The organism is Noviherbaspirillum sp. Root189, from assembly GCF_001428545.1.
Lineage (GTDB): Bacteria > Pseudomonadota > Gammaproteobacteria > Burkholderiales > Burkholderiaceae_D > Noviherbaspirillum.
In genome coordinates, this window is record NZ_LMHZ01000011.1 from 1 (window position 1) to 113,557 (window position 113,557).

The window sequence follows — 113,557 nt, forward strand, 5'->3', positions numbered from 1 at the left end:
AAGATGCTCGTACTGACGCGGATCAAGGCAGTCTGAATCTGCAGCAAACAGCATTCTTTGAAGCCGCCCGAAAATCGCTTCGTTTTCGTGCAGCAAAGAGGCGAGATTATGTAACGTTTAGCAGCCTTGGTCAAGGGTTACAGGAAAGATTTTTGGAAACATCAAAGGTGGCGTAAAGTGCGTTGGCCGTTTATCGCAGGACGGGCGGTAGCACACTCTGCTTAATAAGTATGGACACTGAGCCGGAGAAGCATCTCCGTGGCGTCGGCAAAAGAACTATATGCCTTTAGGTGACTTGGCATCGGCGACACAAATTCAGCATTACGCAACGCAGATGCCAGGAAACGAGCCAACAGTGTGGCCGAATATTGTGCCCTTTAGATAGCATTGCCGCCTGAAGTAATTGTCGCTCTGAAGCGACTATCTTTTGCCGCGCGACTCTATTGAGCAAATGTATTGTCCGGCCGACAAGGATCCCTAATTTGCGTTGCGTCGGCGCCAGTCATCAAGCGCGTCACGTAGTTCGTCGAGGTCGAGCACTCTTACAGTTGGTGGTGGGCGACGTACGAGAACAGCACTGCGTCCACCGACCCAGATCTCGGTCGAATCGGGAACCTCGGCGCGCAAATCGCCTAGCGACTCAAGTACATGCGCAGGCCGCACAGAAGCAGAAAAGGATAAAGCGATAATATCTGCCGACTGTACCTGCACAGCCTTCGCGATCTCCGTGATGGGAGTCTGCACGCCAAGGGAGACGCAGCTTGCGCCTTCAAGCGTTAATATCGCCTCTGACATTAGCAGACCTAATCCATGGGGTTCATTAGGCACGGTAGTTAGCAGGATTCGCGGCCGCATCGGCATGCCTGCGTGGATGGACGCTGCAGGAACAGAGGAAATTGCATTTCGCATAACCATCTGCACGCACTCGGTATATAGATGTTCTTCAAATACAGCGAGGTCGCCCTTGGCCCAGTGATCACCTACCATTGTGGTGAGCGGAGCGACGACATCGGTGACAAATCGATACATACCCATCCTGAGAAGTGATTGCGACAAGTCTCGACGCATCTCGTCCAAACGATGCGCCTTGCATAGTTTAATGAAATGCAGCAATTCTTCCGTTTCAGCATAGGCATCATCCGCAACGGCTTCAGCGCTGCCCTCCGGACGGACGATAGCCCGTAGCTCATCCATCTCGACGCCGACGATCTTCCCTGGCCGATGCCCCCGGTCCATAAGGATTTTGATCAGCCTTAATTTTTCGACCTGCTCCGGTGGATAGATGCGCTCGCCAAACTCATCACGCCCTGGGAAGGGGAAATCGTAGCGGCGCTCCCAAACGCGCAAGGTATCTTTGGACAGTCCAGTTTCCCGCTCGACTGCCGCGATGCTCAATCCATTTGGGGCAACCATAGTCATGTTTTTCAAAAAACTTCCTGAATACGCTGAACTTAAACAAAGATATTGCAAATTCAATTTTTGTCTAAGACAAAACGGAAATAGTGCGAACCTCGCATTATGTATCTTGTCTAGGTCAGCATGAGTGGAAAAGATCACTCTGTATTTAACCTCGGCGTAGAAATACTTGCCTTGCTTTTTTTCAACTCACTATAAAGGAGTTCATCATGGCTACAGCACAAGGTCATATTCAGGAAAGACGTCATATTTCAGATCGTCGCTCGGACGCTTCTCACACTCATGCAAAGCGTATGGGTGCGGTAGATTGGCTCGCAATGATTCTTCTTATAGTTGGCGGCGTTAACTGGGGATTGGTGGGTTTGTTCAATTTTGATTTGGTTGCGACATTGTTTGGGGAAATGAGCGCACTCTCAAGAATTGTCTATATTGTTGTTGGTTTGTGCGCGCTGTACTCGATTTATACCAGTAACAAGCTGTCGCGCCGATAGCCTTAGTAGATCGTACATTCTGTGTAGGCCCAGGCCGGTATGACCTTACCGGCTTTTTTCTGTCACTCCCCGCAGGAATTAGTGCGACGTGACCTTGGACAAATCAGTTCACAGAGCGTATTTAAGTAGAACGTTCTTTAGTATTGTCTAAGACAATATGGGATGTAACTTGCGCAATCTCAAAGTCGTAGACGTCTGGCTTTCTATCATTTGTGTACACGTCGAATCTACTCCGCAACGTCACTCTGCTGCCTTTATTTGCGGCTGCGGAGGCAGTGACGACTCCGACGCACCAGTAGCCGCAGCGACGATGGCAGAGCTTGTGCCAACCCTAGCGGACACCAGCTTAAGAGTAACCGTGTTTGCGCCGACCGATACGGCGTTTGCCACGGCACCGGCCGGCCTGACTACGCCGCAGCTCGCGACCGTGCTGACATACCATGTTTTAGGGTCGCAAGTGCTTGCCTCACAAATCCCTTTTGGTACTGCAGTCAATACGCTGGCTAATCAGGCAATTACCTTCAATGTAGGAACACCGCCTGCTATCACCGATACGACCCAAGCTGCGGCCATTAAAGATGATATCGGCTTTGGGATATTATCGACTCGCTAGAATGCAATCCGGTGTGTGATCCACATGTAGTCTCAAACTCAAGGCAGCGTCACCTTTTCCGTAGTGCCGTACGTTGGACGCGCAATGTCAGAGAATATCCTACGTGCATCGGTAACGGAATCACTGCCGAGCCGGCACGAAAGAATCTTGTGTTGCGCGTCCTTGATTAAAGAGGGTAGCGTGCTGGCGATCTCACTGCTTGAAACGATCTCGCCGGTAAGCTGAGCCAGCTTTCAACGAATTAGCAAAACAGGCACTGAGGACCTTGCAATGACCTTCGTCGCAACTGAACCCATGATCAGGTTCTTCAGCGCACCATGGCCGTGAGCGCCCATTACGACCATGTCAATCTGGTGACGCTCCGTATAGGCATGGATTTGCTCTGCTACTTCCCCGACCACATAACCGGCCTTAAAAGAAATGCCCTTGGAGCGCAACAGATCCTGGTGCGGCAACAAAACGGCTTCCGCCACTTCTCTATAGTAATTTTCCACTGCTGCGGTACCGAGTGCTGCTTTAGCACGTCCTTCGGGAATTGGCTCTTGCACATAAAGCACATGAAACTCAGGCAGCTCCTTGAACCAGTTGAATCTCGCAATCAGAAAGTCAACAGCCTTGGCTGTATAGATGGAACCGTCTACCGCGCTCAGTATTTTCATGATGATACTTGTATGTTACTTGATGTCTTATGCGGCTGAAGACGGGTTTTAGTCGTATCGAGAGCCTTTGTTGGGCGCAGTGTGTTCGAATGAAAAACAAAAGAAATTGATTGAAGTCAAATTTGCCCAAATCGTCCCGGATTCTCTGCAAGCGGCCCGTTAAGCGCTCAGAGCTTTCGGAATAAGTTGACTCTTCCAGTCGGGTTGACTTGCAAACCGTGACTGCGCATCATGCGTGGGCGATCAACTTCAGGCTGACACGACCAAACTTGTGCACTCCTGCTTGAGATTTGATACAACGCTTCACAGATCGATGACGAATACTTCGTAATATTCGATTGACGGCGGAATTTGTTTCCAAGAATATTGCGACATGCCATATCTTTCTCTGTTTCTTCCCGTTCTGTTTGTAGTAGCGCTGGCTTTTCTGCTCAAACATTTTTTGGCTTCGCTCGCTTGGGCTGGCCTGCTTGCTGTTATTACCTGGCCGGTCCATCAGATGCTGATCCGCCGTGGCGGGTCAAGGACAGGAAGTGCGGTGCTCATTCTCGCTGTGCTGATCATCAGCTTTGTGGCGCCCTCCGTCTTCCTGTTCAATACACTGAGCAATGAACTCTCGACGGTAGAACGGCTGGTTGGCCAACTGAATCAAACGGGCGTACCGGTGCCTGAGTGGCTTATGCGTCTCCCGATGATCGCGAAACCGGCCGTAAAGTGGTGGCAGGAGAATCTTGAGGTGCCCGGCGGGCTAAATACCCTGATACAAACGACGGCAGGTGACCTTGTCCCCCACCTCAGCAGTGCGCTAAGTACTTTGGGGCCAAGTATCCTTGCCAACGCCCTGTATCTGTTTCTTGCACTATTGACATTATTTATTCTCTACATAGAGGGGCCGGCGGTAGTCCGTTATGTCGATCACGCCGGTGAACGAATCACCCCTAAGTATTATGCTGTGGTGCGCCGCCTGTTTCCGCTTTCGGTTCGGGGAACCGCGCTCGGCCTTTGCTCCGTTGCGATCCTTGAAGGCGTCGTCCTCGGGGTCGCTTATGCTGTTGCGGGTGCTCCGGCACCAGTGCTGCTAGGTGTGATCACTGGTTACATGGCATTGATCCCGGGCGGGGCGCCGTTGTCCTTTACGGCGGTATCCCTGCTTTTGCTGGGTCAGGGTAATGCAGGCGCGGCACTGGGGCTCTTTTGCTGGGGTGCGTTTGAACTGTTTATGGTCGACAAATTTATTCGTCCCAAACTCATTGGGCAGCGCGTCGACCTGCCTTTCCTTGCTGTACTGTTCGGCTTGCTTGGCGGCGTCTCGACAATGGGTGTCCTCGGGCTGTTTATCGGTCCCTTCATGATGGCGGTTCTGTTCTGGTGGCTGCGTAACGGGAAGGATGACTCTGTGCAGGGTCCCTCCGTACCGTCGAAAAGCGATAAATTAGCCGCTTGATTTTTACTCTAGCACCCACAACCCGGCGTTAACAGTACCTTGGCTGCGTCGGGGCAGGAGCAATCAGCGCCAGGCTTTAAATCATGCTTGATGCGACCAAATTGGTTGCGAAAATTCAAACTTCCCTTCGAGTACGTATTTTCCTACGTTGAAAGACAGCGGATTCCGATGTTCCGCATTCATGCCCTTGGATATATTGCCTTCATCGAAGCAGCAATCTGGATTAAACATATCTATTCAAGGGGCAGAACATGAGTGATGAAGCAGACGTTGCAAACGACAAGATTGAGATGGACCGCATGGCAGCGATCGAAGCATGCCGTCGGCAACCGGGATTGCCGGCTAAAGGAGCTTGCTGGTTCTGCGACGAGGCATTACCGCCCATGAAAAAATTCTGCGACAGCGACTGCGCGGCAGACTATGAACTCGAACAGGCAGCGTGGGCCCGTGCCGGCCGCCCTCGTGGGCCGAGCGAAATGCACGCCGATTAAACAGAGCGGGCTGAATCAACTACTCAAGCGCGGGCCGGCCAATGCACTCACCCCATTAGCCGAGTGCCTGCGCAAAAGTCGGCGTAAATTGGTAGGCAAGCTGTGCATCTCTCACGCCGATAGACTGAAAGATATGGAAGCTGAGCCATTCGGTATCACCCGAGATGCATATTTCCGCTTCGAAAATCTCGCGCATGAGCATTACCGTGGTATTCCAGTTATCGCTCTCTACCGGCAAATAGCATAGACCTGATTTGTCCTGCGGCGCAGACACAATCGCATGCGCGACTAGCGTATTGAGCAACTCGACCGCTGCCTCGCTTAGTACTTCTTCGACCGCCCTATTTATCTGCATGGGAGATAGTATGCCTCGAACCAATGGAGGCATGCCAGTCCTTTTGCTCTTGAATGCGCAAGGAGTATCCGGCCACTTCATCGTTAGTTACTTCCTCTACAGATCAAAGCTTCCTGCTATCCGTCAAGACCCATGAATGCGCGCCGCGTAGACTTGAACTCATTTTTATTGGCCCCTCGTTTCCAGCATGACGCGGGCCATGCCTTATCAATGAGGAAAGGAAAGATTTGAAAAAGATCGCCATTGTCGGCGCCGGGTTTTCTGGCGCTGTTATCGCACACGAGCTTGCCAAGGCCGATTATCAACTTGAAGTGTTCGATTCCCGTCCGCATGTCGCAGGTAATTGTCATTCACAGCGCGACCCGGAGACGGGTGTCATGGTACACACCTATGGGCCGCACATTTTTCACACCAGTAATGAAAAAGTCTGGAACTATGTCCGCCAGTTCGACGAATTCATGCCCTATACCAATAGGGTCAAGGCTATTACAAAAGGGCGCGTGTTTTCGCTGCCGGTGAACCTGCTGACGATTAACCAGTTTTTCGGAAAAACATTCAACCCAAGGGAAGCAGAAGCGTTCCTGGCATCAATTGGCGATCAAAGCATCAGCGATCCGAAGACTTTTGAAGAACAGGCATTGCGATTTGTCGGTAAGGACTTATACGAAGCATTTTTCAAAGGATACACGACCAAACAATGGGGTATGCATCCTTCGGAACTTCCGGCCAGCATTCTGAAGCGGCTGCCGGTTCGGTTTAATTATGATGACAACTATTACGCCAGCAACTTCCAGGGAATGCCAAAGAACGGCTATACCTTCATTGTCGAAAAGATGCTAGATCATCCCGGCATTCAGCTCCATCTCGGCACCACGTTCGAACGTGAATCGGCCGGCGACTATGATCATGTTTTTTATAGCGGACCGATTGATACCTGGTTTGGATATAGTCAGGGAAGATTGGGATACCGAACGCTGGACTTCAAATCCGAAACCCACGATGGCGACTATCAAGGCAACGCGGTATTGAATTATTGCGACGAGGATGTGCCATGGACCCGGATCTCCGAGCATAAGCATTTTTCGCCCTGGGAATCGCATGAGAAAACCGTGATTTTCAAGGAATACAGTCGCTTCTGCGAAGAGAACGACATCCCTTATTATCCGATCCGACTGGTGAAGGACAAATCGCAGCTGAAGGAATACATCGAACTCGCACAGGCGGAACGCAATATTACGTTCGTGGGACGGCTGGGTACCTACCGTTATCTGGACATGCACATTACGATTGCAGAAGCGCTTGATGTCGCGGAGCAGTTCCTTGCGCGAGCAGGCGGTAGCGAGCCTATGCCATCGTTTACCGTCAACCCGCTGGGGTGAGCTGCGCTTGGCAGACGGTTGAGACAAGACCGATGCTGGCCCGCCAGACAAGCGACTTGTTCGCGCGGCTTGTCTGGCCGGTCTACTATTTGCGATTCAAAGATCTTCCGGCGGCATCTCCGTCATGGTGACGGTACTGCGAATGCTGTTACTGAACTCAGGTAATACCTGCGCCTCGCCTTGCAGTTCTGGCTTCCTGAAGGCATAGATGCGTGCATGCGTCTGCGCCGGCATGTCTCCGATGCCGTCGGAAAGCATGGCCGAAAGCGACGAAGGGTTCTCCAGACCGCTCTTTTGCCGTTGACGTCCCTGTAATGAAATCACCGGACACTTGTTCATGACTCTCTCCCCTTGTACAGAGATTGCAGTATAGAACCGGAGTGCTCCGGGGACTGTGACATTTTGTTTCGCACGCGATGTTGTTTCGTCCCTTAAGAAACAATCGATGCAGCGGTCTGTCATATCCATACAGAGACCTCTTGAGGATGCGATCGATGATGCCCGTTGAAAAACTTGAAGCGATATCAGCCAGCCTGAATCAATTGAAAAGTGACTTGAAGCGAGCGCTGAATGAAGGAGATCATCCCCTTGATGGCCACAGCGCGCTGGTTCGACAAGCAGAGGAATGCGAGTTCATGCTCCCCGAGAAGTTGACGACCGGGGCACTGGCCGAGGCAGTTGACCGCAAGCTTGCAAATGTCGCCGTCCTTCTTGAACGAGCACGGAGACACGAAAGTCTGCCAGAGGACGCACAGGCTGCGGCTGAGCAAGAGTACATGCTGTCTGATGAAGACTATGCGGCAAATGCCGGTCACCCGCTAGAGCACGGTAAAGAGCCTGGAGTGCCGCCGCAAAATTAAGCGATTCACTGTGCCAGCGGGAGGCGGATCCTTAGAATTCACTTCTGACTGGTCGCTCGAACCAGCATTTGTCGCTCTTCCGTTAATTGCATTTCTTCGGACAGCCGCCTCGGCTGAATCCGCGTACCCCCCGTAATGTCGTACAGCATGTCACGGATCCACCGATGCGCTGGATCACGTGCATAACGTTCATGCCACAGCATATCGACATGCACTGGCGGCAAATCAAAAGGCATCTCGCGGTCAATGACGAGATCGGTCAAGCCGATCGCTGCGATAAGGTGACGCGGTACGACGGCAAGCAAATCAGAATAGGCAACGACTTTGCCTACCGTGAAAAACTGATTGACGGTCAGCGCGATGTGGCGCTCGCGGCCGAATTGGTTAAGCACGTCATCCACTAGGCCATGTGCCTTGCCGGAAACGCTCATCAGGACATGCTCGGCACGACAATAGTCATCAATCGTAAAATCACTCTCTGCGAGAGGATGACCGCACCGCATAATGCAGACGTACGAACCGCTATATAAGCGCTGATGCAAGATCGCAGAAAATGCCCCCTGCCCGCCCGAAATCTGCGCGGCAATGCCAGGGAAATAACCGATGGCAAGATCGATCTCTCCTTGCAACAGGAGCGGCTTAGGATCACGTGTCAAGAGAGGGATCAGACGGATACAGAGATGAGGCGCGAGGCGCTTTATCTCGCGCATCAGCGATGGCAGGACAAGCGCCGCCGTAGAGTCCGCCATGGCAAAGCGGAAAGTCGCATGCATTTCCGACAGATCGAATGTTTGCGGCGTAATTGCTTCTTCGAGCGCGGTCAGGGCAAGCCGCACCGCGGGCCACAACTCTTCAGCGCGTGAGGTGGGCGTAACCCCGTGCGCATTCCGGACCAACAAGTCGTCACGCAGTGCTTCACGCAGCCGACGCAAGGCATTGGATACCGCCGGCTGTGTCATGGAGAGACGCATTGCGGCACGAGTGAGGTTCTGTTCACTCATGACAGCATCGAACACGCGAAGCAGGTTCAGATCCAGTGTCTGGAAGCTCATCGAAAGCTCGCTATAAGTTCGGATGTCGCGACGTTGCCCGGGAACGGATACGCCTGCCGGACAAAATAGCGTCGCTGTCATGAATATACTGCATCGACCGAGATGACGCGCAAGGCTCTACACGCTTGATGTGCGTAATAACAAATGACGTTCCTTTTGGAAAGTGCAGGCGTTTATTTTTGAGATTTTTCGGTTGATGCTCTATACGAAAGTACGATCCATGTGCCGCTGCCTTTATTGCAACGACGAGTTTTCTTGACACCGACGTTTGCTCGTCGACCCATCATCGTCACGCTTAGTCCTGGCGCATTTCTTCCTTTTCAAAATTCCGTCCGAAGGAAACATGAAGGTTTGGGACTGTGATGGTGAGTTCGATTCTTGCATTATGTGCGCACGTTTCTGCGTCGATCAATCCGAACTAACCGGCGCTTTACCTCTGCCATCCCGATGGAGCAGTGCACATGTTCACATTGGTGACGCACTATTAAGCCGTCAAGGTGTTGATTTCAACCAGGTGCAAGTGTATATATTTTCCATCTTAAGTCTTAATACCAACGGCACGCGGTTAGTTCGGATCCCTTGCAACCGCCAGTGATCCACGCCACAATGTGACTTTGGCCATGCATACTCTGATTGCCTTACGATGACACTGCCATTATTCCCTGCCGACGACCACGCGCTCCTCGAAGAGCGCCTGCGTGGACTGTTCAGGTCCTGGGTTGACTTTCGTGCTCTCTCTAACTCACGTGTCCGGACTGAGCGTCCGTTGAAGGAAGAGTCCGCGACCGTGTATCAAGAGATGTGGCATGCGTTTGCTGCGTTCTGTGCAGCGCGAAATCTTGATACGTCGACGATCAGCGCTGCGGATATCCAGACCTTCCTCATGCTGCGCGGGAGTGGGAATGACGATGAAAAGCCGCGTGTCAGCATCAAAGGAGAAGAACTGTCTCCACGTTATGCATGGCGCATGCTGACACTCATTGATCGAATCACTCGCTTCCATGCAGAGCGTGAGGGCGTACCGCCTAATCGCGCGGCGACCGAACTGCTGCAAAAAAATGAATACCGTTATGCCAACGCCAGCCATCGCGACCCACTGCCAGAATTCTGTACCGAGGCGCAGGCAAAACGCCTTATCGGTTATCTGACAGAGATCCGGCACACGGATTCCGCCGAAGGCCCACTACCGTGGAAAGAGGTACGGGATCGAACGGCGGTTGCACTGATGCTTGGCGCGGGACTGACTCCGGGCGATGTCCGTGCCATAACGCTCGACGGTATTACCATTGATGGCGGACGCAAAGCCGGGATTCCCTGGAAGCTTGCCCTGCCCGGCAACGGCAACGCCCCCGCACGTGAGACGCCGGTCGCAGAATGGGCTGGACGACAACTGGCGTTATGGATGTCGATACGGACGAAACAACGGATTCAAGGCGATCTGGTCTTTCCCTCCACGCTGGCTGGCAAACCTTGGTCGCATACGGGTTGCTACGAATGCTGCAAAGCGGTGTTGGCTGGCGCCGGCATGGAAGGTGACTCCGGCGGCGTATTCAAATTGCGGCACACGTTTGCCTTGAGGCAGCTTTCCAAAGGGAAGAGCGAGGTGGAAGTTGCGCGCTGGCTTGGACTGCTGGACATGAACGGCATGGCACGGTACCGCCGTGTCATGCCGCGTCCGGTAGACATTGTATAAAGCGCGTTGCCCCGACTGCACCGTCAATGCCTGGCGCCTTTTGTGGCGCAGCCAAGGGGAAGCGCTCCGGCAAGCGTCAGCTAAGCTCTATACGTCAACACACGTCAACACGCTTCGCGGATAGAGAGGGCTGAATTGAAAGCAGTCCGGTATTGATTTTTGCCTGATCGTTTGGCCTGGTACATCAGGCGATCGGCATTTGCCATCAGTTCTTCGACACTTGTAGCTTCCGGATCGGGATGGATACAGATGCCAATGCTGCTGCTGATGCGTAATTCAGCATGACCGGCAATACGCAGTGCCCCGATGGCTTGCAGGATTTTGTTGGCCAGCCATTCCGCATCTTCCGGGGCGACGAGATTATGTGCCAGGACAGCAAACTCATCGCCTCCTATGCGTCCGATATCGTCGGATGTGCGCAGCGACTGCCTCAAGCTGTGCGCGACCTGCTTCAGCACTTCATCGCCAGCATTATGTCCGGCGATATCATTGACCGCCTTGAAACCATCCAGGTCCAGCAACATGACTGCGCTGATCCTGCCGTCCGCATCGGTATTTTCCAGCATCTGGGCTAGCGATGCGTCGAAGCCGGCACGGTTTAGCACACCAGTGAGCGGGTCTGTCCTTGTTGCCGCTTCAAGTGCAATCGCACGCTGGTGCAACTCCTTCCGGCCCCGGGTGATTTGTTCGGATACCAGGGCCACTTGCCATGGAATGATCAGCGTTGCCAGCACGACTCCGAGGGAAACCAGGGGCACGCTGCTCCAGAATGGCGACAGCATGAAAGCCAGCGCCATCAATAGGCTGCCGAGCAACGATGCCACCTTCGCATAGTAAGTGCCGCCTATCAAACCACACCCCACAGATACACTGATCGGTCCCCACAGCACCGGCGCGATCATATCGCCTCCCATCAGGGTGGCAGCGGCAAGCACACTCTGGTCAACCAGGATAGAGATCGCCAGCCTGTGCTCGAGGCGCAACAGTGAGCGCTTTACCAGCCACACCCATACCAGCGAAAAGCACAGAAAGCCGAAGAACAGAATAAACAGTGCCGGCCTGACGTAGACATGCAAGGCGAAGTGCATGACTCCCAGGTAGAGCCCGAAGCCGGAAGCAATCGTCAGGCGAAAAAGTACCTGGCCGACTTCGATATCGAGAGAAGGCCTGGTCATACGTAACTGATTCGTACGGAACAGGGCGTTTATCACAATAGATTAGAGCGAGTGCTTTCTGTAGGTCGACTTACGGCTACCTCATGATAGACGCACTATGCAATTACTATATGGAAACAATTGTACGGATCTGTGTACGCTCCCGCTTCCCATAAACTAGGGGTGTTTGCGGTTTCTTTGAACATAGTTACATTCGCCAATGTGGTTATGTAAGGCAACATCGGACTTACCCGATATGCCTACCGCCCGTTGGGTTGCTTGAAGTTTGAATTTTGATGCTTCTTCCGCAGACGAGCCATGCGCCAGGAAAAAGGAGCCGCTTTCGCCTTGCATGGAGGTAAATACGCATTACCTTTAACAGCAGAGCACGATGTTACCGCGCGGAAAATTAACGGATAGATTACCGTTTTGATAGGTTGATCTAGATCAATTATTCGAGAGTTGAATCGAAAACATAGGCTAAATAACTATTTTATGGGAGAAACAAGTTTGCCGTAAAAGCTATACTCCGTCTAAGCGGAGAGACGGCATAAGCCTGTAGCGTCTTAAAAACAGACAATTTAAAAAATAAGATAGTCCGCTGCCCAGGGAGCTGCAAATGGAATATCTGACGTTGTGCAAGCAATATCTCAAAGCGATTAACGCTGGAAGCCTCCCCTTGGTATTATCGCTTTTCGAGTCGCCGGAAGCCATTGTGCGCTCACCCATCTATGGCCAGATGACGGCGGGGACCTATTACCGCATTTTGTTCTCCGATACGCGCGATGCCATTATCCGTATCAGGCATGTCTACGAAGCGCTTTCCGATACGCCTTCCATTGCTCTGCATTTCAGTTACACATGTATCACCGGCAATGGGCACACTGTTGAGTTTGACGGCGTTGATGTCTTTGAACTTACTGCGGATGAGACGCACTTTACAAAGTTGACCATCATCTACGATCCGACCCACATCGGGCTTACCCCGAGGCTGCCTCAACACCCTGGACGCATTGGTGCGGCGAATTTAGATTTGCCTGCCTACAATCTTGAACTGAAGTTCATTTAGTTGATGTAATGATCTCATCGGCGGGTCGGATCTCCGCCTGAACAGCCTTGCCCCTGAGTGCAATGAATATTGCATAGCGGCAGCGCCTTTGGACGAACCGCAAATGTGTCATCTTCCAGCAATGACATACCTCGGTGGTTAAGAGGCTGACCACCTATTTTCCTTGCGGCCCAGCCCTGTATCAGGTACTGTCCCCCTCACCTGTATTAACGTTGTTTGCACCGATGGAACCCCGGCGTAATATACAGGTCGACATCATTGCGCAATCCCAAGCCACACTGCTGGCCAATCAGGTAAAAAAGACAAAATCCACTTATTCGCGCCATGCTCAAAGGTAAATTCAGCTCATTTATCCTGGCACTTCCCGCCTCGGACCATGACAAATCGGGTGGCTCGCCTTCCAAAGCGAGCCCATCTCCGGTAGATCTGCCTGGTGCTGTCGGCGACCGCCTTGCGCAGGCCACAACACGTCGTGTGCTCGTTGTGGACGACAATGAAGATGCAGCGCAATCCACCGCAGAGTTGCTTCGACTGTTCGGGCATGAAGTTTTTATCGCCCACGAAGGCACCTCTGCGTTGGCCGAACGCGCGCGCCTGAAGCCGGACGTCGTACTGCTTGACATCAGTCTTCCTGACATCGATGGTTATGAAGTCGCACGGAGAATGCGCGGCGAAGCTGAACAGAACTCGATGGTACTGGTCGCTATGACTGGCTGGGGCAATGAAGAAGACAAGCAGCGGGCAAACGATGCGGGCTTTGACCAGCACTGGGTCAAACCGGTCAGCATCGACAAACTGAAAGATATTGCCGCACTCACGCACCAGCGTCCCTGAATTCCAGAACATCGGTCAACACGACAGTCGCAAGGCGCAGTGGGGGAGAAAAGTACAGGCTGCGCCATGCCATGTACCGCTGCGAGTGGATTAAAAAAGATTTCCAATTGATGCACTGGTAAAATCAGGCCACTTCTTCGTGTGCATCATGATCAAAATTTTTACTATCCGGCCACCATCATTTTCCCGACTGATCGCATCGCGCCGTGTCCGTATCGGCGTTGGATCTGTTGTCGCGCTTGTGCTGCTCTATACAGCAATCGGTTTTCTTGCGCTCCCTGTGATTATTCAGTCCCAACTCACGAAGGCCATCCAGGAAAAGCTTGGTCGATCAGCGGTGGTGGAGACAGTCAAGGTCAATCCCTTTGCGCTGACCGTCGCCCTGTCGGGGCTCAGGGTGATGGAGGCAAATGGCAAAGATGTTTTTGCCAGCATCGATTCCATCAACCTCGATCTTTCGGCGGAATCCTTGATTCGTCTGGCGCCGGTCATCGAATACCTGCAAGTTTCGACACCTTTGGTTCATGTAATACGTACCGAGGCAAATCACTATAATTTTGATGATATTGTCAGCGCGCTGGCACAGCAGCCCGCATCTGAAGAGCCCGCTCGCTTTTCCGTGAACAATATCCGTGTTGAACGAGGAGGGATTGTATTTATCGACCGCCCCGCCAAGGCAAAGCATGTCGTTGCAGACCTGGAATTGGGCGTACCGTTCATTTCATCGCTTCCGTCACAGGTCCAGATCTTTGTCGAACCGCTATTAAGCGCAAAAGTCAACGACACTCCTATTCTTATCCAGGGAAAGGCGCGACCTTTCGCCAAACCACGCGACGCGATCGTCGAACTTACGCTCAATGACCTGGACTTGACGCGCTTTATCGATTACCTGCCGGCGAAGCTCCGGATCAAGGTACCGAGTGCCAGACTCGCCCTGAACATGAGCGCGAGCTTCGTGCAGCCGGAAGACAAACCGGCAGCGCTGGTACTGAATGGCAGCACCACGCTCAAATCCTTACAGCTCAACGAACTAAGCGGAAAACCCGTGCTGAAGCTGGCGGAAATGAAAGTGGATTTACGAGATGCGAGCGTACTGGGCAATCGGTTCGACATCGCTCGAATCGCTGTCCATGGCCTGCAGGCAGCAGCGGAACGCAGCGCAAACGGTCAGGCTAGCTGGGAGCGCTGGCTTCCCTCCGTTGCGCCCGTTGCCACCACGAGACCGTCCGGCGCCACCACATCGAACGCAAGCCCTTACATCGTTGTCGGAGAAGTCGACGTGCAGAATGCCTCGCTGCACTATGCAGATGCACTGCCGTCGCGACCCGTGCAGGCAGAGGTAGAAGAGTTTGGCCTGTCATTGCGCAAGGTGGCCGTCGATACCGGCAAAAAAACTGTTTCCATCGCGGAGGTTCGTTCGGACAGCGGTAACTTCCTTCTGCGACAAGACAAGCGAAGTGACAAGTCGGTAACCGCGACGGCACCGGCCGCGCAAGAAATGACTGCCTCGGCAAAGCCGCCTGTACCACCAGCAAAACAAACTGACAATGCAAACGATCAGTACGTCGTGACCGTTGGTCGCGTCGGCATCGACAACTGGTCGGCTCGCCTGGAAGATCGGGACCATGCGGAGCCGGCGGTCACGACCATCGCGCCGCTCAGTGTCGCGATGCAGGACATATCGACTGCAGCGAACGCCGCACCGACGCAAATCAACGTCAAGGCGGGCGTCAACAAGAGCGGGCAATTGGCAGTGAACGGCAAGCTTGCACTGGCACCATTCAGCAGCGAGTTGTCCATCAATATGAAAGGTGTTGACATTCTGCCTGTGCAGCCTTACGTCACGGATAGCATTAACCTTCGCCTGACACGTGCGAGCCTGACAACGACAGGGCAATTGCGCCTCGCCACAGGCAAGGACGGTGCGGTCGAAGGTGGTTATCAGGGAGATGTCACGATAGGTAACCTGGCAACCGTCGACAAACTTAGCGGAAACGATTTCCTGCGCTGGAAATCGCTTTTCGTCGGCGGCATGAATGTGCGGTTCGCACCGTTTGCATTGAAGGCAGACCAGGTTGCACTCAGTGACTTTTTTGCCCGCGTGATCATCGATCCGAGCGGCCGCATCAATTTACAGGACATTGCACGCGGCCCTGCCGATGCGCAGCGCAGTCTTACGGAATCTGGAAAGGAAACCACGTCCGTCGCCAAAAAATCGACACCTGTCCCGGACCAGAAGACGTCGCCTGCCGCCCCACTGCCCATAGAGGTTCGCAAGCTCACCCTGCAGGGTGGCCGCGTACGCTTTACGGACAACTTCATCAAGCCCAACTACACCGCCACGCTTGCCAGTCTTGGCGGCACCGTAACGGATCTGTCGGCTGCCAACGCTGCAGGCGCAAACATCGATTTGCATGGTGAAGTCAACAATGCACCTCTCGCAATCACTGGCCGCGTGAATCCCTTGCGCGGCGACTTGTTCCTGGATCTTCAAGCCAATGTGCGCGGCATGGAACTGGCTCCCTTATCCGCCTATGCGGGACGCTATGTCGGCTATGGCATAGAGAAGGGCAAACTGTCGTTTGATGTAGCGTATCGGGTGGAGGCACGCAAGCTCACGGCCCGGAATCGACTGGTCCTTGATCAGCTTACATTCGGTGACAAGGTGGATAGCCCTTCCGCAACCAAGCTGCCCGTGCAGTTTGCCGTTGCCTTGCTGCGTGACCGCAACGGTGTTATTGATGTCAATCTTCCGGTGGGAGGTTCGCTCGATGATCCACAGTTTTCCATCGGCGCGCTGCTCGCCAGGGTGATCGGCAACGTGATTCTCAAGGCAGTGAGTCAGCCGTTTGCGCTACTCGGTGCAGCGTTTGGCGGCGGCGAGCAACTGTCTTCGATGGAATTTGAACCGGGACGGGCAAGCATCTCCGCGACCGCCGAAGAAAAACTCAAAGCCCTTGCCAAAGCGCTCACCGAACGCCCTGGCCTGAAGCTGGACATTGCGGGACGAGTCGATCCGGAATCCGACAAGGATGGTCTCAAGCGCGCCTACGTCGAGCGCAAGGTGCGTAGCGTGAAGACGCGCGACCTTGCTGCCCGTGGCGTAACGCCAGAACCTGGCAGGGCGACAGTCCAGCCAGACGAATACCGCGACTTGCTGACAAGGGCATATCGCGACGAAAAATTCCCCAAGCCGCGCAATGTCATCGGCTTACCCAAGTCACTTTCTGTTGAAGAAATGGAACAATTGATGATGGCGAATGCCGAAATCAATGAAGACGACTTCCTCGCATTGGGTAACCAGCGCGCGCAGGCTGCCAAGGCTTGGCTACAGCGCAATGGCAACATACCAGAAGAACGGCTGTTTATTCTTGCTTCCAGGATAGGGAACAGCGACGGTAAGGGCGGGCGTGTTAGCTTTTCATTAAGATAAAAAGTCACAGGGTGTTGCAAGAAACATTTTGTAACTATCTTTACCCGTTAACTATGGTTATGTACATGCCAATGCGATGTAATGAAGCCATCAACCAAGGAGATGGACCATGAATAAAGCATTTGGCGTTACGGGATTGATCGCAGGCGTGGCCCTGTTGCTGTCTTCTGGCGCTGCGCTGGCGCGCGTCGATGTAGGCATCAATATCGACGTACCCGGTCCGTACGTGCGGCCGGCGCCGATCTATGTTGAACCCCAACCAGTCTACGTACAGCCGCGCCCGGTGTACGTACAACCGCGCCCGGTCTATGTACAGCCGCAGCCCGTGTACGTACAGCCGCGCCCGATCGTCATCGAGCAGCGCGGTTACCATCACGGCTGGCAACATCGGCACGGTCATGGGGGACATGACCGGGATCACGATGGCGTACCGAATCGCTACGATCGCCGCCCCAATAACCCTTACCGTTACTGAAATTGCTGAAATCCGACGGCATGATGTAGAGGTCGATCGCATCGATCTCTGATATGGGTCACCATCTTCTGCAGTCGGCCGGCGCATCCTACTCCCTCGCTACTTAAAGCGGGGGTCGGGCTGTCACGCATCCAAGGTTTGCATTGGCAGGCATTCCCCTGCGCAAATGGAGGGAAGTGTGCCCGATTTGAAGCGCCGCATTTCGGTTGTTGTCCTCACGTACAACCGTAAAGTCGAAGTGTGCCATACCCTGCGCCGCATGCTTGCCTTGCCGCAAGCCATCGACATCATCGTCGTCGACAACGCCTCCACCGACGGCACACGGGATCTGATCCATTCTGAATTTCCGCAGGTTCGCTTCGTTTGCTTGCCGCGTAATGTCGGTGCTGCCGCACGGAACGTCGGGGTCGAGATGGCAAACACGCCTTACATTGCCTTCTGCGATGACGATTCGTGGTGGGCTGCCGGGTCGCTTGAGCGCGCAGTCCATATCCTTGATGCCCATCCACGTGTTGCAGCCTTGTGCGCGCGTATCCTGCTCGGGCCGCAAGAAGCCGAGGACCCTGTTTGCCAAGTGCTGGCAAACAGCCCGTTACCTTCCGCCGGTTTGCCGGGACGCGCCCTGCTTGGCTTCATTGCCTGCGCGACGGTGGTGCGCCGTGCGGCGTATCTCCAGGCGGGTGGTTATGAGCAGCGCTTCTTTGTCGGTGGCGAAGAAGAACTGCTGAGCATCGATCTTGTGAGCAACGGCTGGAGCGTCGTGTATGCGCCAGAGCTGACCATTCATCACTATCCCTCCCCACAACGCGACAACCCCGGCCGGCAGAAAATCGTCTTGCGCAATACGCTTTGGGTCAGTTGGTTGCGGCTGCCCTTCGCGAGCGCACTGAGGCAGACTTGGGCAACGTGCCGCTCGGCGCGCGACATTCGCACCCTGGCAGCCGCTCTTCTGGAAGCCTTGCGTGAGTTACCCTGGGTATGGCGGGAACGCCGGGTTATTTCTCCCCAGGTGCATCAGATGTACCGTGTCCTGCGGGATTGAAGGAAGATACAAGGACCGACGCTTCTGCTCTGTATAAACGCACCTTTGAAACGCACCTTTGCCAAGTCCTGCGTCGGCTCAATGCGCGACGGCACGCTGCCGGAACAAAGTTACGCGGCGTCTACTCATAACGGGATCAAGGCATGTGAAATCGTCAACATGCGGCAAGCGTTAGCAGAGGAATCCTTCATGCGCACCCCAGATCGTTTCAATAAAGAGCAGCTCCTCCATGGCGCGCTGCAGTTCGCGGTAGCTGCCTTCTCGCTGTGGCAAGCCCGGCGCCGCACGCAACAGCGCCAGCAGGCGCGACAGATACAACAACGGCAACCAGTGCAGCATGCGTTTACCGCTGCCACATTCGACGGTCGGCAGTTGCAGCCGCGGGTCGATGCGGACCGTGCACAGCAGGCGGATGCCCTTCAGCATGATGCGCAACAGCTAAAGGCTAAACAGAAAATGGATGAAGGCGAAAAGCTGCGGCATGAATCCAAGCCGAAAGCCTTGTTCCACATCGCAATATCTGCAGCCAAAGAGTGGTCCGCGCATCGCGCAGCCAGCAAAGGTGCTGCGCTTGCTCTCTATACCTTGTTCTCGCTGGCGCCGATGCTACTGCTGGTGGTAACCATTGCCGGCTTCTTCTTCGGCGAAGATACGGTGCGCGCGCTGCTGATCGAACAACTCTCCGGCTTGATGGGAGAACAGGGCGCCGATGCCGTAAAAACCATTCTGGGCGGTACCAAACAGGATTCCGGCGGACTCATGGCCGGCATTATTTCCGTCGCCCTGGTGCTCATCAGTGCGACCAGTGCATTTGCCGAACTCAAGGATAGCCTAGACGAGTTGTGGGAAGTGCCGCCGTCAAAAGCGTCAGGACTGTGGGCATTTATTCGTGAACGCGTTCTTTCGTTTGGCTTGATCCTGGTGCTGGTCCTCATGCTGATGACGACGCTGGCGGTCAGCACCGCACTGGCCGCCATGGAAGGCGTTTTTGGCGGCGGCAGTACCGGCACAGCATTGAAAGCCATCACGCTGGTCGTCACGCACCTGGTATCGTTCGCCGTCGTGACTGGTCTGTTCGCAACGATTTTCAAATACCTGCCCGGCGTCAAGATCGCATGGAAGGACGTGTTCATCGGCTCGGTGATCACCGCCGCCCTGTTCACCCTCGGCAAATTTGCGATTGGCCTTTACGTGGCGAATGCCGACATCAGTTCATCCTATGGCGCGGCCGGCTCGGTGGTTGTGTTGATTACGTGGATCTACTACTCGGCCCAAATTTTTTTCTATGGTTCACTGTTCACGCACGAGTATGCGATGAAGCTCGGCAGCCGTGCGCAATTGCGCGACAGTGCAGCGCCGGCGGATCATGCGTCCACTGAACAACAACAAACGCAACAACAATCGCAAGCCGGCCTCATTCCTTCGAAGTGACGAAGTAGAAGCGCTTGACGTCCTTCACATAGCGCTGCGTTTCCAGAAAGGGAGGTACGCCGTTGTACTTGCGCACATTGCCGGGGCCCGAATTGTAGGCTGCAAGCACTTCGTCGAAGGTCGCATGGTTTTGCATCAGGTACTTGAGGTAGGCAGTGCCCGCATTGATGTTGGTTTGCGGGTCATACAGGTTGCTGCCGTCCGCAACACCGACAAATCTCGCGGCACCCGACGTTACCTGCATCAGGCCGCGCGCCTGCCGATGCGAAGTGGCCAAAGGGTTGTAGCCGGATTCTTTTTGAATCACGGCATGGATCAATCCGGACGGCACGCCATGCCGGCTCGAGGCTGACAACACCAGGCGATGGTAAGGCTTGTCTTCGCACGCGCGGCAAACGGTATTCGCCAGAATCTCCTGGATCGTCGCGCTGTAATCGTGAAGTCCTCCAGACGGCGGCGGCACGCGTGCATTCTGGTGACCGCGTCCAGGTACATGGCGTTTATGATCCAGTCCGAAGGTGCTCCATTCGGCAAGAATATGCCGGACGGTGATCGTGTGGATCGGAGTCTTTGCCTGCTCTCCCTCGGCGGGCGCCGCCGCTTGATCAGGCGTCATCCCGGCGCACCCTGCAAGGAGGCCGCACACAACCATCGTCGCGTAAACACGACGACCCCCATCATGAAGCGGGCCACAAGGTGCCGGCGCAACAGACGAGCCTGCTCCGCGTCGAAAACGCATTTGTACTGGAGACATGGTTCCTCGCAAGTCGAATCAATGCGTGTCGTCTATGCGACACAATGGTTAGCGCATTGGCCAACGGCCGGGCAGCGGTGACAGCACGAGGCATACATCAGGCCGCGATGAACGAGCGTGCGGGAGAGATCACAGTTCGTGGCGAACTGCCATTCCCTACCGTTCAAGGCGTGCAGCCCTGCTGTCATGGGCGTTGCGCCGTTAGACCAGTAGCTTTGCGTCCCCGTCTTTCAACGGGTTTGCCGATATCGAATAAAACTGAATGACAAAAAATGAAACTGCCGAGCCAGCATAGCGGCTCGGCTTTCCCATGGGAAATTAAAAATGGCTATTGGACATCGCCGCTGAATTCGGTATTGGGTACATGGCCAGTGTCAGCCAGTGTCAAACAGGTGCATCATGGGCACACCGATGCCATGGCTCGTACCGACGCCCAGAACAGGATGCGAATCGCCTGCGATCAAGCTGCAACACGTCCGGCGTTGCCCGAAAACCATTAATATGTCGCCATTGTCAATTTGCCGAGAACATGAATGACACAAAATAACAACGATAATCCGCTGTGGAACGAAGACCTGGCGCCAACTACCGATGCGCAACGCACCTGGACCGCGACCCATTACGCGGCCCTATGGGTGTCGATGGCGGTTTCCGTTCCCGCCTACATGCTGGCATCGGGACTGATGAGCGAGGGTATGAACTGGTGGCAGGCGGTCCTGACCGTTTTTCTCGGTAACGTCATCGTGCTGATTCCCATGGTGCTGGTTGGCCATGCCGGCGCAAAGCACGGGATTCCGTATCCGGTACTGGCAAGAACTTCATTTGGGGTACGTGGCGCACAATTGCCGGCGATCCTGCGCGCCGTCGTTGCCTGCGGCTGGTTCGGCATCCAGACCTGGCTGGGCGGCCAGGCGATCTACACCATCCTGAATCTGGTCATGAACAATGCATTGCAGGGAAGCGCGCTGCCGGGTCTGGGCATCAACGCAGGGCAGCTCGGGTGCTTCCTGCTGTTCTGGGCCTTGCATATCTATTTCATCGCCAAAGGTACCGACTCGATCCGCTGGATGGAAACCGCGGCTGCGCCCTTGCTGCTGCTATCGGCACTGGGCCTGGTCTGGTGGGCCTATAGCAAGGCCGGCGGCTTTGGGCCGATGGTGTCGACGCCATCGCAGTTCGTCGAAGGCGGCAAGAAGGCGGGGCAGTTCTGGACTGTGTTCTGGCCGTCACTGACCGCCATGGTCGGCTACTGGGCCACGCTTGCATTGAATATTCCCGACTTCACCCGCTTCGCACGCAGCCAGCGCGACCAGATGGTAGGACAGGCGATTGGCCTGCCGATTCCTATGGGCCTGCTTGCGCTGGTGGCGGTGCTGGTAACGTCGGCTACCGTGGCGATTTATGGTGAAGCGATCTGGGATCCGGTGGCGCTGACCGGCAAGATGGGCGGCATCTCCGTCGTGATTGCACTGATCGCCTTGATCATCGCCACCATCACGACCAACCTCGCCGCGAACGTGGTGTCGCCCGCCTACGATTTCTCGAACCTGGCACCGCGCCGTATTTCATTCAAGATGGGCGGCTACATCACAGCCGGTATTGGTCTGGCGATGTTCCCATGGAAAATCCTTGAAACCACGCAGGGCTACATTTTCACCTGGCTGATCGGCTACGGCGCCTTGCTCGGCCCGATCGCAGGCATCATGCTGGTCGATTATTTCCTGATCCGCCGCACCCGCCTCAATCATGCGGACCTGTTCACGGAGCACGGCGAGTATGGTTATAGCAATGGCTGGAACCTGCGCGCCGTGGTTGCACTCGTACTTGGCGTATTGCCGAACCTGCCCGGATTCCTGAAGGCCGCCGGCTTCATTTCCTCCACCCTGCCGGTATTTGAAACGCTGTATACCTATGCGTGGTTTGTCGGGCTAGCGATCTCAGCGGTGGTCTATGCGTTGCTGATGCCACGTAAAACCACCTGAACCATCATAAGCATAACGAACGCATCTAGCATCTACCTGGAAACGACATGAAACAAGATCCGCGCTTTCCCAACCTGCACATCCTGAGTCATCCGCTGATCCAGCATAAGCTTACGCATATGCGCGACCGCGAGACCTCGACACGCACCTTCCGCGAATTGCTGCGTGAAATAACGCTGCTGATGGGATATGAAATTACCCGCAACCTGCCGCTCACGACGATCCGGGTCGAGACACCGCTGCAGACCATTGATGCGCCTATCATCGCCGGCAAGAAGCTGGTCGTGGTGCCTGTACTGCGTGCCGGTATCGGCATGAGCGATGGCTTGCTGGAGCTGATTCCGTCGGCACGCGTCGGCCACATCGGCGTCTACCGTGATCCCGACACGCACCGCCCGGTCGAGTACCTGGTTCGCTTGCCCGATCTGGCGGAGCGCACCTTCATCCTGTGCGATCCCATGCTTGCCACCGGCAATTCGGCGGTCCATGCGGTGGATGTGCTGAAGAAAAGAAACGTCACCGGCGAGCAGATCATTTTTGTGGCACTGGTGGCGGCTCCGGAAGGGATTGACGTATTCCAGAAAGCCCATCCGGATGTGAAAGTCTATGTTGCTTCACTCGATTCCCATCTCGATGATCATGCCTATATCGTGCCCGGACTCGGCGATGCCGGAGACCGTCTTTTCGGAACCAAATAACACGGGCAACGGACGCATTGGAGCGCACGATGAAAGCCTTCCCTGGCCATATTCATGTCAGGGAATATTATTTTTGCGTAACTGCAATTTTATTCATGCTGCTTATTGATAGGCGCTTGCCGCTCCACGGCAGTTAATCGGAACATTGTCCCTGTTGACGTGTCGCAGATATTTTGGAGGCAGTCATGAACCGCAAACCTGTCGATAGCGCTAAAACCGGGCAAGGCAAGGATGAGGGCGCGCTGGAAAAGATGGCGCAGTTTATCAATCCGCCAAGCCGCGAAATTACCGACGACGAGCTTGCCGATCCCGGCAACAATATTCCTTCATCCAGTCACACGCTGAACGAGTCCAGCAAGGGGTTGGACCAGACCAGCCGGCGTCCCCCGCATTCGAAATAATCTTGTCACGACCGAGTCATGTGGCAGGTTCGCTTGCTGCTACATGACAAAAAAGATCAAGCCAAGTCCTGCCAGCATGGCGACAATCAACAGCATCACGATTACCGGTATTTTCACAGTGCGTCCTTTCCTGTCAATTGAGCAATTTCCTTTTTGAGGCAGGTACGCCAAAATCGTTCATCGCACGCTGCGGCCACGAACCCGTCATACATCCCGCAGACTGAGGCATGCAGACGGGTGCCGCGAGTGCGTCAAGGCAAGGTCGCCGACTTCCTCTACAATCTTCGGTGTTGACACTACATTGCAGAGGCGCCCAAATGGCAGAACTGCCGCTTACCCCCCGTCCCGCCGCAACATTGGTACTTGCGCGTGATACGCCGGACGGTCTTGAAGTTTTCATGATGCAGCGCACTCACCAGGCCGTCTTCGTTCCGGGCGGCTATGTCTTTCCAGGCGGCGCGGTCGATACCGCCGACGCCGATGCGTTTGCCGACCTGTCGCAATCCTGCCTGAGCGATGCGGAAGCGAGCCGGCGCTTAAGTATTGCGCAAGGTGGTCTTGCCTATTGGGTTGCCGCAATCCGCGAATGTTTTGAAGAGGCCGGGCTGCTGCTTGCCTATGACAGGGCTGGGAAACTGGTTGAGCTCAATGATCCGGGCATTGCGTCCGACTTCGCCGCGATGCGTCCCTTGGTGGCATCGGGCGAACTGGGCTTTGCCGACATGTGCGCCCGATTCGGGATACGCCCCGCCTTTGACCGACTCAGTTATTTTGCGCACTGGATTACGCCGGTCGGCGCACCGCGCCGCTTCGATACGCGTTTCTTTGTCGCCATCGCGCCGGCAAGCCAGACAGGTTCCCACGACAACGCTGAAACGATCGGTCACGCATGGATGCGGCCGTCGGACGCGCTTGCCCGCCAGCGTGCCGGCGAACTTGACATGATGTTTGCCACCATCCGGACGCTGGAAGAACTGGCGCGCTTCGACAACACTGAAGCGCTAATGACTTACGCGGCGACCGAGCGCGCGATTCCGACTTACCTGCCCCGTGTATCGACCGGACCAAAGGGACGTCGGGTGCTGATACAGGGCGACCACGCCTATGCCGAAGTCGGCAAACTCGACCCGAATGGCAAGGGCCATGTACTAAGTCACATCGTGCCCGGCACACTGACCGTGCTGTCACCGCGCCTGCGGCGGGTTACCGCTCCCAACCCGCACTTCATGACCGGACCGGGCACCAACAGTTACCTGATCGGCGCCAGCGAGGACATCGCCGTCATCGATCCCGGACCTGCCGACCCTACGCATATCGATCAGCTGCTCGCGCATGCAAACGGGCGCATACGCTGGATCCTGACCACCCATACGCATATCGATCATTCACCGGGCGCGGCGCTGCTCAAGCAGAAGACCGGCGCCCAGGTGCTGGGTCTGCCCGCACCGGATGCCGGCAATCAGGACCGTGGGTTCAGGCCGGATGACACCCTGCATGATGGACAGCGCATCGAAGTCGGTGGCTGCACACTGCAAGTCATCCATACCCCGGGCCATGCATCGAATCATCTTTGTTATCTGCTGGAGGAAGACCATATCCTGCTGACCGGCGATCACATCATGCAAGGGTCGACCGTTGTCATTAATCCTCCTGACGGCGATATGCGCGCCTACCTTGCGTCGCTAGAGCGACTGAAGGAATTCGACATCAGTTATTTCGCACCGGGACATGGGTTTTTAATGGAGAAGCCGCACGCCGTCATCGACCGCATTGTGGCCCATCGGCTCGCGCGCGAACGCAAGGTGATGGCTGCCCTGCGGAGCCTGGACAGGGCGACAACGCAAGCGCTGTTGCCTATCGCGTATGACGATGTGCCCCCGCAACGCCACGCAATGGCGGAAAGGTCGCTGCTGGCCCACTTGCAAAAACTGGAAGCCGATGGCCTGGTGGCACAGCACGATGCACAATGGCAGATGCAAACCCCGCTGTAGGACTTGTTTGACAGGCACAGCCTAAGCAGGTCTTCCAAGACCTTGGTGGGTTCTCAATGTCCTCGCATGGTCAGGCCGCAAAGCGCCGGAGACTGGCGCCCCGGCGCCCCGGCGCGCTTTTTCGTCAGTATGAATCGTAGACCGACTGGCGACGTTCAAACAGCGGACGGTTGCGCGAACGATCGATTGCACGGCGGCGCGGATAAGTACCGGCAAGGAAGAAATGCATGGGATTACGCCGGTCCGCTCCACGGTCCGCATACCGGCGGTTTGGCTGCTGGGTACGCCCCAATGTCAGCCACGCAATGGCAGCAATGCCGCCGGCAATACCAACCAGCAGTCCCTTGTTTGCCAACAGGCGGGACGTGCGCCCTGTTGTCGGCACCCTCGTGTACAAATCCATCTCGGCTCCTCCTTGAATATGGTTTTCGGCGATCACGGACACGCGCTACGGCTTGCTGATGCGCGCCGGTGCCCGTCTCGGTATGACTATCTTTATTGCCATTTTGTTCTTGACCAGACGCACGGCAAGCGCCTGTCGCCTCGCCGGACGACAACTTCCCGAACGGCATTCAAGATAACGCAAACCAGGGGTTGATTTCCCTATCAGAAGGATCTAAACGATAGGCTTTCAGAGCCTGGCACCGCATTCAATGGAGGGAGAGAGGGGAAAGGCATAGCCATGGAGCAAGCGTGATTTTGTCGCAGCAACACTGTCGAGGAACCATACCGGTGTTCGTGTACTCGACGCATAGTAGGCGGTCTGTCTTTGTATCGCCCTATAATGAATCCCTCAAGAGAGATGCATGAAGCGTCAAAGCTTCATGTGTTCCGCTTATTTCAAAGACAGCGTCATATGCCAGCCCAACGCGAACCCGAATGCAAAAATTCCTGATCCAGAATGAATTTGGCCAAGCCCAGGAATTACTGGGCGAAGAAATCGTCGTCCCCGATTTTGAAGAACTGCAGTTCATTCTGCACGCCTGGCTCTACGACAATCGCGGAGGCTGGGCCATCACCGAGCGCTCGTCCGGCAAACGCATCACCAGCGGTCCGCAGGGAACCGAATATCTGGCCCGCGAACAGCTGGAACGGCAGTTGCGGCTGCATGGCAAAGACGCGTTGATGCGCGTGCTTGGACAGGGACGCCTGTCCAGCTGACGATCAGCTGCGGACTGCAAACCATACCGCGCATAGCGCGATGGAGGTACTGAACGTGCAGTTCCTTAATCCGATTCCCGACCCGGCTCTGCCTTCTCAAACGTCTCCATCGACTGTATCAGTGCAGCCACATCGGGATAGCGGGTCTGGTATTCGCTGACCTGTGCATCGTATTCTTCGCGGCCGATATGGTTGCCATGCTGGTAAGCGACGATTTCATTGAGCATCGCGCTCAGCTTGTGGGAGAGGCGCAGCCTGCGTGCCACACGCACAACGCGCGATTGACGGTCGATGAGCGTGAGCCATACGGTGTACCGGATATCCTTGTTCAACACCTCGGGCGTTGGACGCGTCTCGGGCGGATAAAGAAAGACATGGAACTGCGCATCGCCTGCCATCGCATCGCCAATCTTCCAGAGCACCACGCCCAGGTCCCGCATCTGCATCGCTCCGATATAACAGTCGCTTTGTTCCACCGCGCGAACAATGTCGTCGGGAATCGATGAAAAGCACAGGCGCAACTCCGGGCCGGATTTCGAAAATTCAAAGACGGCGATATCACTGTCAGGCAACGAGCCGGAATAAGTCTTACCGACGACGAGATTCTCAGGTGTCATGCATCATCCTCTATGAAACATCCGCAATTACGCGGTCCTGGTAAAAAATGCAGGTTGACGCTCAGCGTGGCAAGCTTGCCGGATTAAGCTTGACCTGTACTTGCCCGGCTCGGCCGTTCTGGCGGGCATACAGAAATTCCGCGTAGTCGCGAATCGCTGACATGCGCCCCTCTTCATCGAGCTCGCCCCATGCCGGTCCCTGGTGATGCGCAATCACCTCGTCGATCGAGAATTCGACCAAACTTGCTTGATCGCCATCATCGATTTCTGCCTTGATCCTGCTCATCGCCTTTCCTCTCGTTCTGTTTAGCCGAACAGACTGTCAAGCGAAAGGCGTGCCGACGGATGCTTGGCGGGAGTTCCGCAAAACAAGAGGCGACCATCCGCATTCCGTGAACGGAGCGATGCCAACAGACTTAATTTCTCAGAAGAATGATGGAATAGCGCTGCTTGAAACCATAAATCGTGGTTAATTGATATCAGGCAAGTTCACATTGTTTGCTTTGATTCCTGTGGGTCAATAATTACGCTACGATAAGGTTTTGACGAGGAATGCTATTTTGCAACAGTGTGCCGTCTTGCCACAAAACGAAATTGCAATACAGTCAACACACCCGGAAGCATGTAAAGACGCACTTCCTGTTAAACCACTGCCGATAACGGAGCATGACGGATGGATGCCTTGCCTATTAGCGAAATAGCCGAAGTCGAAAAACTCTCAGCAAGCGGGCCGCAAGCCAATACGGAAAGCGCGACGGCAGGGATGGATGCCCTTACCGAAGCCTTCCTCAGAGGGGCAGGCCTGCCATCTTCCGCGCTACCTTCCGGCTTGACGCCGGAATCGATGGAGACCATTGGCAAGCTGCTTGCCGCTTCCATTAACGGCACGCTTGAGCTGAACAAATTGCGTGCAACGGTAAAGCGGGAAGTGAAGGCCGATGTAACCATGGTAGTGGTACGCAATAACAATGCCCTGAAGTTTTTCTCCGATAGCGAAACGGTGCTGACGCAGATGCTGCGTAAAAAGATGCCCGGCTTCATGGGCCCGGTCGAGGCCATGACGGACGCCTACGACGATCTCAAGGCGCACCAGCTCGGCATCATCGCCGGCGTACGAGAACAGATGCGCCACCTCATCGCGCAGCTCGATCCGAACGCCATGGAGGCAGATGTCCCCGCCCGTCCGATTGCGGACGCCTTGTTTCCTTCCATCCGGAAAGCAGCCATGTGGGATAAATTCCATGTGCATTACCGCGCCATCAACCGCAATCCGAACGCGGATTTCCATGAATTATTCGGCCAGGTCTTTGTAGACGCCTATGAGCGTGAAACGGAGCGGGTCAAGAGCGCCGCCAGCGATGAATAGCTTACTTTCCGCTGTCATGACCCTGGAAGTGGCCTCACTCAGCAGTCCGGGCGGGCGCCAGGCCAACGAAGACGCATTCAAATTGTCCGCACGAGGGCCACTGGCGTGCTTTGCCGTATCGGATGGCGTCGGTGGTGAAATAGGCGGCGACCTTGCTGCGCGTGCCGTGGTGGAATCCATTGTTGCCGGATTTGATGCGGACCCGGCGGTCAACGAACATGCGCTGGCGCGATATCTGGATTCCGCAAAAGCGGAAGTCGTCCACCAGCAACTGGCAGATCCCGTCCTCAAGAACATGAGCGCAACCGTTGCCGTCGCTCTTATCGACTGCGCCCATGCGCAGGTCCATTGGGGGCATCTCGGCGACACCCGTATCTATCAGTTTCGCGATGGCGGTGTCCATCGGATGACGAAGGATCACAGTGCGGTCCAGCAACTGGTCGACGCCGGTCTTTGCGCCGCTGAAAAAATTCGTTCCCATCCTTTGCGCAGCAGTCTGCTGGGGGCAATCGGTGTTACCGACGAAGGTGCCGCCGATATTGCATACAGTAGCAAGCGCCTTGAAAAAGGCGATGCCTTGCTGCTTTGCACGGATGGGTTTTGGGAGTGGATCACCGAACCCGAGATGGAAGCCTCACTGCGGGAAGCCAGTTCGGTAGCCAACTGGCTCAGCGCCATGGACCACATCGCACAGCACAATGCCTCGTCATCGCGAGATCCTCGCCAACCTCGCGATAACTACACCGCCATCGCCATCCGGGTCGCAGACCAGGAGCCGCTTCTTGAGCAGGCATAGTGTGAACCAGACCATCGCCCACCTCCCTCACCTGCCGGACGCTGCGCATCGCGACCTCGCTTCGGCATCGGAAAACTGCCTCGCGACCGGTACGCGGCTTGCCGAATTTGAAATCCGGGGCGTGATCGGCGAGGGCGGCTTTGGTATCGTCTATCTGGCATTCGACCATTCGCTGCAGCGCACCGTGGCGATCAAAGAATACATGCCGGCTGTACTTGCCGGCCGCGGACCGGACACGAGCGTGGCAGTCCGTTCAAGGCAAAACCAGGGAACCTTTGAAAAAGGTCTGAGAAGCTTTATCAACGAAGCAAGGCTGCTGGCCCAATTCGATCACCCCGCCCTGATCAAGGTCTATCGCTTCTGGGAGCAGAACAATACCGCCTACATGGTCATGCGGCACTACGAAGGACATACGCTGAAGGCCATCGTCAGCGACAACCCGGAACTGGTCACCGAAGCCTGGCTGAAGGCTATGCTCGCCCCGCTTCTTGAAGCGCTGGAAACGCTTTACCGGGCCAAGGTGCTGCATCGTGATATATCCCCGGACAACATCATGATCCAACCCGATGGGCAGGCGGTGTTGCTCGATTTCGGCGCGGCGCGCCAGATCATCAGCGACATCACGCAGTCGCTGACCGTGATCCTGAAGCCCGGTTATGCGCCGGTCGAGCAATACGCGGATGACGACTTGATGGTGCAAGGCCCCTGGACCGACATTTATTCGCTGTCGGCAGTGCTCTATCTGCTGATCACCAGGAAACCCCCGCCCGCATCGGTCGGCCGGATGATCAAGGATCCGATCGAGATCCTGGAAAACAGCGAACGTCCAGGCTTTGACAAACCGTTTCTCGCCGCGATCGACAAGGGGCTGGCAATTCGGCCGGAAGACCGTCCGCAATCGGTTGAAGCGTTCAGGATTCTCCTCGGCTTGGTAACCCAGCCTGCCGCAGCAGGTAGTGCTCCGCCAATCCGCATGCCGACAATGCCGGAACCGGCGCAAGTACCGGCAGCACTTTCGGAACACACACCGCATGCCGCACCGAAGCTGAGCAAACCGGCAGTGGGGTCTAAATGGCTGGGAGCCGCAGGCGCGATACTGCTTGGCATGATCGCCATCGCCGTGGTTGCGATCAAGGACCGTCCGCAGACCGAGGCGCCCGCGACGGAAACATCGATACCGACATCATTGCCGCCGGCAGCAACTGCGGATGAAGAGGTAACCGCATGGGCCAGGATTGATAACAATGCAAAGGCCACGCGTGAGGACGTCGAAGCCTTTTTGAGTAAATTCCCCGATGGGAAGTACACGGCACCCGCCAGGTTCAGGCTCGAAACCCTTCAGGACCGGGTCATTTCTTCTCAGGCGGGGACCACTGCGGCGGTCACTGAAACAGAATCGAAGAAAGAATTAGCGGCAAGCCCCGCGCTTGGCACCGTCAAACTGATGATCAAGCCCTGGGGCAATATTTCTGTCGACGGTGTCGCCAGGGGACCCAGCCCACCGCTCAAGCGCCTCTCACTCCCTGAAGGCAAGCATCAGATCGTGATAGAGAACCCTGCCTTCCCTTCCCGTACCGTCGACATTGATGTCGTCGGCAAGAAACAGATAAGCATCGAGCATAGTTTTTCAGCACCTAAACCATGAATGTATTTCCGTTTTCCTTCAAGCAGTTGCCGTCCGCAGTTTGCATCGTTTTGTTATGTGGCTGTGCCACCCGGATGCCGGATGCTGTCAGCGACCCGGCGGTCACTGCTGCTGCCAGACCGGTTGCAGAAAAGCCTGCACCAACAGAGAAGCGCTCCCCGGCTGAAAGCTCACTGCCGCCCTCTGAAGCGGCATTAAAGGAAGGCATCGCACTGTACAACGACGGCAACTTCGCCGCCGCGATACGACGGCTGAACTCCATCAGCGGTGCCGACAAACCAATCCAGATCCAAGCCCACAAATACGCTGCGTTCAGTTATTGCGTCAGCGACAAAAGAACACTTTGCCGACAGCAGTTTGAAAAGGCGCTGAAGCTCGATCCCGGCTTCGATCTCGAACCAGGTGAAAAGGGTCATCCCTTGTGGGGACGTGTTTTCGAGCAAGTGAAGAAACGAAAAAAATAACCCTCCCGCTGTAGGCGTCGATTAATCCCTGTAGCGCAGCTGCTCCGCGACAAAGCCATCGAAGGCTTGCAGTACCGGAGCGTAACGCGCGCTGTCTTGCTCCAGTTGGGCAAGCGCATGACAAGTCGCCTCCAGGGTCGAAAGCTGGTCGGGTAGATGCGCCTTGCGTATCCGGTATTGCGAAGGCGCCGCCGCTTGTAGTGCAAGCCGCGGCAACTCCTGAAGCATAGGATTCAGATACAGCATTTTTCGGCTTTTGCGCCAGGTACCGTCCAGTACGACGAGCCGCAGCCGTGCGGCGTTATCAGACACAACTTCTTTCCGATGCGAACTGCCGGATGCCTGCCCAGCCGTATCGGGGTAGAGCAACAGGGTTTGCCTGCGGCATGGATGGCAGGACGCCACATCCGTCCTCGCATCGGGGAACGGAGCGTAGAGCAGCGCATGCAGTTGTTCTTCTGAAAAACTTTCACCCACCACGAGCTGACTCCCCGGTAGGCTCAAGTGCAACAGGCGCGCGCTACCTTTTGCATGACGCGTTTCCATCGGATGCTGGAGGATCAGCACTTCCGTGCGTGACTGCACCGGCACGATCCAGTGGCAAATGCATGCCGATTGGGCACGCAGGCAATGCGGGCATTCCGCGCGCCGGCCCGGGTCTGGCTGCTGGTCGGGGGATGGAGTCATTCACAGTCTCGGGTTGAAATTGATATGAATTACAGGTCAATGTAACGGCGAACTGATACATCCACGCGCGCAGAATCCTGATCTCTTACCAGAGTGCCATATCGCACGCTAAGTGATCAATTGAAATAAATCTTTCTGGCAAGCTTATCCCAGCTCCACTCGTCGCGGAAAAGTAAGACGCGCACTGCAAATTTCCTGACATAAATGCAAATATGAAATTTAGTTTCCTCCAATGTCAGAAACACGTCGCGATTTAACTGCAATCGGTAATTTAATTGGTTTAATGTCACGCATCATACGGAAGTGACAGTAGCAAGGGCGCAAAATCAAATCACTTTCACACCTTTGATAACCATGCCATGGACACTATGCTTGAACGTACATTGCATCCGCAGATAGTAGGAAGCTTTGCGGTATATACCCAAAATCCTGATCTTGCGAAGAAGGTACTGGAACAGGTGCGTGCAAGTCATTTGCAGACTGTTCCATTCGGAACAGTTACCCTGGAGACAGGCGAGCAAATTGATTGGGTCAACATCCGTTACGGAGTAAAGCCCCAACAAGCTGATCAGAATGAATAATGGACTTGCCTCTGTATGACACAGTGAAAAATCTTTCCATGCCACGATTTCATCATGGGTACTCCTATCCCGGTTATCGTGGTTGCCCGTCGATGGTGGGTCGGCGGGCTTTTTTATTCAGCACCAGCTTAGTCGGTTTGCTTAACCTTAGTTATATGAAGCAGGACTATGAAGCAAAACTTAATTAAAACCAGCTACGATCCGAATCGCTTGCTCGACAGTGTCATGAACCGGCTTGGACTGAACAGCGACAGACAGTTGTCACGCAAGCTCCGTGTCACACTACAGGTCATTGCACGCATCCGCTCAGGCCGTCTGCCGGTTGGCGCTTCCATGCTTTTGTGGATATCGGAGTGCACTGGTGACAGCATTCACGAACTTCGCCACATCCTCGGGGACCGGCGTGCAAAGGCACGCCTGAACTGCGCACTGGCCAGCACGAGGAGAGCGGGATGAAGGTCACGGAAGCCATGCTGGATGCCGCACTTCGCAAAGCCACCGAGGCCGGTCTATTTCCACGCCATTGCAGTTCTTATGAAATGCAGGTAAACCGCGACGTCATGTACGGCATCCTATCCGCGGCGATGCGTGAAGCGGCGGTGGACTTCATCGAAGGCACACTAGTCGAATCCAAGGCCACACCCTTGCTCTCCCTGGTTCACTCCCATTACAAGTAAGGCATTAGTACAAGTCGGGTGCAGCCACGCCCTCCTGCCCCCCACGGGAAGACATGAATGGAACAGTCACGCAGGACATTCCTGCAGTATTCAGCAGCCGCGGTAGCGTCGACCGGAACTGCCGCCTCCAGAAACATGCATCTCGTCCTTCTAGGCGATTCGATTTTTGATAACGGCGCCTATACCGGCGGCAAGCCGGACGTTATTACGCAATTGCGCAATGTTATTCCACGGGGCTGGAAGGCGGACTTGCTGGCGCGCGATGGCGCGACGACAGAAGGGATCGCGGCACAGCTTGCACGCGTTCCGCCAGGCGCGACGCATCTCGTGCTGAGCGTCGGCGGCAACGACGCCCTCATGCAACAGCACCTGCTACGATCATCGGCGTCCTCTACCGCAGAAGCATTGACCGTGCTTGGCCATGCGGTCCGGCACTTCGAGACAGCCTATCGCAAGGTCATTGACGCCTGCGTTGCGCGCGGCCTGCCACTGACCATCTGCACCATCTACAACGGCAATTTCGACGACAGGCAATATCAGCGAATAGTGCAGGTTGCGCTAGCACTATTTAACGACGCCATCATCCGTACCGCAACGGAACACCACCTCAATGTAATCGAACTAAGGATGGTGTGCTCGCAGCCGGAAGACTATGCAAATGCCATCGAGCCCTCCAGTACCGGCGCCGCGAAAATCGCACGCGCGATCCTGATAGCCACCAAGAGTACGAGTAGCCAAAACACGAGTGGCATATCGGCGGTACGCGCCGCCCGGCTTTTTAGCGGACGAGGATAGGGCTTATACCAATCCCAACCTATATCGCACCATGAGATCGCGTCTTTTTCCGGGGGCGCCGAGCCGCCTGCCTACGTTGCACTCGTCGTCAATAGCCCGCTATTGACTCCTCCTGCGCCTTGCCAGTCAAAAAAAGCCATCGATCTCATTTGTCACGTTACAGGTTGGCATTGGTATTACATCGCCTGCCCAATTCATCAATGACGTCGTCCGTTTCCGCGAAACTGTCACGGTAAAATCGCCGTGCCGGCACATTAACTTATTTTGCAACTGTACAGGGACTAGGGCAGAATGGCCCATATAGGCTCATAGAAACATCGCAGGCAGAAAAACCCGTGCACTGCAGGTGTCTTGTCATGCCTTCCGATCCTTTACCATTGCGAGTCCTTTCATGGAAATGTTTCAGCCGCCGTCCGTCGTCTCTCTCGACCATATCCTGCCGCAAGAGCCGTTGTTAATGATGGGCGCCGGCCCGGTCCCGATTCCCCACAAAGTGGCCTATGCCAATTCGATTGTGATCAATCACCTTGGCGAGACCATGAACAAGGTGATCGAGCAGGTCAAGGAAATGGGCGCCTATGTGTTCCAGACTTCCTCCAAACATGTGCTTGGCGTTGCCGGCCCCGGCTCGGCAGCGATGGAAATGGCGATCTGCAACCTGGTCGCGCCGGACAGTCGGGTACTGTCGATCTGTAACGGATATTTCAGCCGGCGCATGGCGGAAATGGCCACGCGTGTCGGTGGCAAGGTGACCGTTCTGGATATCGCTGACAATCTCGCGGCTGAGCCTGCGCAAGTCGAGCAGTTGCTGAAGGAAGGTAATTTCCAGACGCTGACGATCGTTCAGGGTGAGACTTCCAATACGGTTTTCAACCGCCATCTCGAAGCGATTGCGCGACTTGCACATTCCTATGGCTGCATGGTGATCGTCGACGCGGTGTGCACGCTGAGCACCATGCCACTTGAGATGGACCGCTGGAAAGTTGACGCCGTCATCACGGGGGGTCAGAAGGGGCTGGCATCCATTCCGGGCGTGTCGCTACTGGCGTTTTCCGAACAAGCGTGGAAACGCATCGAAGCACGCAGCCACACCATCGCACACTGGTGTCTCGATGCGCTGTTGGCCGATAAGTTCTGGAATCAGAAGTCGTATCATTACACTGCACCGGTGTCCGGCATTCTTGCCTTGCATGAGGCCTTGCGCCTGGTTTGCGAGGAAACATTGCCGCGCCGGTTTGCGCGTCATGCCCTGTGCTCCAAGGCCTTGCAGCGGGGCATAGAAGCAATGGGACTGCGCCTGCTGGTGTCTGAAGATGTCAGGCTTAACTCCGTGGTCGGCATTACGGTCCCGGAAGGGATTTCCGGCGATGCGGTGCGTACGCATATGTCGCGCGTGCATCGCGTCGAGATATCAGGATCCTTTGGGCCTAACATTGTTCGCATCGGGCAGATGGGCGAACAGAGCCGCGCGCACAATCTGTTCAGAACCTTGCATGCATTCGGATCAAGCCTGCAATTTGCAGGCGCATCGCTTGACCTTCCAGCCGGGATCGCCGAACTGGAAAAAGGCTTGTCGAACCAGAGTGACGCGTCTGTGGCCGAATCGCGATAAAAATCTAGCTCCTGAGAACCGTCACGTTTTGATACAAAATTGACCATGAACTTCCGATAACGGATGCTTCTAACTTCATCCAGCAAGTGCTCGGTAAGTCATGTGAGTGATCCCTTGATCCTCCATGACCGATTCTCAATTTCTTCCAAGGATGGAGGCAGTGTATGAACAAGCTTTTGATCGCGATTCTGGTCTCGGCACTCGGTACCGGTGTCGCTGTTGCACAAACTTCTTCGACCGGTGGCAGCTCCGGCTCATCGGGTAGCTCCGGCTCATCCGGGTCCAGCGCAACAGGCGCATCGGACGCTTCGGGCACATCGGGTTCCAGTTCTTCAGGCAAGAGCTCGACCAAGAAGAAATCGTCGGAGTCGAGTGGCAGCAGCAGTAGCCCTAGTTCCAGCAGCTCTGGTTCCTCGGGCTCCTCTGATACTTCCGGAACAAGCGGCTCGGGCTCGTCAGGGTCATCCGGTTCGTCCGGCATGAGCAGCGGCGGATCATCGGGTACATCCGGCTCTTCAGGCAGCTCAGGTTCTTCCGGTTCTTCGGGATCCTCTGGTCTAAGCGGCGGTTCATCCGGCTCCGCTTCTTCCGGTGGTTCCGGCTCTTCGGGTGGTTCAGGCACTTCTGGCTCTTCCGGTTCCTCCGGCATGAGCGGTGGCTCATCCGGTTCGGGCAGCTCCAGCGGCTCCAGCAAGTAAGCACCAGGAAATGCCTTCTCTGCCGGACAGTGCCAATACTGGCCGGCAGAGCCCTCGAACGCTATCCCGCTATGGCGGTATTTCAGGCTAAACAGTGTTCAGGTCTGCCCTGTAACACCAATATGGCTTGGGACCCGTATACGGCCTCAACGCATCGGCGAATACGCAGTGGGCGTCAGTATGCAATTCTCGATACGTTCAACAATGATCCGTTCCGCCTCTGTCTCCGCACGTTTTGCCAACCACTCCGGATCACTTGCAAAGGCGTTCCACTTTGTCTCCCGCTCCGCCAGACTTTCCCATTCCAGCATGTAAGTCAGCGTCTGGTTACTGGCGCCGATCAATGTTGTCCAAAACCCTAGCGGGCGAATGCCGTATTTCTTCCAGAAGCCTAATACCAATCCCAAGCTATAACGTGACAAATGAGATCGATGGATTTTTTTGACTGGCAAGGCGCAGGAGGAGTCAATAGCAAGCTATTGACGACGAGTGCAACGCAGGCAGGCGAAAAAAGACGCGATCTCATGGTGCGTTATGGGTTGGGATTGGTATAAGGTAATCGTTTCGAAACGATTGTTCAGCGCGGGCAAACGGCCCGGTGCGCAGTGGTAAATCCTGAGTTCATGAATCACGGTTTCTCCGAAATGACAAAGTGATTGAGATTAGAAGACATTCAGTACATATTCCAAGCGCATCACGCATCGTCAACAGGTCATCAACGCGTCATGCGCGCGGTCGCAACGCGAGCCGCGGCGAGGTCCCAGGCAGCTTGACCGACGGTCTTGAAGATTGGCAGCGCCGCAGTGCTTACGCTGCCGCCCGGCAGTACATCCGCCAGACTGCGTACACCGCTCCAGTCGACGCCGGCCTGCAGGAGGTCGCCAGCCTCATGCTTTGCCCCCTCCAGATCATCCACGACAACCGTACGGGCGTGCACCAGCTCCGGAGGAAACTCGGCCATGTTGGGTTTGAAGGCGCCCACGCCAATGGCGAGGGTATGCGGCGCGATATTGGCGGGAATGACCGGCACCGTCGACGTGGTCAGCGCGATCACCACGTCAAACGTGCCAAGCTGCTCCGGCGTCAGCTGTTCCAGTGTCACGGCGCGCGCTTCCATGCCGGCGTGGCTCTGATTCAGTCCGGCACAAAATTTTTCTGTGCTCTCGATGGAGCGGGCCGCGACATGCAGTGAGGTAAGGCCGAAGTACTGATGCAGGGCTTCGGCATGCGCAGAAGACTGCACACCGGTTCCGATCAGGAGTGCCGACGCCGGTCGCTTTGGGAGAAGCGTCTGGATGCCAAGCAGCGTGACAGCCGCGGTCCTGCGTGCTGTCACTGTAGGACCGTCGAGCAAAGCGAGCCGACGGCCAGTTGCCGTATCAAATACGATCACCTCGCCCTGGATGGCTGGCAAGCCATGCGACGCATTGCCGTTATGCACGGTAATCAGTTTGGTTACGCCGATATCGTCGGCTACAGCGGGCATGCAGAGCAATACGCCACCTTCGACGGGGACGACCTGGCGCTCGGGTGCATGCAGGCTTCCCTCAGCGCGTTGCCGGGCCGCCAGAGCAATGGCGGGCACCAGTTCTGTGTAAGGCAGGGCGTTGGCGGTGTCGGCGGCGTTAAAAATCTGCATGGAAATCCTTGAATTACTAATGGTTATAAGCGGCGTGGGCAAACGGTCGATAAGTCACGGTTACGCGGTTAAGTGACGGCTGCCGATGCCACGCTCGAATATACCAGCCGACGTGAATTAACGTCGGCCGTTGAGGTTTGCTCCGCTGCGGCACCAGGCTTTACCTGTCTAAGCCAATTTGCAATCCGGCCTTGACCAGGCCCCAGGGAATTCAGATAATCGAAGCATTCGTATTCCGCATTCTCAGGCATTAACGTGCTTAATATGGTTGCCATTTCCTTTTACTACGCAAACGCACAGGGCTTCATGTCCCAGGCCGCTGCATGTGTAACCGGCAATGGCAAATCGAAGAAACAGTCGCTCACCTGACCGGGGCGCACTGTCCTGTCAGGTGAGCTGACAGGACAGCACATGCGTTCTTCACCCTCTTTTCCTTGCATATGCCAGCCAGCAGCTCCTGACAGTGACCGGACGGTCATTGCTTACAGGAGTCATCATGAATGGATTTACAGGTATCTGGGTTGCGCTAGCGACGCCTTTCCAGGATGGAGAAATCGACTTTGCTGCGCTTGCGCTGCTGGCGCGCAAGCTGTACGGCGAAGGAGCAACAGGGCTCGTCGTCTGCGGCTCCACGGGCGAAGCTTCCGCACTAAGTGACCACGAACAGCTCGCCGTGCTGGACAAGGTAATCGATGCCGTACCCGGGTGTCCGGTGATCATGGGGCTCGGCGGCAGTAGCCAGCGCGCTGTCATCGACCGACTGCGCGAGATACAGCAACGTCCGCTTGCCGGCGTGCTGATCCCGGCGCCATATTACGTCCGGCCTTCCCAGCACGGCATTGTTGCCTATTTCAACGCGATTGCCGATGCGTCGACAGTCCCTGTCATCCTCTACAACATCCCCTATCGTACCGGCGTCGCCATGGAGCTCGCCACCATACGCAGCATCGCCGAACACCCACATGTCGCCGCCATCAAGGATTGCGGCGGCGACTCCGCGCTGACCATGCAGTTGATCGCCGATCGGCGCCTTGCGGTATTGGCAGGAGAAGACAGCCAGATTTTCAGTACGCTATGCCTGGGAGGCGCCGGCGCCATCACCGCCGCCGCGCATATCCGCACCGACTTGTTCGTGAGGATGGCAAATGCAGTTGCCGCATCCAGACTGGATGAAGCACGCCGCCTGCATTTTGCACTGCTGCCCTTGATCGATACCTTGTTTGCGGAGCCCAATCCGGGACCGCTGAAAGCCGCGCTTGCGCTGCTCGGACTGTCCAGCGACGAAGTGCGTGCACCCATATTGCAGGCCTCGGCGACATGCAGGAAGGAGATCGCCGGCCTACTCGCTCGGTTGCCTGCCTTTGATCATGAAGTATATAAATTGTGACTTGATCCGACAGGATGTGTCATACCAATCCCAAGCTATAAGGTGACAAATGAGATCGATGGATTTTTTTGACTGGCAAGGCGCAGGAGGAGTCAATAGCGGGCTATTGACGACGAGTGCAACGCAGGCAGACGGAAAAAGACGCGATCTCATGGTGCAACTTCCAAGTTCGACCCAAAGGCGTCTTTCATCCACTTTTTAGGCGCTGAAACGAGCCGGCATACCAGTAAATTTGCTGCAAAACCGGACTTACTTTTTATGCGTACCGGCTGCAAACGATTCAATTTTACGAGTCGAACCGGACACGATGAGTAAATCGGCCGGGAGAATACGCGTGTCTGGTGTCGCGTGTTGAAAATCTTCATTCGCACGCTTTACACCGACCACCGTCACTCCGAATTTCTCTCTTACATGAGATTCTGACAACCTCAAATTGTGCGTGAGTGGCGGTGCATGAATTTTTGCAATGGCAAAGCCGTCTTCAAACTCGATGAAATCCATTAGCCGGCCCGTGATGAGGTGTGCGACTCTGGCGCCCATGTCGGCCTCGGGATATACGACATGATGGGCGCCGATGCGCTGGGCGATCTGGCCGTGTTCCGGGGTCATGGCCTTGACCCAGATGTCTTTGATCCCCAATTCAGTGAGCACCATGAGTGTCATGAGGCTTGACGCAAGGTCCGATCCTATTCCGACAATCGCATGCGCAAAGTCAGCAACGCCAAGTTGCAGCATGACGGCCTCGTTGGTCGAATCCGCCTGAACCGCGTGCGTCAACCTGTCCGCCCATACTTGTACGAGGTCCGGGTTTCTGTCGATTCCCATCACGTCATGACCCAGCCGCATGAGCGACTGTGAAACAGACCCGCCGAAGCGGCCCAACCCGATGACTACGACACTGTCACCTTTAGAAAAAGCGAACTGCTCCGTAAAAATTCTACCCAACAATTGGATGCTCCTCAGGATAGCGATAGGGCATGCGCCGCTCGGCCAGGACCAGCGACGTTGCAAGTGTGATTGTTCCTACTCTGCCCAGATACATGAGTAGGGTCAGCATAAGCTGGCCGAGCGGCGGCAAGTCAGCAGTGATGCCGGTTGACAATCCAACTGTGCCGAATGCAGAGATGACCTCGAAGATGATTCGGTCTGTAGTGAAATCGGAAATGCGCAACAGGACCATCGTGCCAAGTACAACCATCGCGCTGCCAAGCACAAGGACGGTGATGGCTTGCCGATGAGCCGAGGCGCCGACGCGACGGCCAAACGCTTCGCTGTCCGGGCGCCCCCGGATCTCCGCGACGACCAGCAATACAAGGATGACGGCTGTTCCAACCTTGACTCCTCCGGCCGTTCCGGCGCTTCCGCCGCCAATGAACATGAGAAGGTAATGCGCGGCCCAGGATTCTCGCGTCAGTGCTCCTATATCCAGGGCGTTGAAACCTGCCGTTCTTGCCGACACCGACGCGAATGCCGCGTTGAGCAATTTTCCGGGCAAAGCCATAGCACCCAAGGTCTTTGGATTGTCCCATTCGAATGCCAGTACCGCAATGAAACCCACCAGCAACAATACCCCCGTTCCGACAAGGGTAAGTTTGGTGTGCAGCGACCAATGGCGTGGGTCCCGGAATCGTACTCGCAGATCTTGCAAGACGGGGAAGCCGATTCCGCCGATGAAAATCGCCAGCATCACAGGCGTCAGGATCAGTGCATCGGCTGCATACCGGACCAAACCGTCCGGGTGGATAGAGAAACCAGCGTTATTGAACGCGGAAACGGCATGGAAAAGTCCGCTCCACGCCGACTCTCCCCACGTAAGACCGTACCCCATGCGAAACCTAAGCATCAGCAGGGCTGCGATAATGAATTCGCAGGCGAACGTTACAACAAGCACTAGCCTGGTAATACTCGCAATGTCGCCCAAGGCCAATGAATGGGTCTCGGCCTGCGCAACCAGCTTGGTTCGAAGCCTCGGCGAGCGGTTTACCATCAACCCGAGCAACGTCGCGGCCGTCATCATGCCAAACCCGCCAACCTGAAACAGGGCCAGGATGACAATCTGCCCAAACGTCGACCAATACGTGCCGGTGTCCACCACGGACAAGCCGGTGACGCACACGGCCGAGACGGAGGTGAAGAATGCGGTCAGCCACGGCACCGCTGTTCCTTCTGCCCGAGATACTGGAAGCATTAGAAGCAGGGTTCCGAGCGCAATTGCCACTAGAAAGCTCAGTGCCACTGCGCGGGCCGGATGAACTACCGGTCTCATCTGGAGGAAATCTCTTTCACTTGGAAAAATAAGTGTTCGGAAGGAATCAAACGCGCATCGGGTTATACCAATCCCAAGCTGTAACGTGACAAATGAGATCGATGGATTTTTTTGACTGGCAAGACGCAGGAGGAGTCAATAGCGAGCTATTGACGACGAGTGCAACGCAGGCAGACGGAAAAAGACGCGATCTCATGGTGCGTTATAGGGTGGGATTGGTATTATTGACGCGACAAAGTGAAAGCGGTTTATGGAATGGAATTGTAACCGGCAACAAGGGAGATTGCTTACGTAACAACTGCTGTAGCCTCAGGACGCGATGAAATTGGACAAAGGTTAGCAGATCGGGTCTGATTTACTACGCATTAAGACAACTACGCTAACGCATACTACGCCGGGACGAGCATCGCAACAGGCAAGTTTGCAAGTACTTCACTGAGCGTCAATTTTCCCGACTCGATTCTGATTGTGCGTCCGGTATAGATGTCCATCCACATCGAACTGGCGGCGGCAGGAAACAGAAGCACCGTATCCTGCCACGCGTCCACCGGGATAACCGGGCCGGCGCTGTCACCCATCAGCGTCGTCGGCAGGTGTGCAGCGATAACGATCGCTGTGCGCTCCTGCATCTGCCGCGCGAATCCGATGACATGTCGCGCAGCCGCGCCTTCTATCCGCAACGCCAGATACGTGCCGCGCGCAAAGAGATCCTGTTCTCGTGCACGCAATTGCAGAGTGTGCCGGATGACCGCTTGCTTGATCGCGCCGGACTGCCATCCCGCGGTATCGGTGATGTTTTTTTCCGCACCGGACAAGGTCTGTGTGCGTGCGGCGTAATCCACCGGGCGCCGGTTATCCGGATCGACAAGACTAAAATCCCAGAAATCAGTTCCCTGGTACAAGTCCGGCATACCCGGCGAGGTCATTCGCAACACACTCTGCGCCAGACTCTTCGCAACGCCCGCCGGCGTAATGCGATTCACCCATGCCACCAGTTGCGGAAGGAAGCTATTGCCCGGTCCGGCCTGGAGTACCGCATACAGAAAGCGCTTGCATGCCGCCTCATATTCTTCATTCGGCAGCACCCAGTCACTGACCTGCTTCGCTTCGCGCAGTGCCTTGGTCTGCCAGCGTTCAATGCGTTCAGCGAATTGTGTGACACCGTCACTATCATTCGGATCAAGGCCGATGGGCCAGGCGCCGGCCAGCATCTGATACAGCATTAGTTCATCGGCGGGGTGCGGCGCAGTCGATGGATCGGCCCCGCTGTCAGACGTGACGCTGCTGCGCAGTGGGGCATTCATGTGCATCCATTCACGCACCCTCTTTGTCCACTCATCCGGCAGCTCGCTCAGCACCGAGAGCCGGGCACGTACATCCTCGCCTCGCTTGTGGTCGTGCGTCGCGGTCGCCAGCATGGAGGATGGAAACCGTGTTGCGCGAATTTTATTCCCTTCGTGGAATTCATTCAGATCGACGGAAAACTGCTCGGGGTCGGAGCCCACTTCATTACGTGACAACAGTCGTCCGTAGCGATAAAACGCCGTATCTTCCACCGACTTGGCGGCCAGCGGCGGCGTCAGTTGCTGGAAGCGGGTGATGGCGCGCTGGTGCAGGCTGCGCACACGCGGATTGGCCGAATCGCGCGGTGCATCGCCGCCAAGCCAGCGTGCAATCACATCGAGGAGCGGCCCTTCGGTGCGGTCGACACTGTGGCGTGCCTGCTCCAGCGCGCGGTCGATGACTTCCTGGTCGAGGTCGTCGCGGCCGTTACTGTCCGCATAGGTCCGATAGACTGGAAAATGCACCAGCAATTCGTGAAACACGCGGCGGATCGCGCCAAGCGAAAAGTCACGCGTGCGCAGGTCGGTGCGGGCCACGGCATGCAAGGCGCGCGACGCGGCTTCAAATTCCCCTGCCAGATTATTAGCCAGCAATTGCCGCCGTGCTTCCCTTACTTCCGCATGAAAATCCTTGTCCTGCCCGGTAAGCTCCGTCCATAGTGCGGACAGTGGCGCCGCGCCCGTAGGGTCGTGCAGCAAGGCGCCAACGCGGTCCATGAAGTCGTAGCCGCTGGTGCCGTCGATCTCCCAGTTTTCCCTGAGGTGTTCGTTATTGGCGAGAATTTTCTCGACGATGATATAGGCAGGTGCCGGCGGCAGTTCGGGCGGACGCTGCGACGTCAGCGCCTGCAACCGCCGGCGCAGCTTGCGGCAATAGGCGCCGGGGTCGGCCAGGCCATCGACGTGGTCGATGCGCACGCCGTCGATCAGGCCTTCAGTGTAAAGACGGAAAATCAGGGCATGCGTCGCCTCGAACACGTCGTCCTGCTCGACCCTGACACCGGCAAGGTCGGTCACTTCAAAGAAGCGCCGCCAGTTAATGCCATCGGCAGCGCAACGCCACCACGCAAGCCGATAGTGCTGTTGTTCCAGCAAAGCGTGCAGCGCATTCAAGCCTTGCGGCGTGGTCGCATCGTGCGCGGCGATCGCAGCCTCAATCGCCGCAGCGCCTTCGGGCGTGCGTCCGGCCTCGCGCAGCTGGCCGAAGCCCATGTCGGCATTCTGCTGGCTGATGCCACCGTTTTCGTCCCTTCCTTCTTCAAATGCCGCAATCGCAGACACCAGGCTGTCCGATCCGGCCGAGCGCAGGACGCCGGCATAGCCGGCTGGTCCAATCGGAAAGCGGTGCGAATAATAAGCGGCGAAAAACTTGCCGCGCGTGGCATCGAATTGCAGCTTGATGTCGCCGGCGGCGAGTACATCGCCATAGGGTTGCCCCAGGAAGGGTGCCATCACCTTGCCTTGCAGCGTCTCATCGGCCGGGTGCCAGTCGATATCGAACCAGCGCGCATAGGGGCTGCCCTGCCCCCATTCGAGCACATGCTGCCACCACGGATTTTCCGGACCGACCCCCATATGGTTGGGCACGATGTCAAGAATCAGCCCCATGCCGGCTGCACGGATGCGGGCGACAAAGCGACGAAAGCCTTCTTCGCCGCCGAGTTCGGGATTGATGCGCGTCGGATCGACGATATCGTAGCCGTGCGTCGAGCCGCTGCGCGCGGTAAGGATGGGCGATGCATAGATATGACTGATGCCGAGCGATGCGTAGTACGGCAACACTTCGGCCGCCTGGTCGAATGTAAAGTCTTTATGCAACTGCAATCGGGCCGTGGCGCGCGGAATGGACATCAGGTTTGCCTCTTGAGTGAACGTGTCTGATTCAGGATGGAAAGCCGGGACGCGACCGCGGGATCGTCCAGCACTACATCAACCGGCTGCGGCAGGCGGCGGCGCCAGTTAGGATGGATATCGACGGTGCCGGGCAGGTTAGGTTGCTCCGGCAAACCAATCGCATCTTCCACCGGCAGCATGGCCAGCGGCGCGGGGGTTGCGGACATGAAGCCGACTGCGGCGTCCAGCGCAGCCAATGACTGCACATCGGGCACATTGCCATGCGCCTGTCCGGCTTCCTTCATCGCCTGCCACAGCAAGCTGCGTTCGTGTGCGCGCATCTGGCGTGCGTCCGCATCGCTTTGCCCCGGCTCATGCAGATCGAGTTTGGTGCGCCAGTCGATGTCGCGCTCCTGCCACCAGCCGGCGATGGTCGGCAAGTCGTGGGTGGTAGTGGTCGCGATCGCGTGACGCGGCCATTCGTCGGGACGCAGAAAACGGTCACCATGACGCTGGAACATCAGTACCCGGATACCAAGCAAACCGGCTTGCGCGAGCTGGGTATCGAAACCCTCCGGGACGGTACCCAGATCTTCGCCGATCACGATGGCGCGATGCCGCCACGATTCGAGCGCGATCAGGCGCAGCAGGTCTTGCATCGGATATTGCAGGTAGGCGCCATGTTCAGCGTTTGCACCCTGCGGCACCAGCCACAGACGGCCAAGCCCGAGCACATGGTCAATCCGTGCACCACCCGCATAGGCAAAGGTCGCACGCAACATTTCGATATACGCGCCGAATCCCCTGGCCTTCATCGCATGCGGTGAAAAGGCACCCAGTCCCCAGCTCTGGCCGCGCGTGTTGAGCAGGTCCGGCGGGGCGCCGACCGACAAGCCGTTGATGATTTCGGATTGACGGCTCCATGCCTGGCTCCCTCCGGTATCGGCGCCAACGGCAAGATCGGCGATCAGCCCGATGGGCATGCCGGCGTCGCGACCTGCCCGTTGCGCGCCTTGCAATCCGCGTGCTGCCTGCCATTGCAGGAATTCGTGAAAACCGACTTCGCTGGCATGCTGTCGCGCAAAGGCGTCCACATCGGCGGCGCGTGGATTGCGCAAGCCTTCCGGCCAGTGTTGCCAGTAGCCGTCCTCGCCATGCGCCAGGCGCCACGCATGCAAGGCTTCAAAGCGCGCATGGTCCTGCAGGGCACCGCCGCCGGCGCGACGAAATTCCTCGAATCCCGTATCCGTTGCGCCCAACTGGAATTGCTCATACAGCTTGCGCAGGATGGACAATCGCAACTCCGCCGCAGCCGGCCAGTCGATCAATTTTTCCTGTTCGAGATGCGCGAGGCGCGCACGTGCATCATTACCCAATGCATCCAGCGCGGCGTTCATGGCGTTCTGTCCAAGCACAGATGCCGGATCGATATGCAGGGCATTCAGGAACAGTCGGCTCGACGGTCCGTAAGGGCTGAAGCGGTGAACATCCGCGCTGAACATTGCGTGTACGGGACTGATGGCGACCGCTGCCGCGCCTTTCGCGGCAGCCGCGCGGACCAGCGTGGACAAGCCGGTGAAATCGCCAATCCCGCCGTCGCCTTGCCGACGCAGCGAATACAGTTGCACACCGAGTCCCCACAAGCGCGGATCGGCAGTGGTGTCGGTACCGGCCAGCGCATCGGCGACACCGAAGCAACGCGGCGGAGCAATTGCCAGGGTGATCTCGGTATCGCCGGTCAGCAAGCGGTGATAGCCGTATCGATCAATCGGCGGCAGCTCGGCTCCCGATGACATATCGTCGGGAAAGCGTCCGTCGACCTGTCCGCCCTCTTCCATCTCAATGTGAAAATTGAGTCCGGCAAGCCGGTTCACCGGGCCAATGCGCAGTCCGTGCCCGACGGTGCCCGTCAACAGTGGCGGAATAATGTCGCCGCTGTTGAGTGCGGTGAGCGCTGCCATGCTTTCATGGCATTGCTGCTCCGTCGTGCATGGATAGCCAAGCGCGTCGAGGATGGTACGCAGTGCGTCCGGACTCACCTTCATCGGCTGGCCATTCGCGCTGGTCCAGTCCTGCGCGAGTCCGGCGGCCCGCGCCAGTTCAAGTATGTGCAGGTCACTCATGATTCCGCCCCTTGCTCTTTCTCCAGCACGACGATGCAGGCGTGGGCCGGTAACTGGTTGGCCGGAACGGCGTCTTCGACACCATCGCTGGCGTAAAGGATGGTTCCGCCCTGGCCGTCGGCCAGACGGTCATAGCTGACGGCGACCGGTTGGCCCGCGAGATTGACAGCGATCATCAGGATGGCGCCATCGCCCATGGTCCAGCGCGCCTTGACCGCCCGTGGGCCCATGATCTGTGTATCGAGCGACTTTGCGCCTTGCAGGCGCGGAACAATTTCCTCGCGTCGGATGGTGACCATGGCTTTCGTCCAGTCACGCCAGGACCCTGCGAGTTCGCTGTCGGCCACAGGTATCGAATCCAGAAAGGTTTGCTCGGCATTCGGATCGGGAATCCGCTCACGCAACTCCGGATTGCTGAAAGCGTTGAAGCGTGCAAATTCCTCGCGGCGACCTTTGCGCACCGCATCCGCCAGTTCCGGTGTCAGATGGCTGGTGAAATACAGGAAGGGCTGGGTGGCGCCAAATTCCTCACCCATGAACAGCATAGGAATTTGCGGCGCCAACAGCAACAAGGCGCTCGCCGCGCGCAGTGCATGCGGATTGGCCAGCGTGGTCAAGCGCTCGCCAAATGCGCGATTGCCAATCTGATCGTGATTTTGCAGGAAGTTCACAAAGGAAGTCGGCGGCAAATGCGCGCTTGGTTCGCCACGCAGGGCACCACCCGGAAATAGCGACGTCTCGCCTTGATAAATGAAACCTTCGGCGAGTCCGCGCGCCAGCTTTTCTTCCGGCTGATTGATATAGCCCGCGTAGTAGCCTTCCTTTTCTCCGGTCAGCATCACATGCAGAGCGTGATGCATGTCGTCATTCCATTGCGCATCGAACAAACCGGTCGCGGTGCGCTCCAGCAGCATGGCGGAATTGTCGTCATTCTCAAGCACGAGGTGTACGTGCCTGCCTTGCGGCATCACCGCACTGACACGTTCGGACATCTCGATCAGCCAGTCCTTTTCACTGATCGCATGCACCGCGTCGAAGCGCAGTCCGTCGAAGCGATATTCCTGCAGCCAGTAGATCGCGTTCTCGGTGAAAAAGTCGCGCACCTGCTTGCGCCGGAAATCGATTGCCTGCCCCCATGGCGTCTTGACGTCATCACGGAAGAACGCTTCCGCGTAGGCACCAAGGTAATTCCCGTCCGGCCCGAAATGGTTGTACACCACGTCGAGGAATACCATGATGCCAAGGTCGTGGGCTTTATCGACCAGCGCCTTGAGTTGTTCAGGCGTGCCATACGCCTTGTCCGGCGCATACGGCAGCACACCGTCGTAACCCCAGTTGCGCGGACCGGGGAAATCGGCGACCGGCATCAGTTCAATGGCCGTAATGCCGAGGTCGGCCAGTGCCGCCAGCTGGTTACTGACGCCTTCGAAGCCGCCAAGCGCCCCGACGTGCAATTCATACAACACGGTTTCATGCCACGGACGTCCCTTCCAATCCTTGCACTGCCATTGGTAGAAGTGCGGATCGCACACGATACTGGCGTCATGCACATCACCAGCCTGCGCACGCGATGCAGGATCCGGCACCGCAAGGTCGTCACTGATCCGGTACTTGTAGAGCGCGCCCACGCCACATGCTGCCTCCGCTTCAAACCAGCCATCGTCCAGCTTGTTCATGGCGATCGGCGGCATGCCGTCGATCTCGATGCTGATTTTTTGCTTGCTTGGCGCCCAGAGGCGAAAATGGGTGCGGTTCGGCGCGATCAGTTGCGCGCCATAAGAATATTCAAATGTTGACATTGTCGGCCACCAGTAAAACCGCGCTGTGCGCGGCGACGTTGATCATGTTGCTTTCGGGTTTGCCGAGCGTTCCGTGGTGCCGCATATGTTCGGCGGCATCGATCAGCAGGCGCCACGGCATCGTGGGCTGCGGTAACGTGAATTCCCGGTCTTCCGAAAACGCGTTCAGCAACAGCAGGGATGCGGAGATTGATCCGGATTGCACGTTGCTGGCAATGCGCCGTAGCGCAAGCAGGCGACCCTCGGCAAAATGCCATCGTTCCGGGGTCATCTCATTGCCGGTTTCATCGAACCAGCTGATATCGGGCAGGCCATGCAGCGTCTTCGATGTCGGTTTCAGAAACCGGCTATTGCGCAAGGTCGGCAGTGCGCGTCTGGCGGCGATGCAGCGCCGCGTGAAATCGAGCAGCGCCTTGCCCTGCAACGTGTCGGCCAGGCTCCAGTCGAACCAGGAGACCGCGTTATCCTGGCAATACGGATTGTTATTGCCCATCTGCGTGCGGCCGAATTCGTCACCGCCGAGCAGCATCGGCGTGCCGTTGGAAAGCAGCAGCGTCATCAGCATCGCGCGCTTGACCTTTTCCCGCGTGGCGAGCACCGCACGGTCATGGGTCGGCCCTTCCTTGCCCCAGTTGGCACTGCGGTTTTCGTTAGTGCCATCGCGATTGTCTTCGCCGTTGGCCTGGTTATATTTATGCTGATAGCTCACCAGGTCTTGCAGCGTAAATCCGTCATGTGCTGTCACAAAGTTGACCGATGCCCAGGAGCGACGGCGATGATGATTGAACAAGTCCGCCGAGCCGAGCAGGCGCCCGGCCACTGCGCCGCGCATGCCGGCATCGCCGCGCCAGAAACTACGCACATCGTCGCGGAAACGGTCATTCCATTCGGCCACGCCTGCCGGATGATTACCAACCTGATAACCACCCGGACCGATATCCCAGGGTTCGGAAATCAGCTTTACTCTCGCCAGCACCGGGTCCTGCAGCAAGGCGTCGAAAAATCCGGCTCCCGGATCGAAGCCGTGTTGTTCACGTCCGAGTGTCGCGCCCAGATCGAAGCGGAAGCCGTCGATATGGAATTCCTGTACCCAGTAGCGCAGCGAATCCATCACCATCTGGATCACACGCGGGTGCGACATGTTCAGCGTATTGCCGCAGCCGGTATCGTTGATATGGTGGCGACGGTTGTCCGCATGCAGGCGGTAATAGCTGGCATTGTCAAATCCGCGAAACGACATCGTCGGCCCCAGCTCGCCTTCTTCGCAGGTGTGGTTATAGACCACATCGAGAATGACTTCGATGCCCGCTGCATGAAGCCGGCGCACCGCGTGCCGCAATTCGTTGAGCGCGCCGCTCGCGAGATAACGCGGCTCGGGCGCAAAGAACGACAGGGTGTTGTAGCCCCAGTAATTGCTCAGGCCGTTGCTGACCAGCCGTCGGTCCTGCAGGATCGCATGGATCGGCAACAGCTCGACCGCCGTGATGCCCAGCTTGACGAGATGATCGATGATGCAGGGATTCGCCAGTCCGGAAAACGTCCCGCGCTCACCAGCGGGAATCGCCTCGGCAAGCTGCGTCATGCCGCGCACATGGGTTTCATAGATCACCGTCTTTTCCCACGGCACGGCGGGCGGCTTGTCGCCATGCCAGTGAAAGCTGGCATCCGTGACGACCGCCTTCGGCATTGACAGTGCGCTATCGCGATGATCGAATGACAGGTCGGCGCGCGGTGAATGAAAACGATAGCCATATAAGCTATCGCTCCAGCGCACCTGGCCGCGCAGCATTCTGGCATAGGGGTCGAGCAGCAGTTTGTTCGGATTGAAGCGATGTCCCTGGTCGGGCTGGTACGGCCCATAGGCGCGGTAGCCATACAACACGCCCGCATGCACGCCTGGCAGGTAGCCATGCCAGACTTCATCTGTGCATTCCGGCAGCGCGCAGCGCGCGACTTCGTGCCTGCCACTGGGATCGAAGAAGCAGAGCTCCATCTTGACCGCATGGGCGGAAAAGACGGCGAAGTTGGTTCCTTCGCCGTCGTAGGTGGCACCTAGTGGATACGATGCGCCCGGTTCGATTGCAGGCAAGGGAAGCGGGACACTGACCATGTTCAGTGTGCAGGCTTGAGGACGATCGCGGACAGCGGCGGCAGCCGCAATACCAGGGATTGCGCCATGCCATGCGCCGGATGGTTGTCGACTTCGAAAGACTCGACCCGGTCGACGCCCGTGCCGCCATACACGTCCGCATCCGAATTGAGGACGACGCGCCAGCTCGCCACCTTGAATCCTGGTCCTTCCGGCACACCAATGCGATAGCCGTCGCGCATGACAGGAGTCATGTTCAGCACAATCAGCAAGGGGGCATCGCCTTCATTGCCCTTGCGCAGATAGGCAAAGACACTGTTGGAATTGTCGTCGCCGATCACCCATGCAAAGCCTTCGGATGCGTAGTCCGTCTTATGCAGTGCCGGCTCGGCCGCATACACGCGGTTCAGGTCGCGCACCAGCCGTTGCACGCCACGGTGGCGCGGATCGTCAAGCAGGTTCCACTCTGGCGAAGCGTCGTGGTTCCATTCCTTCTCCTGGGCAAACTCGCAGCCCATGAACAGCAGTTTCTTGCCCGGATGGGTCCACATGAAGCCCAGATAAGCGCGCAGGTTCGCCAGCCGTTGCGTGACATCGGCGCCGGGCATCTTGTTGAGCAGCGAGCCCTTGCCATGCACCACCTCGTCATGCGATATCGGCAGCACGAATTTTTCCGAGAATGCGTAGATCAGGCCGAACGTCATGTCGTGATGATGGTGCTGGCGATACAGCGGGTCATAGGACATGTAGCGCAAGGTGTCGTGCATCCAGCCCATGTTCCACTTGTGCGTGAATCCGAGCCCACCCTCTTCGACCGGGGCGGAGACGCCGGGCCAGGCGGTCGACTCTTCGGCGATCATCACCGCGCCCGGACAGCGCTGGCGTATCACCTGGTTGAGATTGCGCAGGAAAGCCACCGCTTCCAGGTTCTCCCGGCCACCATGGATATTGGGTATCCATTCACCGGCGTTGCGGCTGTAGTCGCGATACAGCATGGAGGCGACGGCGTCGACGCGGATGCCATCGACATGGTAGTGCTCCAGCCACTCCAGCGCGCTGGCGATCAGAAAGCCGCACACTTCATTGCGGCCGAGATTGTAGATCAGCGTATTCCAGTCCTGGTGAAAGCCTTCGCGCGGGTCCTGGTGTTCGTACAGCGCGGTGCCATCGAAACGCGCCAGTCCGTGTTCGTCCGAGGGAAAATGCGCGGGTACCCAGTCGAGGATCACGCCGATGCCTGCCGCATGGCAGCGGTCGACAAAGGAAGCAAAGCCGGCCGGCGAACCGAAACGTGCGCTGGGCGCAAACAGGCCGAGCGGCTGGTAACCCCAGGAGCCGCCGAACGGGTGCTCCATGATCGGCAAGAATTCGATATGCGTGAATCCCATGCCGGTAACGTAGGGAATCAGGCGATCGCCCAGTTCGTGCCAGTTCAGGCTGCGGTTTTCTTCTTCCAGAATGCGCAGCCAGGAGCCGGCATGGACCTCATAGACCGACATCGGTGCAGTGATATCGTGACGACGGGCGCGCTCAGCCATCCAGGCATCGTCGGTCCAGCGGAACGGCACATCGGAGGCGACGACGGAAACGGTCGATGGCGGCGCTTCGGTGGCGCGTGCGACCGGATCGGCCTTCAGCGGCAGTACGTTGCCATCGGCGCCGACAATCTCATATTTGTAGCGGGCACCGCTGCGAACACGCGGAATGAACAATTCCCAGACCCCGGCTTCGATGCGCCGGCGCATCGGATGGCGCCGTCCGTCCCAGGAATTGAAATCGCCGACCACCGATACGCGGCGCGCATTGGGCGCCCATACCGCAAAGCGGGTGCCTGCCATACCGTCGATCACCATCGGGTTGGCACCAAGGCACCGTCCGAGTTCGCGGTGATTGCCTTCGGCCAGCAAATGGATATCGAGGTCACCTAGCAGCAGACCGAAGCTGTAAGGATCTTCCGTGTACTGCACATGCTCGCCGCCGGATGTCGTAGGCCAGGTAATGCGTAACAGATAATTGTCGCCGCTGATGGAGGCTGGCGCCGCGCTGATGAACAAACCTGTCTGGTTGACGTTATACAAGGATTCGATCAGCTCGCCGGCCGCGTCATTGCCCGGCACGCGGGTAACGATGTCCACCGCGCGCGCGCCCGGCTGGAAGGTGCGTACCACCGTGCGATCCTCCATGCGATGCGGGCCGAACAAGGCAAAGGGGTCGGACAGGCGGCCTTGCAAAACGGCGTCAAGCGTCTTCTGGTGCACGTCGGTCAATTCTTCAATGCGGTCAGTCATTCGACTGTTCTCCTTCTGTAGTGCCGGTAGTACTGGTGGTGCCGGTGGTGCCGGTGGTGCCCGGTGTATCCGCAGTGCCTAATAGCTGGTCAGCGATTTTCGCCAAGCCATTGACCGGTACCGGAATCCATGTCGGACGATTGGCGGCCTCATAGCACACCTCGTATGCGGCTTTTTCAAGAACGAACAACTGGGTCAGGCTGCGCTCGGCCGCTTCGGACATCTGCATCGGCCCGTTCGACACCGCGTCGTGATAACCGCGCAGGAAGGCGTTCTGGCAAATCGGACCGAACTCGCGCAGGATCTGCTGCTTGCGCAACTCCGCCGATTCGCTCAGATCGGCCGGTCCCGACGTGCCGGCAAACGCAGCGGCATAGTCGAACGAGCGCAACAGGCCGGCGACATCGCGCAGCGGGCTGGATTTTCCGCGACGCTGGTCAAGCGGTTTGGCGGGTTCGCCTTCGAAGTCGACGATGTAGACGTCGCCTTGCGCTACCAGCACCTGGCCAAGGTGGAAATCACCATGGATACGGATACGCAATGTGCCGACACCGGCCGCCGCCAATGCATCGACACGTTCGAGGACGCGCTCGCGCTGAGCAATCAGGCGCTCAACACGCTTGGCTTCCGCATCATTGCTCCACGCCTTCGTGCTTGCCATGACGGCAAACGCCGCCTCGATCTGACGGCGTGCGCCAACTGCCCATTCCTCTGCATCATCGGCAGTCGCGGCCTCCGGTGCGAAATCCGGATTGTCGGTTGGTGTCGCCAGAGCGTTGTGCATTTCGCCGAGGCGACGGCCAAGCACCGCAGAAATTTCGACCAGATCGTCACCCGGGTTGGACATCTCCGCCAGTTCGGTGGTCGTCTCGGTACCACTGATCGTTTCCGTGATCGTGGTCTGCTGGATCCAGCGTGTCAGCGTGTCGAGTATCCATTGCCATGCGTCGCCCTGATTGTGAATAAAGCGCTGCAGCATGATCATCGTGTACGGCGTGCCATCGGTGGCGATGCGCGTGACCTCGCCCAGCATGGGCGGTGCATTGGCGTAGCCGAGCGAGGTGAGATAACGGCCCATCTCCGCTTCCGGATGGACGCCGGGCTGGATGTGGCGGATCACCTTGAGCACCATCGCATCTTCAAGGATGAGCGAACTGTTGGATTGTTCGGCCGACATGCGCCGCACCGTCGGTTCCTTGCCGATATCGATCCTGTCCAGCTCCCCGGTCGGGATGAAACAGATCTCGCCGTCTTCCGAGGCAAGCTTTGCTTGCGCCCGCAATAATTCGACGATGACGTAAGCAAAGGAGTCGAGCACGAAGCCGTCGGTCAGCAATCCGACGTTGCGGCCGCGACGCACCCGCGCAAGCGCGAGCTGCTGCGGCAGTGCGGTGACAATGTCTTCTTCCCGGATAAAGCCGAGCGGCATCAGGTAGCGCTCGGTGCCATGCGCGGTTTTGGTTTCGATTTCCGCCAGCATGGTGGGCATGACGTTGGGACGGGCCTGCGAAGCAGGCAGACCGGTCGCCATTGCAATGCGCACCGAGCGCAGTTTTTCCTGCTTGCCCGCGTACCAGCGCCGTTTTGGCAGATAGGCAGGCAAGGCCTCGCTTTCCAGGATGGCGCGCCGTGGCGGGTCGAGGATTTCCATGATGTCTTGCCGCAGCACCAGCGTCGCCAGTTCCGGCAGCGGTTCGGGCGCGGGCGTATGCCATGCAGGCATGCGGGTCTTGGTCGCCAGCAGGAACCAGTAAAAGCCGTAAGGCGGCAACGTCAGCAGATAGGGCAGCTGGCCGATCGGCGGAAATGCCGAGCCACCGATCATTTCCAGCGGCACTTGCCCGGCATAGCTCGACAGGTCGAGTTCGACCGCCTGCGCGGAGCGCGATACGTTCGCCACGCACAGGATGGTTTCGGTGGCGTCACCCTCTTCGGGACGGTATTCGCGCAGGTAGGCAAGAATACGGCGGTTGCTCGGATTCAGCAGGCTCAGCGATCCGCGGCTGAATGCGCAATGCTGCTTGCGCACCGCCAGCATGCGACGCATCCAATTCAGCAACGAATACGGATCACCCATCTGCGCTTCGACGTTGACCGCTTCATAGCCATACATCGGATCCATGATCGGTGGCAGGACCAGCCGGGCAGGGTCGGCGCGCGAGAAGCCGCCGTTACGATCGGGTGTCCATTGCATTGGCGTACGCACGCCATCGCGGTCGCCCAGATGGATGTTGTCGCCCATGCCGATTTCGTCGCCATAGTAGAGGACCGGCGTGCCGGGCATCGACAGCAGGAAGCTATTGAGCAGTTCGGCGCGGCGGCGATCGCGTTCCAGCAGCGGCAGCAGCCGGCGGCGGATGCCGAGGTTGATCCGCGCGCGCTTCTCGGACGCGTAGTGGTTCCACAGGTAGTCGCGCTCGCGGTCGGTCACCATTTCCAGCGTCAGCTCGTCATGGTTGCGCAGGAAAATCGCCCACTGGCAGTCCTTCGGAATCTCCGGGGTCTGCCGCAGGATATCCGCGATCGGAAAGCGGTCTTCCTGGGCGATTGCCATGTACATACGGGGCATCAGCGGGAAATGGAAGGCCATGTGGCATTCATCGTTATCGCCGAAATACTGCTGCACGTCCTCGGGCCACATGTTGGCTTCGGCCAGCAACATCCTGCCCGGGAAGGTGCGGTCCAGTTCTTCGCGAATGCGCTTGAGAATGGCATGCGTCTCCGGCAGGTTTTCATTGCTGGTGCCTTCGCGCTCGATCAGGTAAGGCACGGCGTCCAGCCGCAGGCCATCGACGCCAAGATCGAGCCAGAACGACATCACGCTCAGCACGGCTTTCAGCACTTGCGGATTGTCGAAGTTCAGGTCCGGCTGGTGCGAATAGAAACGGTGCCAGTAAAACGCGTTGGCAACCGGGTCCCAGGTCCAGTTGGATTTTTCGGTGTCGCAAAAAATGATGCGCGTGCCGCTGTACGCCTGGTCGTTATCGGACCAGACATAAAAATTGCGTGCCGCCGAGCCGGGCTTGGCCTTGCGCGCCCGCTGAAACCAGGGATGCTGGTCCGAGGTATGGTTGACGACCAGTTCGGTAATGACGCGCAGGCCGCGCCGGTGCGCTTCCGCGATAAAGCGGCGCGCATCGGCCATGGTGCCGTAATCGGGATGGACACCGCGGTACTCGGCAATATCATAGCCGTCGTCACGGCGCGGCGACGGATAGAACGGCAGCAGCCAGATCGTATTGACGCCAAGATCCGCAATATAGTCGAGCTTGTCGATTAGGCCGGCAAAATCGCCGATGCCGTCGTTGTTGGAATCGAAGTAAGACTTGACGTGCACCTGGTAAATGACCGCATCCTTATACCAGTGCAGATCATCGCTGAAACGCTTGGGCGATATGACGGTGGCCGTACCAGTAGTCGGACGGGCTGTCTTGCGGCGATCCATGCTTATGCTCCCTTGTGTCTAACGCGCCAGATGGCATACGGACAAACAAACGGATCCAGCCGCAGTGGCTGGAACTTGCCATGCCAGGCGATGCGCGCGCCGGTCACGAGGTCATCGGCCTCCAGTGTTCCGTCGTCGGCAATGCCGAATTCCCATAGCGGCAGTTCCAGCGTCGCTTCATGCGCCGCGAACGGATCCAGGTTAATGGCTACCATTATCACGTTGTCACCGAAATGCTGACAGCTGTCAGCAGGGGGCGTGGACTTGACGAAGAACAAGATATTGTCATTCGACGCATTCAGGAAGCGTATCCCGAGGTGGGTCTGCAGTGCCGGGTTCTCGGAACGGATGCGATTGAGCTGCGTGATCTCATGAATGATATTGCCGGGACGCTGCCAGTCCCAGGCACGAATCTCGTATTTTTCCGAATCCAGGTATTCTTCCTTGCCCGGTACCGGCGTCGCTTCGCACAACTCGAAACCGCTATACATGCCCCACAAGCCGGACAAGGTGGTGGCCAGCGCGGTACGGATCAGGAAACCGGGCCGCCCCGACTTTTGCAGGAAGACCGGATTAATGTCGGGGGTATTGACAAAGAAATGCGGCCGGAAGTATTCCTTCACATTGGTCGTCGACAGTTCGGTCATGTACTCGATGAACTCTTCCTTGGTATTGCGCCAGGTGAAGTACGTGTACGACTGCGAATAGCCTACCTTGGCGAGACGGTACATCATCTTCGGTCGGGTGAAGGCTTCCGACAGGAAGATGGTATCCGGATAGCGGCCGCGGATATCGCCGATCATCCACTCCCAGAACGGCAACGGCTTGGTGTGGGGATTATCGACGCGGAATACGCGCACGCCTTCCCTGACCCAGAACAGCACCGCATCGCGCAGCGCGATCCACAGGCCGGGTATCGCGCCTTCCGCATAGAAATCGACGTTGACGATGTCCTGATATTTTTTCGGCGGATTTTCCGCGTAGCGGATCGACCCGTCGGGACGCCATGCAAACCATTCCGGATGTTCCTTCAGCCAGGGATGGTCGGGTGAACACTGGATCGCAAAGTCGAGCGCAAGCTCCAGCCCATGACGCGCCGCTTCCTCCCGCAAATGCCGGAAATCGTCCAGCGTGCCAAGTTGCGGATGGATCGCATCATGGCCGCCTTCCTCGGAGCCGATTGCGTACGGGCTGCCCGGATCGTCCGGCCCCGGCGTCAGGCTGTTGTTGCGGCCTTTCCTGTGCTTCTTGCCGATCGGGTGGATGGGCGTGAAGTACAGCGTGTCGAAGCCCATCGCCTGGATCGCGGGCAGACGCTTTTCGACGTCGGCGAATGTGCCGTGCCGCACCGGGTCGCCGCTCTGTGAACGGGGAAACAGTTCATACCAGCTCGAAAAACGCGCCGCGCGGCGTTCCACGTCGATCCGCATCACCGGTTCGCTACGCACGACGAAGGGCCGCGCATCGGCCAGGCGCATTGCTTCGGCGGTCGGTTCGGACAGCAGCGCCGCGATCCTTTCCGCATCTTTCGATGCGGCCTTGGCCTGGTCGCGGGTCTGCGTCACCTTGAGCGACTTGGCGAGCGCCCTCAATGTCGGCAGCGCCGCGCCAATATCGGCTTGCTCCGCATGGGCCAGCGCGGATTCGACCAGCAGGCGTCCTTCTTCCAGTTCCAGCGAGACATTCAGGCCGGCGGTGGTTTTCTTTTCCAGCTCGTCGCGGTAGGTGGCAAAGGCATCGCGCCATGCCTCGATGGTGAATAGGTAACGGCCGATGCGGGTCAATGGCAGCGATGCGGCCCAGCGATCGTTTTCGGTCGGATGCATGCGAATCTCTCGCCACTCCGCCTCATCGGCCGGTCGCCACAATACGGCCACCGCCAGCTTGTCATGACCATCGACAAAGACGTCGGCTTCGATGGTCACCGAATCGCCGATCGTCCGCTTGACCGGAAACTTGCCGCCATCGACCGCCGGCTCAATCGCTTCAATGGCAATGCGCGGCGAACGCGCGGCGGCGGTGATGAACTGCTTGCCGCGCTGCACCGGCAGCAGGATGGGCGGAATGCGATGTGCGGCAAACAACTGGAACTCCGCACCGCCGATTTCCAGCGGATGCGTTTGTGTTTGCGGCTGCGGGTTGCCCTGCCCGGGCTCGCCGTGCGGCCACAGCCGTTGATAGCGAACATAACCGTCGGCGCGTTCCAGCAACTGGCTCTCATGAAGGACGCAACTGTGCAGTGCATCGGCATTCGCCACCATCATCAGCGCTCTGCCGGATGCGCTCTTCTCGGCTTCCTCACGCAGCAGGACCGCGATGTCGGCGTCGACGCTGCTCAGCAGACGTACCGGCTGTCCGTAACAGGCCGCGCCATTGCCAGCGATGAACGCATTGACTTCGGCAATCTCCGCCGACAGATCGAAAGGCGCATTGGCCTGTACCTGCGGCAGCGCATCCGGCCGGTTGCCGGGGATTGTCGCGGTGAGACCGGAGGCGCCGAACTCGAATCCCATGGGAATCAGGATGCCGTTGCCGGCGGCTGCGGCCAGCCGCAATGCGCGGCGATAGATTTGCTGTTGCACCGGGGCGTCTTCGTTGCCGGCAACGCGTCCGATGACAGGCTCATCGGGGCTGTCGGGAAACGCAATTGCCGGGCCGATGCGCGAAAGCCGCTGCTGTTCCTCGACCAGCCAGCGCGAACGGTAGTCCCACCATGCTCCTGATGAAAAGCTCGCATCGAAATCGCAACCGGCCAGCGCATCAATCTGTTCCGGCGTGCAGCCCGGTGTCCATGCGAGGAACCGCACAGGCTTGCCGCTTGCCTGCGCGCCGTCGCGCACCAGCTTGATCAAGCGGCACCAGAACGACACGTTGGGCCCCGCGATCTGGATGCAGCGAAAGCCCGCCACACCGGCTTCGAGCATTGCCTGCATGCGCGGATGCCAGTACGCCGCGACTTCCTGCATGACCGCCGGGTCCTCATAGCGAAGCCGGGGCGTCGTTCGCAAAGGTTGGGTACGTCGGGGGTCCGGCAAGTCATCGTCATGCCCGGCGGCGGAAAACCAGTTCGGATGCGTTGCTGCCAGCGCTTCATCGGCGCCAAGGCTGCCGGCGTCAAAGTCGACCAGCAGGCGGAGTTGCCGTTGCGCGCAAGCCTGGGCCAGTTGTCGCAACGATTCTTCCGATGCGGGTTGCGGTATGAGCACGTGATCGAAGCCCATCGCCACGCATCGCTGCAGGACGTTTTCAAATTCGGTCGACGGCCCCGCGAGGCGCGGGTCGACATAATAGATTCTGGGGAGAAAAGGCGTCGTAATCTGCGTAATTGGCGTCGTTGGCATTATTGGCATTGTTGTGAACTGGTCCCAGGTATAAAAAGAGCCGACCAGCCGGACTCCGGCAGACGGCCTGCGATCTTTTCAGATAGAGCACTCAAAACGGCAATTTGTTCGCAAACAGGCATTCATAAATCGCAAGTTTGCCGACCCTTCCCGTGGCTGTCCGCATATCAGCTGCAGATGTACTGCAGCGAAAGTTGCGCACAGGGCACAAATCAGCATCTTCTTGCCTATACGACATTGCGAAATTCCTCGAAGCAACAGATAGTGTGGTTCATGGTCGCATCCATTCCGAAAGCACAGAAAGTACAAGGCGGGGAGTAATTTCCGGTCTTGTCCGACTTCGACGATGAGACAACCGCCTGTGACACGCCGGGCGGCAACAAAAGATTGAACGCGCCCTTTGTGCAAGCGGGCTTTCACTGCCTGCGGCGCAATGCCACACACACACTTGGGCGCACTTGTTTTGTGAGACAGCCAATGATTATTTATCAGGTATATCCGCGCAGCTTCTGCGACTCCAATAACGATGGCATCGGCGACCTGGCCGGTATCGAACAAAAGCTTTCCTACATTAAAAGCCTTGGTGTCGACGCCATCTGGATCAGTCCCTTCTTCAAGTCGCCGATGAAGGATTTCGGGTATGACGTAGCCGACTACCGCGCGGTCGATCCCATCTTCGGGACGATGGACGACTTCAAGAATCTGATGAAGCGCGCGAAGGCGCTGAAACTCGGCGTGATCGTCGACATGGTGATCTCGCATACGTCGGAAGAGCACAGCTGGTTCAAGCAAAGCCGTGCGAAGCAAAATGGCAAGTCGGACTGGTATCTGTGGGCCGATCCGAAACCGGACGGCAGCCCGCCCAACAATTGGGTATCGGTCTTCGGTGGTACGGCCTGGCGCTGGGATGCCGAGCGTCGCCAGTATTATTTCCATTCCTTCTTCTCCAGCCAGCCCGACCTCAACATGCACAATCCCGATGTGCAGAACGCTGTGCTCGCGGAAATGGACTTCTGGCTCGACATGGGTGTATCGGGCTTTCGCTTTGATGCCTGCAACCACATCTTCCAGGACCTGCTGCTGCGCAATAACCCGCCGCGCGAAGATACCAGCGCGGCGCTGCATCCGTATGGCTTTCAGCTGCACGTGTACGATCAGGCGCGGCCGGAGATGCTGCCCTTCCTGGAAAAGATCCGCAAGCTGCTCGATGCCTACGGCGCGTTCAGTCTTGCCGAAGTCGGCGGGCATGATGCACTGAAACTGATGGGGCAGTACACGCATCCGGGCCGCCTGCATTCCGCATACAGCTTTTCGATGATGGGACCGGACAGCAGCGCGACACATGTGCGCAATGTGATCACGACACTGGAAGACAGTATCAGGACGCCGGGTGCGGCCTGCTACGCATTGAGCAATCATGACAAGCCGCGCGTGGCGACGCGCTGGCAAAACGGTCGCGACCGCGATGAGACGGCGAAGGAAATGCTGGCCCTGTTGTTTGCGATGCGCGGCGACATCTGCCTGTACCAGGGCGAAGAATTGGGATTGCCGCAGGCGGACGTGCCGTTCGAACGTTTGCAGGATCCGTTCGGCATTACCTTCTGGCCAAAATTCAAGGGGCGTGACGGCTGCCGCACCCCCATGCCGTGGGCCAACGCGCGCCACGGTGGATTTACGGAAGCCGAACCGTGGCTGCCGGTCGATCCCGTGCATATCGACATGAACGTCGAACGCCAGGAAGAACAGCCGGACTCGGTACTGAAGTTTGCGCGCGAAGTGCTGGCATTACGCAAAACGCATCCGGAACTGGACAAGGGGAGCATTCAACTCATCGATGCCCCGGAAGGCGTGCTCGCGTTCTCGCGCAAGCAGGAGGATCGCGAGATGATTTGTTTTTTTAATATGGATGTGACCCCGAAGAAGGTAACGTCGATGCAGTTTGGCGAGATGGTATTCGGAAGGCATGCACGCATCGATAACCGCTCGGTGATGCTGGAGGTCAGCGGGTTTTGCTTTTTGCAGGCTTAGGACAGGTTCGGCAGCAAGTGAAGTGTGTTGTAGTCCCTTCCCCTTTCCGCGGACTGCCTTGAAGGGGAAGGAATATCATGCACCGCATTCACGCTGCCAGGATTCGCGCGGCGCAACGGATGCGGCGCGAAACCCCGCACTTACTGCGCATATGACAGCTTCGACTGCTCAGCCGATGCCGCCACGCCAAGCGGCGCTGCATCAACGTCAGCGTCAGCGTCCATTTCCACCTCGTCCGCGGCATCCGCCGAGTCCTTGGTCCGACGCGCATAGCGACGATCCCGCGCATTATTCAACCCGAGGTCTTCTTCCTCGGAAAACCGCGACATGTTGCCGTCGCGATCGACCGCATACTCGTTGCATACGATCAGTTCATGCAGGTTCGCCTCAGGCAGTACACGCGTGTATTCAAACAGAATGCTGCGTGTCACCGTCGCGCCTGCGCAGATATGGCTGCCATGGCCGATCCAGGTCGGGCCGAGAATCTTGCTGCCGGCTTCGATATGGCAACCCGCGCCGATGTACACCGGGCCAGTGATGATCGTGTCCTCCCAGTCGATGCGCGTGTTGAGTCCCACCCACACGCCCGGACGTACCTGTTCGCCCGGCACCTGCATCTTCGGAATCTCTCCGGTCATCAGGCTTTGCAAGACACCCCAATAATCGGTAACGCTGCCGATGTCCAGCCACTGGAAGTCGTGGTTCAACGCATAGAAGGCCATACCCTTTTCTGCCAGCAACGGGAATAGCTGCGAGCCGATATCGAAGACTTCGCCCGACGGGATCATGTCGATCGCTTCCGGCTCGAAAATATAGATACCTGTACTGACCTGGTTCGACAAGGCGTCTTCGCGCTTGGGCTTTTCCTGAAACTTCTGGATACGGCCATCTGCGTCGCTGACAACGACGCCATAATCGGAAACCTTGTCCCAGGGAACTTCACGTGTAATCACGCTGGCGATCGCACCTTTACGCTTGTGTTCGGCGATGGCCGCATTGATGTCGAGGTCGATAATTGCATCGCCGCACAGCACGATCGTGGTTTCATCGAAAAACCTACCAAACTCTTGAATCTTTTTCATTCCGCCGGCAGAGCCAAGTGCTTCCGGAATAACCTCGCCACTTTCCGTCATGTAACCTTCGAACGAGTAGCCAATGCGTACGCCAAACTGGCTGCCTTCACCGAAATAGCTCTCAATCTTTTCATGCAGGTAGCTGACATTGACCATGATGTCCTGCACCCCGCACTTTGCAAGATGCTCGACGATATAGGCCATGACGGGTTTGCCGAGTACTGGAATCATGGGTTTCGGCAGGTCATAAGTCAGCGGACGTACACGAGTGCCTTTACCGGCAGCGAGAATCATTGCTTTCATATTTATTTAACCTTGAAGAATTGTTCGATTACACAGGTAATGTGTATGACCTAAAGGAGAACACGTGTTTCCGTAGAAGAGCTTGAACAAAGTCAAAGGAAGATACGGCAAGGAAACATATGTTCCGGTTGCAAGCACATTACATATCGAATGGCCGAGGGGTAATTTGCCTCGGCACGTTTGATACGCAAGATCGATGCCCGTTGCAATTGATTTTGCGCAAGGCCTTGGGAATGCGCGTGCCGAACACCGTCGTATTGGGGTCCTGCACTTCAATGGTATTTCCGTGATCTCGCGATTCTGCGACTCATCCAGCGCGCTGTCGAGCAGTAAATGCCATGTGCGCGGTGGCTCCGGAAAACTGAACGGCGAGGGATCATGTCCATCATTGATCAGCATCAACACCATGTCGATGAGACTGCCGTCATTGAAGCTTGCGCGTTGCGCGGGTCAGTGGCCGCATGCGGATTTTGCCACGCTTCGGAAGATAATTCTTCGCTGCGTTCATCGAAGCGCACAAAACGATAATTACCGCGCCCGCGTGGCCACGTACGCCGTCTCAGGCAGTCATGTATTGCGGCACTTCATCGACCAGCGGCTCCATCACCGGCGCGAACAGTTCGCCGGCCGCGTCAGGCGCGATCTCTTTATAAACCGCCATGTAGTCGTCAGCAGGCTGGTCCCAGGAAAAGTTTGCCGACATCGCGTTGCGCTGCATGCGATGCCATTCATTTGGTCGCGCATATAACTCGAACGCCCGACTGACTGCGGCGATCATGTCTTCCGCCGTTTCGCCGTCGAACAAGATGCCATTGGCGTTTTCCGGCGTCCCGCCGGCCAGGCCGCTGTCACTGATGGAATCGATCATGCCGCCGACGCGAGAGGCGATCGGGATGGTGCCATAGCGCATCGAATACAAAGGGGTCAGGCCGAATGGCTCGAAGCGTGTGCCGTGCAACAGCATATCGGCACCGGCGTGCAATGCATGTGCACGCCGTTCGTCGTAGCCGATGTAGACACTGACGCGCTCCGGAAATTGCTCCTCCAGCGCCACAAAACCTTGTTCATATTCCCGGTCGCCACGCCCGATCACGGCAAGCTGGGCGCGCGGATAGCGATGCAATACTTCTGGTAGCGACGCCAGGGCGACATCCGCCATCTTCTGATGGGTAATCCTGCTGCCGATGGCAAGAATGGGGGCGAAAGGGTCGATCGGCAGATTGAACAAATGCTGCAGGTCGCGCTTGCAGCCACTTTTTCCACGCATGTCGGAAAGGCTGAACGGGCGCGCAATCAAGCTGTCGGTCGCCGGGTCCCAGGCATCGAGGTCGACGCCATTGCGAATCGCAACGAGGTCGTCCTTGCGTGCATTCAGCAAGCCGTCCATTCCATGGCCGAAGCGCGGTGTGAGGATTTCGCTGGCATAGGACTGGCTCACGGTCGATATGCGGTCGGCATGCCGGATACCGGCTTTGAGGAAGCTTAGCTTGCCCCAGAATTCGAGTTCATCGGGGGTCAGCATGTGCGCCGGGATACCGAGCGCCGCCGCAAGGTCCATCGGGTAATTGCCCTGGAACGCCAGATTGTGAATCGTCAGCAGTGTGCCGACCTCCCTTATCCCGCGCAGGCGCAGCAATGCCGGAATCAGGCCGGCATGCCAGTCATTGGCATGCACGATATGCGGCGCCGGAAGCGCAGTCTCGCCTGCGCAGATGCTGACAGCGGCATGCGCCAGCGAGGCGAAGCACAAGGCATTGTCGGCAAACTCCTGGCCATGATGGTCGACGTAGGGGTTGGCAGTGCGCGTTGCGATGCATGCTGTGTCGAGCAGCAGGACAGGCACGTCGCTGTCGGGCATTGTGCCGCGTAACAGGCGTCCGGGCCCGCCGGGAAGTGAGATCAGGTCCCCGACCACCTGTACATCCTTTGCGCGGTCCATCGCCGCAGGGTAGCCTGGCATCAGTACGCTTGCATCGACTCCGCGCCGGCGCAGTGCCCGTGCAAGAGAGGTAATGACATCGGCGAGCCCGCCGGTTTTTACGAGTGGAACAGCTTCGGATGTGACGAGCAAGACACGGGCGTTCAAGGTTATGGCTCCCTGATTGTTAAATGGAGCGGCGTTTCCGGACACACGAAAGCGAGCCCGCCTGCACAGGCTAACGCGACATGCCGACTTGGGGACTTAACGGCCTTGAGTGCAGTAAACATGTCTGCGCTCAAGGAGTTGAAATGCCAATGGAAATACCGAGTCTCGCCACAATAAAACGTCGGCTTGCAAAGTCTATTGCGTAAAATCAACTCTCATGTGACGCGCCGCGAAGCTCGGCTCATTCGCCCATATTTATTACGGCTCCCGATCCAGATTCCCGCTACAGAGGTCCAGCCCTCAGCTTGCGTATTTCTGCTCGCGCCGTCCCTGCGCGAGAATTGCCGCCACCTCTTCCCGCGTCGCGGGCTTAACAATGTGGTAGTCGAAGCCGGCGGTTTCCGACTTTTCGCGGTCTTCCTTGCGCCCATAACCGGTCACCGCGATCAGCAAGGCATCACGGGTTTCGGGCATTTCGCGTAATTTGGCGGCCAGCGTATAACCGTCCATTTCAGGCAGTCCGATATCGAGCAGGAACACTTGCGGAGGCTGCCGCCGCGCCGTTTCCAGTGCCTTGTCGGCGCGATGTTCGACCGTGACACGATGTCCTTCCGCTTCCATCAGGACCGCAAGGCTGCGCGCCGCGTCGATGTTGTCATCAACAATCATGAGTTCACACGCTACCGTTGGACGCTTCGCATGTACCGCCGCTTCCGGCTTCAGCGCACCGACCAGGTCCTGCATTGCGAGGCGCGGCAGGCGCACCGTAAACAAACTTCCCCGATCTGTTCCTTCGCTGTAGGCGTCGACGCTGCCACCATGCAGTTCGACCAGGCTGCGTACCAGCGCCAGCCCAAGTCCGAGTCCACCTTGCGAACGATCGGGCGAGCGTTCGGCCTGGGTGAACAGTTCAAACACATGCGGCAACAGGTCGGACGAAATGCCGATTCCCGTATCCCGGACGCTGATGTCGACCGTATCGGCATTCAGGCCGACGGCGATGATGATGTCGCCGCCTTCGGCGGTATATTTGGCGGCGTTGTTCAACAGGTTGGACACGATCTGCACCAGGCGCGTGCGGTCGCCGGTCACATAAGCGACTTCGCTCAGCGGGCCGATCTTGAGCATGTGCTTACGCGACTGGATCAGTGGGCGCACCTGTTCGACGGCTCCCGAGATGACCTCGGCAGTACTGACCGGCTCGCGCTCCAACGTCACCAGTCCGCGCGTGACGCGCGAGACGTCCAGCAAGTCGTGGATCAGACTGGTCATGTGATCGACCTGGCGGGTGATGATTTCACTGGTGAGGCGCACACGTTCCGGGTCGGGATGCGCCATCTTGAGGATTTCCGCCGCTGTGCTGATCGGCGCGAGGGGATTCCTCAATTCATGGGCGAGCATCGCAAGGAACTCGTCCTTGCGCCGATTGGCTATCCGCAATGCTTCTTCCGCTTGTTTTCGTACCGTTACATCGAGCATGATGCCGCGCATCGATTGCGGATTGCCCTGATCGTCGCTGATGATTTTGCCACTGGCTTCGACCCAGATGAGCGCGCCCGTGTCGGAGCGGATCATCCGGACCACCTGATCGAAATAACTGCGTTCCCGGACGGCCTGATTGATTGCTTTGCGCAGCGCAGGCAAATCCTCGCGATGTACGGCATCCCATGCGGCATTGTCTGCCATGGTTGCGATGCCGAAAATGTCGGCGGCATTCGCTGAAAAGCGTAGCTGGCCGCTGCCGAGATCCCAATCCCAAACCGCCATGCGTGCAGCAACTAGGCCCTCGCGCAGACGCTCTTCGCTTTCACGTACGGCGCGTTCGGCACGTTCTATCTGCGAGACATCGGTATTGGTGCCAAACCATTGCACGATCCGCCCTGCCCCGTCCCGCAGGGGCGCGGCCGACGTGAAAAACGGCCGGAATTCGCCATCCGCGCCGCGCAGCGGAAAAGTCATCTGGAATGGCTGTCCGGTGTCGATACTTGCCTGCATGCGTTCGATCACGTGTGGCAGCATTGCCGGGTCATGCACCGACTGCCAGCCCAAGCCTTCCATCTGTTCGGGTTTGGTGCCGGTATATTCATACCAGCGATCGTTATACCAGTGGATACGTCCATCCGAATTGGCGATCCACGCAAGCTGGGGAATCGTATTGGCCAGTTGAAGAAATTTTTCACGCTCCCGCTGCAATTCCGCATGTTGTTCGTACAGGCGATCCAGCATGTGGTTGATCGATCCGGCGAGACTGGCGATCTCGGTGCTGCGACCGGGTTCGGCACGCTGTCGGCTAAAGCCTTCGCTGACCACGCTGCGTGAAAACGCTTCCAGCTTTTGCAGGTCCTTGGTCAGTTTGACTGCGAGGCGGGAACCGAGCACCAGCACCGTGCCCGCCAGTGCCAGCGCAATGATGAAGATTGTGGCGAATTGCGGTGCAAGGTCCGCAGCCGAAGTCTCGCGCGGCGGCTCGACGATGTGGAAATTCAGATGCTTGAAGACGGGCGGCGAGTTGACCGCTACCTTGACTGCAGGAATGCTTGTGCGCGTCGTCGCGGGTGCCGCCGTACCCCACGCCAGCCGCGCCATGTCATTGGGTTGCAAGTCGCGCAAAAGTATTTTGTAGAGTAAGGCACCTTCGGGTGTTTGCGTCCGCGCATACACCAGCAGTTCAACGCCGATCAGTTCCGGCCCGTTCGGCCCCTCGATAATGTCCGCGCCGCGCCGGCCGCTGTCGATATGACGCACCAGCCACTGCATATCCCTGTCAGTGAATTGCGCAATGCTGTTCCCTGAAATTTCCTTGCCGGAAAAATCGGTAAAGAGCACCTGTATCGGCACCCCGTTGATCTGACGGATGCTGTTGAGATAGGGCGTGATATAGGTTTCGCGGCCCGCGCTGTCGACCAGCCCGGTAGCCAGAATGCTGCTGTTGGCGACTTCCGACAGGCGTGACGAGATTGCGTGCAAGGTGGAGCTCATCGTCGCAGCATGAAAATCGACTTCCTTCTGCGAAAGAATATGCATCGCCGCGCCATGTTGCTGGGTGACCAGCCACCACGAGGACGCAGTCGTCAAGATCAAAGCAAACGTCGCCAGTGCGGCGCTTGCCAGGGCAAAGCGCCGTGCGAGGCTGCCGGCGGCTGGTCTACGGAAAATCATGCATCACTTCTTCGTCGGCACCAGCACACCATCGTGCCGGTAGCGGGCCATGATCAGTTCACCCGGTCCGAGCGCTTCATGCCGGGTGGGCGTGAATGGCGGTTTGTAGCGCTTGATCAGACCGCGGTATTCCGGTAACCGCTCCAGCGCGTCGCGTACCGCCGAGCGGTCAGCAGTACCGGCAAGATTGATGGCGCGGGCCAGGATATGCATCATGTCATAGGCGTGCGCGACACCGACCGGCGCATTGATATCGTCCACCTTGCGAACATCCGATATCTTCGCCGCGGTACGCATGAACTGGTTCAGCGGCTGTTTGTCGGCATTAAAGAAGCTGAAGGTCTGGATGACCGAGAAGTCAACGTCGTTGAGCGCGGGGCCGGCCTGCTTGACAAATTCGCCACCGGTGATGCCCCAGTGACTGATGATGGGAATGCGCTTCTCCGGCGGCAGGGCGGCGACTTCGCGCACCAGAACCGCCGCTTCATCGTCGTTGGCCACCAGGATCACGGCCTTGGCGCCTGCATTGTGCAGCTTGTTGTATTTATCGACAAGGGTCGTGTCACGCCAGTTGTACCACGTGGTCTGGACGATCTTGGGACCATCCACGCTCTCCAGGTACTTTTCCGCGGCAGCCAGGTTGCTCCGTCCCCACGAGGTATTGGTCAACAGCAGTCCCACATTTTTGAAGCCGCGCGCCTCCGCGCTTTTCAGCATGGTCGGCATGGCAAGGCTGTCGCGCAATGACAGCCGGAAAATATAGCTTGGCTTCATGCCGTTATCGACAATGACGTCGGCCGAGGACCAGACCGCCATGAACAGCAATTTTGTCTCGCGCAGCTTGGGCAGTTGTTCGATGATGACCGGACTGAAGCGTCCACCAAATACCGCGACCACATTTGGCATGGCAGCGAATTCTTCGATGTTGCGAATTCCACGCGCCGGCATCGAGCGATGATCCTTTGTCAGGATTTCCAGCGGCCTGCCACCCAGCACACCGCCCGCCTCATTGATTTCGGTGACCGCGACACGCACGCCGAACTCGACTGCCTGGGCCGAGGTGCTGTTGGCAAGCCCGAATTCGCCATCAATGCCGATGATGAGAGGCGTTTTGTCGGCGGCTTTGCCTGGCAGCGAGAAGGAAGAAACCATCCCGCCAAGGAGGGTCAACGCGAGGATCTTCCTGCGCCGGGCATCGGCTTGAAATGTGGAATCAGGCATGGAAACTCCATCGATTGAGAATGCAGGCCATGATACAACCAAGGCTTACATAAACTCTTTTCCAGTCGTAAAGTACGTTGCCGGCGTGCAATGCGGACTGCATCTGGTCCAGGGTGCAACCCGCGCAGCGAACCAGGATTGTGCATGTTTTCAGACCGCATTATAGATGCGGCGAGGGCAGCGTTACGTCGTCCCGGAAGTCGTAATACGTGTCACGTGTCCACCGCCTGCAGGAATGCCAGGAATTGTTTGTTGAACCGTATGGCCTGCTTCGCGCGGGTCATGGCAACATAGAGCAGATTGACCTCCTGCTCAAAATCCATGTGCCCGGTACGATTCGGCTTGCCCCTTTTATCTACCAGATCATGGAAATCGTCATCGAGTACCACCTGATCAAACTGCAAGCCTTTTGATCGGTGCGCCGTCATTAACAGCACATGCGCCTCCTCGGGATTTTCACAGGCATGGAGCATCACCTGTTCAATCAGACCGGGCAGTTTCTCCCGGTACCTGATGACAACGGACACGAGGGACAATATCTCTTTGTCTCCGGAGTCCCGACCATAGGTTGCCAGCGCATCGAAATCGGGGAACTCCCGATAGAAGCTGTCCTGTACCTGTTCTTTCTTTTCGATCCACATGCTGTAGACATCCCGCAATTTCCCGAACAGGTAACTCTGCAGACCACCGACGAAATGGATCTTGTGCTGGCCAAGCATCTGAATGGCTTGCGCAAAAACGCCGGCGTTGGTACGACTGATGATGGCAAAAGGCCGGGAATAATCGATATAGTCAGGCCGGGCTGCCATCCGGGCACGTCCGACGATGACATGGTTTTCACCTTTTAAACAGGTCAGGAGCGTCGTTGCAGCGTTGGCGACCAAGGGGCCGAAGCGCATGGACTGCGTGAGGTAATGCTGCTCTGCCTCGGGCAGCAAATCCATGACATTGACATTCCCCCTGAATCCATAGATCGCCTGGTGCTTGTCGCCGACTAGCACCTTCCCGCATGCCTGGCTAAAGACAATATCCGCCGTAACCGGATTGGTATCCTGTGCCTCGTCCAGCAGGATGACATCGTAGCGCTTCGACAATACTGGCCGGGAAAGCTGAAACAGCTTCAGGTAACCATCATGGGGCAAGGGGATCGGCTTGTTTTGATCCGCCATATCGTGCCACAGGTGCTGCGCGGCACCGACGATGCGCTGGCGATCCGTCAGGGCGAGTTCGCTCGGCACATGATCCAGCCCGACGGATGCATTGGCCGAATACATGAAGCTTTCAATCGTCTTGACGAGAACATCTGCCACAGCGAGATTAACGTCCGTGTAGTAACGCATGATGTCGGTCGGGCGCAGTTGTCCAAGCTTGTGCCTGAAGCGATGACCAAAGGCACTATAAGCCAGTGAATGAATTGTTTTGCAATCGACATTCTCCGGAAAGGAGTCCGCGGCCTCGGTCGCCATGGCCTTGTTAAAGGCAAGATAAAGGAGGCGTCGTCGCGGGCGTGCGGCGGCATACCCGCGAAGAGTTGTGGTTTTGCCAGTGCCGGCGAACGCGTTGACGACAACGCTGGCGGCCTGACTGTTGATGACACCGGTTTGCTCGTTCGTGAAATCCATGCCTGCATTGTAAATGGGCCAGGCGTGCCACGTTCACCACCCGATCAACGGAAAGTAATTGCGCCGCAAAGCCCACCCGGACCAGCAATGACAAGTCAGGCGATGCCCTTCAGCCAATCCAGGACATCGCGCTGCACTTCCTGGCGATTGGTTTCATTCAGCAGTTCATGGCGCGCGCCATCGTAAAAGCGATGGTCAAGGCGTGACATGCCCAAGGCCTTGTAACGGTCGAGCAAGACTTGTGTCGACTGCAGGTTCGCGCCCACCGGATCCAGTGCGCCTTGAATGACCAGCACCGGTAATGCCTTCGGAATGCGCGCCTCACGTGCCGGATCGCGTAATGCGGCCATGCCTTGGAAAAAATCACTGACAAGTTCATTGCTGAACGAAAAACCGGCCTGCGGGTCTTGCTGATATTTTTGAACCTCAGCGGGGTCGCGGCTCAGCCATTCGAATCCCGGCTTGCCGGTGAACGGCTTGTTGAAGTCCGTGAAGAGCCCCGCCCAGAATTGGGATGGCTCGAGCGGTGCGGCTCTGGTCGCTGCATGGAGAGCCGTCAGGAGTTCCGGCGGTGGCGCCGGACTGTATGCGGTACCGCTTAGGATCAAACCGTCAAGCTGGCTTGTGCGGGTGATGTAGTCCTGGGCGATGAAGGAGCCCATGCTATGGCCGAACAACACCAGTTTTGCTTGCGGATGCTGCTGTCGAATGATGTGGCTGAGCGTTATTTCATCGTCGACAAAACGGTTCCAGGCGTCCGGACCGGCGTCGCCGAGTTGGCCGGAACGGACCCGGGTTCGTCCGTGCCCGCGATGGTCGCTTGCATAAACTGCATAGCCCTCATTAACCAACGCCTCGGCAAAGCGGTCATAGCGTCCGCTATGCTCGGCTGCGCCATGGATGATCTGCACCGCGAGCCTCGGCGTGGCGGCTTTTTGCCATTCCCGATAGTGAATCTCGGCGCCGTCCTTCGCCCGGAATGAAGACCAAGCTTTTTTCCCTGTCGAGCCACCGGTCACGGTCGCACACCCACTCGCCAGGATCGATAGACCAGCCATCCCGGCTGCCGCCATCCATGTGCATCCCTGCACGAAATCTCGCCTGCCATGATGCATGTTCGTCTCCGTTATCGTTAGGGAAGTCACATTGTTGATGAATTTGAGATCCTGGGCTTGATGTAAATAAAGCTTGAAGTCGTGTGGAAATCCGCTGTCATCACACCAAAACGCTTTCGTCCACTGTCCACAATGAACGGTCTGTCAGCTACAGCCTGGCTCTGACTAACGCAGACAATTCCGCATCCTCAATAACGAGCGGATTGGTTCGCATGCTTCCACCGCGACTGCCAGCTACCACCCGGTCAATATCCGCTTCTCCGACGCCAAAACTTGCAAGCCGCGGCAGATTCAAACGTCGTGTCCAGTCCCGTAATACATCAATCAGTTGGTCGCCGGCGTCGCTGTCAGGCAAGGTGGGATCATTCGTGAGTAAGCGACCGGCATCGGCATACTTGCGCAGGGCTGGGGACCGTGGTGCCCGCTCGCGTAAAGCGCGAATATTGACGGCCGTTGCTTCGGCGACCAGCGTGCCGCATACAACGCCGTGCGGTATCGGGAAATATGCGCCAAGCGGCGACGCGAGACCATGCACCGAACCCAGTCCCGCTTGCGCCAGCGTGATGCCGGATAACATGGAGGCATAGGCCAAAGCTTGCAATCCGTTTGCCGCATCAGGATGCCCTGCTTCCCATGCGGGCCAGAAGCCATCACGGAAGGACGCCAGGCCCGACATCGCGAGCGCATCGGTAAATGGGCTCGCCTGTGTTGAGACCAGTGATTCGAGCAGCTGCGTAAAGGCATCCATGCCATTGGCAGCGATCAGGTCTTTCGGACAGGAAGCAAGCAGCGACGGATCGATGATCGCAATGCGTGGCACCAGCAGGTCATGGCGAAACGATTTCTTGAAGCCTTGATGGCCGCGCACGCTGAGCACCGCATTCTTGGTCGCTTCACTGCCGGTGCCGGCCGTGGTCGGAACCGCGAGCAAGGGAACAGCAGGTCCGGTGTAGGCAAGGCCCTTCCCCACACCTTCCAGATAATCCATGACCGAATTGCGCACGTCCAATAGTCCAGCGATGGCTTTGGCGGCATCCAGCACGCTGCCGCCCCCGATGCCGATCACGAGCCCGATACCGGTTCCGCCAAAACGCGCGGTAGCCGCGTCCACCAGTTCGGGGGAGGGTTCATCAATGACTTGCAGCCATTCCCAACTGATACCGTGCCGCGCCAGTCCGGACTGCAGTGCACTCCAGTGCGGCGTCGAAATGAAAGACTTGCCACCGGTCACGAGCAAAACTTTCGTGGCAAACTGTACTGCCACGTCGGGGATTTCACCGATGCGGCCCGCGCCAAAACGGATTTCCGGCAGGCGCGCAACAGAAAAAGCAGAGAAAGCAGAAAAGGTATTCAAGTGTGACATCGGTGTGCTGGCAGGTAATCGACATTGATCGGGCTTGTCACTATACCGCGAGACGCAGAATCGTTTCGGCGCAGGTCGGCAGTGAGAACACCGGCGCGCTTTGCCTGTCTGAGGAAATTGCTGGTACTGTTTCAGCTGGACACACGTGACGGGACAACCGTCTAACCGCGTATTGACGCGACTAATGATAGGAAAACCATGGAAGGCACCACCCTGAAAGACAACAAGGACGCAGGTCGTTATGAATTGATAGCCGATGGCGAAGTCGTGGGCTTTGCCCAGTACCGGATGTCGGGCGACACCGTAACGATTACCCATACCGAAATCGATCCGGCGCATGAAGGCAAAGGCTATGGCTCCGCGCTGGCAAAACAGACGCTAGACCGGCTGAAGGCAAACCGGCAGAGTCTCATTCCCGCATGCCCGTTCATTGCAGGCTATGTCGGCAAACACCGGGAATACGCTGATCTGGTTGCCTCCTGAAAAGGCGATGAACCGGCTACGCCAGGGTAATGTTCAGCGTGTTGTCGACAAGACACGCGCTGCCTGCGGCGTTGATCACCATAGTTATTCCGACTGGCACTACTCCGTGACGATTGACGATTGGCGATCGCGCCACGCTGGGCGGTTCAAGTTCTCTTTGATCCCGCAGCAGACTTATTCGCCTCCGTGATCGTCCAGTAGTAAAGGGTTTTACCGCCGATGCGTTCTTCGCGTTCCGGCGGCCATTCCGGTCCCATATCGAAATCATGGGATACGACGCGGGTACCGACTTTCAATTGCCTCCACAACATGGGCCTGATCTTGCGATTGACTTCGGGAAGCAGGTACAGGGTCACGACGGTGGCTTTTGATACGTCAGCCTTGAACAGGTCGCCCACACGGAAAGCAACCCGGTCTTCCACGCCCGCCTGTTTGGCATTTGCCTTGGCTTCCTCAATGCGTGTCGGATTGAGATCGATTCCAACGCCAGTGGCACCCCGCTCTTTCGCGGCGGTGATGACGATACGCCCATCTCCGCAACCAAGGTCATACAGCACGTCGCCCTTTCCGACCTTGGCCAGATCAAGCATACGGTTGACGATTTTAGGGGGAGTGGGCACATAGGGAACATCGAGCTTGGGTCCGGTCTGAGAACGTGCCTGCGTATGCGCCGTCCCGAGCAAGGCGCACACCAGGCACAGCAGAAAAGTCGAAAGTGGTCCGCGTTTGTAAGAGATCGCGTGAAAGGGGGATCGAAGCAGGTGCATGGCGCTACTCCTTTTCTGAAATGGAAGAAAGCGATGAAGCCTGTATGCCTGACTGCATACCGGATGGGACTGAACGCATTCGCGAGCCGGAAGGAAAGCGTCGCATCAGAAGCAGAAGAACAATGCCCATGAACAAGACGGCAATGCCTATCCATGCCGCATTCCAACCACCAAGTTCCTGGCTATACACATACGACAGGCTGGACCACAGCATGAACGCGCATGTGACGCAAAACATCAGTGGCAACAGCGGATAGAAAGGGACGCGGAAGGGTCGCGGCGTATTCGGTTCGCGCACGCGAAGGACGATCAGCGACATCCCGGACAGGAGAAAGAACACCCAGAATACCGGCGCGGTAAATTCCACCATGGATTTAAAGCCGTTGCCGACCAGGCCGCCGATGAACAGCAGGCACAGCGCAGCAATGCATTGCACCCGCATCGCTGTTGCCGGGCTGTCGCGATGCGGATCCCAGGCAGCAAGTCGTCCCAGTATCGGCCAGTCGCATGCCAGTGCATAGCTGGTTCGCGCACCGACGATCATGGTCGCATTGATGGACGTCACTGCGGATACGAGTACCAGCACCGCAATGAAGCGTTCCCCGCCGGCACCAAAGGAAGACCGCATCAGATCTGCCGCGACCGTGTCGGACTTACCCATGGCTTCCATGCCGAGTCCTTTCCAGAACGCCCAGACCACCAGCAGATACAGCATGGTAATAATGACGATGGAGGCAGTAAGGGCCGTTACCAAATTGCGCTTGCCATCCTTGACTTCCGCGCTGATATAGGCGGCCTCGTTCCACCCCCCGAATGTCAGGAGAACTAACACCATGGCCATTCCAAACGAAGATGTCGCCGGCATCGTGACCGTGGCACTCTCTTCCCGGAGACCACCGGCCACGCTTGCTGCGATGACGATGGCCAGCAAGCCAAGGACTTCAAGCACGGTAAGCCATGTCTGCGTCACTGATCCGGCGCGAATGCCGAACAGGTTGATCCACGTAAGGGCGATGACGCATGACGCCGCGTAGACTACCGGTCCCCATTTGTTTCCCACACCGCCGAGTGGCAGCAAACCGTGCAGATAATCTCCGAAGACAAATGCCAGCAAGGCGATCGATCCAGTCGTAATGACCGAGAGCCGGGCCCAGCCGAACAGGAATCCGACAGAACGGCCATAGGCGCGCACCAGGAAGTGATAATCTCCACCGGCATGCGAATAGGCGGTGGTAAGTTCCGCATAGCAAAGAGCGCCGACCAGCGAAACAATGCCGCCGAGAATCCATGCGCCGAACATCCATTCGATGCTGCCCGTCATGCTTGCAACCAGCGCCGGGGATTTGAAAATGCCTGCGCCGATCACTACGCCGACAATCAGCGTGATCGCCTCGAACAGACCGAGTGTCGGACGGGGCAGCGCCTGTGCTGATGCTGAGGCCGCAGCCGAAGACATGAGCGTCGGCGTGGGGTCTGCCATGTCAGTTCCCGGTACCTGGATCGTCGCTATTGACGAAATCAGCGCATCGGGCTGATGTGGACGTGCGGAAGACTTGTGTGAGCTGCATCATCTTGTGCATGGCCATTTTTTCTGATTCGATGAACAGGAAATAACGCATTCACGCGGAATCGACTACGTTGCAAGGCTATCCAGGGCACTCTGCCCATTAGGCTTTGCGAGATGCTCGCTTCTGTAAGGTTCGATCAGCTTCATCGCACCATGATATGGATCAGAGCCTCGTGTATTAAGGCAACGCGTTATGCCGCCCCATTACCTTGTCAATCAGCACCGATATCTTATTCGCGCGGAATCAATCATGGGTTTCATGCATTAATCATTCTGATGAAAACTTTTTCCCCTATCCATGACTTAAAACGGTCAATTTTGTCCGGTTATGCGCGAAGCGGACAATTTTGTCCTATAATGCCCGCATGACCAAGCTCCGATCCGACGCCGCGGTACGGCGTGACCTGATACTGGATGCAGCGGACGCAGTATTTTCCGAACATGGCGTCACCGCACCGCTTGATCTCGTAGTCGAGCGCGCAGGCGTCGGGCGGGCCACGCTCTATCGCAATTTTCCAGACCGCGGCGCGCTGATGGAGGCGCTGCTCGAGCGCAACTTGCAGGCGCTCGAAGAGCATGCGACAGTGCATGCGAACCGGGATGATCTTCTATTCCTGCTGTTGGAGCGCATCGCGTACCGTATCGTCGAATCCCCTGCGGTAACGGATTACTGGCGCGCGGTCGGCTATGATCATCCGATCATGGACGCAGTGCGCGGGCGGGTGAGCCGCATCTTTCGGGCTCCCGTCGCGCGCGCCATCGATGCCGGCCTGTGCCGGCCGGACCTGAGCTTGTCCGACATTTCACTCATTTCCGGCATGCTCGGCGCTGCCTTGCGTGGCCGCTCGCCTGGCAACCGTAGGCAATTGGTCAAGCGCGCACTGGACCTGTTGCGCGACGGCCTTGCCGCGCCTGTGGCCATGGAGCGCTGAATGGTGCAATACCTCAAGCGCCCGCCAGAGTGGGAGGAACACGAAAAGCCATCACTTCCGGGTTCCGCCTCGATGCCTTGGCATCCGCCCTGGGTCCGCCTTGCCTATGCCTGCGTCGCGATTCTGATCGGCATCACCGGCGGACTCGGCAGCGCGCTGGTGTCGGTGAACCTCCCGACAATCCAGGGTCACCTGGGCCTGACGCCATCACAGGCCGCATGGCTCCCGGCGGCCTATGTGATGGTGAATGTCACCGCCAACCTGCTGGTGTACAAATTCCGCCAGCAGTACGGCATGCGTATGTTCACTGAAATCGGCTTGGGTCTATATGCCGCGCTTACACTGCTGCACTTGACGGTCGGCAACCTGGAAACCACCCTCATCGTGCGCGCTGCCAGCGGCCTGGCCGGTGCGACATGCGGCACCCTGGCCATGCTGTACATGCTGCAGGCGCTGCCAAGGCAATATACGGGCAAGATGCTGGTCGTCGGCACCGGCATCAGCCAGCTTGCGACGCCGCTAGCCTGGCTGCTGTCGCCATCGTTGCTGGACTTGGGCGAATGGCATAACCTCTACCTGTTTGAAGCAGGACTCGCGCTGTGCGCGTTCGCCGCGGTCGTGGTACTCAAGCTGCCGCCCGGCATCCATATCAAGGTGTTCGAGCGGCTCGACTTCCTGACCTTCGCACTGGTTGCGCCAGCCGTGGCCATGATCGTCGCCGTCCTGGCGCAGGGCTACACGCATTGGTGGCTCGATACTCCCTGGCTTGCGTACCTGCTGATCGCCGCCATCGTGCTGCTGACTATTGCTTTCCTCATCGAACACCACCGTCGCAATCCCCTGATCCAGACGCGCTGGCTGCTCAATGGAAGCACCTTGCGTTTCATTCTCGGCGCTTTCCTCATCCGCTTCCTCACCTCCGAACAGACCTACGGTGCTGTCGGGATGTTGCGCATGCTGGGCATGGGGCCGGACCAGATGCAGCCGCTATTCGCTGTCATCATGGCAGGAACGATTTGCGGCATCGCCGCCAGCGCGCTTACGTTCAGCCAGAAAACCATCATCCCGCAGATCCTGGTGTCGATCCTGCTACTCGGCATTGCCGCCCTGCTCGATTACGGGCGGACCGGTCTCGATCGCCCGCATGATTTTTTCGTCAGCCAATTTCTGGTGTCGGTCGGCGCCGGCATGTTCATGGGTCCACTGATCATGATCGGTATCATGCAGGCGCTCAAGCAAGGGGCCGACCATGTCGTCACGTTTTCCGTGGCGCTTTCCATGACGCAGGCCTTGGGCGGTTTCGTGGGAGCGGCGGCGTTGAGCACTTACCAACTGCACCGGGAACATGTTTATTCCGCGCAAATCGTGTCTAGTGTCGATCCGACCAACGCCATTGTGGCGCAACGATTGCGCCAGCAACAGCAGGTATACGGCGCGACCATCACCGACCCGACGCTGCGCAACGCGCAGGGTACTGCCCTGCTTTCACAGACAGCGCGGCGCGAGGCGAATGTGCGGGCCTTCAACGATGTCTTCGCCCTGAGCGGCGTGCTGGCCCTGCTTTTCCTGATCTGGTCGCTTGTCCTCGCCGTTCGCGCGGCGATCCTGAAAAGGAATGCCGCGCCGCCTGCCGTGGAGGCGCCCTCCGGAGCCGACGTCAAGGCGAGCACCACTTAATCAAACCAATCAATCAGTATGAGCAATTTGACCGAACCGTCCCGTGAAGCTTCAGCATCCGAAAATACGAATCCGCCGGTCCCTACCGACTCGCACGACGAAAGCCCGTCGGCCGTCGCGCCGCCGCCGCCCAAGAAGATCAAGCCCAAGCCGCTGACCGTCGTGCTGATGGCCGGCCTGGCCCTGGTCGGCATCGCGCTGATTCTATGGGCATGGCATCTCGGCCCGTTCAACACCCCGGTGGTCACCACCGACAACGCCTATGTGCGAGGTCCGATCACGGTACTCGCGCCGCAGGTGAGCGGCTACATCGACAAGGTGCTGGTGAAAGATTTCGATCATGTGAAAGCCGGCCAGCCGCTGGTGCACATCGACAACCGTATCTACGCCGAGAAAGTCGCGCAGGCGAAAGCGCAGCGCGACAACGCGGTCGCCCAGCTCGCCAACGCCGAGCAAACCCAGGCGCAGAATCTGGCTTCACTCGGCGCGTCGCGCGCCAATCTGGCTGCGGTAGAAGCCGAGGTGGCGCGCGCCAAGGCGGAACTGGCGCGGGTCGAAGAACTGGCGGCCAAAGGTTCCGTCTCGCTCAACGAGCGTGACAAGGTGAGGACCAACGCACGACTGGCTGCGGCCAATGTGCAAAAGGCCAAGGCCGATATCAAAATCGCCGAAGAAAGAGTGAAGGCGACCAAGGTATCGCGCGCCGGGCTGGACGCTCAGGTGAAGATGGCCGAGGCGCAGCGGGCGCTGGCGGAAATCGATCTCGCCAACACCGTCATCCGCGCTCCGCGCGACGGCCAGGTCAGCGAGGCATCGGTACGCCAAGGCCAATACGTGGCCGCGGGTTCGCAATTGCTGTTCCTCGTGCCCGATGCGATGTGGGTCGTCGCCAATTTCAAGGAAACGCAGACCTACGGCATGGGCGTCGGCCAGCGCGCCAGTTTCACGGTCGATGCGCTCGACGGCGCATCCCTTACCGGGCGGGTAGAAGAAATCGCGCCGGCCACCGGCTCCGAGTTCAGCGTGCTGCGCCCGGATAACGCTTCCGGCAACTTCACCAAGGTGGTCCAGCGCCTGCCAGTGCGCATTGCGATCGACCCGGATCAGCCGCTTGCGCAGCGTTTGCGCCCGGGCATGTCGGTGATTGCCAGGGTGGATACCGCTGGCGGCCAGGAGCGTGCGCGATGAATCTCCGTTCTTCGTGCACGCGTGCGATGGCCGCTGCGATGATCATCGCGCTCGCCGGTTGCATGCCGGCCCATCGACAGGTGCCGCCGCTTTCCCGCGTCAATGTGCCCGCGGGCTGGCACGAGGCGGCCCCCGGCAATGCTGTAATCGATGTCTACTGGTGGCGCACATTCGGCGATACGAGCTTGAGCGAGCTGGTGGAGGCAGCGCTCAAGCGCAATACCGATGTGCTCGTTGCCATGGCCCGCGTGGATGAAGCCCGTGCACTTGCGCAGGTGGCCGATGCAGCACGCATGCCGGCGCTTAATGCAACAGCGGGAGCACAGTCCGGCCGCACGTTGGGCAGCACCGGCGTCACGGTCACCCACTCGGTGCAACCGGAACTACAGGCAAGCTGGGAAGTGGATCTGTGGGGCCGGCTGCACGATCTAGCAAAGTCTGCAGCGCTGCAGTATCAGGCCAGCCAGGTCGAACGCGATGGCGTCGCGCTGGCTGTCGCGGCTGCCACCGCACAATCGTATATCGGGCTGCTGGCGCTGGATGAGCAACTCCGGATCACGAAGGCAACCGCCGCATCGCGTGCCGAAGCTTTGCAGCTGGCGACCGACCAAGCCCGGCTTGGCTATACCTCGCAACTGCAGTTGACACAGGCCCAGTCCGAACATGAAGCGGTACTGCAGGCCATCCCACAGCTCGAACTGGCCATTCAACGGCAGGAGAATGCGCTGCGGCTGCTCATCGGGGAAACGCCAGGGGATGTAACTCGCGGCCATCGATTCCAAGCTCTGCAATTGCCGCCAGTAGCGCCGTCGCTGCCTTCCGATTTGCTCAGCCGGAGGCCCGACATCGTCCAACAGGAACTGCAGCTGGCTGCGAGCGATGCCAGCCTCTCGTCGCGGCGCGCGGCGTTTCTGCCGCAAGTTGCACTGAGCGCCAAGATCGGAAGCCTTTTTAGCAATGGGATCGACTACGACCCGATTTCGGTCTGGAGTATTGGCGGCAGTATTCTGGCGCCGATTTTTTCCAGCGGCCGCCTCACCGCGCAAGTGGATGCAGCCGCTGCGCAGCGTGATCAGGCCGCCTACGCTTACCGCAACGCGGTACTGACTGCATTCAGCGAAGTGGAAAATGCACTGACTGGCGTGTCTCGCCTGCAAGCGCAGATGGAACACTCCCAAAAAAGACGCGAAATCCTTGCGCGCACGCTGGAATTCGCTCATGACCGTTACCAGGCTGGCTATGCCTCCTACCTCGAAGAGCTGGACGCACAACGCAACCTTTACCAAGTCGAGCTTGATGCCGTTACCATCCGCCAAAGCCAGCTGAACAACGTCATAGCGCTCTATCGTGCTTTGGGTGGCGGATGGTCGATTCGGCCAGAGAACAAGGGAAAATTCGTCGGTTAAGATCCGCCTTGAAGTTGAAATCAGATAGCTTGTAAAGACTTGCTGTTCATAAATTAGTCTATGCATGGCAATTGTCATTCAACAGGCGACTTGTGTAGGGTTCTGGTACTCTGGGCATAGCTATATTCCATGTAATTCCCTATTGCAATCTTTGGGAGAGCAACGTGACATCAGGCCGTGACCAAATGCCCAACTTCGACAGGCTGTCGATTACGTCCCGCCGGATGCTTGAGATCAAAGAAAATATTCTCGCCGAATGGGAGAAAAGAACACGCGCAGCTTTTAAAGACGCCAATGAACTTCGCCATCCGGTCTTCATCAATACCATTCCTTCCTACTATGACAATTTGGTTGAGGCGTTGTCACCAGAATATCCAAGGGACACGGCAATATCGTCGTCCACATTGGCCAGCGAACATGGCGGCGAGCGTGCCCGCCTAACCAATTACAGCCCTGAAGCGCTGGTGCTCGAATATCAGATCTTCAGGGCAACCCTGATCGATATCGTGAGTGAGAGCGGCATACCGTTGAGCGTCGAAGAACTTCGGATCATTAATACATCGATCGACGATTCGATCAGAGAAGCCGTTACTTCGTTCTCCCTAGTGGTATCAGCATTGCGCGAGCAGTTCGTCGCCGCCCTTACGCACGACATGCGCGGGCCGCTTGGCTCGGCCAGTATGGCCGCTGAGCTTATTAGCCTCACCACGGATTCACTAAAAACAAAACAACTTGCTGACAGGATCCGCGACAACATTGAGCGAGTCGATAGAATGGCCCAGGGACTGCTGGATACGATGGTTTTTGATCGCGGTGAGAGACTGCGGCTAAAGCTGTCTCATTTCGACGCGCGTGAGGTGGCAGTCGAGGTGATCCAGGATTCCACACATACCCACGGCGCTCGTTGCGACATTATCGGCGAATCGGTTCATGGATGGTGGGACCGGGATGCCTTGAAAAGAGCATTGGAAAACCTAATAGGCAACGCCCTGAAGTACAGCGTGCAGCGCTCCCGGATTACCATCAAGCTTGATGAGTCCCATGGACGTTTGGTAATGTCGGTGCATAACGACGGCAATCCAATTCCAGTTGAAGAGCAGGAGTCAATCTTTCAGATATTTAGACGGGCAAACGATACGAAGCAAGGCAAGCAAAAAGGCTGGGGCATTGGTCTTCCCTATGTGCGGGCAGTCGCGGAGAGCCATGGCGGCAGCGTTGGTATTGATAGCGCAACTGAGCGGGGGACGACGTTTCTCATTGATATCCCGATCGATGCTCGACCTTTTCAAGAAGCGCCGGCTTTCGGACAAACAGCTTGAGTGCTGATTGGCGGTACGCAGCAACCGAGAGGGGGCCTTGAAAGACAGGCCCGCGCCAGGTTGACCGGGCAAGACTCAGCGGACCTGAATGTGCCGGGCTGCCCTACTGCATGTGGCCAGGCTCGCCTTCCAGGATCAGCTGGTACATGCCATCCTCGTCCGGCCCGAAATAGGCTTTGGCGAGATAGAAGGTCTGGCTGTTGACAGGAAAGGGTTCGGCGATCGGCGGCATGTGCGGCAGTTCGAACAGGCCAAGATCTGTGCGTGCGCCGTTGGCGCTTTCATGGAAGACTTGTACTTTCATTGAGGGTCCCATTCATTGATGGATGGCGTTGGACGATTTGGAGCTGATCCTGGCCTGGCGTACAAGGCAAAGATCAAGGTGCAGCTGTACGGCAATACCAGATCCGCTCTAACCATAGAGTCACGAGTGCGATGACAGTTTCCACATTCGCCTCGTCATCGATTTCATGTATTCATTGCAGTCAGGAAGCAATGGGCTCGCAACGCACCGCATCACCTACTTGCACGATGCCACCCCATACGATGCGTGCAGTAAGCCCGCCATGCCCGCGCATGGCGTTGTAGCCGCCCGGCCCAAGCACTTCTTCCATACGCGAACATGGCTCACATGGCCCGGTGATCGTCAGGACGACATCCGTACCAATGCGCAACAGGAAGGGCTGATCATTAAACAGGCTGCGCGTGGCAATCCGGTTAATGCCAGACACAATGAGGTTGCGCCGTAACAAGCCCGGATCGACGCGCTCAAGACCGCACAATGCGGCAACCACCGGCAGGTGTTCCTCCTGGATCAGGGTGACCTGTCGCTTCCCGTTCCCGTTCCCGCCGCCGCGCAAGCTGACATGATCGCCATCGAGCCCCTGCCCTGCCACGGCCAGCACTTCCTTGACCGATCTGGTCTCGGACCGACGCGCGGGGCGCACCAGGATACCGGTGACCGTTCCCGTACGCGGGAAGCGGCTGACCAGCTCACGTAACTGCATGGCTGCTTTCCGCCTACTCAACCGGCACGGTTTCCCAGGCATTGACCCCCGCCTTGCGCAGGGCTTCCTGCTGAGCCTGGTGATAGGACCGGCCACCGAGCCAGAAGATCAGGGCGATCACGGTAAAGGCCAACTGACCGGATGCCAGCCACAGCACCGAATGCGAGAGAAAAGGTGCCACCACACCGGAGACGACCGCGGCCAGCATGGTTTGCGTAAATGACTGACACGATGCGACCAAGCCCCGTATCTCGGGAAACAGATCAAGCACCAGCAGCGTGACACCGGGCGCGACAATCGACATGCCGAAGGCATAGAAGAACAGCGGCGCAACCGACCAAGGCAGGGCCGGCGGAAAGAATGCATGGTAAAGCACATTCACCACGCCGGCGCCGATCAGGAAGCAGAACCCGAGGATGACTTGCCGTGGCACCGTCATATTGCCTGCAAGACGGTTGACCGTCAGTGCTCCCAGGAAGATGCCGCCCACGGTAGGAACAAACTGCCAGCCGAACTGGTCCGGACCCAGCCCCAGATGCTGTGTGATGAATACCGGCGCGGCCGCGACATACAAGAACAGACCCGCGAAATTGAAGGCGACGGTGCCGGCTTTCAGGTGAAATATAGGCGAACCGAATACCCGTTTGTAGCTTCTAGCCAATGCTTGCGGGCTGAACGGCTGGCGCTTGTCCGGCGGCAGGGTTTCCGGCAAGCGCTTGTAACAGCACCAGATCAGGATCGCGGTATAAAGGAAAAGAAACAGAAAAATCGCCCGCCAGTCGCGGATTTTGACGATCCATCCACCGAGGATGGGGGCTATCGCCGGGGCAACCGAGAAAATCATCGTGACCAGCGACAGCAGCTTTGCGGCCGGCGGGCCGGAATAAAGGTCGCGGATGATGGCGCGTCCGATCACCACACCGGCACCGGCGGACACGCCCTGCAGAATGCGGAACGCCCACAGATATTCGACGCTGTGCACGGCGGCACAGCCCAGTGACGCCACGCAGAATACGGCAAGCGAGCCGAGGATGATGTTGCGCCTGCCGAAGGCATCGGACAGCGCGCCGTGCCACAGGATCATCACTGCGAACGAAAACATGTAGGCGGTGAGCGTCTGCTGGACTTCGATCGCGGTCGCGTTCAGGCTGGCCTGTATGCTTGGAAAGGCTGGCAGGTAGGTGTCGACGGAAAACGGGCCGAGCATGGCAAGCGCGGCCAGCAGCAGAGGTAGTCCGCGCCAGTGCGCTACAGCGGAACCGCCAATGTTCGCGGCGTCTTCTTCGGCGCGCCGTACCGTGTGCTGTGTTCTTTTCATCGCTGGCTCTGGAAATTCATTGGCGACCGGACTGGCGCGGCAGGCCTTTCGCGTTCACTCTGGTCGGACTTGAAGCGGCCTCAATTGGTTCAGCGGGCTCAGCAGGTTCAGCGGATTGGGCCGCTGCGCGGACGTCATCGCCGCGGTGCATCCACGCGACTCAATCTCGATCCACCCAGTTCACCCGTTCAAACTTCCGGTAAAAGGCTTCCGGCATCGGCACCACTTTGGTCTGCTTGTAATTGAAAAACACGAAGCCCGATTTGGCCATCGCCACCAGTGCGTTATCGCGGGGACGCGTAATGCGAAACATGATGTCTCCGCCATATCTGTTGAGGTCCATGATGCCCACCTCGAACAATAACTGGTCACGCGCATGTGCCTCGGTGCGGTAAGTCGTTGCCAGATCGGTCACGATGATGCCGACACTGTCTTCCTGTGTTTCTTCAATCCTGAAGTCATACAGGAAACGCGCACGTGCTTCCGAGATCATGGAGATCATCGAATCGTTGCCGAGATGATTGGCACCGTTGATATCGGTGACGCGAACCGTCAGGTGGGTGGAGTAGTAGAACTGGTCTTCCGGAAATTCGAGCTTGAGGCGGGCCATTATGATTTTCTTAACACGGAGCAGAGCCGGATGCGGCTTTCATACATCTACACGCATGTCAGCGTTGATTCCTGACATCACCCAGCATTTTACCCGTTCACCGTTGTTAAGGTATGGACACGGTTAGTGTGCCGTTCAACGGCCGGAAGAGCTTTGCGTTTCCCCTGTGCGCTTGGCGTCCGCCGTGTTCGGCGCCTTGTTTGGCGGTGGTGCAACCGGCTTCTTGCCTGCTTCGGCCAGCAGTTCCTTGCATGGCGCTTCTTCGCCCGGACCAGGATTGATCAGCGCCAGCAGGGCCGCTACCGGTGCCGCAATCGTTCCCAGTGCAACCGCTGCGCCCGCCTTCAATGCGACCACGCCTTTGTCGATACCGACATCGGGATGTTTAAATGTGCCCTCGACATGCAGCGGCGAACGCAGGGAGATGATGCGGATGCCTTTGCTCTCGGGCCGGATCTTGAGCTTCATCTCTTCGGTATCGAAATTGATATGGCCATCCACCAGGATCGTCGCATCCTCGGTATCGACGACAAAGGCACGCGTTTCCATCAAGCCATCCTTGACGCCGAAATCCGCGGCTAGGCAATTCAACTGGACCTGCCGGTCGCCGAATACCTTTGCAATCACCGCGCTACCGACATTCAGCCCCATCGCTTCAAGAATGAATTTGCTCACGCTGCCCTGCGTCACCAGCGATTTGACTTCGCCGTCGGCGGAGGCCATCAACGTGGCGATCGAATTACCTTTTGCCGTCAGCTTCGCGTCGCCGTTCAGTTCACCGAGGCTGGCCTGCATGGATTCGACTTTGGGAAACATCTGCTTGATCTTGAGCCCGCGTGCGGTGACGTTCATCCGTGCGTTGGCCGGATCGTTGCGGCCATCGATACTGAGTTCGGTTGTCAGTCTGCCGCCAGCCACGCCGAAGTTGAGTGGCGCCAGCGACAGCACGCCATCCTTCATGTCGATCTTGGTGAACAGGTTATCAATAGGCACGCTTTCCGCCCGGACGATCTTGCGCCCGGTGAACTTCACCTGCACGTCCATTTTTCTCCAGCGCTCCGTCTTGAAAGGCGATACCGGCAACACCTTATCCGGCGGCTGCTTGACATCGGATGCATTCTTTTTCGGACCATCCTTGTCGCCCGCGCCGATCAGTTCACCGAGGTCGCCAAGATCGAGATAGTTCGACACGACCTCGCCAGTCAGCGTCGGACGCGGCTCCTGCTGATGATATTCCAGGGTACCGGCAATATCGCTGGAACCGACCTTGCCCTTGAATTTCTCATACTTCAGCCGCATCGCGCCGGGCGTCAGGTTGCCCACGAGGCGACCTTCGGTGGAGAACTTCGGTGTGGTCGGCAACAGGACGCCGCTCAGTGGAAACAGGTCGGCCATGCTGGCGCCGAGAACTTTCATATCCAGTTCGAGCGCACTCAGGTGCGCCGGTTCAGTCAGCGTGCCATTGGCGGTAATCGTGGTCTCACCGACCTTGAGCAAGGCCTGCACCGGGAATTTGACGTTCTTCTCTTGCAGGGACAGCAGGCTTCCCACCTTGCCGTTACCGCTGACCTTTTCTTTATTGAATTTTCCGCTTGCATTGAAGGTGACGCTCTGGTCCTGGTCGGTATCTATCCGCACCGCGACATCGGCCTTCTTGCCAGGGTCGACATAGCGGACATTGCCTTCGCGAATCGCCAGGTCCTGTACCTTGAACTGCCACTTCGATTCTTCTTCATCTTTCTTGGGAAACGTCCAGTTGTTCTGATCGCTGTCTTTTTCCTGTTCAAGATTTAATTTGGCCTGCGAAATCGTGAGTGAATGCACGACGATGGTCTTGCGCAGCAGTGCCAGTAAATTGATGCCGAAATCGACCTGGCCGATGCGCGCCATCTCCGGACCGGTTGTTGCCCAGTCAGGATTTCCCAGCACGACGTCCTTGGCCTGAAAATGGGGCCAGGGCACATATCGTCTCCAGCCTTGTTGCTGGTTCAGCGGCCTGGTCCAGCTGAGCGACAGATCGCCATTGATCGCAAAGGACCGCTCGGTCGCCTCGCTGACGCGCTCATTGATCCAGGGCTTGGCACGGTTCAGGTCGGCATGCGACAGCAGCACGGCGACCAGCGCCAGCAGGACAATGATCCCGGCGAGGATGCCAAGGGCGATTTTCGGTGGGCGCGTCATATCGATATGATCGAACTGACAAGCCGTAGTTCTCGGGCGGCGATTTCTCTGGTGGTTGCAGCTGCTCAGACATGATCAATGTCAAGAAGCGCGGGATGAAGCATGTCGGATTGATGCCTGAGTGCTGCATCCCTATTCACCATCCTGGAAGCCACCACGAACTGCACCAACTAAATGCACGATATTGCATGTTGCAAATCATGCTTTCTTTAGCGGGGAAAACGCGGTACATTTTGCCGCGAGCAAAAAGCACGCTCGTTCGAATCCGGAAAAACCTTCGCAGAAAGGCCTCCGGGATTGCTGATATGCAATTTTCCTTTCATGACAATGACATAGCGGGAGACAATATGTTCGTCAAAAAAACACTCGTAGCATCCTTCCTCGCCTTACTCGGCGCATCGGCACCTGGTGTCGCCTCCGCCGGTGAAGTCAGGATCGGTTCGGTCTTCGGACTGACAGGACCCACCGCCTCTACCTCTGCGGAGGGGCTGGCGATCGCCAACGGTTATTTCGACATGATCAATGCCAAAGGCGGCATCAACGGCAACACGCTCAAACTTGTGATGCGCGACGACCAGTATGATCCGCGCAAGACCCCGGTCCTGGTCGATGAACTCGTCAACAAGGAAGGCATTGTTGCACTGGTCAATGGATTAGGCACTGCCAACACGGCGGCACTCATGAAGACCGGGATCCTCAACCAGCACAAGGTACCGCTGGTCGGTGTGTTTAGCGGGTCCGACATCATTCGCGGTCCCGGCTCGGAACAGATCTTTCATACCCGCGCAAGCTACACCGATGAAGTGATGAAAATTGCGCGCCTGTCGACGACATTGGGCTTGAAGCGCGTTGCCGTGTTGTACCAGGACGACGGTTTCGGCGCGAGCATCAACCAGAGCATCGCCAAAGCGGCGCAGGATTACCAGTTCGAGGTTATCCAGAAATCTGGATACAAGGCGGGTGCCACCGATTTCTCGCAGCAGGCGAAAGAAATTGCAGGCGCGAAACCGCAAGCGATTTTCCTGATGGGAGTGCCGGAGGCGGTGTTCCGATTCATGAAAGCGTATGACGCACCCAAGGGAGCCTCGCAAATCTATGCCCTGTCCTTCGTGCCGGCCAAGAGCCTCGCCGATTTTGCGGGCGAACAACGCGTGCGTGGTATCGGCATCAGTCAGGTCGTTCCCAATCCGGGCTCGACCACGCTGCCGCTGGCAAAGGACTTTCAGACTTTTCTGAAAAGTCCCTATGGCAAGGGAGTAACATCGAATCCGCTCAACTTCGAGGTTTACCTGAATATCCGCCTGGTGGTTGATGCGATCAAAATGGCGGGTGCCAAACCGACACCGGAAAAAGTCACGCAGGCATTGGCCTCCATGAATGGTTACCAGCTTGGTGGCTACCCGATCAGCTTTAGCGAATCGAATCGGCGCGGTTCGCATTACCTGGACATCGGTGTGATCGGACCCAATGCGCGTTTGTCTTATTGATTGATATCCCCCGGCCACGCCTGCGGCCCATGTCGTCCGCGTGGCCTTGCTATTTCTTGCACCGGCGCCAGGAACGGTTTGCGGCGCCGCTATATACTGGCGTGCCATCAGCAAACGACCGGTTCGGTCGAAGATATCTTCAAGTATGCGTGCACTTCCACTATTTTGGATTCTTTGCTGTTTTCTATCTGGCAGCAGCCCGGCCACAGCGGACACTGACCGTTCGCAGGTCAGGTCAATCATCGACAATGCGGTCCGGCCCGTCATTCAGCAATACGATCTGCCAGGAATGGCAATCGCCATCACCATGGATGGTGAGCGTTATTTTTATCATGCCGGCGTGATGTCGCGTGAAACACGGCAACCCGTTACAAGCAATACGCTATTCGAGATCGGCTCCATCAGCAAGACTTTCACCGCAACACTGGCTACCTATGCTCAGCAGGACGGCAAGCTATCCCTCGACGACACGCTTAGCAAACATCTCCCCGCGCTGAGGGGCAGCAGTTTCGAACACGTCAGCTTGCTTAACCTGGCCACGCATACCGCTGGCAAGCTTCCGCTGCAGGTGCCTGACGACATCCATGGTAACGATCAATTGATGGATTATTTGCGGCAATGGCGTCCTGTGTTTAGTGCCGGCACACACAGGACGTACTCCAACATCAGCATTGGATTGCTGGGTGTGGCCGCCGCTGCCAGCATGCGTCTGCCGTTTGAGGATGCGATTGAAAAGAAATTGTTTCCAGGGCTTGGCATGACACATAGCTATATTCGTGTGCCTGCTGAGCAAACACCGCATTACGCACAGGGCTATAGCAGGAAGGACGCGCCAGTCAGGTTGAATCCCGGCGTACTGGCATCGGAAGCGTATGGTGTGAAATCCAATGTGGTTGATATGATTCGCTTCATTGAAGCCAACATGCAAATGCTCGCTCTCGATCCGAAACTGCAAAGGGCAGTGATCGATACGCATGCCGGGTACTTCAAGGCAGGAGACATGACACAGGACCTGATCTGGGAACAATATCCTTATCCGGTCGCTTTGAAACAAGTTCTGTCCGGTAATTCCGATGCCATGGTGTACGGGTCGACGCCGGTGACAAGCCTGGATGGGCCGTTGCCGCCGGCTGAAAATATGATGATCAACAAAACCGGTTCCACGAACGGTTTCGCAGCGTACGTCGCGTTTATTCCCGCCAGAAAATTGGGCATTGTGATGCTGGCGAACAAGAACTATCCTGTCGCTGCACGGGTCACTGCGGCCTACCGGATCTTGACTGCACTGGATAAGCAGATGACCGGCACGCGTTAAACACTTTATCGTCACATTCATAGAATCGCATCCATGCATATTCCTGTCGTTTCCGAGCAAGAGGTCGAGTTCAATGCGATCCGTGCCCAGGGTGCGGGCGGCCAAAACGTCAACAAGGTATCGAGCGCCGTCCATCTGCGCTTTGATATCCGCGCTTCGTCGTTGCCGGAACAGCTGAAGGATAAACTGCTCGCCTTGAATGACCAGCGGATCACCAGGGAAGGCGTGGTGATCATCAAGGCTCAGTCACATCGCAGCCAGGAAAAGAACAAGGAAGAGGCGCTGCAACGCTTGCAGCAACTGATCGCGAGCATTGCCGTGCCGCCTCGCGCGCGCGTTCCCACAAAACCTACGCGAAGCTCGCAACGCAGACGGCTGGACACCAAAAATATGCGCGGCCGCATCAAGTCGATGCGAGGCAAGATTTCGGATTAGTTCGCCGGTCGTAGCCACGTATATCCGAGACGGTCCATGCTTTTCCGGATGGTTGCGTGGGTACGCTTGGTGCACTTGCATGCCGCTCCATCACCACTGGTACCACTGGTATCACTGGTCAGCCGGATATGGGTCTGTCCGATATGACATGAAAGAAGTCCAACTCAGCCATAGTGCGCCAGCGCAAGAGCAGGCAGACTGAAGCGGCTTCACCGGACATCTGCGGCGACATCGATGATGCATGGATCTCCTCTATGGGTCATATGCCGCAGATCTTGCTGCCAACTTTACCGTAGGGAGAACAACATGCACCACACCTATCGCGGCGCCTGCCACTGCGGACGCGTGACCTTCGAGCTGCAAGCAAAACTCGACTATGTCATGGATTGCAACTGCTCGGTCTGCCGTCGCGGCGGAGCGCTGTGGCACGGCACGGCGGATCAATATCTGCGCATACTGAGTGGCGAAGAGGACCTGGTCCTGTATCAATTTCATACACGCACGGCGAAGCATTACTTCTGCAAGCATTGCGGCATACGACCATTCAGCCGGCCAAGACTGGATCCGGGCAAATGGGTGGTCAACGTACGCTGCATTGATGAGGTAGACCTTGCGGCGCTGCCGGTGCGGAAGTTCGATGGAGCGAACTGGGAAATCGCGGCGAAGGCCTTGTATGCGCAACGCGCATAGCACTCTCCGGCTTCATAGGAATTTTCTGTTTTCGTGTCAGCAGCGAGGTGCGAAATCCCGTGCGAAGCCACGCCGGTAGGTGCGGGCCAGGTCGGCCGCTTTTTGCCGCATGCGAGATGGCTCTACCGTGAGTGCCTGCAATGCCGCTATGTAGATGTCATCGATAGTCACCACGCCCGGCATTCCCGCCATTTCCCATGTGTGCGCATAACTCCATTGCTTGCCGTGCGGGGATGGCGTGGCATGTCGGATGTTCAGTCGAGGCAAGGCATAAGCCATGGCAAGAATACGTCCATGCAGGCTGCTGCCTATGTACAGTTTGCTTGAAGCAATCACCGCACAGATATCCCAGAGCTGGAGGGTCGTGACGATATGCGTCTGAGGTACCTTGACTTCAGGCCCCGTCATTCGCGCCACGATACGGCGATACGCCTGCAGGTCATCATGCCAGGGGGCGGCGCCGGCACGAAAGAAGACCACGCCGTAACCGGTTTCCGCAGCGAGACGTTTCAGCTGTATCGCCATCGCGTCAAGGCTCGCATCGTCGTCGAAGTCACTACTAAACTGTGCCGCGACATACCCTGCCGGGAACAGTGCTCGCAGTCGTGCGGCTTCACCGTCTCTCGCGTACGCCAGGATTTGCGTGTCGAAGAGTTCGGCGGCCATGACCGCAGGATCGGGCAGCAACCGCGCGGTGATACCCGAATCACGCAAATGTGCCTGCGTTGCTGCGTCGCGCACGCTGACGACGTCTGCGAGCTTGAGTTTGGCCATGACTTCGTCGCGCTGTGCGGGATGCCGTGCAAAGAGATCCGCGCCGCCTACGGCGTGATAGATTACTTGCGCTGCGTCAGGATATTGCGCCCGTGATACCGCGTAAGGCACAAGTGCATCGGTGCCCAGGCAGGTTCTTGCCCACGATCGTTGCGCGTCAGGATCGCCGTCCAGGCGTATAACAACCTCCATCGCATCGGCTGCGGGCAATAGCATGACTGCCGCTTCCCATACGTTACAGGTCAGCACCTCGCCTCCGACATGAACAATCTTGTACGGGGAGCCACGCAGCGATGCGGCATGCTGCTGCAGGCGCATGACGTGATGACCGCCATTCACGCTCAAGTCACGTTCCGCGAGTCCGGCGAAACGCAGAGGCTTATCGCCCGACAGCGCCGCAACCACATGCGGAAACAGCATATCGCCGAAATTGTGCCGGTCAAAAGCACCGAACAGGATGACAGGAGTTTGATGCATGGAGGGAGATACGGCGTTATCGTCGTGCGCAGCCTGGGGATCGCTACATCAACCAGCTGGCGACAATAAGACCGGCGCCGACATAAATGGCCAGCCGTATGCCGGGAATGCCATCGCTATGCAGACGCGCCATATTAGCCAGTGCGAGGCTACCCCACAACAGCAGCTCGCCGCCGCCACGCATGGCGTCGGTACCGTTATGCGCATACATCAGCAAATGAACGCCTTGTCCACACAGGAAGGCGCACGCCACCGCAAGCGCAATGCGTACGTTCTTGTTTTGCAGCAAGTCATCGAACTGATGTGGCGACATGGCAGTCGATTCGACAGTCTAGTCTTAACAACTGGGAACCCGAACCACAATAGCGCGATGCGCGATGCCATGTCATGAGCAAGCACAATGAAGCGACAGGCGTTTTCTATCGGACAGGTCAGCGAAGCGCCCCGGGTGTCGTGCCGAACTCACGTTTGACCAGTTTGCGTAACGCCGTACCGTCCTGGTAACCGACCTGTTCGGCGATCGCATCAATCGATAGCGAAGTCGTCTGGATGAGGTGCGCGGCGCGCATCAGGCGTCTGCGCTGGATGAATTTCACTGGCGATACACCGGTCGCCGCTTCGATGCGCCGTCCCAGTGTTTTAGGTGAAACGGCCAGCGTGGACGACAGGCGCGCGACACTAATCGGTTCGGACAGATGCTTGTCGACCCATCGCTCTGCGGCGGCGACAGTGGGATCAGTGTGCTGCCGATGGGTAGGAATCATGTAACGGACCTGGGAGGGCCGCTGGTCGATCAACAAATACCGCGAACATAACTGTGCGACCGAACTGCCCATGGTGTCGGCTACGATGGCCAGCGCGAGGTCAAGCTGGGCAAAGGCCGACCCTGCCGTAAGGCAATTGCGGTCGCGCACGAGCATCTTGCTTTCATCCAGCTTCACATCGGGAAAGCGTGAGCGAAATAGCGATGCCAGCCACCATGTCATCGTAACCTGATGGCCATTCAACACGCCGGCTTGCCCAAACAGAAATACCGCGGAGCAGGAAGCAGCGATCTTTACCTTACGGCCTGCCTCTGCTTGCAACAGGTCCATGGCCGCTCTGGCATCGCGCCGTGCAAAACGCGCCTCGATCTCCGCGTCTGACGTCAGGCCCAGGCCGGGCACGATGATCCACTCCGGCACGGCGTCCAGGGCGGCGACTTCCTTGAAGGTCATATCTGGTGTCAGCTTCAGTCCGGCGCCTGTACTGACCGACTTTCCATAACCGACTGTGGCAATGCGTATGGCCGCTGGCTGGCGGGAACGGGCAAGGAAGCCCTGTCCCGCCTTGAGCGTGTCAAGCGTGATGGCGAGGCTGGAGTCCATGACGCCGTCCAGTACGAGGATCAGAAGCGTTTTCATTTGTCTATTCTGGCATGAAAAACGCCATTTCAAATCGTGACTGCACGCTGGTTCGGTTTTAGCGCCTTCATGGGCAGAATTGGGATTATTGGCAAAAGCCATCACTCACGAAAATCGGCGCTACTGAATGCCTTTACGACCGGCTCTCGCAGGCCTCGTTTATTCCGGCAGCCCCGCTCTGCGCAGACCTTCCACCAATATGGCGAGATTCTCCGTCCGGTAGATCGGCAGCCAGTCTGCGATATTGGACAGGCGCAACGTCGGGTCGAGCTGACGCAACTGAGCCATTGCGCGCTGCGCTTCGCCCATCCTTGCGGCAAGCGCATGGCCGGCCGCAAGGATGGCGCCGGCCAGCAGAAAACTCGGTAATTCCCGGAACGCTTTCTCCGCCCACGACAGCGCCATATCAAAGCGCCCCAGAAAAAGATGTGCAGCTGCCATGCCGGCCTGCATTCGATACAGTTCCGGGTCAAGGGGACTCAATCGCATGGCATGCGCGAGGTGCTTGATGGCTGCCTCAGTTTCACCATGCCAGAGTCTGAGGAACCCGCCGAGGAACCACGCTGCTGCAAGGTTCGGGTTGAGCACGAGTGCCTTGTCCAGCAAGGCGATGCCGCCCTGGAGGTCGCCGGCAAGATGGCCGAGCGCATGGCCGCCTCGGGTGAGAGCGACGGCATCGCCCTTGTCCAGTTCCACGGCCCGGCGCGCTAGTCGGCTACCCTCCGCCATCTCCCGTGAGGGATCAGTCATCCAGCCGTTGACCTTGCGCCAGCAATGACACCATGCCGCCATCGCATAGGCCGACGCAAAATCCGGATCGAACTCGATTGCTTTATGGAACAGCGGAAGCGCCTCGTCGATGCACTCCCTGGTGCCATGATGCGACTTGGCCATTCCGCGCAGATAATAGTCGTAGGCGTCGAGGCTGCCGGTTGGCTTGTCCCTCGCACGTTCGATCTCCGCCCGCTCAAGCTGCGGCGCGATCGCGCCGACCACGCTCTCGGTAATCTGGTCCTGCAGTTCGAAGATGTCATCCAGCACGCCTTCAAAGCGGCCTGCCCAGTGATGCGCGCCGGTTGTCGCATCGATCAGCTGGCCCGTGATCCGCACACGGTTTTTTGCTTTGCGCCAACTGCCTTCCAGCACATAGCGCACCCCTAGCTCGCGCCCGACTTGTTTCATGTCTACCGCACGAGCTTTATAGGTAAAGCTCGAATTGCGCGCGACGACGAACAGCCAGCGATACTGCGACAACGCCGCGATGATGTCCTCTACCACGCCGTCGGCCAGGTAGTCCTGCTCCAGGTCTCCGCTCAAGTTCATAAACGGCAAGACCGCGATCGACGGTTTGGCCGGCAAGGCTGGCGCGGCTGCAGAGGCTGGCACCAATGTGGCGGACTGGGCGCCAGAAAGGTCGGTGTTGTCCGGTGGCTTGGCCTCATTGACATCGGCGGTGAACCGGAAGCCCTTGCGCGCAACGGTCCGAATCACGCGTTGTTGCTCGCCGCTGTCGCCAACCGCCTTGCGCACTGCGTTGATGTGGCTGGCCAAGGTCGATTCCGAAACAATTCGGCCCGACCATACCGCATCGATGAGTTCGTCCCTGCTGACAACGCGCTCGCGGTGCTTCGCCAGATAAGCCAGCAGGTCGAAGACCTGGGGCGCGGTGGCAACAACCTGGGATGCCCGGAGCAGTTCCCGCCGGTCCAGGTCGAGCACGCAGTTCTCAAACATGAATCGCATTCACGGCTCCCTGTTCCGTGTCACCACGCGGGTTTCTGGACAAATACCCAAGCCAAATTCAATGGAAATCCAAGGCATCGGCAAAGTATTGCGCGCAACGGACCAGCATACTGTATCCATCAATCGCAGCAATGAAGATGATAAACACTGAATCAAGGAGCGGGACATGAAAATAGTTGTTATTGGCGGCAGCGGGCTGATCGGGTCAAACATTGTAAACCGGCTACGTCTTAATGGTCATGAGGTGATAGCGGCATCGCCGAGTACGGGCGTGAATACCCTCACCGGGCAAGGGCTGGCTGAAGTGCTTGCGGGCACCCAGGTTGTCGTCGACGTGGCGAACTCGCCTTCATTTGAAGACCGGGCGGTACTGGAATTTTTCGAAACGTCTGGTCGCAACCTGCTTGCCGCCGAAGCTGGCGCTGGCGTAGAGCACCACGTCGCACTCTCTATCGTTGGCACTGACCGCCTTCCGGATAATGGCTACTTCCGGGCCAAAGTGGCGCAGGAAAACCTCATCAAGGCATCAAAGATTCCCTACACCATCCTGCGTGCGACCCAGTTCTTCGAGTTCATGGAAGGCATTATCAACTCGGGCGACGACAACGGCACGATTCGTCTTTCCCCTGCCCTGATCCAGCCGATCGCGGCGAACGACGTTTCGGCTGTACTGGCCGATCTTGCGGTGGGGACACCGGTCAACGGTATGGTTGAAGTGGGCGGCCCTGATCGCTTTCCTCTCGACGAACTTGGATCCAAGTTTCTTGCCGCGCGCGGCGACAAGCGGCCGGTAATCGCCGATGTGCATGCGCGCTACTTCGGCAGCGAGCTGGATGATCGATCTCTGGTCACCGGTGACAACGCACGCATCGGCCCGACACGCTTCCACAACTGGCTCAGCCGCGCAGCGACGCAAGGATGAGCCTGTAATTCATGGGCCGCGCCGGCCCGCCATCTACGTTTTTTACATTAAGGATCCACCATGACCCAACGCATCGATTACCAGAAGCAATCTCCCGAGCTGTTCAGGAAGTTCGTCGAGTTCAGCCTTGCGCTCAAGCAGTCGTCCATCGAGACATCGATCCGCGATCTCGTGGATATCCGGGCATCGCAGATCAACGGCTGCGCCTTCTGCCTTGACATGCATGTCAAGGAAGCGACGATACATGGAGAGCGCCCGCTCAGGCTGCATCATGTTGCCACCTGGCGCGAGTCGACACTGTTTAGTACGCGCGAGCGCGCCGCCCTGGCGTGGACGGAAGCACTGACCCAGATTCCCGCCCAGGGCGTGCCGGATGACGTCTATGAGCGTGTTCGCTCGCAACTTTCCGAGAAAGAATTATCGGATCTGACCTTCCTGGTGATGTCGATCAATGCCTGGAATCGGGTCAACGTGGGCTTCCGGGTCGTGCCCGGTACGTACGACAAGGCATTCGGCGTAGACAAGTCGGGCCTGTCCTGACACGGCCTCGGCGCAGCCGGACAAAGATGCTGCGCCGCTACCCACGCACTTACAACAAGGAACAAGCCATGCCTATTGTTAACGTCATCGCCATGCTGTTGCTGTTGACAGCCGGCGCCGCCAGCGCGCAGCAGGCATCCCCTGAGGCGCACGTCACACCGCTGATGACCAAAGCGCTCGCCGACTATCCAGGTAAAGAAGGATTAGTTATTACGGTCGACTATCCGCCCGGCGGAGAAAGTTCAGTGCATCGTCACAATGCGCACGCATTCGTTTATGTGCTTGAAGGGTCGATTGTAATGGGTGTGCGCGGCGGCAAAACCGTCACGCTGACGCCGGGCCAGACTTTCTACGAAGGCCCGGACGATATACACACGGTCTCGCGCAACGCCAGTCTCACCAAGCCCGCCAAGTTTCTGGTCGTCCTGTTGAAGAACGGTGGCGAACCTGTCTCGATGCCGGTGCCCTGAAGCCGGCACCGCCGCATTGCTCGAAAGACAGACACCACGACGTATAAGATAAGCTGGACGCGCGTGAGGACCGGAAGAATTGTCTACTTGCAAATCTCGCTTCCTGGCAATGGCAGCGTGGTCTAAAGCTTGCTGTGTCTGGCCAGTCAACAGCTGCTATAGACTCACCCAGACAAGGCTTGGAAAGGTAGAGAAACTATGCCGTGTTCTATGGAAAAGACAATTATGACCATGTTGCTTGTCTGCGGAGGATTGCAAGCATGCGGGTACACCGGGACCGAAGGTCGACAATCGATCGCCGGTGGGCTTCAGTCCGAGATGCAGGAAATACGACTTTTGATGGCGCGGGAAGTGGGAGACGCCTCCGCGCAACGAATTGAGCAGTGCCATGCTATTCCAGTTGGTTCAAAAGCCTGTGGAGGTCCTCAGTCTTTCGTGATCTATTCAACCGCAGTCTCTAACGAGCACAAGCTGCAGGAGCTCGCGAGACAGTACACGGAAGCCGAAGAGAAGTACAACCGTGTGACCCAGGCAATGAGTACATGTAGCTACATTACGCCGCCCGAGGTTTACCTCGAAAGCGGGAAATGCACAATCAAGCAGTCTCAAGCATGGCGGAAGTGACAGCTTCATTCAGCAGGATCGGCAAGGACCTGCTGAGCTAGGTTGTCGACCACCACAGGACTTTCGAAGTAGCTTACTGTTGGATCGGTGCCGTACTTCTCCCGGACGAATGAGCGCCATGACTCTGTGTACATTGCTTCTGCCTCTGCCCTCGAGTTCCACAGGTAGACGCCGCCCGCTGTTAAGCCGTCCTGGGAGAGCACGTAGTGCTTACGATACAAACCTTGTACGCCACGATACGTTGGTGCAGTGCTCAGGAAGATACTGCGCGCTTCCTCACGAGTAATTGGCTTTGGCAAAGTAAATGCAGTAAAGACGATAATCATCCATATCTCCGATTGTGTTGTGTAGTCAATGCCGCCCAACTGCATATAAACCCACCTGATGCATCCTGCACCGTTACGCACTCGTTATAGCGGATCGAAATGCGTAAGTCTTTGCCAGGATGCGTAATCAAATTGCCATCGCCACGATGGATGTCCATTTTTTTCCTTTTGCAAGGATTGATTTCGGCGGAATTCTTCTCGCCTGTTCCGTATTAGACAGAGTCGAGAAATTCAACTCAACCGGTATTTATGCATGGCTGGCATTCGCTCACTGCATGGCAAACATTTAAATAGCTTAAGTCTTAAGTCGATGCCTTTGTCAGGCCTACTAGTCGTTGCAAGTAATTCAACCAGAACGGATAATAAATTTGCTTTGACGACATGAGAGCCGCGCATGAATAATCCTTTATTGAATCTCCCCCCGCTGGATGCATTGCGCGGCTTTGTTGCAGTTGCAAGGCGCTTGAGCATTACGCAGGCAGCAAACGATCTTTGCCTGACCCAGTCTGCCGTTAGCCGGCAAATTCAGGCACTGGAAGAATATTTGGGCACACCGGTTTTTGTCCGGAAGCACAGAGCGATTGCTTTGACTGATGCGGGTGAACGGCTGATGGCACTGGCATCCCCATGGATGGATCGCCTGGCTGCATTTACCGACTCTGTCAGAAACAATGGCCATACCCGCTCTATTACCATTACCGCCTCATTTGGCGTCACGGCCTTGTGGTTGTTACCCAAACTTGCTGCCTTTCAGGATGCAAATCCGAATATCGACGTCAGGGTCACAGCGACTACCCGCGTTCTGGAATTGAAACAAGAAGGTATCGATCTCGCAATCCGGTATGCGCGTGAAGCTGACGTTCCTTCAGGAGCGATCAGGTTATTTGGTGAACGAATCATTCCGATAGCAAGCAAAGCTGTCGCCGCACAGGCATTTAAACATCCGAATGCCTTGTTGAATGAAGTTTTACTGGAATACGATGAGCCGCGTGCACGCCCCTGGCTGCGCTGGTCCGAGTGGCTGGCAGCCTCCGGCATGGCAGATGCCAAACCCAAAGCATATCTTCATTGCAATCAATATAATCAGCTAGTTCAATTGGCTGTAGATGGCCGCGGCATTGCTTTAGGACGTGTAGCACTGATTCTTCCGATGTTAGCAGATGGACGATTGGTCGTCATGCCAATAGATAAGATTGGCGAAAGCGACTATGCCTATTGGCTGGTTGACGCCATTCCAGATGCACACCCCGACGTTGCGAAATTTCGGGATTGGCTGATTTCAGAGGCCCGGCACACCGTCGAACAAATGGAGAGTTTGCAGTTCGACGAATTAAATGCTTCTTCGTCCGAAGCAGGAAGAAGTGGTCAGAAACCGAAAGCGGGATCGCATCGGAGTGCCCATTGATCGAATTAATACTCGCGTATGCAGCAACTGTCGTAGCAAGCTGATGCGAGCCTTGCATGTGTGATGAGCAAGCTATTATTCTTCACCGAAGAGCGGAAAACCGCTGCGCCATCTTGTGTTCACGAAAGTGCGCAACGATGAAATCAACGAAGGCGCGCGTCTTTGCCGGCAGCAGGTTCTGCGCCGGAAAGTAGAGTGCCAGCATACCGCTGTCAACGTACCAGTCCGGAAGTACCCGTAACAGCCGGCCACTGTCGAGATACGGCACTGCATGCGGCATGCTGGTCAGGCAAATTCCCATTCCCATTTCGGCAATCCGGCAAACCGCTTCCGCGTCGCTCATGGTGATGTGCTGGCGAAGCTGGATAGGGACCTGCTGCCCGGCACGATTACGCAGGGGCCAGGAGCGCACCCTGCCGGTTTGCGGAGAACGGACCAGAATGCCGTCGCATTCCGCCAGGTCAGCCGGCTCGATGATCGGCGGACGCTGCTGCAAATATTGCGGCGACGCCAACAGCACGCGGTGCGCCGGCCCCAAATCACGCGCGACTACCCCAGGTGCAATATCGAAGCCGCCACCAATGGCGGCATCAAAGTTCTCCCCGAGGAGATCCACCGGGCGGTTATCGAAATGCCAGTCGGGCGAAATACGCGGATATTGCTGCAGGAATTTATCCAGCAACGGCACGATATAGGTAAGGCCGAAAGAATTGCCCATGCTCACGCGCAGCGTGCCGGACGGTTCGCCGGCAGCGCTCCCAAGATTGGCGACCGCTGTCTGGATGGTGGTGAGACCTCCACTGACTTCCGCGAGAAAGCGTTGTCCCGCTTCTGTCAGGGTGAGATGGCGTGTACTACGGTGAAACAACCGGACCCCAACGCTTGCCTCCAGTTTGGCGACATTCTTACCGACCGCGGCCGACGTCAGGCCAAGCCGCCGCCCCGCTTCGGAAAAGCTGCCGGCTTCGGCGCTACGCACAAAGCATTCAATACTGTTCAAGGTTTCCATGATTCATTTTAAACCGTTGGTATGAACAGAATAGCGCAACTACCGGCTATTCGCGACGTAATGTTCGGTCAATACTGGACACCTCATTTCAATCTTTAAGGAGTTCACTCATGTCGATCGAAACAGGTTTATCGGGTAAGGTTGCATTCATCCAGGGCGGTTCACGTGGCATCGGCGCAGCCATTGCCAAGCGCCTCGCCGCAGAGGGAGCCGCGGTCGCAATTACCTACGTCAGTGCTGCCGATAAAGCGCAGGCTGTGGTGAGCGCAATCGAAGGTGCAGGCGGACGCGCCATCGCACTCAAGGCCGACAGCGCCGATGCAGGCGTACTGACCGCCGCCATCCGTACGGCGGTTGAGAAATTGGGCCGCCTCGACATTCTTGTTAACAACGCCGGGGTGTTGGCTGTGGCGCCTCTGGACCAGTTCAGCCTTGGTGACTTCGACCGCACACTCGCGGTGAATGTGCGCAGCGTGTTTGTAGCCTCACAGGAAGCGGCACGGCACATGAATGACGGCGGCCGCATCATTAACATCGGCAGTACCAACGCCGACCGCATGCCGTTTTCAGGCGGCGCACCGTACGCGATGAGCAAATCCGCGCTGGTTGGCCTGACTCGCGGTTTGGCACGCGACCTTGGGCCCCGCGGCATCACGGTCAACAATGTGCAACCTGGGCCGGTCGATACTGAAATGAATCCGGACAGCGGCGATTTTGCGGAGATGTTGAAGGGCATGATGGCGCTGGGGCGCTATGGAAAAGCCAACGAAATTGCCGGTTTTGTCGCTTACCTGGCAAGTGCCGAAGCAGGCTATGTCACCGGTGCCAGCCTGTCGATCGACGGTGGATTTTCTGCATAGGGCAATCAAGCCGCCGCACGCGCTTTGGTGAATGGCGGCATTTGCGGCATCTTATGGCGACTCAGCCATCCTAACGAACCGGCAAGCGCGAAGTCGATTTGATTTCGCGCATCGCCAGGCTGGAACGGATCGACGTCACGCCGGGAAGTTTGCGCAGCACGTGGGTGACAAAGTCGCCGTACGACTCAAGGTCGCGCGTGACGACTTGCAGAAAATAGTCCGCCTCGCCGCTGACGTTGTGGCAGGACAAAACTTCTGGAATCGACTGGATCGCCGCTTCAAACTGGGCCGGTTGGTCTCCGGTGTGATTGGCGAAGTTAATCTGCACAAAGGCGATCAGCCCGAAACCCAGCTTGTGGCGGTCTACCCGCGCCCCGTATCCCTTGATATAGCCGTCTTCCTCCAGCCGCCGCAGGCGACGCCAGACCGGGGTTTCCGTCAGATGCAAGTGCTCGGCCAACCTGGCGTTAGACATCCGGCCTTCGTCCTGCAATAGGCTCAGGATACGAAGATCCACGTCATCCAGCATTTCCTGAGGGGTTTTCATCTTATCATCCGCATAGTTGAGAAGAATCTGCTCAATATAGTAATTCTTCAGTAAATTTTCGCAAGAAAAATCCAGCGCACAAGCGAGATAATTTCGACACCAGATTATCCTGCACCAACCGTCCCGAACAAGGAACCGCGCGATGGACCTCACCCTCTTTTCCCTTTATTTTTCCGCACTGGTTGCGGTGTACCTGTTGCCCGGCCCTGACATGGCGCTTGTCATCGCGACCACCTCGGCACGCGGTGTACGCATGGCGCTGATTACCAGCGTCGGCATTGCCTTGTCGCGCGGCGCCCATGTGCTGATGTCGGGACTGGGTCTTGCCGCACTGATGGCGGCCAATCCGGTGTTGCTGGATATTGTGCGATGGGTGGGTGCCGCCTATTTGCTGTTTCTGGCGGTGCAAGTTGTGCGCGCCGATCTGCGCGTCGATGCCGCCCAGCGTACAGAGGCATCCGCCATATCGACGTTCGCGCGCGGCTTTTTCACGAACCTGCTGAATCCGAAAGCCCTGCTGTTTTGCGGCCTGTTTCTTCCTCAGTTCGTTTCGGCCGGTCATGGTCCGGTATTAATGCAGTTTCTCTGGCTTGGCGTGATTCTGGTTGTTACCGGCTTTGCTTTCGATGCGGCCTATTCCCTGCTGGCTGCGCGAATCGGTCGCAGCATCGGTCGCAACGTCAGCGCAAAAGCCGCTTCGCCAGTCAAAAAATGGTTGTTGCCGACTGTCTTTGTGCTGCTCGCTGGCAGGTTGATAGCAAGCTGACGCACTGACCTGACTCGACGCTCGGCGCCCGCCGTTCCTACCTCAACCGGTTTGCTGGTGCGCAAAATACCAGTGCCAGGGTTCATAGCTGAAACCGAGCGCATTGTTCCTCGGGTAGGACATGATGAAGCCGAAGCGGGATGCATGAGTCATCAGCCAGTCGAACGCCGTGGTCTCTTCAAACGGTATTTCACGCGGGATGCTGCCTGGCGTGTTGATATCGACCGCGCGGCCGGTGTGGTGTTCACTGTAGCCGGGTGGCGCGCTAAGGGTAAAAATTGTGGGGAGCGACATGCCGCGCTCCAGTTTTTCACGGACGATGTCGGATTGACTGTCCAGGTCGCGAAACGCCGACACGATATACAGCTCAATGCCATCGCCGTTCGCGGCGGCTTTCATTTCTTTCCACGCGGCGGCGGCTTCCGGTATCAGGCAATGCTCTGCGCCGTCCATGCCGCGCTCCGCAACCGCGAGTTCAGCCGGCTCGCGATGGAATGGCAGGCGCGTCCGCGCGATGTCTTCGTTGGAAATGCCTAGCGTTGCCAGTGCACGGGCAACGCTGATTACGTATTTATCAAGATCAGGGGGCATGGTGATGTTGTCATTAATCGATTGTCACTATCCTAGGCGGCGCCGGCTAGCCGCACCGGATACACCTTTAAACCAAGGGCCCTGTCTGATTTCCCTGGCCGCAAACAGTTCCAGGCTGCATTGCCGTACTGCTCAGGTATCGCCAGCACGATAGCAGTACACTCATGTTTTCCACCATGATACCGTTCGTCCATGTCGAAGCCAAAAGATCAGACCGCGCCGGATCCGCGCCCTACGCCGCCTGTCGAACCGCAACTTGAAGATTGCTGCGGCAATGGCTGCGACCCTTGCGTGTTCGACCTGTATCAAATGGCCATGGACCGTTACCGTGCAGCGCTGGCGGCATGGGAAGCGAGGCAGGCGATACCGGCGAAACACAGCAAAAAGTGATAACACCGTCGCCATCTCTATCGAGGACATCTGTGATCAGCCTCACGCTGATCGCAATGATCGCCTTTGCGGCTAATTCGCTGCTGTGCAGGATGGCGCTGAAATACACCACGATCGATCCGGCCAGCTTTACGACAGTACGCATTCTTTCCGGGGCACTGGTCTTGTGGCTGATCGTCACGCTGCGAGGTGGCAACAGACACCTTGGCGGCAACTGGCTTTCCGCGATGGCGCTCTTCGTGTACGCGGCAGCGTTTTCCTTTGCCTATGTCAGCCTGTCGACGGCAACCGGTGCGCTGATTCTATTCGGTGCCGTCCAGGCGTCGATGATCGGCTACGGCCTTTTTCGCGGTGAGCGACTGCGTGGCATGCGTCGCGCAGGGTTCCTTATCGCGGCTTGCGGCTTGCTGGCACTGCTGCTACCTGGTGCCTCTCGACCCTCGCTGGGCGGCTCGCTGCTGATGCTGGCCTCGGGAGCGGCGTGGGCAGTATATTCATTGAGGGCTAAAGGCGCGGGAGACCCGACCGCAACCACCGCCGGAAATTTTGTGCGTGCCCTGCCGTTGGCGCTTGGCCTGAGCATGTTTATGCTTCCCTCCTTGTCGGTTGACCTTGCCGGACTGGCCTACGCCGCCTTATCGGGAGGCACAGCCTCCGGCCTCGGCTACATCATCTGGTATATGGCTCTGCGCGGCTTGAGTGCGATCGAAGCCTCCACCGTGCAGCTCTTTGTGCCTGTCCTCGCGGCGGGCGGCGGCACTCTGTTCTTATCTGAACCGGTCACGCTGCGTTTGCTCTTGACGGGTGCCGCAATTCTCGGCGGTGTGGCCATGGTCGTAATCCATGGAAAGAACGCAGATTAAGGGCCAAGGACGAGCGCATGGTTTGCTGGAAGATAGCCCACTTCGGCGAGGTGGTTTTCTAGTCGATGGTCGGTCCGTTTAGCGGGACGAGCTGGAGCGTTTAAGCGCTGTACTGCAATGGGTGCCAAAGCCGACGCGGAGCACCGTGATTTCGACTATGATGTTTGCCCGAACCCATGCAGGCAATTCAGTAATGAACAACGAGCAACATGATCCGTCCGCCGACGAAGAAAGTGACGGCAACGAAGCGACCACGATCCACGAGGCTCGGCTTTGGCACGACGACGGCTGGACGGCACGTGTGATCAAGAATGAAGACGACGACGGTTGGGCCGTCGCCATGATCAAGGACGGCGAGCGCGAGCCGGCACTCGTCGGTCCATGGACCATGGGCCGTGACAAGAAGAACCCGAAACCGCTCGACGCGGGCGCGTTCCAGACCTTGGTGAAAACCGCTTCGGAAGTTCTGCGCCGGCATGAGCAGCAATTGCATGCGATGCTGCATAAGAGCATCACCGTCAGCACCGCCTCCGCATCGATCACCGTCATGCTCGACATCGTGCCCGACGAAGATGATCCTTATGCAACCTTGAGTGCGGAAGATGAAAGTGGTGAACGGCTGGCCGAGGCCCGCGTGGCGCCCAATTTCAAGCTGACGCGCGCAAGCGCCGAAGCCTGGATTGAAAGCGGCTACAGCAGGCCGCGCTGATTCATGCTCCTGCGACGCGCCTTTATACCAATCCAAACCTATAACGCACCATGACATCGCGTCTTTTTCCGGGGGCGCCGAGCCGCCTGCCGGCGTTGCACTCGTCGTCAATAGCTCGCTATTGACTCCTCCTGCGCCTTGCCAGTCAAAAAATACAGCTTGGGATCGGTATTAGACTTTCTGCATCAGGTGCGTCGGTTTCCCATCGCCTCGCACAATTGCACGAGGCGCTCCGGCTTCCAGTCCGGATTAAAATTGACGGTGTCCTTGGGAAAGAGCATGACGACCGTTGAGCCCAGGAGGAAACGTCCCATTTCCTTCCCGCGTGCGATATCGACCGGCTTGTCATCGTAACGCCACTCGCGAATATCCGCGGTGCGCGGCGGATTGACTACGCCATGCCAGACGGTTGCCATGCTGCCGACGATGGTCGCACCGACCAGCACCATGACAAACGGGCCATCCTTGCCTTCGAAGACACAGACCACCCGCTCATTGCGCGCGAACAGGTTGGGCACCCCGCGTGCCGTGGTTGGATTTACCGAAAACAGGTCACCCGGCACATAAATCATTCGCGTCAGGCGGCCATCGCATGGCATATGGATGCGGTGATAGTCTTTGGGGCTGAGATAAATCGTCGCAAATTCACCATCCTCAAATAATCCGGCAAGCTGACGGTCGCCGCCAACCAGTGCGAGCGTGGAATATTCATGGCCCTTGGCCTGGAATATTCTGTCCTTATGAATACGGCCGAACTGGCTGACCGCTCCATCGACCGGGCACAGGAAATCGGCATTGGCAAAGGGCCGTGCACCTTCCCGCAGAGGTCGTGTGAAAAATTCATTGAAGCTTGCGTAGCTGCCGATATCCGGGTTTGCCGCTTCCTGCATATTGACGCCGTAAAAATTGACAAAGGCACGGATCAGCGCGGTGGTGAAAGCGCCGCCACGGGCACCGGCGATTTTTCCGGCGAGGACGGTCATGGCCTGTTTTGGTAACAGGTATTGGTGCAAGACAGCAAGACGATTCGGCACGATGAATGGCAGAGAGAAAGAAATTACCGTGATTGTACCGGTCTCGCCGTTTCTGGCCACCATCACACTTGACCTCCTGCTGATAAAAGCACACTCCGGTATGCTTTAACCGGTTAGCTTGATTGCATCAATTAACCGTATAACTACAGGAGACGCCGATGAAATTTTCCGTAAGCCACGCAGCAAATTCCGAGTTCGAGAAGCAAGGCCTGCGCGCCTTTTTCGAGTACCGCGATCTTGGCATCCGCGAGGCAACCGACGGCAAAATTGCCGCACATGTTATCAGGGCAAGTCCTGGCGAAGCAGTGAGCGGAGGACGCCACCGGCATGAACTGGAATTCCAGATGATTTATTGCCTGAAGGGCTGGATACGTTTCGACTACGAAGGCGTGGGCGAAGTCTTGCTGGTGCCCGGCACCTGCGTACACCAGCCGCCGGGAATACGACATACCGAACTGGGGCATTCCGACGATCTGGAATTGCTGGAAATTGTCATGCCCGCTGACTTTGCCACCGTGCCGGATTCATCGGGGATATGAGTCAACACGCGCCCCGCAAATAGGCGCGGCGGCATAGTCTGGCGGCCGACGACGCTTACGGTTTCGACACTTCCTGAAGCATGCGGGTCATCAGGTACAACCGTGGCACGATCGAGTCCACGGTAATGTACTCATTGCGCGCATGGTAGCCGAAGCCCGCGAGGCCGAAACTTTCCAGCACAACCGCCTTCCCTGAACGCCCTGCAAAGCCGGCATCGGTGGCGCCGCCCGTACCCGGAATCAAGGTCAGCGGGCGATTGATCTCGGCATAGATTGCTTCGGCTTTCCTTGCCAGTTCACGTCCGGCGTCCGATGCCACATACGGCGGCCGGCCCCGTTCGATACTGACGGTCGTCTCGGTATCAGGTACTCGCTTGTTCTTGATGCGTTCCTTCAGCGCCGCTTCAAGACGATCAAAACCGTCCGGCACAGTCAGTCGCATGTCGCCTGTTGCGGAAGCGCGTTCCGGAATCTGGTTGCGTACCACACCGCCCTGCGACATCGTCCAGTTCAGCTGTGTGCCTGGCACGTCCTTGGCCACGTCCTCTGTCTGCAGCAACTGATGCGACAGCTCAATCACGGCATTCCGTCCCATCTCCGGCGACGCCCCTGCATGCGACGCGCGACCACGCACCTGTATGTGGACCGTGCCGGTTCCACTGGCGCCGAGCAGAATTCCTTCGGGCTTGTCCGGGGTCGGCTCACAGGAAAACACATAGTCGTGTTCCGCAGCGACATTGGCAATCAGTTCACCCGAACCCATGGAACCCGTTTCTTCGTCGGCGTTGAACATCACCGTCAGTCGGCCATAGTCGCGCCAGCCAGCCTCTTTCAGCATCTTCAGCGCATGCAGGATGAGCGCGATACCTCCCTTGTCGTCGGCAATGCCAGGGCCATAGATACGATTTTCTTCAATACGATAAGGCTGTGACTGCAGTGTGCCAACCGGATAGACCGTGTCCATGTGAGCAATCAGCAGGATACGCTTGCTGCCGCCACCGGTGAAGGTAGCCGTCACAATCTCGCCTGGTCCCCGTGTTCCTTTACGTCGTTCGATGTTTGCGCCAAGTGCACGCAGGCGCTTTTCGGTGTAGTCGGCCATCTTTGACAGGCCGGCCGCGTCGGCACTCGGCGACTCGATTTCCACCATGTCCTTCAGGCTCACGATGAGCGCGGGTTGCTCGCGCCAAGCCGCCTCGAGTAACTGTGTATCGGCTGCAGCAGTTGCGGCAACTGTGGCGGCAACCGTGGAGGCCGACCACATCGCAGCTTGCGACATCAGCAGAAACAGCAGGGGGCGAACCAGGCGCGCGCTGACGGTAATACATTTCATGCAGTCTCCGGACAAATTTTTGTGCTTCGATTATAGGTCCGGAACGCGGGATCGGTTTGGCATACTGCAAGGCAGGACAGAGAACCGGTGCGGACTCTATTGCAGCATTGGTTTATGCGCTGGTAAGTTTGAAGTATGATTTCAGTATGCAGTATGCGGCGATTGCGATCTGGTTCCAAGAACAAGGCCCGATGCATTGCGACCTCCATCCGGTTCTGAAGGCAAGACAGATCCATCGTAGCCTACTGCAAATTGAGCGGCTTACAACGCAAACGATGGATCAACCCGAGATCAATGAAAGGTCTGTCAGAATGGCAATAGCGGAATCCATGAGAACCTGGGCCAGGCGCATCAAGCGGGATGCCGTCATGCTCTGGTTTGCGCGCCGCCATCCGGATACGCCCTTGCTGGCAAAAGCCCTATGCATTTTCACCGTGGCGTATGCCCTGAGTCCGATCGACCTTATCCCGGATTTCATCCCGGTCCTTGGATACGTTGACGACGTGCTGTTGCTACCGTCATTTATCTGGCTTGCTGTCCGACTTCTTCCACACCATGTCATCCAGGAGTGCCGGGTACAGGCTGAAGCGTGGATGGAAAAAGAAAAGGCCAAGCCTGCCAGCTACGCGGGTGCAATCGGCATCGTACTTATATGGATTGCGGTCCTTGGCCTTTGCTGGTGGTACTTCTATCGGGCATAGGAGGCAATATTGTGTAGTTGTAACTGCTGGCGTCAAGAGATCAGGCAATTCTGCTGCGGGCGAGTCGGTCGGCGCCACCAGCGGCTATTTCCTCGAATACCGCGTCGAGTTGTGTGTACACATCCCAGCGATCGACGTGTAATCGCGCGGCAATCTCATCGATGATGGATAACTCCAGGGCTTCCTCGCGTTTTCCCTTCCAGAGCTTGTCAGCCAGCGCAACCGACTTTTCCTCGAACGATACACCAGCCACCTGCCAGGCGGCATGGGAGACACAACAGCGCGCGACTTCCGGAGCAACGCCATGCGCGAGCAGCAAGGTCTGACCCGCGGGCTCGTGCCGGGAACCTGGCGCATCAAGTTCAGCCGGGTATTGAATCTTTCCGGCATCGTGTATCGCCACGCCCAACTCGATTAGCCGGGCATCGTACCGCATGCCAAGCTGCGTGTACGCATTCATCAACATCGCAGCAGCTTCACCAACCAGGTGCACATGCAGCAGGAGACGATCGGATGCGCCAAGCGCTGCCAGCAGTTGATAGGCGTCATGACGGGTTTGCAGCATCTTTATCCTTATGAATGACCAAGCCAGGCAGCGATGTCGCACATGGCAATGAGATGCGGGGTTTCACACTTTAGCGCGCTTCCGGGGACTGGATGGAGTGCATCCCGAGCTGATGTGGTATGTCGCTCACCGAGGAGAAAACCAGTTCCGGTGACTTGGCCTGGAGCGCGTCCAGCCGCGTATAGCCCCATGACACCGCACCGAATGCAATTCCCTCGGCACGCGCCGCTTCAGCGTCACGCGTTTCATCACCGATGCACAGGATGCGATGACGCGCGATGCCGCTGGCGGATACCAGGCGCCGCAATTTACTTCTTTTACCGAACAAAGCCGCACCGCATTCATACTGGCCGATCAGAGCGGCATTGGACGGACCAAGCACTGCCTTGACATTGCTTTCTGAATTGGAGGTCAGCACTGCCAGTCGTACTCCCTGCGCGACAAGCGAATGGAGCATGTCGCTTACGCCTTCGAACAGGGCGACGCGCGAGATCTCCTTCGCCATCAGTGCCTTGAACTCATGTGCCACGTCAGGCACCTTCCATAGCGGGATGCCGACATGCTTCATGATCTGGCGGGCGTCATAGCCACGCAGCACGTTAATGTCCTCCCCTGCAATGCGTCTGAATCCATGCCGGTCGGCGAGGCGGTCGAATACCGCAATGAAAAATTCGAAGGAATCGGCAAGCGTGCCGTCGAAATCGAAAATCAACAGTTCATATTTCAGATTGGGTAAGGTCATGCTTCGTAAGTCTGGAAAATAAGGACGTCAACGATAGCGAGTATAGTCATTCAGCGACCAAATAAAACGCGTTTTGACCGGCACGAAAACGCCCTGACGTTGGTCGTATCGCAAGTATGTTTAATGCACGCGCCGCAAACCGGTTGACGCCTGGCGTGTAGCGTGCTTCCCCGAACGATGCAGCAGCCAGCCGCCACCGAGCATTAATGCACCCCAGATCAGGAAACCGACATCCCAGTAAATCCATTGTTCAGGCGGCACAGTCTCATTGACATGATGTAGTTCCAGGAGGTGATGGTCGATGATGCCTTCGACTACGTTGAACAATCCGAACCCCATGAGTATGGTTCCTATCAGCATCATGCCGGACCACCAGATATGCGCACGGTGGGCAGCCCGCCAGAGCAGGACCAGACCAATTACAACGAAGACGTAGGTTGCTCCATGAAAGAGGCCATCGAGCAATGTGTTGAATTTTAAATTAGCCACCGTATCGGGCGGATAGCCGGCACTGGTGACCATGTGGTGCCATTGCAATATCTGGTGCAATACAATGCCATCGAAGAATCCGCCCAGGCCAAGTCCAAAGAAAATACCTGCAGCACTGGGAAACTGTCCACGTGATCCGACGGGTTGTACAGCCATAGGCCTAGCCGCCTTTCGGCAAAGGGCCGGCATCCACTACGCTTAAGCGCGCGAGTGTCCAGCCACCGTTGCCCGCACCCTGGACAGCGCCCTGGATTTCCGCTTCGTATTGATGCCCGGCATCGTCGTACACTTCGACTACCGCACGAAAGGCGTGTCCATTGCCTGAGTCCGGTTCATCGCTTGACACGATGATCGCGCCAAGATGGGTTGGGCCATCGAGGTTGGCCTCGCTGCGCGCGATGCGACCCTTTTCACTCCGATCAATCTGCATGGAAATTTCTTGCTGCAAAAAGCGTATTGCGTCTTTTGCTTCGCTGGCCGGCATGCTTTCTCCTGTGATTCGCTGATGAAGGTCAGACCATGACAGAAGGGGCAAGTTTAATCATAGCCGATAGCCGATAGCCGATAGTGCAGGCCGCCGTACAGTGACAAAGAGAAATTAAAACGGATACTGCCGCGGTGTGGTCTGTAGTGAAATCCAGCGCAGGCCGGTAAATTCGGCGATGCCGGCCTTCCCGCCGAAACGTCCCATACCGCTACCCTTCATGCCATTGACGCGCACGATCGGCTTGACCGGGCCGAAGGACTCATCATGGTATCTTTACCGATGTAAAGATGGCGATATTAACGGGATTGTGCTTCATCTGGCGAGTCCATTGCCCTTGGCAAGCCAAGGCCTTATAGAGACTGGAACCCGCTACTAATATGTCCACCGGTACGATTTACAACCGGGATGCACATCGACGTAACGTAACATATATGGACTCCCTCCAAAGTACAAGAGACTGACCGACGGGAATGACATTAGGGAGAAGCCTGCAGTCGTATATCCGGCATCTAATGTGGACTCTGTCG

The 113,557-nt window shown here is 57.4% G+C and carries 105 protein-coding genes and 1 riboswitch; of the genes, 53 read left to right on the top strand and 52 right to left on the bottom strand.

Going from position 1 to position 113,557, the window contains the following annotated elements:
• Positions 1–477 precede the first annotated feature (477 nt).
• Complete coding sequence (locus ASE07_RS07415; RefSeq protein ID WP_235548378.1) at positions 478–1,476, bottom strand: MerR family transcriptional regulator; 999 nt, start codon at positions 1,474–1,476, stop codon at positions 478–480.
• A gap of 149 nt (positions 1,477–1,625) precedes the next feature.
• Here ASE07_RS07415 and ASE07_RS07420 point away from each other — a divergent pair, with 149 nt between their 5' ends.
• A complete protein-coding gene (locus tag ASE07_RS07420; RefSeq protein ID WP_082583999.1) occupies positions 1,626–1,907 on the top strand; it encodes a DUF378 domain-containing protein in 282 nt (93 codons plus the stop codon).
• Positions 1,908–2,076: 169 nt separating this feature from the next.
• A complete protein-coding gene (locus tag ASE07_RS07425; protein ID WP_235548379.1) occupies positions 2,077–2,520 on the top strand; it encodes a fasciclin domain-containing protein in 444 nt (147 codons plus the stop codon).
• 233 nt (positions 2,521–2,753) lie between these two features.
• Here ASE07_RS07425 and ASE07_RS07430 read toward each other — a convergent pair whose 3' ends face one another.
• Positions 2,754–3,179 carry a universal stress protein gene (locus tag ASE07_RS07430; protein WP_057290189.1) on the bottom strand — a complete coding sequence of 142 codons (426 nt, stop codon included), beginning with the start codon at positions 3,177–3,179 and terminating at the stop codon, positions 2,754–2,756.
• A gap of 373 nt (positions 3,180–3,552) precedes the next feature.
• Between ASE07_RS07430 and ASE07_RS07435 the strand changes: the two genes are divergently transcribed.
• Complete coding sequence (locus tag ASE07_RS07435; protein WP_057290190.1) at positions 3,553–4,623, top strand: AI-2E family transporter; 1,071 nt, start codon at positions 3,553–3,555, stop codon at positions 4,621–4,623.
• A gap of 251 nt (positions 4,624–4,874) precedes the next feature.
• On the top strand, positions 4,875–5,114 hold the full coding sequence (locus tag ASE07_RS07440; protein WP_057290191.1) for a hypothetical protein: 240 nt from the start codon (positions 4,875–4,877) through the stop codon (positions 5,112–5,114).
• Between the two features lie 55 nt (positions 5,115–5,169).
• Here the strand turns inward: ASE07_RS07440 and ASE07_RS07445 are convergent, their stop codons facing one another.
• A complete protein-coding gene (locus tag ASE07_RS07445) occupies positions 5,170–5,469 on the bottom strand; it encodes a hypothetical protein (protein WP_057290192.1) in 300 nt (99 codons plus the stop codon).
• Between the two features lie 227 nt (positions 5,470–5,696).
• Between ASE07_RS07445 and glf the strand changes: the two genes are divergently transcribed.
• Positions 5,697–6,848: a UDP-galactopyranose mutase gene (glf, locus tag ASE07_RS07450; RefSeq protein ID WP_057290193.1), complete on the top strand. Its 1,152-nt coding sequence runs from the start codon at positions 5,697–5,699 to the stop codon at positions 6,846–6,848.
• A gap of 96 nt (positions 6,849–6,944) precedes the next feature.
• Here glf and ASE07_RS07455 read toward each other — a convergent pair whose 3' ends face one another.
• The gene (locus tag ASE07_RS07455) at positions 6,945–7,187 is read right to left on the bottom strand and encodes a hypothetical protein (protein WP_057290194.1); all 243 of its coding nucleotides are present in this window, start codon (positions 7,185–7,187) and stop codon (positions 6,945–6,947) included.
• Between the two features lie 155 nt (positions 7,188–7,342).
• On the opposite strand from ASE07_RS07455, the gene ASE07_RS07460 reads away from it, so the two are divergent.
• Positions 7,343–7,708: a hypothetical protein gene (locus tag ASE07_RS07460; RefSeq protein WP_057290195.1), complete on the top strand. Its 366-nt coding sequence runs from the start codon at positions 7,343–7,345 to the stop codon at positions 7,706–7,708.
• A gap of 38 nt (positions 7,709–7,746) precedes the next feature.
• On the opposite strand, the gene ASE07_RS07465 is transcribed toward ASE07_RS07460, so the two are convergent.
• Positions 7,747–8,760, bottom strand: coding sequence for a LysR family transcriptional regulator (locus ASE07_RS07465; protein WP_057290272.1), 1,014 nt, complete (start codon positions 8,758–8,760; stop codon positions 7,747–7,749).
• Between the two features lie 643 nt (positions 8,761–9,403).
• Here ASE07_RS07465 and ASE07_RS07470 point away from each other — a divergent pair.
• A complete protein-coding gene (locus tag ASE07_RS07470; protein WP_082584001.1) occupies positions 9,404–10,453 on the top strand; it encodes a tyrosine-type recombinase/integrase in 1,050 nt (349 codons plus the stop codon).
• 104 nt (positions 10,454–10,557) lie between these two features.
• On the opposite strand, the gene ASE07_RS07475 is transcribed toward ASE07_RS07470, so the two are convergent.
• Positions 10,558–11,628: a GGDEF domain-containing protein gene (locus ASE07_RS07475; protein WP_057290197.1), complete on the bottom strand. Its 1,071-nt coding sequence runs from the start codon at positions 11,626–11,628 to the stop codon at positions 10,558–10,560.
• A gap of 598 nt (positions 11,629–12,226) precedes the next feature.
• On the opposite strand from ASE07_RS07475, the gene ASE07_RS07480 reads away from it, so the two are divergent.
• The 5 genes from ASE07_RS07480 (at position 12,227) to ASE07_RS07500 (ending at position 18,460) form a co-directional block, all read left to right on the top strand.
• Positions 12,227–12,676 (top strand): nuclear transport factor 2 family protein, encoded by a 450-nt coding sequence (locus tag ASE07_RS07480; RefSeq protein ID WP_057290198.1) that lies wholly within the window; start codon positions 12,227–12,229, stop codon positions 12,674–12,676.
• A 324-nt stretch (positions 12,677–13,000) separates the two neighbouring features.
• Entirely contained in the window at positions 13,001–13,510 is a 510-nt protein-coding gene (locus ASE07_RS07485) for a response regulator (protein ID WP_057290199.1), read from the top strand.
• Positions 13,511–13,658: 148 nt separating this feature from the next.
• Complete coding sequence (locus ASE07_RS07490; protein ID WP_057290200.1) at positions 13,659–16,943, top strand: DUF748 domain-containing protein; 3,285 nt, start codon at positions 13,659–13,661, stop codon at positions 16,941–16,943.
• A gap of 109 nt (positions 16,944–17,052) precedes the next feature.
• A complete protein-coding gene (locus ASE07_RS07495) occupies positions 17,053–17,418 on the top strand; it encodes a hypothetical protein (RefSeq protein WP_057290201.1) in 366 nt (121 codons plus the stop codon).
• Between the two features lie 178 nt (positions 17,419–17,596).
• Entirely contained in the window at positions 17,597–18,460 is an 864-nt protein-coding gene (locus ASE07_RS07500) for a glycosyltransferase family 2 protein (protein ID WP_235548380.1), read from the top strand.
• A gap of 171 nt (positions 18,461–18,631) precedes the next feature.
• On the opposite strand, the gene ASE07_RS07505 is transcribed toward ASE07_RS07500, so the two are convergent.
• Positions 18,632–18,886 carry a hypothetical protein gene (locus ASE07_RS07505; protein ID WP_057290203.1) on the bottom strand — a complete coding sequence of 85 codons (255 nt, stop codon included), beginning with the start codon at positions 18,884–18,886 and terminating at the stop codon, positions 18,632–18,634.
• A gap of 30 nt (positions 18,887–18,916) precedes the next feature.
• On the opposite strand from ASE07_RS07505, the gene ASE07_RS07510 reads away from it, so the two are divergent.
• Positions 18,917–19,891: a YihY/virulence factor BrkB family protein gene (locus tag ASE07_RS07510; RefSeq protein ID WP_057290204.1), complete on the top strand. Its 975-nt coding sequence runs from the start codon at positions 18,917–18,919 to the stop codon at positions 19,889–19,891.
• Here the strand turns inward: ASE07_RS07510 and ASE07_RS07515 are convergent.
• A complete protein-coding gene (locus ASE07_RS07515) occupies positions 19,875–20,507 on the bottom strand; it encodes a lytic transglycosylase domain-containing protein (RefSeq protein ID WP_057290205.1) in 633 nt (210 codons plus the stop codon). The genes ASE07_RS07510 and ASE07_RS07515 overlap by 17 nt on opposite strands.
• A gap of 306 nt (positions 20,508–20,813) precedes the next feature.
• Positions 20,814–20,899: riboswitch (cyclic di-GMP riboswitch) on the bottom strand.
• An 18-nt stretch (positions 20,900–20,917) separates the two neighbouring features.
• Here ASE07_RS07515 and ASE07_RS07520 point away from each other — a divergent pair.
• The 5 genes from ASE07_RS07520 to ASE07_RS07540 all read left to right on the top strand — a co-directional run bounded on the left by ASE07_RS07520 (position 20,918) and on the right by ASE07_RS07540 (position 25,717).
• Positions 20,918–21,145, top strand: a complete 228-nt coding sequence (locus ASE07_RS07520) for a hypothetical protein (protein ID WP_057290206.1) — start codon at positions 20,918–20,920, stop codon at positions 21,143–21,145.
• A gap of 33 nt (positions 21,146–21,178) precedes the next feature.
• The gene (locus ASE07_RS07525) at positions 21,179–22,627 is read left to right on the top strand and encodes an NCS1 family nucleobase:cation symporter-1 (protein ID WP_057290207.1); all 1,449 of its coding nucleotides are present in this window, start codon (positions 21,179–21,181) and stop codon (positions 22,625–22,627) included.
• 47 nt (positions 22,628–22,674) lie between these two features.
• Positions 22,675–23,325 carry a uracil phosphoribosyltransferase gene (gene upp, locus ASE07_RS07530; protein ID WP_057290208.1) on the top strand — a complete coding sequence of 217 codons (651 nt, stop codon included), beginning with the start codon at positions 22,675–22,677 and terminating at the stop codon, positions 23,323–23,325.
• Between the two features lie 185 nt (positions 23,326–23,510).
• Complete coding sequence (locus ASE07_RS07535; protein ID WP_057290209.1) at positions 23,511–23,726, top strand: hypothetical protein; 216 nt, start codon at positions 23,511–23,513, stop codon at positions 23,724–23,726.
• Between the two features lie 317 nt (positions 23,727–24,043).
• Positions 24,044–25,717, top strand: a complete 1,674-nt coding sequence (locus ASE07_RS07540; RefSeq protein WP_057290210.1) for an MBL fold metallo-hydrolase — start codon at positions 24,044–24,046, stop codon at positions 25,715–25,717.
• Positions 25,718–25,841: 124 nt separating this feature from the next.
• On the opposite strand, the gene ASE07_RS07545 is transcribed toward ASE07_RS07540, so the two are convergent.
• Entirely contained in the window at positions 25,842–26,120 is a 279-nt protein-coding gene (locus tag ASE07_RS07545; protein WP_057290211.1) for a hypothetical protein, read from the bottom strand.
• 476 nt (positions 26,121–26,596) lie between these two features.
• Between ASE07_RS07545 and ASE07_RS07550 the strand changes: the two genes are divergently transcribed.
• Positions 26,597–26,878 (top strand): hypothetical protein, encoded by a 282-nt coding sequence (locus ASE07_RS07550; protein WP_057290212.1) that lies wholly within the window; start codon positions 26,597–26,599, stop codon positions 26,876–26,878.
• A 65-nt stretch (positions 26,879–26,943) separates the two neighbouring features.
• Here the strand turns inward: ASE07_RS07550 and ASE07_RS07555 are convergent, their stop codons facing one another.
• On the bottom strand, positions 26,944–27,495 hold the full coding sequence (locus ASE07_RS07555; protein WP_057290213.1) for a hypothetical protein: 552 nt from the start codon (positions 27,493–27,495) through the stop codon (positions 26,944–26,946).
• Positions 27,496–27,556: 61 nt separating this feature from the next.
• Positions 27,557–27,781 (bottom strand): hypothetical protein, encoded by a 225-nt coding sequence (locus ASE07_RS07560; RefSeq protein ID WP_057290214.1) that lies wholly within the window; start codon positions 27,779–27,781, stop codon positions 27,557–27,559.
• A gap of 387 nt (positions 27,782–28,168) precedes the next feature.
• Here ASE07_RS07560 and tagH point away from each other — a divergent pair, with 387 nt between their 5' ends.
• From tagH to ASE07_RS07580, 4 genes are all read left to right on the top strand, one after another.
• A complete protein-coding gene (gene tagH, locus ASE07_RS07565; RefSeq protein WP_057290215.1) occupies positions 28,169–28,861 on the top strand; it encodes a type VI secretion system-associated FHA domain protein TagH in 693 nt (230 codons plus the stop codon).
• Positions 28,854–29,657, top strand: a complete 804-nt coding sequence (locus ASE07_RS07570; RefSeq protein ID WP_057290216.1) for a PP2C family protein-serine/threonine phosphatase — start codon at positions 28,854–28,856, stop codon at positions 29,655–29,657. The genes tagH and ASE07_RS07570 overlap by 8 nt, the downstream gene beginning before the upstream one ends.
• Entirely contained in the window at positions 29,644–31,302 is a 1,659-nt protein-coding gene (locus ASE07_RS07575; protein ID WP_235548381.1) for a serine/threonine protein kinase, read from the top strand. The genes ASE07_RS07570 and ASE07_RS07575 overlap by 14 nt, the downstream gene beginning before the upstream one ends.
• Before the next feature lie 74 nt (positions 31,303–31,376).
• The gene (locus tag ASE07_RS07580) at positions 31,377–31,766 is read left to right on the top strand and encodes a TssQ family T6SS-associated lipoprotein (RefSeq protein ID WP_235548382.1); all 390 of its coding nucleotides are present in this window, start codon (positions 31,377–31,379) and stop codon (positions 31,764–31,766) included.
• A 21-nt stretch (positions 31,767–31,787) separates the two neighbouring features.
• On the opposite strand, the gene ASE07_RS07585 is transcribed toward ASE07_RS07580, so the two are convergent.
• Positions 31,788–32,453 (bottom strand): tRNA-uridine aminocarboxypropyltransferase, encoded by a 666-nt coding sequence (locus ASE07_RS07585; RefSeq protein ID WP_057290218.1) that lies wholly within the window; start codon positions 32,451–32,453, stop codon positions 31,788–31,790.
• Positions 32,454–32,812: 359 nt separating this feature from the next.
• Here ASE07_RS07585 and ASE07_RS07590 point away from each other — a divergent pair, with 359 nt between their 5' ends.
• The 5 genes from ASE07_RS07590 (at position 32,813) to ASE07_RS07610 (ending at position 36,118) form a co-directional block, all read left to right on the top strand.
• Entirely contained in the window at positions 32,813–33,034 is a 222-nt protein-coding gene (locus ASE07_RS07590; protein WP_057290219.1) for a hypothetical protein, read from the top strand.
• A gap of 168 nt (positions 33,035–33,202) precedes the next feature.
• The gene (locus ASE07_RS07595; RefSeq protein ID WP_057290220.1) at positions 33,203–33,490 is read left to right on the top strand and encodes a hypothetical protein; all 288 of its coding nucleotides are present in this window, start codon (positions 33,203–33,205) and stop codon (positions 33,488–33,490) included.
• Positions 33,487–33,711, top strand: coding sequence for a hypothetical protein (locus ASE07_RS07600; protein ID WP_057290221.1), 225 nt, complete (start codon positions 33,487–33,489; stop codon positions 33,709–33,711). Before ASE07_RS07595 ends, ASE07_RS07600 begins: the two co-directional genes overlap by 4 nt.
• A 57-nt stretch (positions 33,712–33,768) precedes the next feature.
• Positions 33,769–34,506, top strand: coding sequence for an SGNH/GDSL hydrolase family protein (locus ASE07_RS07605; RefSeq protein WP_156396456.1), 738 nt, complete (start codon positions 33,769–33,771; stop codon positions 34,504–34,506).
• Between the two features lie 391 nt (positions 34,507–34,897).
• Positions 34,898–36,118 (top strand): pyridoxal-phosphate-dependent aminotransferase family protein, encoded by a 1,221-nt coding sequence (locus ASE07_RS07610; protein WP_057290222.1) that lies wholly within the window; start codon positions 34,898–34,900, stop codon positions 36,116–36,118.
• A gap of 4 nt (positions 36,119–36,122) precedes the next feature.
• Here the strand turns inward: ASE07_RS07610 and ASE07_RS07615 are convergent, their stop codons facing one another.
• The 3 genes from ASE07_RS07615 to ASE07_RS07625 form a co-directional block, all read right to left on the bottom strand.
• A complete protein-coding gene (locus ASE07_RS07615) occupies positions 36,123–36,812 on the bottom strand; it encodes a hypothetical protein (RefSeq protein WP_057290223.1) in 690 nt (229 codons plus the stop codon).
• Between the two features lie 150 nt (positions 36,813–36,962).
• Positions 36,963–37,238 (bottom strand): NIPSNAP family protein, encoded by a 276-nt coding sequence (locus ASE07_RS07620; protein WP_235548383.1) that lies wholly within the window; start codon positions 37,236–37,238, stop codon positions 36,963–36,965.
• A gap of 293 nt (positions 37,239–37,531) precedes the next feature.
• Positions 37,532–38,455 (bottom strand): delta(1)-pyrroline-2-carboxylate reductase family protein, encoded by a 924-nt coding sequence (locus ASE07_RS07625; protein ID WP_057290225.1) that lies wholly within the window; start codon positions 38,453–38,455, stop codon positions 37,532–37,534.
• Positions 38,456–38,951: 496 nt separating this feature from the next.
• Here ASE07_RS07625 and dapA point away from each other — a divergent pair, with 496 nt between their 5' ends.
• Positions 38,952–39,842 carry a 4-hydroxy-tetrahydrodipicolinate synthase gene (gene dapA, locus ASE07_RS07630; RefSeq protein ID WP_057290226.1) on the top strand — a complete coding sequence of 297 codons (891 nt, stop codon included), beginning with the start codon at positions 38,952–38,954 and terminating at the stop codon, positions 39,840–39,842.
• 249 nt (positions 39,843–40,091) lie between these two features.
• Here dapA and ASE07_RS07635 read toward each other — a convergent pair whose 3' ends face one another.
• From ASE07_RS07635 to ASE07_RS07675, 9 genes are all read right to left on the bottom strand, one after another.
• Positions 40,092–40,790, bottom strand: a complete 699-nt coding sequence (locus ASE07_RS07635; protein ID WP_235548384.1) for a potassium channel family protein — start codon at positions 40,788–40,790, stop codon at positions 40,092–40,094.
• Positions 40,780–42,108 carry a TrkH family potassium uptake protein gene (locus tag ASE07_RS07640; protein WP_057290227.1) on the bottom strand — a complete coding sequence of 443 codons (1,329 nt, stop codon included), beginning with the start codon at positions 42,106–42,108 and terminating at the stop codon, positions 40,780–40,782. The genes ASE07_RS07635 and ASE07_RS07640 overlap by 11 nt, the downstream gene beginning before the upstream one ends.
• 389 nt (positions 42,109–42,497) lie before the next feature.
• A complete protein-coding gene (treY, locus tag ASE07_RS07645) occupies positions 42,498–45,302 on the bottom strand; it encodes a malto-oligosyltrehalose synthase (RefSeq protein ID WP_057290228.1) in 2,805 nt (934 codons plus the stop codon).
• Positions 45,302–47,407 (bottom strand): 4-alpha-glucanotransferase, encoded by a 2,106-nt coding sequence (gene malQ / locus ASE07_RS07650; protein ID WP_156396459.1) that lies wholly within the window; start codon positions 47,405–47,407, stop codon positions 45,302–45,304. The genes treY and malQ overlap by 1 nt, the downstream gene beginning before the upstream one ends.
• Complete coding sequence (gene treZ, locus ASE07_RS07655) at positions 47,404–49,206, bottom strand: malto-oligosyltrehalose trehalohydrolase (protein ID WP_057290230.1); 1,803 nt, start codon at positions 49,204–49,206, stop codon at positions 47,404–47,406. The genes malQ and treZ overlap by 4 nt, the downstream gene beginning before the upstream one ends.
• Positions 49,193–51,316: a glycogen debranching protein GlgX gene (glgX, locus tag ASE07_RS07660; RefSeq protein ID WP_057290231.1), complete on the bottom strand. Its 2,124-nt coding sequence runs from the start codon at positions 51,314–51,316 to the stop codon at positions 49,193–49,195. Before glgX ends, treZ begins: the two co-directional genes overlap by 14 nt.
• Before the next feature lie 2 nt (positions 51,317–51,318).
• Positions 51,319–53,583, bottom strand: coding sequence for a 1,4-alpha-glucan branching protein GlgB (gene glgB / locus ASE07_RS07665; protein WP_057290232.1), 2,265 nt, complete (start codon positions 53,581–53,583; stop codon positions 51,319–51,321).
• Positions 53,576–57,028, bottom strand: a complete 3,453-nt coding sequence (gene treS, locus ASE07_RS07670) for a maltose alpha-D-glucosyltransferase (protein ID WP_082584004.1) — start codon at positions 57,026–57,028, stop codon at positions 53,576–53,578. Before treS ends, glgB begins: the two co-directional genes overlap by 8 nt.
• Before the next feature lie 2 nt (positions 57,029–57,030).
• Positions 57,031–60,369: a maltotransferase domain-containing protein gene (locus ASE07_RS07675; RefSeq protein ID WP_057290233.1), complete on the bottom strand. Its 3,339-nt coding sequence runs from the start codon at positions 60,367–60,369 to the stop codon at positions 57,031–57,033.
• A 477-nt stretch (positions 60,370–60,846) separates the two neighbouring features.
• Between ASE07_RS07675 and ASE07_RS07680 the strand changes: the two genes are divergently transcribed.
• Positions 60,847–62,397: an alpha-amylase family glycosyl hydrolase gene (locus ASE07_RS07680; RefSeq protein ID WP_057290275.1), complete on the top strand. Its 1,551-nt coding sequence runs from the start codon at positions 60,847–60,849 to the stop codon at positions 62,395–62,397.
• 140 nt (positions 62,398–62,537) lie between these two features.
• On the opposite strand, the gene ASE07_RS07685 is transcribed toward ASE07_RS07680, so the two are convergent.
• The 7 genes from ASE07_RS07685 to ASE07_RS07715 all read right to left on the bottom strand — a co-directional run bounded on the left by ASE07_RS07685 (position 62,538) and on the right by ASE07_RS07715 (position 74,330).
• Positions 62,538–63,773 carry a sugar phosphate nucleotidyltransferase gene (locus tag ASE07_RS07685; protein ID WP_200960899.1) on the bottom strand — a complete coding sequence of 412 codons (1,236 nt, stop codon included), beginning with the start codon at positions 63,771–63,773 and terminating at the stop codon, positions 62,538–62,540.
• Positions 63,774–64,332: 559 nt separating this feature from the next.
• Positions 64,333–65,859, bottom strand: coding sequence for a glycogen synthase GlgA (gene glgA, locus ASE07_RS07690; protein ID WP_057290234.1), 1,527 nt, complete (start codon positions 65,857–65,859; stop codon positions 64,333–64,335).
• Positions 65,860–66,159: 300 nt separating this feature from the next.
• On the bottom strand, positions 66,160–69,018 hold the full coding sequence (locus ASE07_RS07695; RefSeq protein ID WP_057290235.1) for an ATP-binding protein: 2,859 nt from the start codon (positions 69,016–69,018) through the stop codon (positions 66,160–66,162).
• Between the two features lie 3 nt (positions 69,019–69,021).
• Positions 69,022–70,239, bottom strand: coding sequence for an ABC transporter substrate-binding protein (locus ASE07_RS07700; RefSeq protein ID WP_200960900.1), 1,218 nt, complete (start codon positions 70,237–70,239; stop codon positions 69,022–69,024).
• A 212-nt stretch (positions 70,240–70,451) separates the two neighbouring features.
• Entirely contained in the window at positions 70,452–71,861 is a 1,410-nt protein-coding gene (locus ASE07_RS07705) for a UvrD-helicase domain-containing protein (protein ID WP_057290236.1), read from the bottom strand.
• 95 nt (positions 71,862–71,956) lie between these two features.
• Complete coding sequence (locus tag ASE07_RS07710; protein WP_057290237.1) at positions 71,957–72,976, bottom strand: alpha/beta hydrolase; 1,020 nt, start codon at positions 72,974–72,976, stop codon at positions 71,957–71,959.
• Between the two features lie 148 nt (positions 72,977–73,124).
• A complete protein-coding gene (locus ASE07_RS07715) occupies positions 73,125–74,330 on the bottom strand; it encodes an iron-containing alcohol dehydrogenase (RefSeq protein WP_200960901.1) in 1,206 nt (401 codons plus the stop codon).
• A gap of 207 nt (positions 74,331–74,537) precedes the next feature.
• On the opposite strand from ASE07_RS07715, the gene ASE07_RS07720 reads away from it, so the two are divergent.
• The gene (locus ASE07_RS07720; protein WP_057290239.1) at positions 74,538–74,822 is read left to right on the top strand and encodes a GNAT family N-acetyltransferase; all 285 of its coding nucleotides are present in this window, start codon (positions 74,538–74,540) and stop codon (positions 74,820–74,822) included.
• Positions 74,823–74,968: 146 nt separating this feature from the next.
• On the opposite strand, the gene ASE07_RS07725 is transcribed toward ASE07_RS07720, so the two are convergent.
• The gene (locus ASE07_RS07725) at positions 74,969–75,589 is read right to left on the bottom strand and encodes an SAM-dependent methyltransferase (RefSeq protein ID WP_082584006.1); all 621 of its coding nucleotides are present in this window, start codon (positions 75,587–75,589) and stop codon (positions 74,969–74,971) included.
• A gap of 4 nt (positions 75,590–75,593) precedes the next feature.
• Complete coding sequence (locus ASE07_RS07730; protein WP_082584007.1) at positions 75,594–77,069, bottom strand: APC family permease; 1,476 nt, start codon at positions 77,067–77,069, stop codon at positions 75,594–75,596.
• Positions 77,070–77,521: 452 nt separating this feature from the next.
• On the opposite strand from ASE07_RS07730, the gene ASE07_RS07735 reads away from it, so the two are divergent.
• From ASE07_RS07735 to ASE07_RS07755, 5 genes are all read left to right on the top strand, one after another.
• Complete coding sequence (locus ASE07_RS07735; protein WP_057290240.1) at positions 77,522–78,088, top strand: TetR/AcrR family transcriptional regulator; 567 nt, start codon at positions 77,522–77,524, stop codon at positions 78,086–78,088.
• Complete coding sequence (locus tag ASE07_RS07740) at positions 78,089–79,765, top strand: MFS transporter (RefSeq protein WP_057290241.1); 1,677 nt, start codon at positions 78,089–78,091, stop codon at positions 79,763–79,765.
• An 18-nt stretch (positions 79,766–79,783) separates the two neighbouring features.
• Positions 79,784–80,953 (top strand): HlyD family secretion protein, encoded by a 1,170-nt coding sequence (locus ASE07_RS07745; RefSeq protein ID WP_057290242.1) that lies wholly within the window; start codon positions 79,784–79,786, stop codon positions 80,951–80,953.
• Positions 80,950–82,359 (top strand): efflux transporter outer membrane subunit, encoded by a 1,410-nt coding sequence (locus tag ASE07_RS07750; protein WP_057290243.1) that lies wholly within the window; start codon positions 80,950–80,952, stop codon positions 82,357–82,359. Before ASE07_RS07745 ends, ASE07_RS07750 begins: the two co-directional genes overlap by 4 nt.
• Positions 82,360–82,523: 164 nt before the next feature.
• Positions 82,524–83,678 carry a sensor histidine kinase gene (locus ASE07_RS07755; protein ID WP_057290244.1) on the top strand — a complete coding sequence of 385 codons (1,155 nt, stop codon included), beginning with the start codon at positions 82,524–82,526 and terminating at the stop codon, positions 83,676–83,678.
• A gap of 103 nt (positions 83,679–83,781) precedes the next feature.
• Here ASE07_RS07755 and ASE07_RS07760 read toward each other — a convergent pair whose 3' ends face one another.
• The 5 genes from ASE07_RS07760 to ASE07_RS07780 all read right to left on the bottom strand — a co-directional run bounded on the left by ASE07_RS07760 (position 83,782) and on the right by ASE07_RS07780 (position 88,794).
• Positions 83,782–83,982: a hypothetical protein gene (locus ASE07_RS07760; RefSeq protein WP_057290245.1), complete on the bottom strand. Its 201-nt coding sequence runs from the start codon at positions 83,980–83,982 to the stop codon at positions 83,782–83,784.
• A gap of 181 nt (positions 83,983–84,163) precedes the next feature.
• Positions 84,164–84,685 carry an MOSC domain-containing protein gene (locus tag ASE07_RS07765; RefSeq protein ID WP_057290246.1) on the bottom strand — a complete coding sequence of 174 codons (522 nt, stop codon included), beginning with the start codon at positions 84,683–84,685 and terminating at the stop codon, positions 84,164–84,166.
• Positions 84,686–84,698: 13 nt separating this feature from the next.
• The gene (locus ASE07_RS07770) at positions 84,699–86,003 is read right to left on the bottom strand and encodes a multidrug effflux MFS transporter (RefSeq protein ID WP_082584008.1); all 1,305 of its coding nucleotides are present in this window, start codon (positions 86,001–86,003) and stop codon (positions 84,699–84,701) included.
• 160 nt (positions 86,004–86,163) lie between these two features.
• The gene (locus ASE07_RS07775) at positions 86,164–86,613 is read right to left on the bottom strand and encodes a thioesterase family protein (RefSeq protein ID WP_057290247.1); all 450 of its coding nucleotides are present in this window, start codon (positions 86,611–86,613) and stop codon (positions 86,164–86,166) included.
• A gap of 135 nt (positions 86,614–86,748) precedes the next feature.
• A complete protein-coding gene (locus ASE07_RS07780) occupies positions 86,749–88,794 on the bottom strand; it encodes an AsmA family protein (protein WP_057290248.1) in 2,046 nt (681 codons plus the stop codon).
• Between the two features lie 347 nt (positions 88,795–89,141).
• On the opposite strand from ASE07_RS07780, the gene ASE07_RS07785 reads away from it, so the two are divergent.
• The 4 genes from ASE07_RS07785 to ASE07_RS07800 all read left to right on the top strand — a co-directional run bounded on the left by ASE07_RS07785 (position 89,142) and on the right by ASE07_RS07800 (position 92,721).
• Positions 89,142–90,281 carry an ABC transporter substrate-binding protein gene (locus tag ASE07_RS07785; protein WP_162256865.1) on the top strand — a complete coding sequence of 380 codons (1,140 nt, stop codon included), beginning with the start codon at positions 89,142–89,144 and terminating at the stop codon, positions 90,279–90,281.
• A 145-nt stretch (positions 90,282–90,426) separates the two neighbouring features.
• The gene (ampC, locus tag ASE07_RS07790) at positions 90,427–91,596 is read left to right on the top strand and encodes a class C beta-lactamase (protein WP_057290250.1); all 1,170 of its coding nucleotides are present in this window, start codon (positions 90,427–90,429) and stop codon (positions 91,594–91,596) included.
• A 33-nt stretch (positions 91,597–91,629) separates the two neighbouring features.
• Positions 91,630–92,031, top strand: a complete 402-nt coding sequence (gene arfB, locus ASE07_RS07795; protein WP_057290251.1) for an alternative ribosome rescue aminoacyl-tRNA hydrolase ArfB — start codon at positions 91,630–91,632, stop codon at positions 92,029–92,031.
• A 306-nt stretch (positions 92,032–92,337) separates the two neighbouring features.
• Complete coding sequence (locus tag ASE07_RS07800) at positions 92,338–92,721, top strand: GFA family protein (RefSeq protein WP_057290252.1); 384 nt, start codon at positions 92,338–92,340, stop codon at positions 92,719–92,721.
• Positions 92,722–92,757: 36 nt separating this feature from the next.
• Here the strand turns inward: ASE07_RS07800 and ASE07_RS07805 are convergent, their stop codons facing one another.
• The 4 genes from ASE07_RS07805 to ASE07_RS07820 form a co-directional block, all read right to left on the bottom strand.
• Positions 92,758–93,972 (bottom strand): polysaccharide pyruvyl transferase family protein, encoded by a 1,215-nt coding sequence (locus ASE07_RS07805; protein WP_057290253.1) that lies wholly within the window; start codon positions 93,970–93,972, stop codon positions 92,758–92,760.
• A gap of 43 nt (positions 93,973–94,015) precedes the next feature.
• The gene (locus ASE07_RS07810) at positions 94,016–94,285 is read right to left on the bottom strand and encodes a hypothetical protein (RefSeq protein WP_057290254.1); all 270 of its coding nucleotides are present in this window, start codon (positions 94,283–94,285) and stop codon (positions 94,016–94,018) included.
• Positions 94,286–94,403: 118 nt separating this feature from the next.
• Positions 94,404–95,375 carry a GlxA family transcriptional regulator gene (locus ASE07_RS07815; RefSeq protein WP_057290255.1) on the bottom strand — a complete coding sequence of 324 codons (972 nt, stop codon included), beginning with the start codon at positions 95,373–95,375 and terminating at the stop codon, positions 94,404–94,406.
• Between the two features lie 159 nt (positions 95,376–95,534).
• The gene (locus ASE07_RS07820) at positions 95,535–97,118 is read right to left on the bottom strand and encodes a winged helix-turn-helix domain-containing tetratricopeptide repeat protein (protein WP_057290256.1); all 1,584 of its coding nucleotides are present in this window, start codon (positions 97,116–97,118) and stop codon (positions 95,535–95,537) included.
• Between ASE07_RS07820 and ASE07_RS28685 the strand changes: the two genes are divergently transcribed.
• From ASE07_RS28685 to ASE07_RS07840, 5 genes are all read left to right on the top strand, one after another.
• On the top strand, positions 97,108–97,269 hold the full coding sequence (locus tag ASE07_RS28685) for a hypothetical protein (protein WP_156396461.1): 162 nt from the start codon (positions 97,108–97,110) through the stop codon (positions 97,267–97,269). The two genes, ASE07_RS07820 and ASE07_RS28685, sit on opposite strands and share 11 nt — an antisense overlap.
• Positions 97,270–97,284: 15 nt before the next feature.
• Positions 97,285–98,040, top strand: a complete 756-nt coding sequence (locus ASE07_RS07825) for an SDR family oxidoreductase (protein ID WP_057290257.1) — start codon at positions 97,285–97,287, stop codon at positions 98,038–98,040.
• 60 nt (positions 98,041–98,100) lie between these two features.
• Positions 98,101–98,580 carry a carboxymuconolactone decarboxylase family protein gene (locus ASE07_RS07830; RefSeq protein ID WP_057290258.1) on the top strand — a complete coding sequence of 160 codons (480 nt, stop codon included), beginning with the start codon at positions 98,101–98,103 and terminating at the stop codon, positions 98,578–98,580.
• Between the two features lie 68 nt (positions 98,581–98,648).
• Positions 98,649–99,050, top strand: coding sequence for a cupin domain-containing protein (locus ASE07_RS07835; protein WP_057290280.1), 402 nt, complete (start codon positions 98,649–98,651; stop codon positions 99,048–99,050).
• Positions 99,051–99,260: 210 nt separating this feature from the next.
• A complete protein-coding gene (locus ASE07_RS07840) occupies positions 99,261–99,674 on the top strand; it encodes a hypothetical protein (protein WP_057290259.1) in 414 nt (137 codons plus the stop codon).
• A gap of 5 nt (positions 99,675–99,679) precedes the next feature.
• On the opposite strand, the gene ASE07_RS07845 is transcribed toward ASE07_RS07840, so the two are convergent.
• Positions 99,680–100,000, bottom strand: a complete 321-nt coding sequence (locus ASE07_RS07845) for a hypothetical protein (protein ID WP_057290281.1) — start codon at positions 99,998–100,000, stop codon at positions 99,680–99,682.
• Between the two features lie 394 nt (positions 100,001–100,394).
• Here ASE07_RS07845 and ASE07_RS07850 point away from each other — a divergent pair, with 394 nt between their 5' ends.
• Complete coding sequence (locus tag ASE07_RS07850; protein ID WP_082584011.1) at positions 100,395–101,405, top strand: LysR substrate-binding domain-containing protein; 1,011 nt, start codon at positions 100,395–100,397, stop codon at positions 101,403–101,405.
• Between the two features lie 82 nt (positions 101,406–101,487).
• Here ASE07_RS07850 and ASE07_RS07855 read toward each other — a convergent pair whose 3' ends face one another.
• The gene (locus ASE07_RS07855; protein ID WP_057290260.1) at positions 101,488–102,414 is read right to left on the bottom strand and encodes a LysR family transcriptional regulator; all 927 of its coding nucleotides are present in this window, start codon (positions 102,412–102,414) and stop codon (positions 101,488–101,490) included.
• Between the two features lie 110 nt (positions 102,415–102,524).
• Between ASE07_RS07855 and ASE07_RS07860 the strand changes: the two genes are divergently transcribed.
• Entirely contained in the window at positions 102,525–103,274 is a 750-nt protein-coding gene (locus ASE07_RS07860) for a 3-oxoacyl-ACP reductase family protein (RefSeq protein ID WP_057290261.1), read from the top strand.
• Between the two features lie 70 nt (positions 103,275–103,344).
• Here the strand turns inward: ASE07_RS07860 and ASE07_RS07865 are convergent, their stop codons facing one another.
• Positions 103,345–103,821: an Lrp/AsnC family transcriptional regulator gene (locus ASE07_RS07865; RefSeq protein WP_057290262.1), complete on the bottom strand. Its 477-nt coding sequence runs from the start codon at positions 103,819–103,821 to the stop codon at positions 103,345–103,347.
• A gap of 142 nt (positions 103,822–103,963) precedes the next feature.
• Between ASE07_RS07865 and ASE07_RS07870 the strand changes: the two genes are divergently transcribed.
• Positions 103,964–104,587, top strand: a complete 624-nt coding sequence (locus ASE07_RS07870) for a LysE family translocator (protein ID WP_057290263.1) — start codon at positions 103,964–103,966, stop codon at positions 104,585–104,587.
• Between the two features lie 42 nt (positions 104,588–104,629).
• On the opposite strand, the gene ASE07_RS07875 is transcribed toward ASE07_RS07870, so the two are convergent.
• Positions 104,630–105,178 carry a M15 family metallopeptidase gene (locus ASE07_RS07875; protein WP_057290264.1) on the bottom strand — a complete coding sequence of 183 codons (549 nt, stop codon included), beginning with the start codon at positions 105,176–105,178 and terminating at the stop codon, positions 104,630–104,632.
• A 192-nt stretch (positions 105,179–105,370) separates the two neighbouring features.
• On the opposite strand from ASE07_RS07875, the gene ASE07_RS07880 reads away from it, so the two are divergent.
• The 3 genes from ASE07_RS07880 (at position 105,371) to ASE07_RS07890 (ending at position 107,140) form a co-directional block, all read left to right on the top strand.
• Positions 105,371–105,568, top strand: coding sequence for an oxidoreductase-like domain-containing protein (locus tag ASE07_RS07880; RefSeq protein ID WP_057290265.1), 198 nt, complete (start codon positions 105,371–105,373; stop codon positions 105,566–105,568).
• A 56-nt stretch (positions 105,569–105,624) separates the two neighbouring features.
• Positions 105,625–106,431: a DMT family transporter gene (locus ASE07_RS07885; RefSeq protein WP_235548388.1), complete on the top strand. Its 807-nt coding sequence runs from the start codon at positions 105,625–105,627 to the stop codon at positions 106,429–106,431.
• Between the two features lie 193 nt (positions 106,432–106,624).
• Positions 106,625–107,140, top strand: coding sequence for a hypothetical protein (locus ASE07_RS07890; protein WP_057290267.1), 516 nt, complete (start codon positions 106,625–106,627; stop codon positions 107,138–107,140).
• 185 nt (positions 107,141–107,325) lie between these two features.
• Here the strand turns inward: ASE07_RS07890 and asd are convergent, their stop codons facing one another.
• Positions 107,326–108,174: an archaetidylserine decarboxylase gene (gene asd, locus ASE07_RS07895; RefSeq protein ID WP_057290282.1), complete on the bottom strand. Its 849-nt coding sequence runs from the start codon at positions 108,172–108,174 to the stop codon at positions 107,326–107,328.
• A 158-nt stretch (positions 108,175–108,332) separates the two neighbouring features.
• Between asd and ASE07_RS07900 the strand changes: the two genes are divergently transcribed.
• Positions 108,333–108,713 (top strand): cupin domain-containing protein, encoded by a 381-nt coding sequence (locus ASE07_RS07900; RefSeq protein WP_057290268.1) that lies wholly within the window; start codon positions 108,333–108,335, stop codon positions 108,711–108,713.
• Between the two features lie 55 nt (positions 108,714–108,768).
• Here ASE07_RS07900 and ASE07_RS07905 read toward each other — a convergent pair whose 3' ends face one another.
• On the bottom strand, positions 108,769–109,992 hold the full coding sequence (locus ASE07_RS07905) for a M20/M25/M40 family metallo-hydrolase (RefSeq protein WP_057290283.1): 1,224 nt from the start codon (positions 109,990–109,992) through the stop codon (positions 108,769–108,771).
• 365 nt (positions 109,993–110,357) lie between these two features.
• Here ASE07_RS07905 and ASE07_RS07910 point away from each other — a divergent pair, with 365 nt between their 5' ends.
• Positions 110,358–110,747: a YkvA family protein gene (locus tag ASE07_RS07910; RefSeq protein ID WP_057290284.1), complete on the top strand. Its 390-nt coding sequence runs from the start codon at positions 110,358–110,360 to the stop codon at positions 110,745–110,747.
• 40 nt (positions 110,748–110,787) lie between these two features.
• On the opposite strand, the gene ASE07_RS07915 is transcribed toward ASE07_RS07910, so the two are convergent.
• From ASE07_RS07915 to ASE07_RS07930, 4 genes are all read right to left on the bottom strand, one after another.
• Entirely contained in the window at positions 110,788–111,312 is a 525-nt protein-coding gene (locus ASE07_RS07915; RefSeq protein WP_057290269.1) for a hypothetical protein, read from the bottom strand.
• A gap of 70 nt (positions 111,313–111,382) precedes the next feature.
• A complete protein-coding gene (locus tag ASE07_RS07920; protein ID WP_235548386.1) occupies positions 111,383–112,054 on the bottom strand; it encodes an HAD hydrolase-like protein in 672 nt (223 codons plus the stop codon).
• 120 nt (positions 112,055–112,174) lie between these two features.
• A complete protein-coding gene (locus ASE07_RS07925) occupies positions 112,175–112,699 on the bottom strand; it encodes a DUF2243 domain-containing protein (protein ID WP_057290270.1) in 525 nt (174 codons plus the stop codon).
• A 4-nt stretch (positions 112,700–112,703) separates the two neighbouring features.
• Positions 112,704–113,027 carry a hypothetical protein gene (locus ASE07_RS07930; RefSeq protein ID WP_057290271.1) on the bottom strand — a complete coding sequence of 108 codons (324 nt, stop codon included), beginning with the start codon at positions 113,025–113,027 and terminating at the stop codon, positions 112,704–112,706.
• Between the last annotated feature and the right edge of the window lie 530 nt (positions 113,028–113,557).

Coding starts and splice junctions, on each gene's coding strand:
- ASE07_RS07420 (WP_082583999.1), top strand. CDS start 1,626: ATGGCTACAGCACAAGGTCATATTCAGGAAAGACGTCATATTTCAGAT.
- ASE07_RS07430 (WP_057290189.1), bottom strand. CDS start 3,179: ATGAAAATACTGAGCGCGGTAGACGGTTCCATCTATACAGCCAAGGCT.
- ASE07_RS07435 (WP_057290190.1), top strand. CDS start 3,553: ATGCCATATCTTTCTCTGTTTCTTCCCGTTCTGTTTGTAGTAGCGCTG.
- ASE07_RS07440 (WP_057290191.1), top strand. CDS start 4,875: ATGAGTGATGAAGCAGACGTTGCAAACGACAAGATTGAGATGGACCGC.
- ASE07_RS07445 (WP_057290192.1), bottom strand. CDS start 5,469: ATGCAGATAAATAGGGCGGTCGAAGAAGTACTAAGCGAGGCAGCGGTC.
- ASE07_RS07455 (WP_057290194.1), bottom strand. CDS start 7,187: ATGAACAAGTGTCCGGTGATTTCATTACAGGGACGTCAACGGCAAAAG.
- ASE07_RS07460 (WP_057290195.1), top strand. CDS start 7,343: ATGATGCCCGTTGAAAAACTTGAAGCGATATCAGCCAGCCTGAATCAA.
- ASE07_RS07465 (WP_057290272.1), bottom strand. CDS start 8,760: ATGAGCTTCCAGACACTGGATCTGAACCTGCTTCGCGTGTTCGATGCT.
- ASE07_RS07470 (WP_082584001.1), top strand. CDS start 9,404: ATGACACTGCCATTATTCCCTGCCGACGACCACGCGCTCCTCGAAGAG.
- ASE07_RS07475 (WP_057290197.1), bottom strand. CDS start 11,628: ATGACCAGGCCTTCTCTCGATATCGAAGTCGGCCAGGTACTTTTTCGC.
- ASE07_RS07480 (WP_057290198.1), top strand. CDS start 12,227: ATGGAATATCTGACGTTGTGCAAGCAATATCTCAAAGCGATTAACGCT.
- ASE07_RS07485 (WP_057290199.1), top strand. CDS start 13,001: ATGCTCAAAGGTAAATTCAGCTCATTTATCCTGGCACTTCCCGCCTCG.
- ASE07_RS07490 (WP_057290200.1), top strand. CDS start 13,659: ATGATCAAAATTTTTACTATCCGGCCACCATCATTTTCCCGACTGATC.
- ASE07_RS07495 (WP_057290201.1), top strand. CDS start 17,053: ATGAATAAAGCATTTGGCGTTACGGGATTGATCGCAGGCGTGGCCCTG.
- ASE07_RS07505 (WP_057290203.1), bottom strand. CDS start 18,886: ATGCTGAAGGGCATCCGCCTGCTGTGCACGGTCCGCATCGACCCGCGG.
- ASE07_RS07510 (WP_057290204.1), top strand. CDS start 18,917: ATGGATGAAGGCGAAAAGCTGCGGCATGAATCCAAGCCGAAAGCCTTG.
- ASE07_RS07515 (WP_057290205.1), bottom strand. CDS start 20,507: ATGACGCCTGATCAAGCGGCGGCGCCCGCCGAGGGAGAGCAGGCAAAG.
- ASE07_RS07520 (WP_057290206.1), top strand. CDS start 20,918: ATGAAACTGCCGAGCCAGCATAGCGGCTCGGCTTTCCCATGGGAAATT.
- ASE07_RS07525 (WP_057290207.1), top strand. CDS start 21,179: ATGACACAAAATAACAACGATAATCCGCTGTGGAACGAAGACCTGGCG.
- upp (WP_057290208.1), top strand. CDS start 22,675: ATGAAACAAGATCCGCGCTTTCCCAACCTGCACATCCTGAGTCATCCG.
- ASE07_RS07535 (WP_057290209.1), top strand. CDS start 23,511: ATGAACCGCAAACCTGTCGATAGCGCTAAAACCGGGCAAGGCAAGGAT.
- ASE07_RS07540 (WP_057290210.1), top strand. CDS start 24,044: ATGGCAGAACTGCCGCTTACCCCCCGTCCCGCCGCAACATTGGTACTT.
- ASE07_RS07545 (WP_057290211.1), bottom strand. CDS start 26,120: ATGGATTTGTACACGAGGGTGCCGACAACAGGGCGCACGTCCCGCCTG.
- ASE07_RS07550 (WP_057290212.1), top strand. CDS start 26,597: ATGCAAAAATTCCTGATCCAGAATGAATTTGGCCAAGCCCAGGAATTA.
- ASE07_RS07555 (WP_057290213.1), bottom strand. CDS start 27,495: ATGACACCTGAGAATCTCGTCGTCGGTAAGACTTATTCCGGCTCGTTG.
- ASE07_RS07560 (WP_057290214.1), bottom strand. CDS start 27,781: ATGAGCAGGATCAAGGCAGAAATCGATGATGGCGATCAAGCAAGTTTG.
- tagH (WP_057290215.1), top strand. CDS start 28,169: ATGGATGCCTTGCCTATTAGCGAAATAGCCGAAGTCGAAAAACTCTCA.
- ASE07_RS07570 (WP_057290216.1), top strand. CDS start 28,854: ATGAATAGCTTACTTTCCGCTGTCATGACCCTGGAAGTGGCCTCACTC.
- ASE07_RS07580 (WP_235548382.1), top strand. CDS start 31,377: ATGCCGGATGCTGTCAGCGACCCGGCGGTCACTGCTGCTGCCAGACCG.
- ASE07_RS07585 (WP_057290218.1), bottom strand. CDS start 32,453: ATGACTCCATCCCCCGACCAGCAGCCAGACCCGGGCCGGCGCGCGGAA.
- ASE07_RS07590 (WP_057290219.1), top strand. CDS start 32,813: ATGGACACTATGCTTGAACGTACATTGCATCCGCAGATAGTAGGAAGC.
- ASE07_RS07595 (WP_057290220.1), top strand. CDS start 33,203: ATGAAGCAAAACTTAATTAAAACCAGCTACGATCCGAATCGCTTGCTC.
- ASE07_RS07600 (WP_057290221.1), top strand. CDS start 33,487: ATGAAGGTCACGGAAGCCATGCTGGATGCCGCACTTCGCAAAGCCACC.
- ASE07_RS07605 (WP_156396456.1), top strand. CDS start 33,769: ATGGAACAGTCACGCAGGACATTCCTGCAGTATTCAGCAGCCGCGGTA.
- ASE07_RS07610 (WP_057290222.1), top strand. CDS start 34,898: ATGGAAATGTTTCAGCCGCCGTCCGTCGTCTCTCTCGACCATATCCTG.
- ASE07_RS07625 (WP_057290225.1), bottom strand. CDS start 38,455: ATGCAGATTTTTAACGCCGCCGACACCGCCAACGCCCTGCCTTACACA.
- dapA (WP_057290226.1), top strand. CDS start 38,952: ATGAATGGATTTACAGGTATCTGGGTTGCGCTAGCGACGCCTTTCCAG.
- ASE07_RS07640 (WP_057290227.1), bottom strand. CDS start 42,108: ATGAGACCGGTAGTTCATCCGGCCCGCGCAGTGGCACTGAGCTTTCTA.
- treY (WP_057290228.1), bottom strand. CDS start 45,302: ATGTCCATTCCGCGCGCCACGGCCCGATTGCAGTTGCATAAAGACTTT.
- malQ (WP_156396459.1), bottom strand. CDS start 47,407: ATGAGTGACCTGCACATACTTGAACTGGCGCGGGCCGCCGGACTCGCG.
- treZ (WP_057290230.1), bottom strand. CDS start 49,206: ATGTCAACATTTGAATATTCTTATGGCGCGCAACTGATCGCGCCGAAC.
- glgX (WP_057290231.1), bottom strand. CDS start 51,316: ATGGTCAGTGTCCCGCTTCCCTTGCCTGCAATCGAACCGGGCGCATCG.
- glgB (WP_057290232.1), bottom strand. CDS start 53,583: ATGACTGACCGCATTGAAGAATTGACCGACGTGCACCAGAAGACGCTT.
- treS (WP_082584004.1), bottom strand. CDS start 57,028: ATGGATCGCCGCAAGACAGCCCGTCCGACTACTGGTACGGCCACCGTC.
- ASE07_RS07675 (WP_057290233.1), bottom strand. CDS start 60,369: ATGCCAACGACGCCAATTACGCAGATTACGACGCCTTTTCTCCCCAGA.
- ASE07_RS07680 (WP_057290275.1), top strand. CDS start 60,847: ATGATTATTTATCAGGTATATCCGCGCAGCTTCTGCGACTCCAATAAC.
- ASE07_RS07685 (WP_200960899.1), bottom strand. CDS start 63,773: ATGAAAGCAATGATTCTCGCTGCCGGTAAAGGCACTCGTGTACGTCCG.
- ASE07_RS07695 (WP_057290235.1), bottom strand. CDS start 69,018: ATGATTTTCCGTAGACCAGCCGCCGGCAGCCTCGCACGGCGCTTTGCC.
- ASE07_RS07700 (WP_200960900.1), bottom strand. CDS start 70,239: ATGCCTGATTCCACATTTCAAGCCGATGCCCGGCGCAGGAAGATCCTC.
- ASE07_RS07705 (WP_057290236.1), bottom strand. CDS start 71,861: ATGGATTTCACGAACGAGCAAACCGGTGTCATCAACAGTCAGGCCGCC.
- ASE07_RS07710 (WP_057290237.1), bottom strand. CDS start 72,976: ATGCATCATGGCAGGCGAGATTTCGTGCAGGGATGCACATGGATGGCG.
- ASE07_RS07720 (WP_057290239.1), top strand. CDS start 74,538: ATGGAAGGCACCACCCTGAAAGACAACAAGGACGCAGGTCGTTATGAA.
- ASE07_RS07725 (WP_082584006.1), bottom strand. CDS start 75,589: ATGCACCTGCTTCGATCCCCCTTTCACGCGATCTCTTACAAACGCGGA.
- ASE07_RS07730 (WP_082584007.1), bottom strand. CDS start 77,069: ATGGCAGACCCCACGCCGACGCTCATGTCTTCGGCTGCGGCCTCAGCA.
- ASE07_RS07735 (WP_057290240.1), top strand. CDS start 77,522: ATGACCAAGCTCCGATCCGACGCCGCGGTACGGCGTGACCTGATACTG.
- ASE07_RS07740 (WP_057290241.1), top strand. CDS start 78,089: ATGGTGCAATACCTCAAGCGCCCGCCAGAGTGGGAGGAACACGAAAAG.
- ASE07_RS07745 (WP_057290242.1), top strand. CDS start 79,784: ATGAGCAATTTGACCGAACCGTCCCGTGAAGCTTCAGCATCCGAAAAT.
- ASE07_RS07750 (WP_057290243.1), top strand. CDS start 80,950: ATGAATCTCCGTTCTTCGTGCACGCGTGCGATGGCCGCTGCGATGATC.
- ASE07_RS07760 (WP_057290245.1), bottom strand. CDS start 83,982: ATGAAAGTACAAGTCTTCCATGAAAGCGCCAACGGCGCACGCACAGAT.
- ASE07_RS07765 (WP_057290246.1), bottom strand. CDS start 84,685: ATGCAGTTACGTGAGCTGGTCAGCCGCTTCCCGCGTACGGGAACGGTC.
- ASE07_RS07770 (WP_082584008.1), bottom strand. CDS start 86,003: ATGAAAAGAACACAGCACACGGTACGGCGCGCCGAAGAAGACGCCGCG.
- ASE07_RS07775 (WP_057290247.1), bottom strand. CDS start 86,613: ATGGCCCGCCTCAAGCTCGAATTTCCGGAAGACCAGTTCTACTACTCC.
- ASE07_RS07780 (WP_057290248.1), bottom strand. CDS start 88,794: ATGACGCGCCCACCGAAAATCGCCCTTGGCATCCTCGCCGGGATCATT.
- ASE07_RS07785 (WP_162256865.1), top strand. CDS start 89,142: ATGTTCGTCAAAAAAACACTCGTAGCATCCTTCCTCGCCTTACTCGGC.
- ampC (WP_057290250.1), top strand. CDS start 90,427: ATGCGTGCACTTCCACTATTTTGGATTCTTTGCTGTTTTCTATCTGGC.
- arfB (WP_057290251.1), top strand. CDS start 91,630: ATGCATATTCCTGTCGTTTCCGAGCAAGAGGTCGAGTTCAATGCGATC.
- ASE07_RS07800 (WP_057290252.1), top strand. CDS start 92,338: ATGCACCACACCTATCGCGGCGCCTGCCACTGCGGACGCGTGACCTTC.
- ASE07_RS07805 (WP_057290253.1), bottom strand. CDS start 93,972: ATGCATCAAACTCCTGTCATCCTGTTCGGTGCTTTTGACCGGCACAAT.
- ASE07_RS07810 (WP_057290254.1), bottom strand. CDS start 94,285: ATGTCGCCACATCAGTTCGATGACTTGCTGCAAAACAAGAACGTACGC.
- ASE07_RS07815 (WP_057290255.1), bottom strand. CDS start 95,375: ATGAAAACGCTTCTGATCCTCGTACTGGACGGCGTCATGGACTCCAGC.
- ASE07_RS28685 (WP_156396461.1), top strand. CDS start 97,108: ATGAATCGCATTCACGGCTCCCTGTTCCGTGTCACCACGCGGGTTTCT.
- ASE07_RS07820 (WP_057290256.1), bottom strand. CDS start 97,118: ATGCGATTCATGTTTGAGAACTGCGTGCTCGACCTGGACCGGCGGGAA.
- ASE07_RS07825 (WP_057290257.1), top strand. CDS start 97,285: ATGAAAATAGTTGTTATTGGCGGCAGCGGGCTGATCGGGTCAAACATT.
- ASE07_RS07830 (WP_057290258.1), top strand. CDS start 98,101: ATGACCCAACGCATCGATTACCAGAAGCAATCTCCCGAGCTGTTCAGG.
- ASE07_RS07835 (WP_057290280.1), top strand. CDS start 98,649: ATGCCTATTGTTAACGTCATCGCCATGCTGTTGCTGTTGACAGCCGGC.
- ASE07_RS07840 (WP_057290259.1), top strand. CDS start 99,261: ATGGAAAAGACAATTATGACCATGTTGCTTGTCTGCGGAGGATTGCAA.
- ASE07_RS07845 (WP_057290281.1), bottom strand. CDS start 100,000: ATGATTATCGTCTTTACTGCATTTACTTTGCCAAAGCCAATTACTCGT.
- ASE07_RS07850 (WP_082584011.1), top strand. CDS start 100,395: ATGAATAATCCTTTATTGAATCTCCCCCCGCTGGATGCATTGCGCGGC.
- ASE07_RS07855 (WP_057290260.1), bottom strand. CDS start 102,414: ATGGAAACCTTGAACAGTATTGAATGCTTTGTGCGTAGCGCCGAAGCC.
- ASE07_RS07860 (WP_057290261.1), top strand. CDS start 102,525: ATGTCGATCGAAACAGGTTTATCGGGTAAGGTTGCATTCATCCAGGGC.
- ASE07_RS07865 (WP_057290262.1), bottom strand. CDS start 103,821: ATGAAAACCCCTCAGGAAATGCTGGATGACGTGGATCTTCGTATCCTG.
- ASE07_RS07870 (WP_057290263.1), top strand. CDS start 103,964: ATGGACCTCACCCTCTTTTCCCTTTATTTTTCCGCACTGGTTGCGGTG.
- ASE07_RS07875 (WP_057290264.1), bottom strand. CDS start 105,178: ATGCCCCCTGATCTTGATAAATACGTAATCAGCGTTGCCCGTGCACTG.
- ASE07_RS07880 (WP_057290265.1), top strand. CDS start 105,371: ATGTCGAAGCCAAAAGATCAGACCGCGCCGGATCCGCGCCCTACGCCG.
- ASE07_RS07885 (WP_235548388.1), top strand. CDS start 105,625: ATGATCGCCTTTGCGGCTAATTCGCTGCTGTGCAGGATGGCGCTGAAA.
- ASE07_RS07890 (WP_057290267.1), top strand. CDS start 106,625: ATGAACAACGAGCAACATGATCCGTCCGCCGACGAAGAAAGTGACGGC.
- ASE07_RS07900 (WP_057290268.1), top strand. CDS start 108,333: ATGAAATTTTCCGTAAGCCACGCAGCAAATTCCGAGTTCGAGAAGCAA.
- ASE07_RS07905 (WP_057290283.1), bottom strand. CDS start 109,992: ATGTCGCAAGCTGCGATGTGGTCGGCCTCCACGGTTGCCGCCACAGTT.
- ASE07_RS07910 (WP_057290284.1), top strand. CDS start 110,358: ATGGCAATAGCGGAATCCATGAGAACCTGGGCCAGGCGCATCAAGCGG.
- ASE07_RS07915 (WP_057290269.1), bottom strand. CDS start 111,312: ATGCTGCAAACCCGTCATGACGCCTATCAACTGCTGGCAGCGCTTGGC.
- ASE07_RS07920 (WP_235548386.1), bottom strand. CDS start 112,054: ATGACCTTACCCAATCTGAAATATGAACTGTTGATTTTCGATTTCGAC.
- ASE07_RS07925 (WP_057290270.1), bottom strand. CDS start 112,699: ATGGCTGTACAACCCGTCGGATCACGTGGACAGTTTCCCAGTGCTGCA.
- ASE07_RS07930 (WP_057290271.1), bottom strand. CDS start 113,027: ATGCCGGCCAGCGAAGCAAAAGACGCAATACGCTTTTTGCAGCAAGAA.